The 81,227-nt window shown below is 69.7% G+C and carries 75 protein-coding genes; 13 read left to right on the top strand and 62 right to left on the bottom strand.

What is annotated here, in order from left to right; genetic code table 11:
• From B3I25_RS02890 to B3I25_RS02805, 18 genes are all read right to left on the bottom strand, one after another.
• The coding region (locus B3I25_RS02890) for an amidohydrolase family protein (RefSeq protein ID WP_286737747.1) at nt 1–482 on the bottom strand (482 nt) is incomplete at its 3' end.
• Between the two features lie 10 nt (nt 483–492).
• Nucleotides 493–1,476: an aspartate carbamoyltransferase catalytic subunit gene (locus B3I25_RS02885; RefSeq protein ID WP_064845879.1), complete on the bottom strand. Its 984-nt coding sequence runs from the start codon at nt 1,474–1,476 to the stop codon at nt 493–495.
• On the bottom strand, nt 1,473–2,135 hold the full coding sequence (gene pyrR / locus B3I25_RS02880; RefSeq protein ID WP_286737745.1) for a bifunctional pyr operon transcriptional regulator/uracil phosphoribosyltransferase PyrR: 663 nt from the start codon (nt 2,133–2,135) through the stop codon (nt 1,473–1,475). Before pyrR ends, B3I25_RS02885 begins: the two co-directional genes overlap by 4 nt.
• Before the next feature lie 108 nt (nt 2,136–2,243).
• The gene (gene nusB / locus B3I25_RS02875; RefSeq protein WP_064845881.1) at nt 2,244–2,660 is read right to left on the bottom strand and encodes a transcription antitermination factor NusB; all 417 of its coding nucleotides are present in this window, start codon (nt 2,658–2,660) and stop codon (nt 2,244–2,246) included.
• Nucleotides 2,657–3,220: an elongation factor P gene (gene efp / locus B3I25_RS02870; protein WP_064845882.1), complete on the bottom strand. Its 564-nt coding sequence runs from the start codon at nt 3,218–3,220 to the stop codon at nt 2,657–2,659. Before efp ends, nusB begins: the two co-directional genes overlap by 4 nt.
• A gap of 146 nt (nt 3,221–3,366) precedes the next feature.
• Nucleotides 3,367–4,452 (bottom strand): 3-dehydroquinate synthase, encoded by a 1,086-nt coding sequence (gene aroB / locus B3I25_RS02865; protein ID WP_064845883.1) that lies wholly within the window; start codon nt 4,450–4,452, stop codon nt 3,367–3,369.
• Nucleotides 4,449–5,006 carry a shikimate kinase gene (locus B3I25_RS02860; protein ID WP_064845884.1) on the bottom strand — a complete coding sequence of 186 codons (558 nt, stop codon included), beginning with the start codon at nt 5,004–5,006 and terminating at the stop codon, nt 4,449–4,451. The genes aroB and B3I25_RS02860 overlap by 4 nt, the downstream gene beginning before the upstream one ends.
• Nucleotides 5,003–6,253, bottom strand: a complete 1,251-nt coding sequence (aroC, locus tag B3I25_RS02855) for a chorismate synthase (protein ID WP_064845885.1) — start codon at nt 6,251–6,253, stop codon at nt 5,003–5,005. Before aroC ends, B3I25_RS02860 begins: the two co-directional genes overlap by 4 nt.
• 93 nt (nt 6,254–6,346) lie before the next feature.
• Nucleotides 6,347–7,264 (bottom strand): shikimate dehydrogenase family protein, encoded by a 918-nt coding sequence (locus tag B3I25_RS02850; RefSeq protein WP_098053480.1) that lies wholly within the window; start codon nt 7,262–7,264, stop codon nt 6,347–6,349.
• A gap of 10 nt (nt 7,265–7,274) precedes the next feature.
• Nucleotides 7,275–8,474 carry an endolytic transglycosylase MltG gene (gene mltG / locus B3I25_RS02845; RefSeq protein WP_286737742.1) on the bottom strand — a complete coding sequence of 400 codons (1,200 nt, stop codon included), beginning with the start codon at nt 8,472–8,474 and terminating at the stop codon, nt 7,275–7,277.
• A 76-nt stretch (nt 8,475–8,550) separates the two neighbouring features.
• Nucleotides 8,551–9,054, bottom strand: a complete 504-nt coding sequence (gene ruvX / locus B3I25_RS02840) for a Holliday junction resolvase RuvX (protein WP_064845888.1) — start codon at nt 9,052–9,054, stop codon at nt 8,551–8,553.
• On the bottom strand, nt 9,054–11,741 hold the full coding sequence (gene alaS / locus B3I25_RS02835; protein WP_286737740.1) for an alanine--tRNA ligase: 2,688 nt from the start codon (nt 11,739–11,741) through the stop codon (nt 9,054–9,056). Before alaS ends, ruvX begins: the two co-directional genes overlap by 1 nt.
• Nucleotides 11,741–12,199 carry a hypothetical protein gene (locus B3I25_RS02830; RefSeq protein WP_064845890.1) on the bottom strand — a complete coding sequence of 153 codons (459 nt, stop codon included), beginning with the start codon at nt 12,197–12,199 and terminating at the stop codon, nt 11,741–11,743. Before B3I25_RS02830 ends, alaS begins: the two co-directional genes overlap by 1 nt.
• A gap of 2 nt (nt 12,200–12,201) precedes the next feature.
• On the bottom strand, nt 12,202–12,681 hold the full coding sequence (locus B3I25_RS02825) for a DUF948 domain-containing protein (RefSeq protein ID WP_064845891.1): 480 nt from the start codon (nt 12,679–12,681) through the stop codon (nt 12,202–12,204).
• 231 nt (nt 12,682–12,912) lie between these two features.
• A complete protein-coding gene (gene rpsD / locus B3I25_RS02820) occupies nt 12,913–13,554 on the bottom strand; it encodes a 30S ribosomal protein S4 (protein ID WP_064845892.1) in 642 nt (213 codons plus the stop codon).
• Between the two features lie 222 nt (nt 13,555–13,776).
• Nucleotides 13,777–15,276: a glycerol kinase GlpK gene (glpK, locus tag B3I25_RS02815; RefSeq protein ID WP_179861322.1), complete on the bottom strand. Its 1,500-nt coding sequence runs from the start codon at nt 15,274–15,276 to the stop codon at nt 13,777–13,779.
• Between the two features lie 126 nt (nt 15,277–15,402).
• Nucleotides 15,403–16,137: an MIP/aquaporin family protein gene (locus B3I25_RS02810; protein ID WP_064845912.1), complete on the bottom strand. Its 735-nt coding sequence runs from the start codon at nt 16,135–16,137 to the stop codon at nt 15,403–15,405.
• A gap of 161 nt (nt 16,138–16,298) precedes the next feature.
• Complete coding sequence (locus B3I25_RS02805; RefSeq protein ID WP_064845894.1) at nt 16,299–18,026, bottom strand: glycerol-3-phosphate dehydrogenase/oxidase; 1,728 nt, start codon at nt 18,024–18,026, stop codon at nt 16,299–16,301.
• Between the two features lie 176 nt (nt 18,027–18,202).
• On the opposite strand from B3I25_RS02805, the gene B3I25_RS02800 reads away from it, so the two are divergent.
• Nucleotides 18,203–19,171, top strand: coding sequence for a sugar-binding transcriptional regulator (locus tag B3I25_RS02800; RefSeq protein ID WP_286737738.1), 969 nt, complete (start codon nt 18,203–18,205; stop codon nt 19,169–19,171).
• A gap of 23 nt (nt 19,172–19,194) precedes the next feature.
• Here B3I25_RS02800 and B3I25_RS02795 read toward each other — a convergent pair whose 3' ends face one another.
• The 4 genes from B3I25_RS02795 to hisS all read right to left on the bottom strand — a co-directional run bounded on the left by B3I25_RS02795 (nt 19,195) and on the right by hisS (nt 24,818).
• The gene (locus B3I25_RS02795; protein WP_286737737.1) at nt 19,195–20,727 is read right to left on the bottom strand and encodes a replication-associated recombination protein A; all 1,533 of its coding nucleotides are present in this window, start codon (nt 20,725–20,727) and stop codon (nt 19,195–19,197) included.
• A 47-nt stretch (nt 20,728–20,774) separates the two neighbouring features.
• The gene (gene dtd / locus B3I25_RS02790; RefSeq protein ID WP_098055907.1) at nt 20,775–21,227 is read right to left on the bottom strand and encodes a D-aminoacyl-tRNA deacylase; all 453 of its coding nucleotides are present in this window, start codon (nt 21,225–21,227) and stop codon (nt 20,775–20,777) included.
• Between the two features lie 221 nt (nt 21,228–21,448).
• Nucleotides 21,449–23,266, bottom strand: a complete 1,818-nt coding sequence (aspS, locus tag B3I25_RS02785) for an aspartate--tRNA ligase (RefSeq protein ID WP_064845913.1) — start codon at nt 23,264–23,266, stop codon at nt 21,449–21,451.
• Nucleotides 23,267–23,462: 196 nt separating this feature from the next.
• Entirely contained in the window at nt 23,463–24,818 is a 1,356-nt protein-coding gene (gene hisS / locus B3I25_RS02780) for a histidine--tRNA ligase (RefSeq protein WP_098055905.1), read from the bottom strand.
• 252 nt (nt 24,819–25,070) lie between these two features.
• Here hisS and B3I25_RS02775 point away from each other — a divergent pair, with 252 nt between their 5' ends.
• Complete coding sequence (locus B3I25_RS02775) at nt 25,071–26,513, top strand: DUF349 domain-containing protein (RefSeq protein ID WP_231885505.1); 1,443 nt, start codon at nt 25,071–25,073, stop codon at nt 26,511–26,513.
• A 227-nt stretch (nt 26,514–26,740) separates the two neighbouring features.
• The gene (locus tag B3I25_RS02770; RefSeq protein ID WP_286737736.1) at nt 26,741–27,364 is read left to right on the top strand and encodes a type IV toxin-antitoxin system AbiEi family antitoxin; all 624 of its coding nucleotides are present in this window, start codon (nt 26,741–26,743) and stop codon (nt 27,362–27,364) included.
• On the opposite strand, the gene B3I25_RS02765 is transcribed toward B3I25_RS02770, so the two are convergent.
• From B3I25_RS02765 to B3I25_RS02705, 13 genes are all read right to left on the bottom strand, one after another.
• Nucleotides 27,354–29,807 (bottom strand): RelA/SpoT family protein, encoded by a 2,454-nt coding sequence (locus B3I25_RS02765; protein ID WP_286737735.1) that lies wholly within the window; start codon nt 29,805–29,807, stop codon nt 27,354–27,356. The two genes, B3I25_RS02770 and B3I25_RS02765, sit on opposite strands and share 11 nt — an antisense overlap.
• Before the next feature lie 263 nt (nt 29,808–30,070).
• Entirely contained in the window at nt 30,071–31,105 is a 1,035-nt protein-coding gene (gene secF / locus B3I25_RS02760) for a protein translocase subunit SecF (RefSeq protein ID WP_286737734.1), read from the bottom strand.
• Entirely contained in the window at nt 31,102–33,012 is a 1,911-nt protein-coding gene (gene secD, locus B3I25_RS02755; RefSeq protein WP_286737733.1) for a protein translocase subunit SecD, read from the bottom strand. Before secD ends, secF begins: the two co-directional genes overlap by 4 nt.
• Nucleotides 33,013–33,109: 97 nt before the next feature.
• Entirely contained in the window at nt 33,110–33,682 is a 573-nt protein-coding gene (locus tag B3I25_RS02750) for a preprotein translocase subunit YajC (RefSeq protein WP_286737732.1), read from the bottom strand.
• Between the two features lie 104 nt (nt 33,683–33,786).
• The gene (gene ruvB / locus B3I25_RS02745) at nt 33,787–34,887 is read right to left on the bottom strand and encodes a Holliday junction branch migration DNA helicase RuvB (protein WP_286737791.1); all 1,101 of its coding nucleotides are present in this window, start codon (nt 34,885–34,887) and stop codon (nt 33,787–33,789) included.
• Between the two features lie 2 nt (nt 34,888–34,889).
• Complete coding sequence (gene ruvA / locus B3I25_RS02740; protein WP_286737731.1) at nt 34,890–35,531, bottom strand: Holliday junction branch migration protein RuvA; 642 nt, start codon at nt 35,529–35,531, stop codon at nt 34,890–34,892.
• Between the two features lie 185 nt (nt 35,532–35,716).
• Nucleotides 35,717–36,442 carry a crossover junction endodeoxyribonuclease RuvC gene (ruvC, locus tag B3I25_RS02735; protein ID WP_286737729.1) on the bottom strand — a complete coding sequence of 242 codons (726 nt, stop codon included), beginning with the start codon at nt 36,440–36,442 and terminating at the stop codon, nt 35,717–35,719.
• 4 nt (nt 36,443–36,446) lie between these two features.
• A complete protein-coding gene (locus tag B3I25_RS02730; RefSeq protein WP_064846326.1) occupies nt 36,447–37,208 on the bottom strand; it encodes a YebC/PmpR family DNA-binding transcriptional regulator in 762 nt (253 codons plus the stop codon).
• A gap of 86 nt (nt 37,209–37,294) precedes the next feature.
• Nucleotides 37,295–38,026, bottom strand: a complete 732-nt coding sequence (locus tag B3I25_RS02725; protein ID WP_286737728.1) for a type 1 glutamine amidotransferase — start codon at nt 38,024–38,026, stop codon at nt 37,295–37,297.
• A gap of 9 nt (nt 38,027–38,035) precedes the next feature.
• Complete coding sequence (locus B3I25_RS02720; protein ID WP_286737727.1) at nt 38,036–39,349, bottom strand: Mur ligase family protein; 1,314 nt, start codon at nt 39,347–39,349, stop codon at nt 38,036–38,038.
• Nucleotides 39,350–39,402: 53 nt separating this feature from the next.
• Nucleotides 39,403–39,978, bottom strand: a complete 576-nt coding sequence (locus B3I25_RS02715; RefSeq protein WP_144931830.1) for an HIT family protein — start codon at nt 39,976–39,978, stop codon at nt 39,403–39,405.
• On the bottom strand, nt 39,975–42,107 hold the full coding sequence (gene thrS, locus B3I25_RS02710; protein ID WP_286737726.1) for a threonine--tRNA ligase: 2,133 nt from the start codon (nt 42,105–42,107) through the stop codon (nt 39,975–39,977). The genes B3I25_RS02715 and thrS overlap by 4 nt, the downstream gene beginning before the upstream one ends.
• A 321-nt stretch (nt 42,108–42,428) precedes the next feature.
• On the bottom strand, nt 42,429–43,310 hold the full coding sequence (locus B3I25_RS02705) for a PRC and DUF2382 domain-containing protein (RefSeq protein WP_286737725.1): 882 nt from the start codon (nt 43,308–43,310) through the stop codon (nt 42,429–42,431).
• 336 nt (nt 43,311–43,646) lie between these two features.
• Here B3I25_RS02705 and B3I25_RS02700 point away from each other — a divergent pair, with 336 nt between their 5' ends.
• From B3I25_RS02700 to B3I25_RS02690, 3 genes are all read left to right on the top strand, one after another.
• Entirely contained in the window at nt 43,647–44,138 is a 492-nt protein-coding gene (locus B3I25_RS02700) for an NfeD family protein (RefSeq protein ID WP_286737724.1), read from the top strand.
• 50 nt (nt 44,139–44,188) lie between these two features.
• On the top strand, nt 44,189–45,409 hold the full coding sequence (locus B3I25_RS02695; RefSeq protein ID WP_286737723.1) for an SPFH domain-containing protein: 1,221 nt from the start codon (nt 44,189–44,191) through the stop codon (nt 45,407–45,409).
• 118 nt (nt 45,410–45,527) lie between these two features.
• On the top strand, nt 45,528–45,863 hold the full coding sequence (locus B3I25_RS02690; protein WP_035961581.1) for an RNA polymerase-binding protein RbpA: 336 nt from the start codon (nt 45,528–45,530) through the stop codon (nt 45,861–45,863).
• A 165-nt stretch (nt 45,864–46,028) separates the two neighbouring features.
• Here the strand turns inward: B3I25_RS02690 and B3I25_RS02685 are convergent, their stop codons facing one another.
• The 15 genes from B3I25_RS02685 to B3I25_RS02615 form a co-directional block, all read right to left on the bottom strand.
• A complete protein-coding gene (locus tag B3I25_RS02685) occupies nt 46,029–46,769 on the bottom strand; it encodes a polyprenol monophosphomannose synthase (RefSeq protein WP_286737722.1) in 741 nt (246 codons plus the stop codon).
• A gap of 188 nt (nt 46,770–46,957) precedes the next feature.
• Nucleotides 46,958–48,223 (bottom strand): hypothetical protein, encoded by a 1,266-nt coding sequence (locus B3I25_RS02680; RefSeq protein ID WP_286737720.1) that lies wholly within the window; start codon nt 48,221–48,223, stop codon nt 46,958–46,960.
• 48 nt (nt 48,224–48,271) lie between these two features.
• Entirely contained in the window at nt 48,272–51,100 is a 2,829-nt protein-coding gene (locus tag B3I25_RS02675) for a DEAD/DEAH box helicase (RefSeq protein ID WP_286737719.1), read from the bottom strand.
• Nucleotides 51,101–51,147: 47 nt separating this feature from the next.
• Entirely contained in the window at nt 51,148–51,960 is an 813-nt protein-coding gene (gene tatC, locus B3I25_RS02670) for a twin-arginine translocase subunit TatC (RefSeq protein ID WP_286737790.1), read from the bottom strand.
• A 195-nt stretch (nt 51,961–52,155) separates the two neighbouring features.
• Nucleotides 52,156–52,497 (bottom strand): Sec-independent protein translocase subunit TatA, encoded by a 342-nt coding sequence (tatA, locus tag B3I25_RS02665; protein WP_286737718.1) that lies wholly within the window; start codon nt 52,495–52,497, stop codon nt 52,156–52,158.
• The gene (locus B3I25_RS02660) at nt 52,481–52,861 is read right to left on the bottom strand and encodes a hypothetical protein (RefSeq protein WP_098055482.1); all 381 of its coding nucleotides are present in this window, start codon (nt 52,859–52,861) and stop codon (nt 52,481–52,483) included. Before B3I25_RS02660 ends, tatA begins: the two co-directional genes overlap by 17 nt.
• A 24-nt stretch (nt 52,862–52,885) precedes the next feature.
• Nucleotides 52,886–55,150, bottom strand: a complete 2,265-nt coding sequence (locus B3I25_RS02655) for a WYL domain-containing protein (protein WP_286737717.1) — start codon at nt 55,148–55,150, stop codon at nt 52,886–52,888.
• Nucleotides 55,151–55,546 carry an FKBP-type peptidyl-prolyl cis-trans isomerase gene (locus B3I25_RS02650; protein WP_144996777.1) on the bottom strand — a complete coding sequence of 132 codons (396 nt, stop codon included), beginning with the start codon at nt 55,544–55,546 and terminating at the stop codon, nt 55,151–55,153.
• A gap of 64 nt (nt 55,547–55,610) precedes the next feature.
• Entirely contained in the window at nt 55,611–56,618 is a 1,008-nt protein-coding gene (locus tag B3I25_RS02645) for an FKBP-type peptidyl-prolyl cis-trans isomerase (RefSeq protein WP_286737716.1), read from the bottom strand.
• Between the two features lie 104 nt (nt 56,619–56,722).
• On the bottom strand, nt 56,723–58,132 hold the full coding sequence (gene pafA, locus B3I25_RS02640; RefSeq protein ID WP_144996781.1) for a Pup--protein ligase: 1,410 nt from the start codon (nt 58,130–58,132) through the stop codon (nt 56,723–56,725).
• Nucleotides 58,133–58,136: 4 nt separating this feature from the next.
• Complete coding sequence (locus tag B3I25_RS02635; RefSeq protein ID WP_098055493.1) at nt 58,137–58,343, bottom strand: ubiquitin-like protein Pup; 207 nt, start codon at nt 58,341–58,343, stop codon at nt 58,137–58,139.
• A gap of 52 nt (nt 58,344–58,395) precedes the next feature.
• Nucleotides 58,396–60,123 carry a depupylase/deamidase Dop gene (gene dop, locus B3I25_RS02630; RefSeq protein WP_286737714.1) on the bottom strand — a complete coding sequence of 576 codons (1,728 nt, stop codon included), beginning with the start codon at nt 60,121–60,123 and terminating at the stop codon, nt 58,396–58,398.
• Nucleotides 60,120–61,832 (bottom strand): proteasome ATPase, encoded by a 1,713-nt coding sequence (gene arc, locus B3I25_RS02625; RefSeq protein ID WP_064846986.1) that lies wholly within the window; start codon nt 61,830–61,832, stop codon nt 60,120–60,122. The genes dop and arc overlap by 4 nt, the downstream gene beginning before the upstream one ends.
• Nucleotides 61,825–62,904 (bottom strand): tRNA (adenine-N1)-methyltransferase, encoded by a 1,080-nt coding sequence (locus B3I25_RS02620; protein WP_064846985.1) that lies wholly within the window; start codon nt 62,902–62,904, stop codon nt 61,825–61,827. Before B3I25_RS02620 ends, arc begins: the two co-directional genes overlap by 8 nt.
• Nucleotides 62,905–63,053: 149 nt before the next feature.
• Entirely contained in the window at nt 63,054–64,232 is a 1,179-nt protein-coding gene (locus tag B3I25_RS02615) for a site-2 protease family protein (protein ID WP_286737713.1), read from the bottom strand.
• Between the two features lie 81 nt (nt 64,233–64,313).
• Here B3I25_RS02615 and B3I25_RS02610 point away from each other — a divergent pair, with 81 nt between their 5' ends.
• Complete coding sequence (locus tag B3I25_RS02610; protein ID WP_064846984.1) at nt 64,314–65,210, top strand: PAC2 family protein; 897 nt, start codon at nt 64,314–64,316, stop codon at nt 65,208–65,210.
• 28 nt (nt 65,211–65,238) lie between these two features.
• Here the strand turns inward: B3I25_RS02610 and mshC are convergent, their stop codons facing one another.
• The 3 genes from mshC to B3I25_RS02595 all read right to left on the bottom strand — a co-directional run bounded on the left by mshC (nt 65,239) and on the right by B3I25_RS02595 (nt 67,996).
• Nucleotides 65,239–66,549, bottom strand: a complete 1,311-nt coding sequence (mshC, locus tag B3I25_RS02605) for a cysteine--1-D-myo-inosityl 2-amino-2-deoxy-alpha-D-glucopyranoside ligase (RefSeq protein WP_286737712.1) — start codon at nt 66,547–66,549, stop codon at nt 65,239–65,241.
• Nucleotides 66,550–66,660: 111 nt separating this feature from the next.
• On the bottom strand, nt 66,661–67,494 hold the full coding sequence (locus B3I25_RS02600; RefSeq protein ID WP_035961521.1) for an undecaprenyl-diphosphate phosphatase: 834 nt from the start codon (nt 67,492–67,494) through the stop codon (nt 66,661–66,663).
• Between the two features lie 124 nt (nt 67,495–67,618).
• Nucleotides 67,619–67,996, bottom strand: a complete 378-nt coding sequence (locus B3I25_RS02595) for a hypothetical protein (RefSeq protein ID WP_035961515.1) — start codon at nt 67,994–67,996, stop codon at nt 67,619–67,621.
• Between the two features lie 87 nt (nt 67,997–68,083).
• Between B3I25_RS02595 and B3I25_RS02590 the strand changes: the two genes are divergently transcribed.
• Entirely contained in the window at nt 68,084–68,281 is a 198-nt protein-coding gene (locus B3I25_RS02590) for a DUF5703 family protein (RefSeq protein ID WP_094067061.1), read from the top strand.
• Between the two features lie 13 nt (nt 68,282–68,294).
• Here B3I25_RS02590 and B3I25_RS02585 read toward each other — a convergent pair whose 3' ends face one another.
• Nucleotides 68,295–69,479 carry an acyl-CoA dehydrogenase family protein gene (locus B3I25_RS02585; protein WP_286737711.1) on the bottom strand — a complete coding sequence of 395 codons (1,185 nt, stop codon included), beginning with the start codon at nt 69,477–69,479 and terminating at the stop codon, nt 68,295–68,297.
• Nucleotides 69,480–69,635: 156 nt separating this feature from the next.
• Nucleotides 69,636–70,955, bottom strand: coding sequence for a M20/M25/M40 family metallo-hydrolase (locus B3I25_RS02580; protein WP_131333009.1), 1,320 nt, complete (start codon nt 70,953–70,955; stop codon nt 69,636–69,638).
• Nucleotides 70,956–71,166: 211 nt separating this feature from the next.
• Between B3I25_RS02580 and B3I25_RS02575 the strand changes: the two genes are divergently transcribed.
• A complete protein-coding gene (locus B3I25_RS02575; RefSeq protein ID WP_231885618.1) occupies nt 71,167–71,673 on the top strand; it encodes a GNAT family N-acetyltransferase in 507 nt (168 codons plus the stop codon).
• Nucleotides 71,674–71,928: 255 nt separating this feature from the next.
• Here B3I25_RS02575 and B3I25_RS02570 read toward each other — a convergent pair whose 3' ends face one another.
• The 5 genes from B3I25_RS02570 to nrdF form a co-directional block, all read right to left on the bottom strand.
• Nucleotides 71,929–72,375: a pyridoxamine 5'-phosphate oxidase family protein gene (locus B3I25_RS02570; protein ID WP_286737710.1), complete on the bottom strand. Its 447-nt coding sequence runs from the start codon at nt 72,373–72,375 to the stop codon at nt 71,929–71,931.
• Nucleotides 72,376–72,508: 133 nt separating this feature from the next.
• Nucleotides 72,509–73,318: an SOS response-associated peptidase gene (locus B3I25_RS02565; RefSeq protein ID WP_286737709.1), complete on the bottom strand. Its 810-nt coding sequence runs from the start codon at nt 73,316–73,318 to the stop codon at nt 72,509–72,511.
• Between the two features lie 31 nt (nt 73,319–73,349).
• The gene (locus B3I25_RS02560; protein WP_064846977.1) at nt 73,350–74,072 is read right to left on the bottom strand and encodes a lipoate--protein ligase family protein; all 723 of its coding nucleotides are present in this window, start codon (nt 74,070–74,072) and stop codon (nt 73,350–73,352) included.
• Between the two features lie 131 nt (nt 74,073–74,203).
• The gene (locus tag B3I25_RS02555; RefSeq protein ID WP_286737789.1) at nt 74,204–74,638 is read right to left on the bottom strand and encodes a hypothetical protein; all 435 of its coding nucleotides are present in this window, start codon (nt 74,636–74,638) and stop codon (nt 74,204–74,206) included.
• A gap of 326 nt (nt 74,639–74,964) precedes the next feature.
• On the bottom strand, nt 74,965–75,945 hold the full coding sequence (nrdF, locus tag B3I25_RS02550; protein ID WP_085105975.1) for a class 1b ribonucleoside-diphosphate reductase subunit beta: 981 nt from the start codon (nt 75,943–75,945) through the stop codon (nt 74,965–74,967).
• A gap of 373 nt (nt 75,946–76,318) precedes the next feature.
• Between nrdF and B3I25_RS02545 the strand changes: the two genes are divergently transcribed.
• Complete coding sequence (locus B3I25_RS02545; protein WP_144931817.1) at nt 76,319–76,501, top strand: antitoxin; 183 nt, start codon at nt 76,319–76,321, stop codon at nt 76,499–76,501.
• Between the two features lie 157 nt (nt 76,502–76,658).
• On the opposite strand, the gene zapE is transcribed toward B3I25_RS02545, so the two are convergent.
• A complete protein-coding gene (gene zapE, locus B3I25_RS02540) occupies nt 76,659–77,705 on the bottom strand; it encodes a cell division protein ZapE (RefSeq protein WP_064846785.1) in 1,047 nt (348 codons plus the stop codon).
• 275 nt (nt 77,706–77,980) lie between these two features.
• On the opposite strand from zapE, the gene B3I25_RS02535 reads away from it, so the two are divergent.
• Both B3I25_RS02535 and B3I25_RS02530 read left to right on the top strand, forming a co-directional pair.
• Nucleotides 77,981–78,889 (top strand): sulfurtransferase, encoded by a 909-nt coding sequence (locus tag B3I25_RS02535; protein ID WP_085105973.1) that lies wholly within the window; start codon nt 77,981–77,983, stop codon nt 78,887–78,889.
• Complete coding sequence (locus tag B3I25_RS02530; protein ID WP_286737708.1) at nt 78,886–79,335, top strand: SufE family protein; 450 nt, start codon at nt 78,886–78,888, stop codon at nt 79,333–79,335. Before B3I25_RS02535 ends, B3I25_RS02530 begins: the two co-directional genes overlap by 4 nt.
• Here B3I25_RS02530 and B3I25_RS02525 read toward each other — a convergent pair.
• On the bottom strand, nt 79,301–80,551 hold the full coding sequence (locus B3I25_RS02525; RefSeq protein ID WP_064846782.1) for an alpha/beta hydrolase family protein: 1,251 nt from the start codon (nt 80,549–80,551) through the stop codon (nt 79,301–79,303). The genes B3I25_RS02530 and B3I25_RS02525 overlap by 35 nt on opposite strands.
• 231 nt (nt 80,552–80,782) lie before the next feature.
• On the opposite strand from B3I25_RS02525, the gene msrB reads away from it, so the two are divergent.
• Nucleotides 80,783–81,199: a peptide-methionine (R)-S-oxide reductase MsrB gene (msrB, locus tag B3I25_RS02520; RefSeq protein WP_369795628.1), complete on the top strand. Its 417-nt coding sequence runs from the start codon at nt 80,783–80,785 to the stop codon at nt 81,197–81,199.
• Nucleotides 81,200–81,227: the final 28 nt, after the last annotated feature.

Genomic DNA, 81,227 nt, shown 5'->3' with positions numbered 1-81,227 from the left:
ACGGGGTCGTGGACGCACTTGCCGTCGTCGGAGAACATCCGTACACCCGCGCGGGACTCCGCCATCGCGCGGATCTCGGACAGCTGCGTGCCCTCGAGCCCCACCGTGACCGCGCCCACCGGGTGAACGTCCGCCCAGCCTGCGTCGCGGCCCAGCTGCCACACCTGCTCGACCACGCCGGCGGTGTCCGCCACGGGGTGGGAGTTGGCCATCGCGAACACCGCGGTGAACCCGCCGCGGGCCGCCGCACGCGTTCCGGTCTCCACGGTCTCGGCGTCCTCGTGACCCGGTTCGCGCAGGTGGGTGTGCATGTCCACGAGACCCGGAAGGGCCACGGCGCCGGCGGCGTCGATCACGTCCGTGCCCTCGGGCACGTCCAGGGTGCCCACGGGCCCCACGGCGGCGATCACCCCGTCCGTGAGCAACAGGTCCGCGGGCTCACCGCCCTCGGGGCGGGCATTGCTGATCAGGTAGGAGCTCATGCGGGCCACCTCAGTTCTCGCTCGGGTACGGGGAGCTCTCGTCGCCGGAGAGCAATAGGAACAACACGGCCATCCGCACGGCCACACCGTTGGCCACCTGCTCCAACACGGTGGAGCGCGGGGAGTCGGCGGCCTCTGAGGAGATCTCCAGGCCGCGGTTCATGGGCCCGGGGTGCATGAACACCGTGGGCGCACCCATGTGCTCGAGGCGCTGCACGCGCTGGGACGTGAGCCCCCAGCCGCGCGTGTACTCGGCCTCGCTCGGGAAGAACGCGGCGTTCATGCGCTCACGCTGCAACCGCAGCATCATCACGGCGTCCGGGGCCTCGGCCAGCACGGCGTCCAGGTCGTAGCCGACCTCGCACGGCCAGTCGTCCATGGCCACGGGGACCAGGGTGGGCGGGGCCACGAGCGTGACGCGTGCGCCCAGGGTCGTGAGCAACCACACGTTGGAGCGGGCCACGCGGGAGTGCAGCACGTCCCCCACGATCACCACGTGCATCCCCTCGAGGTCCATCCCGGTGCTCGCCATGCCCGTGGCCCGCGAGCGCACGCGGCGCAGGGTCATGGCGTCGAGCAGGGCCTGGGTGGGGTGCGCGTGCTTGCCGTCCCCGGCGTTGATCACCGCGGCGTCGATCCACCCGGAGTCCGCGAGCTGCTGCGGGGCGCCGGAGGACGCGTGACGGATCACCACGGCGTCCGCGCTCATGGCCATGAGCGTCTGTGCGGTGTCCTTGAGCGACTCGCCCTTGGACACCGAGGAGCCCTTGGCGGAGAAGTTGATCACGTCCGCGCTGAGCCGTTTGGCCGCGGTCTCGAACGAGATCCGCGTGCGCGTGGAGTCCTCGAAGAACAGGTTGACCACGGTGCGCCCACGCAGGGCGGGCAGTTTCTTGACCGAGCGCGAGGACACGGCGGCCATCTGGTCCGCGGTGTCCAGGATCCGCACTGCCTCGGGGTAGCTCAGCTCGTTGGTCGTCAGCAGGTGCTTCATACGCGCGGCCCCTTCCCGGCGGTACCGGGGGCGCGGGCGACGTCATCGTCGGAGACCACCGGCGAGTCGATGATCACGCAGTCCTCGTGACCCCTCGCGCGCGGCTGGGGATCGGACTCGCGCAGCAGCACACGGACCTTCTCGTGGGAGGACGTGGGCAGGTTCTTGCCCACGTGATCCGCGCGGATGGGCAGCTCGCGGTGGCCACGGTCCACGAGCACGGCCAGGCGCACCGCGTTGGGGCGTCCCACGTCCACGAGGGCGTCCAGGGCCGCGCGGATCGTGCGCCCCGAGAACAGGACGTCGTCCACGAGCACCAGGGTGCGCCCGTCGATCCCGGAGCCCGGGATCACCGTGGGTTGCGGGGTGCGCGCGGGATGACGCCGCAGGTCGTCGCGGTACATCGTGATGTCGAGCTGACCCGTGCTCTGTTGCGCGTGGAAGTCGGGGTCGATCTGCTCGAGCTTGGCGGCCAACCGCTGGGCCAAGGGGTAGCCGCGACGGGCGATCCCCAGCAGCACGAGACCCCGGGAGCCCTTGTTGGACTCGAGGATCTCGTGGGCGATCCGGGACAGGGCCCGGTCGATGTCGGGTGTCGAGAGAATTACGCGGGACGTCATGCTCCGCGGTGACTGCTCGGCGTGTTCGGGCACGTTCACGTGCCGCCTCCTTCCCCGCCTCACCGGACGGACTTAAAGGGTGCGATCCGTAGTCGAAGCTACCACACGAAAAACCCCGGCCCGTGGCGAGCACGGACCGGGGTAGGTTCAGTCGTCGAGCAGGGAGGGCTTGACCTTCTGCAGCCGCCCCAGCAGCCCGTTGACGAAGCGAGGCGAATCGTCCGTGGACAGCTGCCGGGCCACGGCCACCGCCTCCGCGACGGCCACGCCGTCCGGGATCTCCGAGTTGTACAGCAGCTCCCATGCCCCCACGCGCAGCACGTTGCGGTCCACCGCCGGCATCCGGTCCAGCTCCCAGCCCTGGGAGTAGGTCTCCAGGAACTCGTCGATGTCCTCGCGCCGGTCGTGGACGCCCTCGAGGATGTCCACCGTGTACGGGTTGATGGGCGAGGAGGAGTTCTCCCGCCGCCGCACCAAGGCGTCCCGGACGGATTCGTTACGTTGTTCGGCCTCGAACAGGATCTCGACGGCGCGGATCCGGGCCTTGCTCCGGGCGCCGCTCACTCGTTGACGCGTCCCAGGTAGTCACCGGTGCGAGTGTCGACCTTGACCTTGGTGCCCTGCTCGAGGAACAGCGGGACCTGGATCTGGTAGCCGGTCTCGACCGTGGCGGGCTTGGTGCCGCCCGTGGAGCGGTCACCCTGCAGACCCGGCTCGGTGTAGGTGATCTCGAGCACGACCGACGGCGGCATCTCGATGTACAGGGGCGCGCCCTCGTGCATGGCCACGGTCACGTTCTGGTTCTCGAGCATGAAGTTCGCGGCGTCCCCCACGACGGCGGCCGGCACCGTGATCTGGTCGTACGTGGAGTTGTCCATGAAGACGTAGTCCTCGCCGTCCTGGTACAGGTACTGGTACTCGCTGCGATCCACCGTGGCGGTCTCGATCTTGGCACCGGCATTGAACGTCTTGTCCACCACCTTGCCGCTGGTCACGTTGCGCAGCTTGGTGCGCACGAACGCGCCACCCTTCCCGGGCTTGACGTGCTGGAACTCGATGGTCTGCCAGAGGTTGCCGTCGAGCTTGAGGATGGTGCCGTTCTTGATGTCGTTGCTGGTTGCCACGGTGTCACTTTCTCGTCGGGAACGTCGCCGCACGGCGGCGGGGCGCGTGGAGCCGGACCAGTCTACCGCGTGCGCCCGCTCGCCGTGCCAGCCGAGCAGTGCTCAGGGGCGCGGACGACGGCGCTCGCCGTGCCGTCCGCGCGGGCTCACTCCGCGATCTCCTGGTAGCACGCGAAGAGGATCGCGGGGTCCGGGACCTCCATGATCCGCGGGGCGGCGATCCGGTCCAGCACCACGAAGCGCAACAGGTTGCCGCGGGTCTTCTTGTCCCGCTTCATGACCTCGAGCAACCGGGGCCACTGGTCCGCGCGATACGTCACGGGCAGCCCCAGGGACGTGAGGATCTCGCGGTGCTCGTGCACCACGTCGTCGGACAACGACCCGGCCGCGCGCCCGAGTTCCGCCGCGAAGACCATGCCCACCGACACCGCCGCGCCGTGGCGCCACTGGTAACGCTCGTTGTGCTCGATCGCGTGCCCCAGCGTGTGGCCGTAGTTAAGGTATTCGCGCCGCCCGGATTCCTTCAGGTCCGAGGAGACGACCTCGGCCTTGACCCGGATCCCGCGCTCGATCAGCTCGCGCACCACGGGTGACGCCGCGTCCCGCACCTCCTGCGGGTTCTCCCGGATCAGCTCGAGGATGCGCGGGTCCGCGATGAACCCGCACTTGACCACCTCGGCCATGCCCGTGAGCAGCTCGTTCTGCGGCAGGGTCTGCAACGAGTCCAGATCGCACACGACCGCCGCCGGTGGGTGGAATGCTCCCACGAGGTTCTTGCCCTCGGCGGTGTTGATCCCGGTCTTCCCGCCCACGGCGGCGTCCACCATGCCCAGCAGCGTGGTGGGCAGGTGGATCACGCGCACCCCGCGCAACCACGTGGCGGCCACGAAACCGGCGAGGTCCGTCACGGCGCCGCCGCCCACGGAGACCACGGCGTCCGTGCGCGTGAAGTCCGACTGGCCCATGATCTGCCAGCAGAACGCCGCGACCTCCACGCGCTTGCCCTCCTCAGCGTCCGGGATCTCGGCCACGAAGCTCTGGATCCCGACGGCGGAGAGGTTCTGCTGCACCACGTCACCCGTGGCGCGCAGCGCGCGGGGGTGGATGATGAGCACCTTCTTGACGCGCTCGCCCAGCAGTTCGGGCACGCGGTCCAACAGGCCGTTGCCCACGAGGACGTCGTAGCGGTTGTCGGGACCGCCGTGGACGGGGATGCTGACGGGATCACTCATGCGGTGTGTTCCTTTCCGCGCGGCTGCGCGATCGGTTCGCCCAGCGCGAGGTAGAGCTCACGGGCGATCTGCGCCACGGTGCGCGGCGCGGCGCCGTCGAGCCGGATGGTCGCGAGGCGTTCGAAGGTCTCGCGGCGCTCGGCCATGATCTGGCTCCAGCGGGCCTCGGGATCCGGTTGGAGCATGGGGCGGGTCGTGTTGCCCTTGATCCGCGGACGGACGGTGTCCAGGTCCACCTCCAGGTATGCGACCGTGTGCCCGGCCAGCAGCGGCTGCACGAGCGGGGACATGGGTGCGCCCCCGCCCAGGGAGATCACGCACCCGGCAGTGTCGGGGTCATCGAGCAACTCGGCGACGACCTGCGCCTCGATCCGGCGGAACTCGGCCTCCCCGCGGGCGCGGAACAACCGAGGGATGGGTCCGTAGCGGGACTCGATCACGCGATCGGTGTCCACGTGGGGCAACCCGTAGTGCTCCGCGAGGTGCTGTGCCACGTGGGACTTGCCCGCCGCCATCGGCCCGATCAGCACCACGGGCAGGGCGGGGCGCGTCACGCCAGGTCCCCGCGCACCTCGTCCAGGGCGGCCAGCGCGGCGGGGTCCGCGAGCTCGGGGGACGTGCGCAGGTTGGCGGGGATCCTCGCGAGGTAGGCGTCCTTGTTGCGTACCGTCTCGGTGATCGAGTCGCCGCCGAACTTCTCGAGGGCGGCCTGGGCGAGCACGAGCGCGACCATGGCCTCGGCCACCACGCCGGCCGCGGGTACCGCACACACGTCCGAGCGTTGATGGTGGGCGCGGGCGGGTTCACCCGTGGCTACGTCCACGGTGTGCAGCGAGCGCGGGACCGTGGCAATGGGCTTCATCGCGGCACGCACGCGCAACAGGTCACCGATCGACATGCCGCCCTCGATGCCGCCGGCGCGATTGGAGACCCGGTGCACGGTCCCGTCGGCAGCCAGCGTCTCGTCGTGGGCCGCGGAGCCCGGGCGCGCGGCGGTACGGAACCCGTCCCCGACCTCCACGCCCTTGATGGCCTGGATGCCCATCAGGGCCCCAGCCAGGCGCGCGTCCAGGCGTCGGTCCCAGTGCACGTACGAGCCGAGTCCCGGGGGCAGGCCCTCGGCGAGCACCTCGACGACGCCACCCAGGGTCTCCCCCGCCTTGTGCGCCTCGTCCACCGCGGCCACCATGGCCTCGGAGGTCCCGGCGTCGAAGCAGCGCAGCGGATCGGCGTCCAGCGCGGCGACGTCGTCCGGGCCGGGCAGCGCGGCGCCCTCGGGCACCGACACTTCCGCGATCGCGGTCGTGTGGGACACGAGCCGCACCCCGAGGGCCGCGAGGACCTGGGAGGCCACGACACCGAGCGCCACGCGCGTGGCCGTCTCTCGGGCCGACGCCCGTTCGAGCACGGGGCGGGCCTCGGCGAAGTCGTACTTCTGCATGCCGGTGAGGTCCGCGTGACCGGGGCGCGGGCGGGTCAGGGGCGCGTTGCGGGCCCGGCCCTCGAGCACCGCGGGATCCACCGGGTCGGAGCTCATGACGTCCTGCCACTTGGGCCACTCCGTGTTGGCGATCTCGATCGCGACCGGCCCGCCCTGCGTGAGCCCGTGGCGGACCCCGCCCAGGATGCGCACGCGGTCCTGTTCGAATTTCATGCGGGCGCCGCGGCCGTACCCGAGCCGGCGCCGGGCCAGCGCGTCCTGGATCATCCCGGTGGTCAGTTCCACACCGGCGGGGACACCTTCGATGATCCCCACGAGCGCCTCACCGTGTGATTCCCCGGCCGTGAGCCAACGCAACATCAAAACACTCCAGTTCTCGCCCGGGGTCCACGCCCCGCGGTCAATTCGTCTCGCTCGGTCGTGCGCCCCGGCCCGGGCGGCACGCGCGCCGGGTCACGGCGCGAGTCGTGTGGCCTGCGCGATGCGCACGCGCTGCGGGATGCCACGTTCGGGCCGTCCCACCGCGCGACACATGGCCGCGGTCACCCTGTCCTCGTGCGGTATCGCCGCGAGGGGATCGCCCTGCGTGAACCAGCGGACCTGATCCACGGCCTGGAAGATCAGCATATCGACACCGGGGGCGATCGCGCCCCCCGCGTCCTGCCATGCAGACGCCAGCCGTGAGGGCCACGGGTCGTACGCGGCGTCGAGCAGCACGCCGGACACCGACGGCGCCTGGGCGCGCCACTGCAACGCGAGCTCGTCCGCACCGCGCGGGGGCAAGGTCGCCACGACCACGTCCGCGGTGTGCAGTGCCTCGGCGGCGTACTCCCACGCCACGGTGCGCACCTCGGTGCCCACCGCCCGCGCCACGGCATCGAGGGTCCGTGCGCGCGAGGGTGTCCGCACGACGACGTCCACCGTCTCGGCCCCGAGCCCGTGCAGGGCCGCGACGGCCGCGCTGGCGGTGGCCCCTCCGCCGAGCACGACGGCGCGCGGGGTCTCCGGGATCGCGCCGGCCGCGCTCACGGCGGACATGATGCCCATGACATCTGTGTTGTCCGCGACCACGCGTCCGTCGTCCTCGAACGTGAGTGTGTTGGCCACGCCGAGCGCCCGCACGAGCGGGGTGACCCGGTCGGCGTCTCGGGCGGCGAGGGGTTTCAGGGGCATGGTGACCGAGAACCCGCCCCAGTCCCCCGCAGCCCGGGCGTCCGCCCAGAAGGTGTCCCATTCGCCCACGGGCACGTCCCGGCGCGTGTAGTGCGCCGTGAGCCCCAGGGCCTCGTAGGCGGCCGCGTGCAGCACCGGGGACAGAGAGTGGCCCACGGGGTGCCCCAGCACCGCTGCCCGCACGGAGGATCGCGTCATCGCGCGCCCCTCAGGAGCACTTACCGGGGTTGTCCGAGCACCACTGCTGGTACTCCTGCACGTAGCGCTGGTGCTCCTCGTACGTCTTGGAGAACTTGGTCTCACCGGTGTCGAGGTTCACCGTTACCCAGTAGTAGTAGTCGTTCTTCTCGGGGTTCGCCGCTGCGGCGATCGCGTCGTCGCTCGGGGACCCGATGGGACCCACGGGCAGGCCCGGGTTCGCGTACGTGTTGTACGGATTGGACTTGTCCCGCTTCTCCTCGTCAGTAAGGTGCACGGTGGTCTTGCCGAGCCCGTAGGTCACGGAGGCATCCGACTGGATGAAGCCGCTGGTCTCGCCGTTCGGGTTGTTGATCCGGTTCTCGATCGCCCCGGCCACGGAACGGTAGACCTGGGGCGTGCCCTCGAACTCCACGATGGAGCCGATCGTGAGCACCTCGAACCAGCGGTCCTCGGGGACGTTGTTCTTGGACAGCGTGTCCTTGGTGCGGTCCACCATTTCCTGCAGGATCTGCTCCGCGGTGGCGTCGAGCGGGAAGTGGTACTCCCCCGGGTGCAGCCAGCCCTCCAGGTCGGGGAAGCGGTCCGGGATGCCGAACTTGGCCTTGTCCGTGGCGAGCTTCTCGAACTCGGACTTGTCGATCCCGGTGGCCTGGCTCAGGGCCGCGAACGTGTCCCCCTTGCGCTGGGTCTTGGGGATGGCCGCATAGTGGGTGGCCTCCCCCCGTTCCATGAGGGCGTCGATGGCGGCGTCAGAGCTCATGCGGGTCTTGAGCTGGTACTCCCCGGGCTGGATGAACTGCTCTGGGTAGCGCTGCTGGAAGGTGGAGACGAAGTGGGAGGCGTTGGCTACGATGTCCTGCGCCTGCAGGTCCTGGGCGATCTGTCCCGTGGAACTGCCGTCCGCCACGGAGAACGTGACGTCCTGGTCCCCGGAACCGCGGTAGTCCTTGCGTTCGAACAGACCGAACGCGGACCCCAGGACGGCCACGACCACGACCAGAGCCGCGATGAACAGCGCGATCGCCGTGGCCAGGGACGCGCGCGAACGGACCTTGCGGCGCTGCCGCTGTTCCGGGGTCACGTCGTGGTGTTCGAAGGCCCCCGCCAGGCGGGATTCCCCCGCGTCGTTCGAAGAGGTCAGCACGTCACCGTCGGACCGGTGGCCCTGTCCGTCACCGATGCCGGTCTCCCGCGGCTCTCTGCTCACGAATTCTCTCCGTCCGCCGTTCATGGTGCACATATGGGGGTGCTGCGGGCCAGGATCACCGCCCGCACGGTCAACTCTAATCAGCAGCCCGGTCCGGGACGGGTTCGCCCGGTTCCGTACCGGTCCGCCGCCCCTGGTCCACCGCCGTCTGCAGGAACGTCACCGCGGCGGCCTGATCGACCCTGTCCATGTGATGACGTCGTGACACACCCGAGTCCGACAGCGACCGGTGCGCGCTCACCGTGGACAACCGCTCGTCCACCAGGCGCACCGCTGTGGCGCACCCCCGTGAGCCTAACCGACGAACCAGTGAGGCCGCGTAATCACGAGCCATCCGCGTCGAGGCATTCTCACCGCCGTCGAGGCTGCGCGGCAGCCCCACGTAGACGGTCACCACGTCCCGTTCCTCGCACAACCGGGTGATGATCTTCACATCGAAGGCCTTACGGGGGTTGCTGTCCCGCCCGAGGGTGTCGTGCGGGGTCGCGAGCACGGCGTCGGGGTCGGTCAGGGCGATACCGACCCTGACCGTCCCCACGTCCACGCCCATGCGCACACCGCGTGCGAAGGGTTGCGGCATCAGCCCGCCGTGGCCAGGATCTGCTCGCGGATCCCGGCCAGCGCGTCGGGGATGCGGGCCGGGTCGGAACCGCCGCCCTGGGCCACGTCCGGCTTTCCGCCCCCGCCACCACCGAGCGCGGTGGCTGCGGTGCGCACGAGCTGGCCCGCGGCCAGGCCGGCGTCGCGAGCGGCGTCGTTGACGGCGACGACGACGAGCGGGCGCCCGTTCGCGACACCGGTCACCGCGGCCACGGCGGCGTCGGATCCCAGACGGGCGCGCAGGTCGAGCGCGAGGGTGCGCAGGGCGTCCGCCGAGGCGATCTCACCGGCGTCGTGCAGGACGGCGCGCACGGAGCCCACGGTCTGCGCGTCCTGCGCGAGCTGGCCGGCCTGCGCCTGCAGCTGCTGCTGGCGCAGCCCCGCGAGCTGGCGCTCGGTCTCCTTGAGCTTCTCGAGCGTCGCGGCGAGGCGCTCGGGCAGTTCGGCGCTGGACTGGACCTTGAGCATGCCCGTGAGCTGGTTGACCAGGGTGCGCTCGGCGGCCAGGTGGTTGAACGAATTCAACCCCACGAGCGCCTCCACACGGCGGTTGCCCGAGCCCACGGACTGCTCCGAGACCAGGGACAGCGAGCCGAGCTGGGACGTGGAGCCCACGTGCGTGCCACCGCACAGTTCACGTGACCACGGGCCGTTCATCTCGACCACGCGCACCTCGTCCCCGTACTTCTCACCGAACAGGGACATCGCCCCGAGCTTCTTGGCCTCGGCGAGCGGCATCTCGCGGGTCACGACCTCGAAGTCGTCCCGGATCGCGGTGTTGGCGATCTGTTCGATCTCCTGCACCTGGGACGGCGTGAGGGCCTCCCCGTGGGAGAAGTCGAAGCGCAGGTAACCCTCCTTGTTGAACGACCCGCGCTGCACGGCGTCGGGACCCAACACGTCGTGCAGCGCCGCGTGGATCACGTGCGTGCCCGAGTGGGCGGCCTCGCCGTCGTGACGGCGCCGCGAGTCCACGCGCGCGGTGACCTCGTCACCCGTGACGACCTGGCCCGCGGCCACGGTGACCCGGTGCACGGACAGTCCCTTGACGGGTTGCTGGACGTCCTCCACGGTCAGGCGCAGCCCGTCCGCGGAGTCGATCACGCCGGTGTCGGCGGCCTGGCCACCGGACTCGGCGTAGAACGGCGTGGCCTCGAGTACGACCTCCACGCGCGCGCCCTCGCTCGCCGCGGGCACCGGGACACCGTCGGCGAGGATCGCGCGCACGGTCGTGGGGGTCACGAGCTCGGTGTAGCCCGTGAACCGGCTGCCGTGGTCGTCCAACAGGCGGCGCAGTTCGGACAGGTCCGCCATGGCGCCCTTCTTGGCGCGCGCGTCCTGCTGGGCCCGCTCACGCTGCTCGGCCATGAGCTCACGGAAGGCCCGCTCGTCCACGGCCACGCCCGCCTCGCCGGCCATCTCCAGGGTCAGGTCGATGGGGAAACCGAACGTGTCGTGCAGCGCGAACGCGTCCGCGCCGCTTAGTGCGCGCTTCTCGCCCTTGGCGAGCTCCACGGCGTGCTCGAGGCGGGTGGTGCCCGACTCGATGGTCTTGAGGAACGCGCGTTCCTCGGCGTACGCGATCTTGGAGATCCGTTCGAAGTCATCCGCGACCACGGGGTAGACGCCCTTCATCGCGTCGCGAGAGCGCGGCAGCAGCACGGGCAGACAAGGGTCCGTCACCCCGAGCAGGCGCATCGCGCGCACCGCGCGGCGCAACAAGCGGCGCAGGATGTACCCGCGGCCCTCGTTGCCCGGCGTGACACCGTCCGCGATCAGCATGAGCGAGGAGCGCACGTGGTCGGCGACGACGCGCATGCGGACGTCGTCCTCGTAGCCCTGCTCCCCCGGCTTCTCCGCGCCGCGGTAGGCGCGACCGGACAGTTCGGCGGCGGCGTCGAGCACGGGGCGGACCTGGTCCGTCTCGTAGAAGTTCTCCACGCCCTGCAGCAGCATGGCCATTCGCTCCACGCCGAGACCGGTGTCGATGTTCTTCTGGGGCAGGTCCCCCAGGATCTCGTAGTCCTTGCCGTTGCCCTCGCCACGCTGGTACTGCATGAACACGAGGTTCCAGATCTCGATGAACCGCTCGTCGTCCACGGCCGGACCGCCGTCCTGGCCGTAGCGCGGACCGCGGTCGTAGAAGATCTCGGAGTCGGGACCCGCGGGGCCCGGCTGGCCGGTGTCCCAGTAGTTCTCGTCCCGGCCCATGCGCTGGATCCGCTCGGAGGGCAGCCCCACGGTGTCGTGCCACAGGTCGTAGGACTCCTGGTCCCCCTCGTACACGGTGACCCACAACCGCTCCGGGTCCAGCCCAAAGCCGCCGTCCTCGAGCGAGGAGGTCAGCAGCTCCCACGCCATGGGGATCGCGCCGGACTTGAAGTAGTCACCGAAGGAGAAGTTCCCGGCCATCTGGAAGAACGTGCCGTGCCGGGCGGTCTTGCCGACCTCATCGATGTCGAGGGTGCGGATGCACTTCTGCACCGAGGTGGCCCGCGAGTACGGGGGCGTCTCCTGGCCCAGGAAGTACGGGATGAACGGGACCATACCGGCAATGGTGAACATGGCTCCGGGCTGCTGCGACACCAGCGAGGCCGAGGGCACCACCTGGTGGCCCTTGCCCTCGAAGTAGCTTAGCCAGCGCTGTGTGATCTCATGGGAGAGCATTACCGGTCATTCCCTTCCGATGGGACGTGTGTGATGATCCGACCCCGGGGGTCGCCCGGTGCGGGGCCCGGTTCGTGGGCGGTGTCCGCCCGCCACGGGGCATCCGGCGGTGGTGCGGCGTGGTGCGGGGCGTCCGGGTGGTTCGCGGTGTGGTCCACGGGCGTGCGCACGCCGAACTTCTCGTGCAGCTCGGCCTCGCGTTCGTTCATCCCCGCGCGCACCCGGGCGGCGAAGTCCTGGAACCGCCGCGCGGCGGTGCGGAAGAGCTCCACGGCGCTCCCGCTCGCGCGGCGTTCGACGGCGCCCTCGGAGCCGTGGCGGGCCACCGCACCCTGGGTGCCGCTCTGCACCTGCCGCCCGATCGCCTCGCGTGCGGCGGGGTCGGAGGCCACGCGTGTGGCCGCTCCGCCCACCACGGCGCCCGCGGCGAGCAGTGCGAGTTTGGACCACAAACCCATGCTCAGCTCCTGGTGTCCGTGGGCCCGGGCGCACGGCCTGCGGCGTGCGCGTCCGTGGACCCGGTGGTCGTGCCGGTCGCTGCGCCACCGGACGCGGCACCGGGCTCGGTATGGGGGCCAGGCCGGGTCTGGGCACCGGCCTGGGGGCTGAACGCGCGGCGCAGCCCGTGGGAGAAGGACGCGACCTTGATCAGCGGCTGCCCCACCGTGGAGGCCACGAGGGAGGACAGTGCGGAGACATTGGCGGAGGCGTCCGAGACGTTGGACGTGATTCCGTCCACCTTCTCGAGCTGGGTGTTGGTGGTGGCCACGGTGCGCGTGACCTCGTCGATCAGCGGGGCGGTGCCGTCGTTGATGGAGCGGATGCTCAGGCGCAGTTCATCGAAGACACGACCTAGCTTGATGATGGGCACCGCGAGCAACCCCACGAGCACCGCGAAGACCAATGCCGCGAGCAATCCGGCGATATCCCCACCGTCCATGGGCGACCACAACTCCGTTCCTACTTCGAGATCAGGGTCGGACCCGCGCGCAAGACCGACCGAAGCGCAACTCTACCCAAGAACCCGGGTGCAACGGGGAATCCGGCGCCACCGGGCCCGGTGTGCCCGTGCGCCGTCGTCCCCGGGATGCGAACAGCCCGCAGCCGAGGGCCGCGGGCTGTTCGCTCGTCACCCGTCACCCGTGACACGGGCGACGGAGGGCACGGAGGATCAGACCATCCGTGCGTAGTACTCCACCACGAGCTGTTCCTCGCAGGTCACGGGGACCTCGGAACGCTGCGGCTTGCGCGTGAGCTTGGCCTGCAGACGGTCGATCGCGACGTCCAGGTAGGCCGGGGTGTCCGGGAGGACATCCTGGTTGGCGCCGGTCGCGGCGATCTGGAACGGGACCATCTTCTCGGAACGCGGGTGCACGTGGACCGTCTGGCCCGGGCGCACGCGGTACGAGGGGCGGTCCACGCGCTGACCGTCCACCATGATGTGGCGGTGCACCACGGCCTGGCGGGCGGCGGCCATCGTGCGGACGAAGCCGGCACGCAGGACAAGGGCGTCAAGACGGGTCTCGAGCAGGGCGATGAGGTTCTCACCGGTCTGACCCTCGACGCGCTTGGCCTCGACGTACGCGCGGTGCATCTGCTTCTCGCGGATGTTGTACTGCGCGCGCAGCCGCTGCTTCTCCATCAGCCGGACCTTGTAGTCGGAGTCCTGCTTGCGGCGGGCCCGGCCGTGCTCACCGGGAGCGTACGGGCGGCGCTCGAAGTACTTCTCGGCCTTCGGCGTCAGCGGGATGCCGAGGGCACGGGACTTGCGCACCTGACGGCGCACACGAACACTGTTGGAGCTGTTGGACACAACTTGCCTTTCATGCGGTTCGACGGCGTACGGGATGGACCCGCGTTCCGTTCTGGGTGGTACTGGCCTCCGGCGCGGGAATCGGTTCCCACGGGAGAGGTGCGGATCAGCCGCAATCCGACGGACCTAGCGTCCGCCGGGCACGCGCGGGATCGTGAGGGTGCCACGGGTCCCGGGAGTGCGCCGACGAGACGTGCCAGCCAACCGTCCACTATAGCCGATTCAGTCCACGTCCTCGTTCACCCAGTCGAACGACTTGGTCACGGCCTTGCCCCAGTTGCGGAACAGCTTCTCCTGCTGCTCACGGTCCCCCTGGGGGTCCCAGCGCTTCTCCTCGGCCCAGTTGCGGGAGATCTCCTCGAGGTCCGCCCAGAAGCCCACGGCGAGACCGGCCGCGTACGCCGCACCCAGGGCCGTGGTCTCAGTGATCTTCGGCCGGATCACGGGCACACCCAGCTGATCCGCCTGGAACTGCATGAGCAGCTCGTTGGCCGTCATGCCACCGTCCACGCGCAGCTCCGTGAGGTCCTGCTTGGAGTCCTTGTTCATGGCCTCGACCACCTCACGGGACTGGTACGCGGTGGCCTCGAGCACGGCACGGGCGATGTGCTCCTTGCGCACGTAACGCGTGAGCCCCACCAGGGCGCCGCGGGCGTCCGGACGCCAGTGCGGTGCGAACAGACCCGAGAACGCGGGGACGAAGTACGCCCCGCCGTTGTCCTCGACCGCGCGCGCGAGCGGCTCGATCTCCTTGGCGTCCTGGATCAGCCCCAGGTTGTCCCGCACCCACTGCACGAGCGAACCCGTGACCGCGATGGAACCCTCCAGCGCGTAGATCGGCTTCTCGCCCTCGATCTGGTAGCACACGGTGGTGATCAATCCGTGCTCGGAACGCACCGGAGTCTCCCCCACGTTCATGAGCAGGAAACTGCCGGTGCCGTAGGTGTTCTTGCCCATGCCGGGTTCGAAACACGTCTGGCCGAACATGGCCGCCTGCTGGTCACCCAGGATGCCAGCGATCGGGACCTGTTTGAGGAACCCGCGGGCGCGGCCCTTGCCGTAGACCTCGCTGCTGCACCGGATCTCCGGGAGCATGGACATGGGCACGCCCACGGTCTCGCACAACTCCTCGTTCCATTCGAGGGTGTCGATGTTCATGAGCAGGGTCCGGGACGCGTTCGTTACGTCCGTGACGTGCACCCCGTCCTCGGAGCCGCCGGTCAAGTTCCACACGAGCCAGCTGTCGGTCGTACCGAAGAGCAGGTCCCCGGCCTCGGCGCGCTCACGGGCGCCCTCCACGTTGTCCAAGATCCACTTGACCTTGGGACCGGCGAAGTAGCTGGCCAGGGGCAGACCCGTGAGCTCGCGGAAGCGTTCCTCCCCGCCGTCCTTGGCGAGTTCGTCTACGATCTCCTGCGTGCGAGTGTCCTGCCACACGATCGCGTTATACACGGGTTCGCCTGTGTTTTTGTCCCACACCACAGTGGTCTCGCGCTGGTTGGTGATACCCACCGCGGCGAGATCGTCCTTGGTCAGCTCGGTCTCTGCGAGCGCGTCCGCGACGCAACGGCGGGTGTTGCGCCAGATCTCCTGTGCATCGTGTTCGACCCACCCGGCGCGAGGGAAGATCTGCTGGTGCTCGTACTGGCCCACACCCATGATGGTGCCGGAATGGTCGAAGACAATGGCGCGGGTGCTCGTGGTGCCCTGATCGATGGCCATCACGTACTGGGGATCACCAGAACCTGTGGTCCTGGTACCTCGGGCGGTCTTGGTGGTGTTTGACTTGCTCATGGTGCTCACTCCTTGGGTCGAGGGGCGGAAATCGATGGGGATGCGTTCAGGGGATCAGAAAGCCGCACCCGGGAACAACTGGAAGACACCGCCGGCGAGCAGCGCGCCGAGGATGGGACCCACGATCGGGACCCACGCGTAGCCCCAGTCGCTACCACCCTTACCTCGGATCGGGAGGATCGCGTGGGCGACGCGAGGGCCCAGGTCACGCGCGGGGTTGATCGCGTAGCCGGTGGGGCCGCCGAGGCTCGCACCGATCCCGACCACGAGCAGCGCCACGGCCAGGGGGCCCAGGCCGGAGGGGGTCCCGCCGAACATGAGGATGACGAAGACCAGGACGAACGTGGCGATCACCTCGGTCAGAACGTTCCACCCCGCGGAGCGGATCTCCGGTCCGGTGGAAAACGTGCCCAGCTTGGCGGCTGGGTCCAGCGGCTCGTCGTAGTGCTGCTTGTACGCGATCCAGCAAACCACGGCACCCAGGAAGGCACCCAGGAACTCGGCGGCCAGGTAGACCACGGTCGACGCGGCGGTGATGGCCACCCCCGGCGCGTAGACATCGGCTCCGGAGGCCCAGATGCCGACCGTCACGGCGGGGTTCAGGTGGGCGCCCGATTGCCAGGCGACGTACACGCCGGCGAACACGGCGAGACCCCACCCGAAGCTGATGAGCAACCAGCCGCCGGCATTGCCCTTGGTCTTGCCCAGGAGGTGGTTGGCCACAACACCGACACCCAGAAGGGTCAGCAGTGCGGTGCCCAGGACTTCGGACCAGAACACCGTGCCCAGGGGTACCACTTCCGCCGCCTCCATGGGCAGCATCGCGTTCAAAGTGGTCATGGATTGACTCCTTGCAGTTCGTGTCGTTGTTGGGTGATTTGGACACACCGCCTCCCCATGGCATGAGCCACCGGGAAGCGGTGTCGGCGGGAATGGGACGCCCGCCTACGTCACAGAGTGTTGAGCGAGGGGGCTGCGCTGCGCGCGGCCGCCGCGGAGGCGTCGTCCGTGGTCTGCGCGGCGGCGTCCTCGGCGGCGCACACGGCGCGGTAGGCCTGGATCTCCTGCTCCTTACGGGCGTCGTCCCAGCCCAGTTCGGCGGCGAGCAGATCGGCGACCTCCTCGACCGCGGCCAGACCGTGATCGGGCTGGTCGTAGGACATCCGGGTCCGGGTCTCGAAGACGTCCGAGACGTGCAGGACACCCTCGTGCCGCGCCGCCTGGACCACCTCGGCCCGCAGGTAGGCGGGCGCCGCCGCGAGCGGCCGGGCCAGATCTTCCTGCTCCGCCACGAGGTCCTCGATCTCCGTGATGGCCGATCCGTAGCGGTTCAACAGGTGGTCGACCATGTCGTCGCTCCAGCCGTGGCGTGCGCCGATCCGGTCCGCCTGCCGGGTCATGGGAACGTACCCGTTGGCACCGTGGAGCAGCGTCCGGTCGGTGACCGAGGGCAGGATCTTGGCGCGCTCCTTGCCGAGTGCGAAGTCCACGGCGTCCTGGGCCATGATGCGGTAGGTGGTCAACTTGCCGCCGGCGATCGAGATCAGCCCCGGCGTCGCCTCCGCGACCGTGTGCTCGCGGGAGATCTTGGTGGACGCGGTTTCCGTGCCCTCCTTGACGCCCGGCTGCAGCAACGGCCGCAGACCCGCGTAGGTGCCCATGACGTCGTCCCGGGTCAGGGGCTCGTCCAGGACCACGTTCGCGTGTTCGAGTACGTAGTCGATGTCCGCGGCCGTGGCCACGGGGGCCGAGATGTCCTGCTCGTAGGGGGTGTCCGTGGTGCCGATGATCCAGTAGTGCTCCCACGGGATCACGAACAGCACCGATTTCTCGGTCTGCAGGATCAGGCCCACCTCACCGCGGATCCTGTCCCGGGGCACCACGATGTGGATGCCCTTGGATGCGAGCACCTTGAGGCCCCCGTCCGTGTGGGCCATGTCCTGGGTCTCCTCGGTCCACACGCCGGTGGCCGCGATGACCTTGCGGGCGCGGATCTCGTGCTGCGTGCCGGCCTCCAGGTCCGTGACGCGCGCGCCCACGACGGCGCCGTCGTCGTTCTTGAGGAGTTCCGTGACTCGCGTGCGGGTCGCGGCCAGGGCGCCGTAGCCCACGGCCGTGCGGATGAGCGTCAGCACCAGACGGGCATCGTCCACGCGACCGTCCCAGTACTTGACGGCGCCCACCATGACGCCCGGCTTGATGCTGGGGAACGCCTCCTTCACGCCGCGCTGCGAGAGCTGACGGTGGAAGGGCATGGACGCGACCTTGGAGCCCACGTGGGCCAGGGTGTCGTAGAGACCGACGCCCGCCGTCACGTACGGGCGCTCCCAGAACCGGTGCAGGATCGGGTAGAGGAAGGGGACGGGCTTCACCAGGTGGGGAGCCAGCGTGTAGAGCAGGCGCTCCCGTTCGTGCAGCGCCTCCGTGACGAGCTTGAAGTCGAACTGTTGCAGGTAGCGCAGGCCACCGTGGACCAGCTTGGACGACCAGCGGGACGTCCCTCCCGCCCAGTCCTGGGCCTCCACGATGCCGGTGCGCAGCCCTCGCGTGGCCGCGTCCAGCGCGATGCCGGCCCCCGTGATGCCACCGCCGATCACCAGGACGTCCAACTCGGCCCCTTCGCTCATTTCACGGAGCGCGGCCTGACGGGTCTCGGAATTCAATTGGGTGGCAGTCACAGTATCTTCCTCACTCAATGTCGGTGTGGATGCGGGGTGGCCCGCAGTTCTTGCGGACCACGCTACGCACTGGGATGTGACGTACATCCCATTTCGTAGCCGTGCGCACTACCATGTCGCGCCGATGCACGTATGCTCAACCTATTTGCACATGTGTGCACGGGAGGTGAGGGGCGATGCACGACGATTCACTGCTCTACCAAGCCGCGGAACTGTACTTCGTGCAGGACATGACCATGGGTGCCGTGGCCGAGCGGCTGGGGGTCTCACGGTCCACGGTCTCGCGCATGCTGGCGGATGCGAAAGCCAGGGGCATCGTGACGATCACCCTGCGCCCACCCGACACACCCACGGACCGGCTGTCCCGTCGCATCCACGACACGTTCCGGGTCACGGCGCACATCGCGGGGACCCAGCGGGCGTCGCATAGCGGCCAACGACTCGACGCGGTCTCGCGCTACACCGCACAACTACTCGCGTCGTGGGTCCAGGACGGGACGTCCCTGGGGGTCGCGTGGGGCACCACGACCTCCGCGATCGCCTCTCACGTGCGCCACACCAACACCCAGGACGTCTCGGTGGTGCAGCTCAACGGGGCCGCCGGGCCGCGGACGGCCGGCACGGATACGTCCGCCCCACTGCTCTCGACGTTGGCGCAGGCCTTCAACGCCGAGCTGTACCCGTTCCCGACCCCCGCTTTCTTCGACTGGGAACAGACCCGGACGCTGCTCTGGCAGGAATCCTCGGTCCGCCGCATCCTCGCGGCCCGGGCGAGTGTTGACCTGGCGGTGTTCAGCGTGGGGGCCTTCCACGGCCCGGTGCTGTCCCAGGTCTACACGGAGGGCCACCTCAGCTCGTCCGAGCTGCGCAGTCTGAGCGGGCACCGCGTCGTCGGGGACATCTGCACCGTCTTCATCCGCGAGGACGGCAGTTACTCGGACATCGAGCTGAACCGGCGGGCCTCCGGACCCACCCCCGCCGATCTCTCCAGGATCCCCCGCCGTGTGTGCGTGGTGTCCGGGCGGCACAAGGTGCGCGGCATCGTGGGTGCGCTGCGGTCGGGCGCGGTGACGGACCTGGTGATCGACGACCTGACCGCCAAGGACGTGCTGGACCACGTGGACGGCGCGGGAGCACGGCCCTGACCACCCACCGTCGTAGCCGCGCCCTACGGCCGGGTGCCGCCGCGCACGATGTCGCGCAACCGGATCACGCGCTGCGCCAGGTCTCGTTCGTGGCCGTACCCCGTGGGCCGGTAGTAGTCCTTCCCCACGAGCTCGTCCGGCGGGTACTGCTGGGTGGCCACCGCGTTGGGCGTGTCGTGGGCGTAGACATAGCCCGCGCCGTGGCCGAGCTCGTTCGCGCCCGGGTAGTGCGAGTCCCGCAGGTGCGGGGGCACGGGCCCGGCACGTCCGGCGCGGACGTCCGCGATGGCCTCGTCGATGGCCAGGTACGCGGCGTTCGACTTGGGTGCGGTGGCCAGATGTGCGACGGCCTCGGCGAGCGGGATCCGCCCCTCGGGCATCCCGATCAACTGCACGGCCTGGGCGGCCGCGACCGCGGTCTGCAGCGCCGCGGGGTCAGCGAGACCGATGTCTTCCGACGCGCTGATGATCAACCGGCGCGCGATGAACCGGGGGTCCTCCCCGGCCTCGATCATCCGGGCCAGGTAATGCATCGCGGCGTCCACGTCCGAGCCGCGGATCGATTTGATAAACGCGCTCACGACGTCGTAGTGCTGATCGCCCTGCTTGTCGTAGCGCACCGCCGCGCGGTTGACGGCCTCCTGCGCGTGCTCCAGCGTCACGGTCACGACCGATGCATCGGGGGTTTCGCCCGCTGCCCCGGGCTCGGCCGCGCCGTCGTCCGATACCTCGGCTCCCGAACCCTCCGTGCCCGGGCCCTCGGCCCCGGAACGCGCGGCGCCATCGGCGTCGTCGTCCAACGCCGCCGTGTGGGAGAGCGCGACCGCCGCAGCCGCCTCGAGAGACGTGAGCGCCTTGCGCGCGTCTCCCCCCGAGACGTCCAGCAGGTGCTCGCGCGCCTCCGGACTCAGGACGACGGCACCGTCCAGCCCGCGCGGGTCGGTCACCGCGCGGTCGAGCAACTCCCCGATGTCCGGGCGCTCGAGCGGTTGCAGGGTCAGCAGCAGGGAGCGCGAGAGCAGCGGTGCGATCACGGAGAACGAGGGGTTCTCGGTCGTGGCGGCCACGAGGACCACCCACCCGTTCTCGACCCCGGGCAACAGCGCGTCCTGCTGCGCCTTGGTGAACCGGTGGATCTCGTCGAGGAACAGCACCGTGGTCCGCCCGTGCAGGTCGCGCGCGGTCAGCGCCTCGTCCATGACGCGCCGCACGTCCTTGACCCCGGCCGTGACGGCGGACAGCTCCACGAAGGTGGTGTCGTGGCCGCGCGCGATCACGTGCGCGATCGTCGTCTTGCCCGTGCCCGGCGGGCCCCACAGGATGACCGACGACGCCGCGGTCGGTCCCGAGCGCCCAGCGGTCAGTCCGCGTAGGGGCGAGCCGGTGCGCAACAGGTGCTTCTGGCCCACGACCTCGTCCAGGGTGCGGGGGCGCATGCGCACGGCGAGCGGTGCGCGGGAGCGCGCGCGGGACGGGGTCCGATCCCTCGCGTGGGCGGATGGGCCGGACCCGTCCTCGCTCAGGGGATCCGGGACGTCGAACAATGCATCGCTCACGCCTCGACCCTACTGCCCGCCTCGGACACGCACGGGCCGCCGCGGGTTCAGCCGCGACGCGGGCGCTGCAGCTCGTCGCTGTCCACCACGAGGGTCACGGGCCCGTCGTTGACGAGCGAGACCTCCATGTGCGCACCGAACTCCCCGGTTTCCACCGGCAGACCGCGCTCACGTAGCGCCGCCACGAAGGCGTCGAAGAGGGGTTCGCTCACGTCCCCGGGGGCGGCGCGGGACCACGACGGTCGGCGCCCCCTCCGCACGTCCCCGTACAGCGTGAACTGGCTGACCACGAGCACCGGGGCCGAGCGGTCCTCGCACGAGGTCTCTCCCGGCAGGATGCGCAGCCCGGCGATCTTGGCCGCGAGCTGCGCGGCGATCTCCGGGGTGTCCGAGTGGGTGACCCCCACGAGTGCGACGAGCCCGGGGCCGGTGATCTCGCCCGTGCCCCGTTCCCCCACGGTGACACTGGCCCGCGACGCCACCTGTAGCACGATTCTCATGACGCCAGTCCATCACACTCGCACCCCGGCACCGTCCCACTGCTGACACGGCCCGTCCCATGGGGAAACGGGTTGCCCCGGGAGTGGAACCGGTCGTCCCGCGAGCGCGGCGGGTCACGCAACCGGACCGCGCACGAAGGCTGCGGGGCCGCCGACCTCGGGGTGACATCCCGGATCGGCGGCCCCGCAGCGAGTAGCGACGGTGTCACGTGTCGATGGCGTTACTTCGCGTCGCCGCCCTTGTCGGCGGAGGCTGCCTCGCGCGGCGCCTCGGCCTTCTTGGGCTCGGGCTTGGCGTCCACGCCGGCTTCCTTGCGCTGCTGCGCCGTGATAGGCGCAGGCGCGGCGGTCAGGGGGTCGTAGCCGTTGCCGGTCTTGGGGAACGCGATGACGTCCCGGATGGACTCGGTGCCCGCGAGCAGCGCGACCACGCGGTCCCAGCCGAAGGCGATGCCGCCGTGCGGGGGCGCGCCGAACTGGAAGGCGTCCAGCAGGAAGCCGAACTTCTCCCGGGCGTCCTCCTCACTGAGCCCCATCACGCGGAACACGCGGTCCTGCACGTCCCGGCGGTGGATGCGGATGGAACCGCCGCCGATCTCGTTGCCGTTGCACACGATGTCGTACGCGTAGGCCAGCGCGGAGCCGGGGTCCGTGTCGAAGGTGTCCATGAACTCGGGCTTGGGGGACGTGAACGCGTGGTGCACGGCCGTCCACGCACCGGAGCCCACGGCAACGTCGCCGGACTCGACCGCCTCGGACGCGGGCTCGAACAGCGGCGCGTCCACGATCCACACGAAGGCCCAGTCATTCTCGTCGATCAGGCCCACGCGGTGGCCGATCTCCACGCGCGCGGCACCGAGCAGCGCGCGGGAGGTCTTGGCCCCGCCCGCGGCGAAGAACACGCAGTCGCCGGGCTTCGCGCCCACGGCCTCCGCGAGTCCGGCCTTCTCCTCCTCCGAGATGTTCTTGGCCACCGGCCCGGCGATCTCGCCGTCCTCCTTGAACAGCACGTAGGCGAGGCCCTTGGCGCCGCGCTGCTTGGCCCACTCCTGCCACGCGTCGAGCTGGCGGCGGGGCTGGGATGCACCGCCTGGCATGACCACGGCACCCACGTACGGGGCCTGGAACACGCGGAACGGGGTGTCCTTGAAGTACTCGGTGAGCTCCGTGAGCTTCAGGTCGAAGCGCAGGTCCGGCTTGTCGGAGCCGTAGTCGGCCATGGCCTGGGCGTAGGTCATGCGCGGGATGGGGGTCGAGACGTCCACGCCGATCAGAGCCCACAGGGACTTCACGATCTGCTCGCCCAGGGCGATGACATCGTCCTCCTCCACGAAGGAGGCCTCAACGTCCAGCTGGGTGAACTCGGGTTGGCGGTCCGCGCGGAAGTCCTCGTCCCGGTAGCAGCGGGCGATCTGGAAATACTTCTCGATCCCGCCCACCTGCAGCAGCTGTTTGAACAGCTGCGGGGACTGCGGCAGCGCATACCAGGAGCCCGGGGACAGCCGTGCCGGCACCACGAAGTCACGCGCACCCTCGGGAGTGGAACGGGTGAGGGTGGGGGTCTCCACCTCGGTGAAGCCCTGCTCGTGCAGCAGGGTGCGGGCCACCCGGTTGACCTCGGAACGCAGCCGCATGATGCGGGCGGGCTCCGGGCGGCGCAGGTCCAGGTAGCGGTACTTCAGGCGGGCTTCCTCGCCCACCTCCACGTGCTCGTCGATCTGGAACGGCAGGGGTGCCGCGGTGTTGAGCACGGTGAGCTCATCCACCATGACCTCGACCTCACCGGAGGGCAGGTTGGGGTTCTCGTTGCCCTCGGGGCGGCGCTCCACGGTGCCCGTGACCTGCAGGACGTACTCATTGCGCAGCTGGTGGAACTGCTCCTCGTCACGCACCACGACCTGCGCCACGCCGGAGGCGTCACGCAGGTCCACGAACGCCACGCCGCCGTGGTCGCGGCGCCGGCCGACCCAGCCCGCCAGCGTGACGGTCTGTCCAATGTTCTCGACGGTCAACGTGCCGAGTTCATGCGTTCGCAACAAGTGCATTCACCTTTTCAATCAATGGGATGGTCGGGATCGCGGGCCGGCGGAGCGCGTCGCACCGAGTGCCCGCGGAGCCGCACCGGATCGGGCGCCCCGGAGCAGGGCGTGCTCCCGTCCCCGCGAGTCTACAAGCCGACGCCGCGAGCGCACGGCCGTCGCGCGCGGGCACGCCTCTCGGAGGACAGAGCCGGCGTCAGTCGTCCGTGGTGGCCGCGCGCAGCACCGTGGCGTGCAGGTCCTCGGCGGGCGGCTGCCACGATGCGGGGTCCGCGGCCACCTGCTCGCCCGAGCGGATGTCCTTGACCTCGTGGGTCGGGCTCCCGTCCTCGGCCACCGAGGAGAACCACACGAACGGGATGCCGCGGCGCTCGGCGTAGCGGATCTGCTTGCCGAACTTCTGGGCCGTGGCGGCCACCTCGGTCGCGATCCCGCGAGCGCGCAACTGCCCGGCGACGTCCTGCGCGGCGGACCATGATGCGTCGTCGTTCAGGGCCACGAGCACCGCGGAGGGCACCGAACGGGAGGCCTGGGCCATGGAGCGGGACAGGATCCGGGTGACCAACCGGGTCACACCGATCGACAGGCCCACACCGGGGTAAGTCTTCTTCCCGGAGGACGCGAGGGACTCGTAGCGACCGCCCGAGCACACGGAACCGAGCTGTTCGTGACCCACGAGGACCGTCTCGTACACGGTGCCTGTGTAGTAGTCCAGACCGCGGGCGATGGACAGGTCCGCCACGACCTTGCCGGGGGCGCGGCGGGAGGCCTCCCCCACGACCTCGGCGAGTTCGTTCAGGCCTTCGTCCAGCAGGTTGTTGCTCACACCGAGTTCCCGCACGCGCTCCACGAAGGACGTGTCGTCGGTGCGGATCGCCGCGAGGGACAGCGCGGCCTCCGCCTGCTCGGGCGTGGCACCCACCGTGTCCTGGAGATTCCGGGAGACCTGCTCGGCACCGATCTTTTCGAGCTTGTCGATCTCACGCAGCACCGCGGGGGCGTCCGTGAGACCCACACCGCGGTAGAAACCCTCGGCGAGCTTGCGGTTGTTGACCCGCAGCACGAACGGCGGGATGGGCAGCTCGGACAGCGCCTCGATCATCACGAGCGCGAGCTCCACGTCGTAGCGGAACGCGAGCGTGCCGTCCCCCACCACATCGATGTCCGCCTGGGTGAACTCGCGCGCCCGGCCCTCCTGGGGGCGCTCGCCGCGCCACACCTTCTGGATCTGGTAGCGGCGGAACGGGAACGTGAGGTAGCCACTGTTCTCCACGACGTAGCGGGCGAACGGCACGGTCAGGTCGAAGTGCAGCGCCAGCGCGTCCTCGCGCGAGGAGTCCTCGTCCTGTTGCAGCCGGGAGACCCCGTAGACCTCCTTGTCGATCTCACCCTTGCGCAGCAACTGCTCCACGGTCTCCACCGCGCGCGTCTCGATCGAGGAGAAGCCGTGGAGTTCGAAGGTCCTGCGCAGGGAGTCCAGCACGTGTTGCTCCACGATCCGTTCCTCCGGGAGCCATTCGGGGAAACCGGACAGAGACGTGGTGCGGGCCATGGGTGGGAACTCCTCGGTAGTGGGTCTCGGGCGGTCCGGGGCTCGGCCTGTGCGCCGTGGAAGCCCCGGGTCGCGAGGCGTCGTCGTACGAGCAACCCCCGGAACCGGGGCATGCGCGAGCGCGGACGGTGTCAGCTGCCAGTCTAAGCCGCGCGGCTCGATAGGATGGCCGGTGTCCACCATGGGAAACCCCACCGCGACGCCCGCAGCTGCGGGCAGCACCGGCGGGGTCGTGCAGAAAGAGTTGTAGCGGTGACAGAACGTCCTGAATCCGACGACCGCCGTCCCGTCCCGGGACCGGCCACCCCCGCGGCGTCCGCGCCCAAGCCCGCGGCGCCGTCGACCCCCAAACCCACCCCGAGCGCGGCACCCGCGCCCGCACCGGCGGCGGCTCAGCCACGTCCCGCGGAGGGCACCCACGCCGCGCTCGCCCCGGCCGATTCCGTGGAACGCGCTCGGGCCTTCGGCCGCGCGGACGAGAACGGCACCGTGTACGTGAGCGTGCAGGGCACCGAGTACGCGTGCGGGCAGTTCCCGGACGCCACGCCGGACGAGGCGCTCGCGTACTTCGCGCGCAAGTTCGACGACGCCGAGGCGCAGGTCGCACTGCTTGAACAGCGCATCGCCGCCAAGGCACCCGCCGGTGACATGCGCAAGACCGTGGACCACGTGCGCGAGCAGGTGGACGCGCACACCATGGTGGGCGATCTCACGGATCTCTCCACGCGCCTGGATACCCTCGAGGACGCGATCAAGGTGGCCCTGAACCGCGAACGCGAGGAGACCAAGGCCGCCAAGGCGCAGCAGCTCGCGCACCGCACCGCGATCGTGGAGGCCGCCGAGGAGGTCGCCGCGCAGGATCCCGCCAAGACGCAGTGGAAGCACTCGTCCGCGCGCATGGCGGAGCTGTTCTCGCAGTGGCAGGACCACCAGCGCTCGGGCGGACGCCTGCCCAAATCGGACGAGGACGCCCTGTGGAAGCGCTTCCGCAAGGCCCGCACCACGTTCGACCGGCACCGTAAGGCCTTCTTCTCGTCTCTGGACGAGACCAACGCCAAGGCCAAGCGCGTCAAGGAGGGCCTGATCAAGGAGGCCGAGGCGCTGTCCTCGTCCACCGAGTGGGGTGAGACCGCCGGGAAGTACCGAGAGCTCATGGACCGGTGGAAGGAGGCCCCGCGCGCGTCCCGCAAGGAGGACGACGCCTTGTGGGCCCGGTTCCGCGCCGCCCAGGACGCGTTCTTCTCCGCGCGCACCGCCGCGAACGAGCGGATCGACCAGGAGTACGCGGGCAACCTCACGGTCAAGGAGCAACTGCTCGCCGAGGCCAAGCAGATCCTGCCCGTCAAGGACCTCGACGCCGCCAAGAAGCAGCTCGCGTCCGTCCAGCAGCGCTGGGAGGAGGCCGGTAAGGTCCCGCGCGCCCACATGCGCCGCGTGGAGAACGAACTGCGCGCCGTGGAGGACGCCGTGAAGAAGGCCGAGGACGACCGCTGGCGGCGCACCGACCCCGAGACCAAGGCGCGCTCCAACTCCATGCTGTCCCAGCTGGAGAACAAGATCGCCGATCAGCGCGCTGCCCTCGAGGCCGCCCGTGCGGGTGGCAACACCAAGAGGGCCGCGTCCCTCGAGAAGGACCTGGCCACGAGCGAGCAGTGGCTCGCCACGCTGCAGGCCTCGGCGTCCGAACTGCGCTGATTTTCTGCCGCTGACTGCAGGAACGCCCCCGTCCCCGGTTTGCCCGGACGGGGGCGTTCCACTGGTTCCCAAGGGTGGGGGCGTTCCTCGCCTCGGCGCGCGATGCGTACGGCGCCGGCCCGCGCACCGTGGCGTGGGAGCGCGCCGCAGGTCTCGGTCCACGGGCGTTTCTCCACAATCGGTGCGCTGCCCTGCCCTTCCGGTTCGCCGTGGGGTGGGATGGGTCCATGACCTCCGTGCTCACCGCTCGCGGCACCACCGCGCCCCTCGTCCTGCTCCCGGGCCACCCGTTCAGCCGCGCCGAACTGAGCGCGATGACCGAGGACGGTTTGTTGCGCCGCGAACTGCTCGACGCCTACGTACCCGCGACCACCGCCCCCACGCTCCAGTTGCGAGCCACGGTGGTGAGCAGGGTCGTGCCCGGGCACCTGCAACGGCGGGGTGTGCTGGGGCGGCTCGGAGCCGCGTGGTTCTACCGCTGCGCACCCGAGCCCTCGCCCGTGACGATCCTCGTGGACAAGTCCGCGCGCACGACGACCACGGTGCCGCCGGGCCTCGTGATCCACCAGACGGGGTTCGCGCCGCGGGACCTCGTGGTCCACCACGGCATCACACTGACCACTCCCCTGCGCACCGCCGTGGACCTCGCGATACACGTCACCGGCCCGGCCGGCGACGCCGCTCTGCTCGCCCTACTGAGCGCACCGCGCCTGCACTGCTCACCGCAGCATCTGCTCGCCGAATTCGAGGCCCTGGCAAAGCTGCCGGGGCGCCGGGTCGCGATCGCCCGCGTCCGCAAGCTCGCACGGGCGCTCGAGGCCGGACGCGCGGGCGGACCCGTCAGGAGTTGACCGGGCGGTGTCCCGAGGTGCGGTAGACGTCGTAGACGCCGTCGATCCGGCGCACCTGGTTGAGCACGTGGTCCAGGTAGCGGGTGTCCCCCATCTCGAACGAGAACCGGGAGATCGCCAACCGGGACCGCGAGGTGTGCACCTGGGCCGAGAGGATGTTCACGTGGTTCTCCGACAGCGCCTTGGTCACGTCGTAGAGCAGGGACTTGCGGTCGAGGGCCTCCACCTGGATCTCCACGAGGAACAGGGAGGACTGGGTGGGCGCCCAGGAGACGTCCTTGATCCGGTCGTCGTCCTCCGGGATGACCCGCATGTTGGCGCAGTCCTTGCGGTGCACTGAGATCCCGGACCCGCGCGTGACGAAACCCACGATCTTGTCCGGGGGCACCGGGGTGCAGCACCGGGCGATCTTGACGTAGACGTCCGAGGCCCCCTGCACGAGCACACCCGCGTCCAAGACGCCGGGGCGCACGGGGTGGGTCACCCGCGTGGTCTCGGCGAGGTCCTCCTCGGTGCCCTCGGCCCCGCCCAGGTGTTGCAACAACTTGTCGACGACCTGGTGGGCGCCCACGGCGTCCGAACCGATGGCTTCGTAGAGCGCCGCCACGTCGCCGCGGTTGAAGTCCTGGGCCACCGCGAGCAGCGCTTCGCTCGTGACCGTGCGCTGCAGCGGGAGGTGGTGTTTGCGCAGCGCCCGGGTGAGCTGGTCCTTGCCCCGCTCGATCGCTTCCTCGCGGCGTTCCTTGGAGAACCACTGCCGGATCTTGGTGCGCGCCCGCGGGGAGCCCACGAACTTGAGCCAGTCCTGGGACGGAGCGGCCTGTTCCGACTTGGACGTGAGGATCTCCACGCGGTCCCCGTGCTGCAGCCGGGAGGACAGCGGGGCGAGCTTGCCGTTGACGCGCGCGCCGATCGTGCGGTTGCCCACCTCGGTGTGCACCGCGTACGCGAAGTCCACCGGCGTGGACCCCGTGGGCAGGGCCATGACCTCGCCCTTGGGCGTGAACACGTACACCTCGGCGGTGTTGATCTGATAGCGCAGCGAGTCCAGGAAGTCCGAGGAGTCCTTGGCCTCCTCCTGCCACGACACCAGGGAGCTGAGCCAGTTCAGCTCACCCTCCTTGGCCTTGGGGGTCACGGAGTTCGCCTGGTTGACCTTGTCCTTGTACTTCCAGTGCGCGGCCACGCCGTACTCGGCGCGGCGGTGCATCTCGTGGGTGCGGATCTGGATCTCCACGGGACGCCCCGCGGGCCCGATCACCGTGGTGTGCAAGGACTGGTACATATTGAACTTGGGCATGGCGATGTAGTCCTTGAACCGCCCGGGCAGCGGCCGCCACTTGGCATGCAGCACGCCCAACGCCGCGTAGCATTCGCGCACGGAGTTCACGAGCACGCGCGCGGCCTGCAGGTCGTGGATCTCGTCGAAGTCCTTACCCCGCACGATCATCTTCTGGTAGATCGAGTAGTAGTGCTTCGGCCGGCCCGTGATGGTGGCCTCGATGCCGGAGGCGTCCAGCGCCTCGGCGATCTGACCGCGGATCTCCGCGAGGTGACGCTCGCGCTCGGGGGTGCGTTCCCCCACCATGCGCACGATCTCCTCGTAGACCTTGGGGTGCAGGGCCGCGAAGGACAGGTCCTCGAGCTCCCACTTGATCGTGTTCATGCCCAGTCGGTGGGCCAGCGGCGCGAAGATCTCGAGGGTCTCGCGCGCCTTGCGCCCGGAGGACTCGGAGGACACGAAGCGCCACGTCCGGGCGTTGTGCAAACGGTCCGCGAGTTTGATGACCAACACGCGGATGTCCTTGGCCATGGCCACGATCATCTTGCGCACGGTCTCCGCCTGCGCGTTCTCCCCGTATTGGATCTTGTCCAGCTTGGTCACGCCGTCCACGAGCGCGGCGACTTCCTCGCCGAACTCCTCGCGCACCTGCTGGAGAGTGTAGGACGTGTCCTCCACGGTGTCGTGCAGTAGACCGGCCACGAGCGTGGCACCGGTCATCCCGAGTTCCGCGAGGATCGTGGTCACGGCCACCGGGTGGGTGATGTACGGGTCCCCGGACTTGCGCTTTTGTCCCTCGTGGTGGGTGTCCGCGACCGTGAAGGCCCGCTCCAGGACCGAGAGGTCCTCCTCGGGATGCGTGTTCTGCACCGTGCGCAGCAGGGGCACCAGGATGGGCGAGCTCGGGACCGATTCACCGCTGAGCACCGAGAGGGTCGAGCGGGTGCGTTCACTGCGCCCCGGGAAGACCGCCCGCCCGAACACGGGCCGAGAGGCGGGTAGGACGAAATGGGTGCCCCCGAAGTCACCGCGCGCGACACTCGGGCGAGCGGGCGGGGCGGCATTGGGACGGGACGCCTCTTGAGCGGAGGGCGCGCCGGAGGACGTGACCGCGGAGCCCACGGGTGCCTGGGCACCACCGTTCTCGGACTGGCTGGACATGATCCGTGGCCTCCTCATCGTCGCCGCGACCGCGGGAAGCCGGACATGAGCCCCCGCGGGCTGATGTCCCAGTCTAAGCCCGCGCCGACACGCCGCGGACAACGGTGCGGATGTGCCACGGACACGGTACGGACGCGCCGCGGACGCAGTGCTCACGTACCGCGGACGCGGTCCTGAGTGACGTAGCCGCCCGCACCGTTCGGTCACAGCGCTCGTGGCCGGTCATGCCATGCGCGACCGGCCACGAGTGCGAGGGTGTCGCGTCAGACCTCGACGGGATCCGCGCTCACCGGAGGGGCCTCGCCCGTGCGGTGCTCGAGCACCCGGCGGGTCTGCTCCCGCACGCCGGCTTCGCGGTCTCGCAACCACGAGTACAGGGGTGCGGCCACGAACAGCGTGGCGAGCGTGCCCACGATGATGCCCACGAACAGGGACAGCGAGAGGTCCTTCAACGTTCCGGCCCCGAGCAGATACGCACCGATGAACAGGATGGACCCCACGGGGAGGATGCCCACCACGGACGTGTTGATCGAGCGCACGAGGGTCTGGTTCACGGCCAGGTTGACCTGTTCCCCGAACGTGCGTTTCCTGCGTTCCTCCGGGGCGCTGCCGCCCACGAGCCCCGCGGTGTTCTCACGCACCTTGTCGAAGACCACCACGGAGTCGTAGAGCGAGTAGGACAGCACCGTGAGGAAGCCGATCACCGCGGAGGGGGTGATCTCGAAACCCACCAGGGAGTACACACCCGCGGTGATGACGATCGTGAAGAGCATGGCCGCGATCGCGGCCACGGACATCTTCCACGTGCGGAAGTACAGCGCCATGAGTGCGAGCGCGAGCACCACGAAGATCACGAGCCCCCACAGGGCCTGTCGGGTGACACCCTGGCCCCACGTGGGTCCCACGAAGTTGGAGGTCACCTGGTCCTCGCCCACGCCGTAGGCGTCCTGCAACTTGTTCTTCAGGGTCAGGGTCTGGTCGTCGTCGAGCTGCTGGGTCTGCACCCGCACAGTGCCCGGGGCGATGTTCGTCACGGTGGCCTCGTGGGCACCGGGGGTCTCGGCGACCGCCCGCTCGCCCAGGGAGACGTCCGTGGTGGGCACGTCCGAGACCGTGAACTCGGAGCCGCCCGTGAAGTCGATCCCCAGGTTGAACCCGCCCTTGATCACGGGGATCAGCACGGAGATCACCACGAGGGCCAGGCTCACGGCGAGCCACGGTCCCCGCTTCTGGACGAAGGGGTAGGACCTGCGCCCGCTGTGCAGGTCATTGCCGAAACGCGCGAGTCGGTTGCTCATCGCTGGGTCTCCTCGGAATCGGGACGGGCGGTGGCCGCGGTGGAGCCGACGGACGCGTTCCCGTGGGCTCCGGCGGTGGACGACGGCGCTGCGCTCGCCTGCTGTGCTGCGCGGCGTCGTCGTTCGGCGATCGTGAGACCGTCACCGTCCTCGGGGCTGCGCAGCCGGCCGGCGCCGCGGTAGAGCGGGACGGCGTCGAGCGCTTCGGGGTCCAGACCGGAGTGCCGCGCGCCGTTGCCGAAGTAGCGCGTGCGTGCGAGCAACACCATGATCGGGTGGGTGAACAGGAACACGACCAGCAGGTCCGCGATCGCGGTGAGACCGAGCGTGAACGCGAAGCCGCGCACATTGCCCACGGCCACGAAGTAGAGCACCACGGCGGCCAACAGGTTCACGGCCTTGGACGCGAGCACCGTCTGGCGCGCGCGTTGCCAGCCGTGGTCCACGGCGGCCGGGATCGTACGCCCGGCGCGGATCTCGTCACGGATGCGTTCGAAGTACACGATGAACGAGTCCGCGGTCTGACCGATCGCCACCACGAGACCCGCGACGCCGGCCAGGGACAGCCGGTAGTTCGCGCCCCACCCCAGCAGGGTGATGGCCAGGTAGGTCACGACACCGGCCACGACGAGTGAGGCGATGGTCACGAGACCCAACCAGCGGTACTGGAACAGCGAGTAGATGCACACGAGCGCCAGACCGATCAGCCCCGCGATGATGCCCATCCGCAACTGGTTACTGCCCAGGGTTGCGGAGATCTGCTGCTCGGAGTCGATCGAGAAGGACACCGGCAGCGCACCGTACTTCAACTGCTCGGACAGGAACTTGGCCTCGTCCTCGGTGAAGTTGCCGGTGATCTGCGCACGACCGTCCGTGATCACGGCGTTCATGGTCGGCGCGGAGACCACGGAACCGTCCAGCACGATCGCGAACCGGTTGCGTGCACCGTTCTGTCCACCCTGGCCGAGTCCGTAGAGCCGTTCGGAAAGTTCCTTGAAGGTCTGCGTGCCCTCGTCGTTGAACTGCAGGTTCACGGCGAACCCGCCCGTCGCGTGGCCCTGGGAGTTGGACGCCTGTGCGTAGGACGCCGTGGCGATGTCCGTGCCGGGGATCTCGACGGGGCCCAGGATGAACTTGGCGTTGCTCAGCGGATCGCACGCCACGATCGCCTTGTCCTGCGGCTGGGAGGCGCGCTCCTCCTGGGGCCGCGGCGCGCTGCAGTCGAGCGCCTCGTACCTGGCGAAGAGATCCCGCGTGACCCACTTGGGGTCGGACGAGTTCTCGGGCTCACCCTCCGGTTGGGGGATCGACGTGGGGTCGGTGCGCTGGTTCTCCGGGGTGGCCGCGCCGGCGCCTGAGACGATCACGGGACGGAACGCCATCTGCGCGGAGGTCTGGATCAGCTCACGCGTCTCGGACGAGGGCACACCGGGCATCGACACCACGATGTTGCGCCCGGACTGCGTGGTGATCTCCGCCTCGGAGACACCCGTACCGTCCACGCGCTGGCGGATGATCTCGACTGCCTGGTCGAGCTGCTCCTGGGAGATGTCCTGACCGGAGTTTTCCCCCTGCAGCGTGGGCGAGAGCACCATCTGCGTGCCACCCTCGAGATCCAGCGCCAGTTTGGGCGCCCACCCGGTGCGGTCGGTCGTCACACCGTAGACGAGCACCCCGGCGAGGATCGCGATCACCGCTGCAAGGGCCACCAGTGCCTTGCGCGCCGCCGACGCCCCCGCTCCGGAGCGGGGGCGCCGCTTCGCGGTACCCCCGCTCCTACCGGACGTGCCGTTCGCCGCTGCGGTCCCGTTCCCGGGGGTCCCCTCCGACGTGCTGGAGGCCCTGGTGCGCCGCCAACGGGACCCGCCACGCGATCCCGGGGTCTGCGCCTTCTTCTCTGCTGCCATTGGTGTCCTTCAACGTGTCCTCGACCGGGGCCGCGGCCCGGTCGACACATGAGAAACGGGCCGAGGTCCTCGGCCCGTGTCCCGGTGGGGGGGGGAATCAGGTAGTGGGGTTACCGCGATCGTCGCGGTCGCGGGCGTCGCGCCAGGCCCGTTGCGAGGCATCCGGGGCCGCCGCGCCCGGTGTGGTGCCGGGCTGGGCGGCGCCGCGCTGGGTAGGGCCCTGCTCGCCGGCGGCCGTGGAACCGTCCACGGGGTCGACCGGGTCGACGCGATGCGCAGAACCGGCCGCCTCGGGGGTACCGGCCTGCACGGACTCCGCCTCGACCACGCCGGGGGCGGCGGTGGCCGCGGACTCGGCGGGCAGCTCGTCCACCACGGTGGTCACGGTCTGGGAGTGCACCGTGACGAGCTGGCCCGGGGAGACCTCCAGGACTGCCTTGTTGTTCTCTCGGTCCATGTCCCGCAGGGTGCCGTAGAGACCGAAGCTCGTCATCACGCGCGTACCCGGCTCCATGGTGGCCTGCTTGGCCTTCATCTGGGCCTGGGCCTTCTTCTGTCGGCGCATGGGCAGCCACAGCAGCAGGACCATGACCACGAGCATCACGGGCAGGAACCATGCGGTTCCGGCGCCGCCACCGGCAGCGTCCTGGGTCTGAGCGAGGATGGTCACGAAGGATCCGTTCTGTCGAGGTGCACGTACAGCGCGACCGGGCACGACTGCGCAGGGGTGCGAAGGTCCCGGCCGATCCTCCCCAGCTTAGGGGATGGATCTGGTCACGTGCTGGACGGATCCTCCGAGTCCGGTTCGGTGACGAGCGCGGTTTTCAGCGCCGGGTCCTTGAACGCAGCGTGCTCCGGGACGTCGAGTCCCAGGTGCTCCCACGCCGTGGCCATGGCGATCCGCCCGCGCGGGGTGCGACCGAGCAGGCCCTCGCGGACCAGGAATGGTTCCGCGACGGTCTCGACCGTCTCGGTCTCCTCCCCCACGGCGATCGCCAGGGTGGACAACCCCACGGGGCCGCCGTTGAACTTGTTCACCAGGGCTGAGAGCACGTTGCGGTCCAAGCGGTCCAGACCCCGGGCGTCCACCTCGTACATGTCGAGTGCGGATCCGGCGGCCCGCGCGTCGATGCGCTCCACGCCGTGCACGAGCGCCCAGTCCCGCACGCGCCGCAGCAGTCGGTTGGCGATACGAGGGGTGCCGCGTGAGCGCGATGCGACCTCCGTGAACGCCTCGCTCGTCATGGTGAGGTCGAGCAGCCCGGCCGAACGACGCAGCACGAGCTCGAGTTCCTCGACGGAGTAGAACTCCAGGTGACCCGTGAAGCCGAACCGGTCGCGCAGTGGCCCGGGCAGCAGCCCCGCGCGGGTGGTGGCACCCACGAGCGTGAACGGGGGCAGGTCCAGCGGGATGGACGTGGCGCCGGCGCCCTTGCCCACCACGATGTCCACGCGGAAGTCCTCCATGGCCATGTACAGCATTTCCTCCGCGGGCCGGGACATCCGGTGGATCTCGTCCAGGAACAGCACCTCCCCGTGGGTCAGGGAGGACAGGATGGCCGCGAGGTCACCGGCGTGCTGGATCGCGGGACCGGACGAGATCCGCAGGGGGACATCCAGCTCCTGCGCGATGATCATGGCCAGGGTCGTCTTGCCGAGGCCTGGAGGCCCGGACAGCAGCACGTGGTCCGCGGTGCGCCCGCGCAGCTTGGAGGCCTCGAGCACGAGGGACAGCTGTGCCCGTACCCGCTTCTGCCCCACGAAGTCGTGCAGGGTCCCCGGGCGCAGGGACGCCTCGAGCTGCTGGTCGTCGTAGTCGCCCTCGGCGCCCACGAGACGTTGTTGGCCCACCGATCCACGTTCCTCCACGGCCATGCTCACCGCCCCCTGGTCCGCGGGTGGGACGTGGCCTTGGCGGTGCCGAGCCAGGACAGCACGGCGCGCAGGATCTCGGCCACGTTGGCGGACTCTGCCAGTTCCGGCTGGGTCTCGAGGGCGTCGTCGATCCCGCGGGCCGCGTCCTTCTCGCTCCAGCCCAGACCCGTGAGAGCGTCCACGACCTGCTCACGCCACACCTGCATGCCGGGCTGTGCGCTCTGCTGCGGCGCGGGGTCCGGCAGGACGAGCTTGTCCGCGAGTTCCAGGACGATGCGCCGCGCGGACTTCGGTCCGATCCCGGGGACGGCCGTGAAGGCCTTGTCGTCGCCGGCGGCGATCGCGCGCCGGGCGTCGTCGGGCCCGAGGACAGAGACCGCGGCGAGCGCGGTGCGCGGGCCCACCCCGGAGACCCCGAGCATGACGGAGAAGATCTCCTTCTCGTCCGCCTGGGCGAAACCGAACAGCACCGGCGCCTCGTCCTTGCGGGCGATGTACGCGGTGTGCAGGTGCGCGGTGGCACCGACCCGCAGCCCGGCGAGCGTGCGGGGGCTCGCGTTGACCTCGATGCCGAAGCCCGAGACCTCCACCACGGCGAGCGTGGCCCCCACGAAGCGCACCTCACCGGTTATCGAGGCGATCACGGTGCCCCTCCCCTCCCACGGCCGCCGGCCGAGAACATCGGTGTGTCCGAACGCGCCGCGACCTGGGGGCAGGACGTGGTGCGCCGTTCGAACACGTGTACGAATTCCTGCCCGTCACTGTACCAAGCGTCGGGGACACCCAGAACGTGTGCTCCTGCTCGTGAGGCGGGCCCGCAACGGGAGGCTCAGGACACCCGGCCGCGCCGCCCGCGGGTACCGGTCGCTGCGCCCGGCGCGCGGGACGCGGCCGTACCGGATGCGCGGGGCGCAGTGGCACCGGGGGCTCGCGACGCGGTCTCGGCGCGTCGCCACGCCTGCTGCGCCGGAGTCAGTGCGGCACCCCGGCGGGTCTGCATCGGGCGCGAACCCGAGTGGGTGGACGTGCGCTCGGCCGCGTTGACACCGGCCATCCCACCGCGCCACCCGTGGCACACGGCCAGGGCCAGCGCGTCGGCGGCGTCCGCGGGCCGCGGCGGGGCGTCCAGGCGCAGGATGCGCACGACCATGCGGTTCACCGATTCCTTGTCCGCGGAGCCGTCCCCGGTGACCGCGGCCTTGACCTCGGACGGGGTGTGCCACGCGACCGGGATGCCCCGCACCGCGGCCGCGGCGATCACGACGCCCGTGGCCTGGGCCGTGCCCACGACCGTGGGAGCGTTGTTCTGCGCGAACACGCGTTCCACGGCCACGACGTCCGGGCGGAAGCGGTCCATGAGTTCCTCGGCGGCCCGCATGATCGACAGCACGCGGTGTTCGAGGGCCTCGTGCGCGCGCGTCCCGCTCACCTGGACGTGCACGAACGTCCCGGTGCGCTGCGCGGACATGTCCACCACGGCGAAACCACACCGGGTGAGACCGGGGTCCACCGCGAGCACGCGCTGTTGGGACTGCCGGGCCACCACGGGACTCACGGAATTACTCGTCGTCCTCGAGCACGGCCATGACCTCGGCCGGGATGTTGGCATTCGAGTAGACGTTCTGCACGTCGTCGAGCTCCTCGACCGCGTCCGCGAGCTTGAGGAACTTGCGGGCGCCCTCGGCGTCCAGGTCCACCTTCATGGTGGGGCGGAACTGGGGGTCGTCGTTGTTGTACTCGAGACCGGCCTCGTCCAGGGCGGTGCGGATCGCGGGCAGGTCGGTCGCCTCGCTGACCACCTCGAAGTCGTCGGACTCGTCGAGCACTTCCTCGGCGCCGGCGTCGAGCACGGCCATCAGGACGTCGTCCTCGGTGAGACCGTCCGTCTTGGCGACCTCCACCACGCCCTTGCGCTCGAACAGGTACGCCACGGAACCGGAGTCCGCCATGGTGCCGCCGTGGCGGGTCACGGCCACGCGCACCTCGGAGGCCGCGCGGTTCTTGTTGTCCGTGAGGCACTCGATGTACAGCGCGGTGCCTTGCGGGCCGCGGGCCTCATAGAGGATCTCGGTGTAGTCGATCGTCTCGCCCGTGAGCCCGGCGCCGCGCTTGATCGCGCGGTCGATGTTGTCGTTGGGCACCGAGTTCTTCTTGGCCTTGGAGACCGCGAGTTCGAGTGCGGGGTTACCCGAGGTGTCCGCGCCGCCCATGCGGGCCGCGACCTCGATCCCCTTGATGTACTTGGCGAACGCCTTGGCGCGCTTGGCGTCAATCGCCGCCTTCTTGTGCTTGGTCGTGGCCCACTTGGAGTGACCTGACATGAATGACCTCCTCGAAAGAATGCGTCCGGCCCCTGCGGACCGGACACGGATCGACCTCCATGATAACGAGCGCGGGGCGGGGCCCGTCAGCGCGGGCGCGACGCGGCGACGTCGCGGGCGCGCTGGGCGAGCGTGTCGTCGAGTTCCCCCTCCGGCAGGGTCTCGCCGCGCAGCTCGAGTGCCGCCGCGAGCAGGAAGTCCGCGACACGCGGGTTCTTGGGCAGCAGCGACCCATGCAGGTAGCTGCCCAGCACGTTCGCGGTGCGCGCACCCTCCGTGGCGTCCTGCCCGTTGTTGCCGGCCCCCGAGACGACACTCGCGAGGGGCTGTTGCCCGGCGCCCAGGTGGGTGAGCCCCGAGTGGTTCTCGTAGCCGACGATCGTGCCCAGGTCCGCGGACTCGGTCACGATGTTGCCGATCAGCCGTTCCGGACCGGCCACCGTTTCGAGGTCGAAGATCCCGATCCCGGACAGTGTCTCCCCGGTCCCCGTGCGGAAACTGTGCCCGAAGAGCTGGTAGAGCCCGCAGATCGCGAGCATGGGCACGCCTCGGGCCACGGCCTCGTGCAGTCGCGGTGCCACCACGGCGAGGTCGTCGGCCACGCGGAACTGTCCCGAGTCCTGTCCTCCGCCGCCTACGAAGAGGTCGGCGTTCTCGGGCCACGGGTCGCCGGGGTTGTAGTCCACGATCTCGGTCTCGAGGCCGTGGCGTTCGGCGCGGCGCTTGAGCGTGAGTGTGTTGCCCCAGTCGCCGTAGATGTTCATGTCCCGGGGGTAGAGCTGCACGATGCGCAGCGCCCCGGCGGTGTCGTGTGCCACGGTGTCCTCCTAGATGGCCGCCACGTGCGTCATGTCGCCCAGGATCCTGCGCAGGGAGAGCATGGCCGTGTACGTGCAGAAGATTCTCATGGGGCGCTCCCCCGAGTCCGCGATGAACCGGCGTAGCGCGTCCTCGAGGTCCGGTTCCACCGTGGCCACGCGCACGAGGTCGTAGTCCAGGCGCAGCGCCATGTCCCACGCGCGCACGCCCGAGACCATGTCCACGCCGCCGTCGCGCAGCGCGTCGAAGTCCACGTCCCACAGCCACGAGACGTCCCGGCCGTCCGCGTACTGGTCGTTGATCGCGATCATCGTGGCGTAGTCCTGCGCGGAGGCCGAGGCCAGGGAGAGCCGGAAGCCCGCGGGGTTCTTCACGAGCAGCAACTGCAGGGGCTTGTCCTGGACCGTGATGGTCTCCCCGCGACCGAACGCCGGGGTGACCTCCCCCAGTTCGGCCACCAGGGAGGGGACGTCCGCGGCGTCGCCGAGCACCTGCAAGCTCGTGGCGAGGGCGGCCGCGGCGTTGTACTGGTTGTAGACGCCGTACAGGTCCACCGTGGCGTCGTGCTTGCGCCCGCGCACGTCGAGTTCCACGCTGCGCGCGTTCACGGCCTCGAGCACGACGTCGGCGTCGGGCCGACGCGCGGACGGCACGTCCGAGTCCTGGGCGCCGGGGTCCACCTGCCGTAGCCCGTCACGCATGTCGTCGTCGGACGGGAACATGGGGCGCAGTGCGTCCGAGAGCCCGAACCAGCTCACGGCGGTGTCCTCGGTCACGTCCTGGGCGAGGCTCGCGATCCGAGGGTCCTCGCGGTTGAGCACGATCGTGCCCGTGGTGGCGCGCGCGACCTGGCTCAGCATCCGGCGCGTGGTGTCGATCTCCCCGAACCGGTCGAGCTGGTCCCGCATCACATTGAGCAACAGCGAGATCCGGGGCCGGACTTGCCTCACGAAGTGCACCGCGTGGGCCTCGTCCAGCTCAAGCACCGCGACGTCCGCCACGAGCCGACCGAACGCGTCCATCTCCGCGAGCAGGGACGCCGCGACACCGCGCACGAAGTTGGAGCCCGTGCGATTGGTGAACACGCGCAGTCCTTGTGAACGCAACAACTGGACGGTCATCTTGGTCGTGGTGGTCTTGCCGTTGGTGCCGCTGATCACCACCACGCCGAGTGGCAGCTTGGCGAGCTCCTCCGCGACGAACCCGGGGTGCAGTTTCTCCATGACCAGGCCGGGGAAGGCGGAGCCACCGCCGCGCAGGCTCGACGCCCAGCGCACCCCCTGGCCGAGGACACGTACGAGTGGTCGGGACATGGTCTCCATCCTAGTGAGCGGGCGGATTCGCCCGGCGGGGCGGTCCGGGGCCCGCGGGGGGGTCAGTCCCGGGGCCACGCGCGGGCGATGTCCTCGCGCGTGGCCGCCAGGGTCTGAATGAGGGGTTTGGTGTGGGCGACGACGGGCATGAAGTTCGCGTCCCCCGTCCAGCGCGGGACCACGTGTTGGTGCAGGTGCTCGGACAGCGAACCGCCGGCGGCCTGGCCCAGGTTGAGTCCCACATTGAACGCCGCGGGGCTGGCGACGTCCCGGATCACGAGGACCACGGTGCGGGTCAGCGTGTTGAGCTCCCACAGTTCGTCGTCCGTGAGCTCCGTGAGCTCCGCCACGTGGCGGTACGGGCACACGAGTACGTGGCCCGGGTTGTACGGGAAGAGGTTGAGCACCGCGAAGCAGTGCTCCCCGCGGTGGACGATCAGCGCGTCCTCGTCCGAGCGGCCCGGCGCGGTGCAGAACGGGCAGCCCGGAGGCTGCTCCACGGACGTCTCCTCCCCGCGCACGTACGCCAACCGGTGCGGGGTCCACAGCCGTTGGAAACCGTCCGGGTCGCCGGGCAGTTCGAACTCGTCCCGGCTCACGCCCTCCCCGTCCGACGCCGCGGCGTCCGGGGCACTCACGACTGTCCCGACGCCGCGTCACCCGCCGCGGTGTCGGCCGCGACGGCGCCGTCCCCTGCGGCCGGGGCCTCCGGGGTGTCCTGCGCGGGCGCCGTGGGGTCCGCGTTCTGACGCCGATCGATGTGGCCCGTGATCAGTTCCACCGCGTCCTGCTGGGACACTCCGTTGTACTGCGAGCCATCGCGGAAGCGGAACGAGACGGTACCGGCCTCGGCGTCGTCGCCCCCGGCGATCACGACGAACGGGATCTTGTCCTTGGAGGCCGTGCGGATCTTCTTGGGGAACCGGTCCGAGGACGTGTCCACCTCCACACGTACGCCGCGTTCGCGCAAGGCCTGAGCGAACTCGTCGAGGTAGTCGTCGAAGGCGTCCGCCACGGGGATCGCCCGGACCTGGGTGGGCGATAGCCACACCGGGAACGCCCCCGCGTAGTGCTCGGTGAGCACGCCCATGAACCGCTCCACGGACCCGAACAGGGCCCGGTGGATCATCACGGGCCGGCGCCGGGTGCCGTCCGACGCCTGGTACTCGAGGTCGAAGCGCTCGGGGAGGTTGAAGTCGAGCTGGATCGTGGACATCTGCCACGTGCGCCCGATCGCGTCCCGCGCCTGCACGGAGATCTTCGGACCGTAGAACGCCGCTCCCCCGGGATCCGGTACGAGCTGCAGACCGGAGTCCTGGGCGACCTCCTGCAGGGTGCGGGTGGCCTCGTCCCAGATCTCGTCCGAACCCACGAATTTCTCCGGGTCCTTGGTGGACAGCTCCAGGTAGAAGTCGTCCAGACCGTAGTCCTTGAGCAGGGACAGCACGAAGTTCAGGGTGCTGGTCAGCTCGTCCTTCATCTGCTCACGCGTGCAGTAGATGTGGGCGTCGTCCTGCGTCATCCCACGCACACGCGTGAGGCCGTGGATCACACCGGACTTCTCGTAGCGGTAGACCGCACCGAACTCGAACAACCGCAGCGGCAGTTCCCGGTAGGAACGGCCCCGGGAGCGGTAGATCAGGTTGTGCATGGGGCAGTTCATGGGCTTGAGGTAGTAGTCCTGGCCCGGTTTGGTCAGCTCACCCGTGGCCGGGTCGCGCTCCTCGTCCACGTGCATGGGAGGGAACATACCGTCCCGGTACCAGTCCAGGTGACCCGAGACCTCGTAGAGATGACCCTTGGTGATGTGGGGCGTGTAGACGAACTCGTACCCGGCCTGGGCGTGGCGCTCGCGGGAGTAGTCCTCCATCTCCTTGCGGATGATCCCGCCCTTGGGGTGGAACACCGGCAGCCCGGAGCCCAGTTCGTCCGGGAAGGAGAACAGGTCCAGTTCCACACCCAGCTTGCGGTGGTCGCGGCGCTCGGCCTCTGCCAATCGTTCCTTGTACTCGCGCAGTTCGTCCTTGGTGGGCCATGCCGTGCCGTAGATCCGCTGCAGCTGCTTGTTCTTCTCGCTCCCGCGCCAGTACGCGGCGGCCGAACGCATCAACGCGTAGCCGTTGCCGATGTGCTTGGTGTCCGGCAGGTGCGGGCCGCGGCACAGGTCCCGCCACACCACGTCCCCGCTCTTACGGTCCAGGTTGTCGTAGATCGTGAGGTCACCGGCGGCCACCTCCACCGAGGCACCCTCCGCGGACTCGTCCATGGCACCGGAGCCGGGACCGCCGGCCAGGTCGATGAGTTCGAGCTTGTACGGCTCGTCCGCCATCTCCGCCCGGGCAGCGTCCTCGTTCACGCTACGCCGGCGGAAGATCTGGTTCTTGTTCACGATCTTGAGCATCGACTTCTCGAGCTTCTTCAGATCGTCCGGGGTGAACGGCTCCTCGACGTCGAAGTCGAAGTAGAACCCGTCCGTGATGTAGGGCCCGATCCCCAGTTTCGCGTCCGGGCGCAGCTCCTGCACGGCCTGGGCCATCACGTGGGCCGTGGAGTGGCGCAGCACCTCGAGGCCCTCGGGGTCACCGATCAGCACGCGCTCCACGGTGTCCCCGTCCCGCAGCTCGGTCGCGAGGTCCTTGAGCTCACCGTTGACGTGCGCCACCACGACGTCGCGCTGCTCGCTGTACAGCTCCGCGGCCGTGGTGCCCTGGTCCACGGTGCGTGACTCGCCGTCCACCGTCAACCGCAGGGAAGGGGCATCCGTCATGGTGTTTCTCCTCGTCAGATCTTGTGTGCGCCCGCCCGTACCGGGGGCGGGCCGTCGTGCAGGACTCGCGCGCTGGACGCGCCGACGACCTCATTGATGCTACCGCCCCGGCCCCGCCGCCACGAAGACGGGCACGACGCCGCTGCGGGGCCGCGTCCGTGCGGACCGCGCCTCTCCGGCCGAGCCGGCCGCCTCCACGACAGCGCGGTGCGCGGACGCGGGCGTGCCCCGGCGCGGTTGTACCCGGACATGGTTGTACCCCGGGCCGGAACCCGGGGTACAACCGTCAGTGCTCACACGGCGTCAGCCGCGCGCCGCGGATCAGCGGCGGGGAGCCTCGCCGTCACGGCCGAGGTCACCACGATCGACGTCGGTCTCGACATCGACCTGTTCCTTGCGGACGTCGGCCTCGACGCGCTGGGTCTCCTGGACGGTCTGCTTGTTCAGCCCGACCTCTTCCACGGCCACGGCTTCCTTCTGGACCACGGGACGCTCCTCGCGCAGGGTCACGTCCACCTCTTCCTCACCAATGGTGCCGTTGTCCACGCGAGCGTTCGTGTCGTTGATCGGCGTGCGCTCGACGGTGACCTCTTCGCGCTCGACGGGGACGTCCACGGTCTCGTGGTCGGTCACGACGTACTTGCGCAGGCGGGCGTGGCCGGCCTCGCGCTCCTGCGTGCCCACGTTGAGGCGCTCCTCGTGGCGGACCACGGAGGCCTCGTCACCGGCGGTCGCGGCGACGTCGCGGCGGTCCTGGTCCACGGCGTCGCGGTCACGATCGGCAACATCGCGATCGGCAACATCGCGGTCGGCGGCGGCGGTGCCGGCGACACCCGCGGTACCAGCGGCAGCGGTGGTGCGATCACGATCGGTGCCCGCGGTACGGCCGTCGTCGTAGTTCAGCTCGTAGTAGCGGTACAGCTCCTCTTCCTCGGCCGGGGAGAGGTGCTGGTCGGCGTCGACCTTCGGAGCGTCCTTGATGACGTCCTTGGTGTAGGGCAGGACCACACGGTCGCCGTCCTGACGAGCGCCCTTCACAGGAACGAAGTTCTCCTTGGCGCCGAACAGACCGGTGTTGACGGTCAGGAACGTCGGCTCGCCCGAGTTGTCGTCCAGGAAGACCTGCTCGACCTTGCCGATCTTGTCACCGTCGGAACCGTAGGCCGTGCTGGACAGAATTGCATTCACGTCGAACGTGGTCATCGCATTAACTCCTCAGTAAGTCTCTGCTGCCGGCGCACGGTTTGTGCGCCGTAGGCCGCCGCACCCGCAATGGGTGTGTGGTCTGGCTTCGTGACCCATATTACGACCCACATAGTGACGCGCTACTGATTTCCCGCACGTTTCTCTCACGGGGAAACCGGCGCGCCATTGCCGCGGGAACGCCGCGGCATGTGATTACCAGCGGCACTGGCGTGGGGCCTGCGGGATCACGTCGGTGTCGTAGGGCACAATGGGCTGGACCACGTGAGATGGATCCCCGGGCTCGCACCGGGGCATCCGAGAACCGATGACACCGGACGAGGACGGAGCCGCACCGTGTGGGACGCACTGGTCAACAATCCCTGGATCCTGTGGCTGATCGTGATGCTGGTGCTCGCAGCCATCGAGATGCTCACCCTGGACTTCCTCTTTCTCATGATGTCGCTCGCCGCCCTGGTCACCGCTGGCGTGAGCCTGGTCGTGGACAGTTTCACCGCGCAGGTGGTGATGTTCGCGCTGGTGTCGGTGCTGCTGATCTTCTTGATCCGCCCGATCGCCCTGCGACGTCTCAACAGGTCCACGCCCACGACCCGCTCCAACACCGATCGCCTCATCGGGCTGCGGTGCATGACGCTGGAGCCCGTGAGCCAGCACAGCGGCCTGGTGCGCCTGGAGGGGGACATCTGGACCGCCCGCACCGCCACGGCCGCCGCCCTGCCCGAGGGTAGCACCGCCTACGTCCACCGCATCGAGGGGGCCACCGCGGTCGTCGCGGACGTGGCCCCGGTGCCCACGCAGACCAACCCCGGGCGCGGCGTCCGACCCTGACCCCGGACGAGCGCCCCAGCGCACCGCCGAACCCCCACCGAAAGGACCCCATGTCCATCGTCATCATCGTCCTGTTGGCCGTGGTGGTGCTCGCCGCGGTCATCGCCCTTATCAAAGCGGTGCGGATCGTCCCGCAGTCGCGCGCGGGCATCGTGGAGCGACTGGGCAAGTACCAGTCCACCCTCAATCCCGGGCTGCACTTCCTCATCCCCTTCATCGACCGGTTGCTGCCCCTGATCGACCTGCGCGAACAGGTCGTGCCGTTCCCCGCCCAGTCCGTGATCACCGAGGACAACCTGGTCGTGGGCATCGACACCGTGGTCTACTTCCAGGTCACTGATCCCCGCGCCGCCACGTACGAGATCACCAATTACATCCAGGCCGTGGACGAGCTCACGAGCGCCACGCTGCGTAACGTGGTGGGTGGGTTGAACCTCGAGGAGACCCTGACCTCCCGCGACAAGATCAACGCGGAGCTGCGCGGCGTACTGGATTCCACGACCGGGCGCTGGGGCATCCGGATCTCCCGCGTGGACATCAAGGAGATCACTCCCCCGCCATCCATCCAGGACTCCATGGAGAAGCAGATGCGCGCCGAGCGTGACCGCCGCGCCGCGATCCTCACCGCCGAGGGCGAGAAGCAGTCCCAGATCCTCACCGCCGAGGGTGAACGTCAGGCCGCCGTGCTCTCTGCGGAGGGTGACGCGAAGGCCGCGATCCTGCGCGCGGACGGTGAAGCGCAGGCCATCGCCAAGGTATTCGACTCGATCCACCGCGCCCGCCCCACCCAAAAGCTGTTGGCGTACCAGTACATCCAGACCCTGCCCAAGGTCGCCGAGGGCACGGCCAACAAGGTGTGGATGATCCCCGCCGAGCTGAGCACCGCGCTGCGCGGTGTGGGTTCCTACCTCAACCCCGGTGCGTCGGACGGCCCCGAGGACGACGAGTACGAGGACGAGGCCCCCGTGGCACCGGACCTGCCGGAGAGCGCCCCCATCGTGGAGCACGAGACCGTCAAGGTCACCGAGAAGGACCTGGAACCGGACCTCACCTTGACGGACCCGAGCGAGTTCGAGATGCCGGATTCGCCCTACACGTCCCCGATCGCCCAGGAGGCCGCCGATCCCCACGTGGACGAGGTCAACCTGCCGGTCACGGACTCGGAACCCACGACCGCCGGCACCACCGGGACGGATGCCGAGTCCGGCTCGTTGCCCCGGCACGCCCGCCCGGAGGCCCCCGAGACCGATCCGGGGAATGAATCCCGCTGACTCCCCGTTACGCTGGGAAATGAAGGGTGGGCCCGCGAGGACGGGACGCCGGGTGTGAACGCACCGCAGCGTCGTCGTCCCGCGGCCCACGAAAAAGTACGTCGGGAAGGATCGTCGCGTGAGTGATCGCAGCCTACGAGGGATGCGCCTGGGCTCCCAGTCCATGGAAACCGAGGCCGGGGTGGAGCCCGCGCCGCGTCAGCGCGTGGAATACCGCACCGCGGACGGCGAGTCCGTGTCCGTGATGTTCGCGGCGGAGGCGGAGATCCCCCCGGTGTGGACCACCAAGACCGGCCAGGAAGCCATCCTGGTCAACGGTGAGAAACCCGAGAACCCCAACGAGAAGCACCAGCGCTCCCACTGGGACATGCTCCTGGAGCGGCGCAGCATGGAAGAACTCGAGCAGACCCTCGAGCAGCGGCTGGCGTTCTACAAGGAGCAGCACGCCCTCTGATTCCCCCGGGCGGTCGGTGATCGACCGCCGACACACCGACGGAACGACCCCCGCCCGATGGGCGGGGGTCGTTCCGTCGGACGAACAGCAGGTGCGTGCGAGCCGATGCCGACGCGGTGGCTCGAACCGACCCGCGAGCCGGCCGGGCACGGAGCAGCGGCCCGGTCAGCGGCCCAGGCCCAGCTTCCCGGCGAGCGTGCGCGCACGGGCCGTGAGGCCCCACTTGGCCACGCTCGTGGCGGCCTCCACGGTGACGTCGTTGCTCATCTTGGACGCACCCTCCTCGCGTTCGACGAACGTGATGGGCACCTCCACGATCTTCAGCCCCAGGCGCTCGGCGCGCCACGCGAGGTCGATCTGGAAGCAGTAGCCGCGCGAGCGGACCGAGTCCAGGTCCAGGGCCCGTAGCGTGGTGTCCCGGTAGGCGCGGAAGCCACCCGTGATGTCGTGGATGGACGTGCCCAGCAGGACACGCGAGTAGATGTTGCCACCGCGCGAGATCAGCTGTCGCTGCAGCGGCCAGTTCTCGGTGCGCCCACCCGGGACGTAGCGCGAACCGATGGCCATGTCCGCGCCCTGCTCCACGGCGTCGAGCAGCAACGGCAACTGCTCGGGCTGGTGGGAGCAGTCCGCGTCCATCTCCACGAGGACGTCGTAGTCGCGCTCGAGACCCCACGCGAAACCGGCCAGGTACGCGGGCCCCAGGCCCTCCTTGGCGGGTCGTTGCAGGACGTGGATGTTGCCGTCATGCTCGGCCATGGCATCAGCCATGTCACCGGTACCGTCCGGGCTGTTGTCGTCGGCGACCAGCACGTGAGCGTCCGGCACGGCGGCGCGCAGCCGCTTGATGACCGTGGGCAACGATTCACGTTCGTTGTACGTGGGGATGATGGTGAGAACTCGCACCGGGCGTCCTTTCATGCCGCTGGCAGCCGGGCACCCGAGCCCGGACAGACCACTGGGCGGGCCCATCCGCCTTCGGACCAGAGCGGCCCGAAGGGCGCGCGCTGTTTTCTAAGGACGGATGAACCCACCCGGCAGTAAGAACTCAGTCTAACGTCAGGGGCGATCAGGACCAAGATGGAAACGCGACGTCATGGGCGCGGTTCCGCGCCGCTCACGAGCGTCCCGGCCACCACGGTGGCCTCGCACCGCGGCAAGCGGGAATCGTCGAGCGCGGGCAGGACGGGCGTGCGCGCCCGCGGGTCCGTGCTCCACGACGCACCCGTGCCCTGGGCCTGTTGCACCATGACGGATTCGGCGTCCCACACCGCGAGCGTGGCCTCCGCGCCCGGTGCGAGCTGCCCCGCGAGGGGTGTGCCCCCGCGGTGAGCGCGCCACACCCCGCGGGTCAGAGCCAGGAACGCAGCGCGCGCGGAGGTGCGCAGGTGCTCGTCGGGTGCCTCGAGGGCCGCCTTGACGGCGGTCCACGGATTGGGGTCGTCGGTCATGAGCGTCACGGGCACACCGGCACGGGACAGGTCCCGCAGCGGCGCCCGTCCGGGCACGCACGAGACGGTGATCGCCAGATCGGCCAGGCGTTCGCACTGGGCCTCGGACAACTGTTCGACGCCCACGATCCGGTGCCCCCGCGCATGGAACGCCCGGCCGCCGAGTTCCTCCACGGCGGCGTCCGCGGCGTCCAGCAACGCGTCAACGCGGGGATCCCCTGACGACGACGACGCATCTTCCGTCGACGCCTCGTCCTCCCCCGCGGTCTCGTCCGGATCGTCCTCGGGGCGGTCGTTGCCGGAGGCGTCGCTCCCGGACAACTCGTTCCCGGACAGTCGGCTTCCGGACGGGTCGTTCCCGAACGAGCCACTCTCCGACGCGCCGTCCCCGGACGGGGGCAGAACAAGCACCGCTTGCAGCCCCACTCGCGTGCATGCCACGAGGTGCTCCCGCGCGGCATCGGCCAGAGCAGCGGGATCACCGAACGGAGCGGCGTCGAACCCCAGGGCGGGCCACGGCAGTGCCGAGGGGTCGAGCTCGTCGGTGTCCCGCGCGCGGCGCACCAGGATCGGCAGGGCGTGCAGCCCGTCCGCGCGGACCTCCCGCGTCGCGGCGTCGAGCGCGTCGGGGTCCGAGCTCACCAGTTCCACGGCTCCGTAGCCGTGCTCGACGCGCGGAAGCTGCCCGGACCCGACCACTCGGTGGTGGGCGACGAACGCGGGGGTGACCACCGCGGCCCGCAGGTCTCCCGGGGTGACGTCCGCGCCGGCCATGGCCCGGGCGGCGTCGTCGGAACCGACCCACGCCACGGTCGCGCCGTCCAGGAGGATGGCGGTGGCGAACGGGTCAGCGGGCGAGTACACCGATCCGTTGATCCACACCCGCACGGCTTGTTGTTCTGACTTCACGTGATTCCCTCCGACCGGGCGTGCGGAACCCCCGCGCCCGGCATTGTCCTACTGGTCGAAGACGCTGTACTCGACGACGCCGCGGCGCACGGCTTCGATGGCCCGGTGCGCGGTCTCGCGCAGCTCGGGATCGAGCCCTTCCACGCCGCGCAACTGGTCCAGGACGTCCACGGTCTGTTTGGCCCAGCGCACGAAATCCCCCGCGGCCAGGTCCGTGCCGGTGAGCGTCCGGGTCAGGGTGGCGCCCCGGGCCCAGCGGTACATGGCGTCCGCGAGCCCCAGCTCGGGGGCGGCGGTGAGCGGCAATCGGTGCTCGGCCTCGCGCGCGGAGAGCACCGACCAGTTGTGGAGCAGGATCTGGACGGATTCCTCCATGTGGGCCGTGGGCATCTTGGGACGCGCGCCCTGGTCCTCGCGCCGGGGCTGGTAGACGAGTGCGGTCATGACACCGGCAAGTCCGGGGGCGTCCAGTCCGTCCAGGAAGCCGTCCCGCAGGCACAGTGCGAGGAGCAGGTCCCGCTCACCGTAGAGCCGGCGCAACTGTTCGCCCGCCGCGGTGGGCTGCAGGTGGCCGGATTCGTCCGGGCTGAGATACTCGAAGTGCGTGAGCACCGCGCACACGCGGTCGAAGGTCGCGGCGATGCTCCCGGTGCGCCCGGCGATCTGCTTACGCAGTGCCTGGGTGTCCTTCTCGAGCTTCCACGCGCGCTCCGCCCAGCGGGCGTGTTGTTCGCGGTCCGAACAACCATGACACGGGTGCGAACGCAACCGTCGGCGCAGGTCCTCGATCCGGTGATCGCGCGCGGAGGTCCCCCGGTCGAAGCGGATCGCGTGACCGCCCGAGCGGGCGCGCGCGGGACGGTGCTCGCGCAACGCGGCCCGCACGGTCGCGGCGAGGTCCTTGCGTTCCTGGGGGGACTTCCCCGAGAAGTGCTTGGGGATCCGGATCCGGGATTCGGGTTCCAGGGAACCGTCCAGGTCGTTGACACCCACCCGGCGCAGTTTGCCGTCCACCGTGAGAATGTGGGGGCGCGGGTCGAAGGGGTGCGCGTCCTCGCGCAGCACCACGGCCCACCCGGCGTTGCGGCCCTGAGGGATCTCGATCACGTCCCCGGGCAGCAGGTCCTGCAGGGCCACCGCGGCGTCGTTACGTTGACGCGCCGAGCGGGACTTGCTCGCGGACTTCTCCTCCGCCGTGAGCTCACGGCGGAGCGCAGCGTACTCGGTGAAGTCGCCCAGGTGGCACGTCATGGCGTCCCGGTAGCCCTCGAGGGTCTTCTCCTGGGAGCGCACCCGTTTGGCCAGGCCCACGACCGAGCGGTCCGCCTGGAACTGCGCGAACGAGGTCTCCAGGATGGACCGGGAGCGTTTGGCCCCGTAGCGCGCGATGAGGTTGGTGGACATGTTGTATGTGGGCCGGAAGCTCGAGTTCAGCGGGTACGTGCGCGTGGACGCGAGTCCCGCGACGGCCTGGGGGTTCATCCCGTCCCGCCACAGCACCACGGCGTGGCCCTCGACGTCGATCCCGCGCCGGCCCGCGCGCCCCGTGAGCTGGGTGTACTCCCCCGGGGTGATGTCCACGCGAGCCTCACCGTTGAACTTGTCGAGGCGTTCGAGCACCACGGAACGGGCCGGCATGTTGATCCCGAGCGCCAGGGTCTCCGTGGCGAACACGGCCTTGATGAGCCCCTCCGAGAACAGCTGCTCGACCACTTCCTTGAACACGGGCAGCATGCCCGCGTGGTGGGCGGAGATCCCCCGGATGAGGCCCTGGTACCAGTCCTCGTAGTTCAGCGCCGCGAGGTCCGCGGTGGACATGTGCGCGGTAGCCTCCGCCGCGAACGCGCGCAGGGTGCGCTGCTCCTGCGGCGTGGTGAGCCACAGGTCCGCGGCCACGCACTGTGCCACGGCGGCGTCGCACCCGGCGCGGGAGAAGATGAAGGTGATGGCGGGCAGCAGGGCCTCGGCGTCGAGCCGGCGCAACAGCTGGGGGCGGGAGATCCGCTCCTGACGCCCGGTGCGGGGCTCCTGGTGGCGGCCGCCGTGACGACGGCGATTGCGGTGACCGGGTCCGCGCCCACCCGACCGACCCCCGCGGGGATGCTGGGCGCGGAACAACCGCAGCAGCTCGGGGTTGACCTCGGGTTCGTCCCGGTGTTTGTCCGAGTGGCGCTGCGCGGCCTCCTCGACCGTGGTGTCGTCCACGAACAGGTCCAGCAGCTGCGGCCCCACCTGGACGTGCTGCCACAGCGGGACCGGACGGTGTTCGGAGACCACCACGTCCGTGCTGCCGCGGACGTCATCGAGCCACGCACCGAATTCCTCGGCGTTGGAGACGGTCGCGGACAGGGACGCGAGCTGGACGTGCTCGGGCAGGTGGATGATGACCTCTTCCCACACCGCACCGCGGAAGCGGTCCGCGAGGTAGTGCACCTCGTCCATGATCACGAACCCCAGGTTCGCCAGGGTGGACGAGCCCGCGTAGAGCATGTTGCGCAGCACCTCGGTGGTCATCACGACCACGTCCGCTTCCGAGTTCACGGATGTATCACCCGTGAGCAGACCCACACGGTCCGAGCCCCAGCGGCGCGAGAATTCGTGGAACTTCTGATTGCTCAGCGCCTTGATGGGCGTGGTGTAGAAGGCCTTCTTACCCCGGGTCAGTGCGAGGTGGATCGCGAACTCCCCCACCACGGTCTTTCCCGCGCCCGTGGGGGCGGCCACGAGCACTCCCCGGCCCTCCTCGAGAGCGCGGCACCCCTGCGTCTGGAACGGGTCCAGTTCGAAGTCCACGGTGTTCTCGAAGGCCGACAGCTCCGTGCTCACGTGGGCCGCGCGAGCCTTCGCGGCAATGTACCGTTCGGCGGGGGAAGACATGCTCCCACCCTACGCGGTGCCTCTGACACCCCGGGAATCGGGGCGGATCAGTCTCCGTGGGCGGTGCTGCCCATCGAGCGCAGCGCTTCCGCCGAGGTTCCCCGGTCCGCATTGGCACCGGTCGCGGCGGCCTGCCGGGCCTGCTTCTTGGCGCGACGCCGGTCCAGGTACAGACACAGCCCCACGGCCACGAAGAACAGCACCAGCAGCGGGATGGCCAGGTAGAGCATGGTCACGGGATCCGGACCCGGCGCGGCCATCGCGGCGATCACGAGAACGACCACCACCACAATCCGCCACGCCTTGAGCACGGTGCGCCCGGACAGCAGGCCCAGCACGTTGAGACCCACGAGCAGCACGGGGACCACGCACGAGATCCCGAACGTCAGGATGAGCTGAAGGAAGAAGCGCAGGTAGATCCCGGCCTCCACGAAGTTCGCCCCGCCCTCGGGCGTGAACGCGGTGAGCGCGTAGACGGCCGCGGGCAGCGCGGTCACGGCCAGGGCGCACCCACCCAGGAACAAGGGGATCGCCGCGGCGAGGAAGCCCATGGCGTAGCGGCGTTCGTTCTTGTGCAGCGCGGGCGTGATGAACGCCCACAACTGGTACAGCCACACCGGCGACGCGAAGATCAGCCCGAGCACCACGGCGACCTCCACCATGATGTTGAAGGACCCGCCCACCGAGGAGTAGTTGATGGTCGCGGTGCGCCCGGACTCGGCCAGGCGCTGCAGCGGCTCGGTGATGTACTGCATGAACGGCTCGTACGCCATGAAGCCGAGCACCGCGCCCAGCACGGTGGCCACGGCGGACTTGATGAGGCGGTTACGCAGTTCCCGCAGGTGCTCCTTGAGCGCCATCTGGGCCTGCGGGTTGTGCCGCCGCGACGTGCTCTTGCGGCGTTCCCGGCGCTGTTGCCGGGTGGAACCGGGGGCCTTCCCGGAATCCGTGGTGGACATGGGTCCCTGTCCTCTCTGACGGGCCGTTCACCCGCATGCGACGGGGCCGAGCCGTGCGGCTCGGCCCCGCGCGGGTCCCGACGGACGATGCCGGGATCAGGCGGTGGGGCGCTGGTTCTGGTCCACGGTGGGCGCGGGCTGGCCCGGCTGCGGGGTGATCACGGTGGGCTGCTCGGCGGCCGGCTGTTGCACCGAGGGCTGGGTGCTCGACTGCGCGGCGGTGGTGCCCGCGACGGGCTGGCCATCGGCGACCGGCTGGCCGTTGACGGTCACGTTCGGATCGTCGTCGCGCTTCATCTCCTTGACCTCGGACTTGAAGATGCGCAGGGACTGGCCCAGGCTACGAGCCATCCCGGGCAGCTTGGGGGCACCGAAGAGGAGCAGGATGACCACGAGGATCAAAACGAGGGTCAGGGGGCTGTCAAACAAGCGGCCCATGGCGGAGTCCTTTCTGTTCAACCCGGCGCACGTCCGAATACCTCTGGGGCTGCCCCAGGGTGTCCCTGCGCTGCATCCTGCGGATGAGCCGAGCTGTTTGTCGTTGGTCCCGGCCGCTACGGTAGGCGGCGCGGGTCTCGTCCACCGGGGTGAACATGGCTGGCGGGGCGGGTGTGCGCAACGGCGTGGAGTGTCCCTGGGCCGCGGCGTTCCAGCGGGTGGCGAAATCGGTACCGCTTCGCTCGATCTCGTCCAGCGCGGGCAGCACCTGCGTGCGCACGACCCGGTAGAGCACCCACCCGATGAACGCGGCAGCGCCCAGGACCAGAACGGTCCACAGCACGACCCACATCCACCACAGCATGGCCCCAGTATAGGCAATCGACGGCTACGGACGCCCGGGGGTGGGCTCGGGACAGCTGCTGTTCAACCACTGTTCAACGGCGGCCACGGCCTCGGGCGGTGAGACCACGCCCACGTGTCCCGCATGCCGTGTGACCAGGGACGACAGTGCATCCAGTGTGGGGAAGTCCACCTCCGCGGCCACGTACTCGGGCAGTGGACGCGGCCCCCGCGCCGCGCGTGCGCGGGACCCGGGAATCGGCTGGGAGTTCGCCTCCCGGGGCGCGGCGTCGGATTCCTCCGTCTCCCCCGGTGCCGAGGGCACGGAGACCTCCACGAAGCGCTTGGCGTGGTAGTGCTCCACGATCCACCGCCCGCGCCGATCGGTGACGACCACGGCCTGGACCGGACGACGCTTGGCCGGTTGGATACTCGAACGCACCTCCGATTCCATGCGCGGGTGCACCTCGGCCTCACCCACGTCCTCGCAGCCCACGATCCGGTCGGTGCGGAACGTGCGCGGCGCGTTGGCCTGCAGGCACCAGCCCCGCACGTACTGCTGCCCGTCCGAGAAGATCATCCGCACGGGGTCCACATGCCGCTCCGTGACCTCGTCCCGGGAGGCCACGAGGTACTGCAACCGCACGCGCCGGCCGTTCTTGATCGCGTCCCGCAGGCGGGTGACGAGCGCGCTGTCACGGGGCTCCGCGGCGGCGTCGGCGTCCGGTGCCGCAAGCGCGTCCGCGAGCGGCAGCGCGTCCGCGGCGGTCGCGACCTTCTGCATGGCCGAGCGCACGACCCTGCTGTCACCGCCCGGAACGGCCTGCAGGGTCTGCAACCCCATGAGCAGCGCGCTGGCCTCGGGGACGGTCAACCGCACGGGTTCGGACAGTTCCTGCGCGTTGCCCAGGTAGATGTGGCCGTCGTCCCAGGACGCGTCGATGAGCTGGTCCGGCATGTGCCCCGGGCGCCCGCACACGAACAGGGTCTGCAGGTCGTTGACGAGTTCCGCGTCCGTGATCCCGAAGTGCCGGGCCGTCTCCTCGAGCTCCGCGCCCTGGTGGGCGTAGACGTGGCGCACGATGTGTAGCAGCCGCGCGAGGTGCTGTTCGGTGCTGGCCTTGGCCGCGCCGTGACGGCGCTGCTTGCCCCAACGCACGTCCACGCCGGGCATCCGCGCTTGGAAGGCCCGCGCGTCACGGAGTCTGCGGGCCACGGCGTCGGCGACCGCGTTCTGGGTCGCGATGTCCTCGGCGGCCGGGGCGTCGTCGCTCGTCGAATCGGGTTCGGCCGACGGCCCGCCCTCGGCCGTCGGGGCGCTCCCGCCCTGTGCGGCGTCGCCCCGAATGCCGGGCACGGGTTCGCGGGGCACCCGGGCGTCCGGGCCCGCCGCGCACACGTGTTCCGCCGCGGACTCGGTGTCGTGCACCGCGAGCTGCACGGCGTCGTAGCCCTCGGGAGCCCGCCACGCGGGTGAGTCGGACGGCGCAGCAATGCGGCGCAGCAGCTGGCCCGCGCCCTGGCGGACATGGACCACCACGCACAGCTGCGGCGGCTGGCTGACCATGCGCGCGAGCTGACCGCCCATGGAAAAGTCCCGGGGCGGCTCGAACGTCTCGCGCGTGGTTTCTACCTCGGAGATGATGCGGGAGAGCCGGAACGTGCGCTGTGCACGCCGGTCCGTGTCCCAGCCCGCGAGGTACCAGGCTCCGTAGCGGGAGCCCACACCCCACGGCTGCACCGTGCGCTGGGAGAATGCCCCGGTGCGGTCCACGTAGTCGAAGCGCACTGTGCGGTGCGCAAGCACTGCCGAGAGCAGCGGCTCGAAGGCGGGGTCCGCCACGGCCACGGTGGGCTGCAGGTCCCGGCCCGGCGCGGCCTCGCCGCTGAGCGCCGGTTCGAGCTTGTCGAGGGCGCGGCGTGCGAGCCGGTCCTGGGCAGCGTCGTTCCATGCGTCCGCCGCGACGGCGAGCACCGCGGACTCCTCTGCACTGAACCGTACCCGGGGCAGCCGGTACGAGCCCCGGGGCACGCGGTAGCGCGGGGTGAGCTGCGCGTCCGAGGCCCAGGGGTCGTCGTCCGGGATCTCCTCCACCGGGTACCCGAGTGAGCGCAGGTGCGCCTTGTCGCGCTCGAACATGCGCTCGAACGCGTCCTGGTTCCCGGCGCGGTCGTAACCGGGCACGATCCCGCGCAGCTGCTCACGGGTGTACCCGGACTCGCGGTCGAGCAGGGCGATCAGCAGGTTGAGGAGCCGCTCGGCGGACGCCGTGGTGGAACGGCGCGCCGAGGGCCCCGCGGAGGGCGCCATTCAGCGAACGTCGAGCAGGTCCACCACGAAGATCAGGGACTCGTCCGGGCCGATCACGGCGCCGGCGCCGCGCGAGCCGTACGCCAGCTCGGAGGGGATCTCCAACCGACGCCGACCACCCACCTTCATGCCCAGCAGACCCTGGTCCCAGCCCTGGATGACCTGTCCCACGCCCACCGTGAAGCCCAGCGGCTCACCGCGGTTCCAGGAGGCGTCGAACTCCTCGCCCCCCGAGTACGTGACACCCACGTAGTGGCACGAGACCGTGTCCCCGACCTTCGCCTCCCGGCCGGTGCCCTGGATCTCGTCCACGATCCGCAGCTCGGTGGGAACCGGATCCTGGGGGAAGTCGATCTCCGGCTTGGAACGATCAAGCTTGCGCTCTCCGAATGACACGGGCTCTACCTTTCGTCGTGGGCCCCCGGGCGGGGCCGTGCCGAGCACACAGTGTAGCCGTGTCTCACTTGCCGGACGCAGAGGACTCCGGGCTCGCGCTCGGTGCCGTGGACGCACCGGGAGTGGCGCTCGCCGAGGCCTGCGGGCTCGCGGTCTCCGTCTTCGGGGTAGGTGTGGTGCCGAGGATGTCCACCACGAACACGAGCGCGCCCGCGGGGTACTGGGAGTCCTTGCCGAGCTCCTTCTCCGTGCCGTAGGCCTTGTCGGTGGGGATCACCAGCTCCACGCGCGAGCCCACCTTCTGGCCCTCCAGACCCTCCTTCCAGCCGGCGATCACACCGTTGAGGGGGAAGGAGGCCGGGTTGCCCTTCTCGTAGGAGGAGTCGAAGGACTTTCCGTCCGCCCAGCGCACGCCCACATAGTTCGCGATCACGGTGTCCGACTCCTTGACGGTGTCACCGTCCCCCTTGATCAGCACGTCCGTCTTCAGCTCCTTGGGCTCGCTACCGGCGGGCTTGGCGATCGTGGGGGTGCCCTTGTCGTCCTGTGTAACGTTGGGCATGCCCTTGGAGGGGGTCTTCATCTTCTCGTTGAGCGACGGCATGATCTTCTTGGTCACCTGGTAGACCTCCACCGAGGTGGAGTCGTCCCCCTCGGAGGCCGCGCCGCTGGTCTTGGGAGAGCTGTACGCGATGATCTCCCCCTCCTTGGCCTTCGTCAGGGCGTCGTACATCTGCGGCAGGGAGTCCTTGAGCTCGTCGTTGACGGTCAGCACCTGTCCGGCACCCTGACTGTAGGTGTCCCCCAGCGAGGAACCATCCGAGCCCTTGTACAGGGCCGCCTGCAGCATGATGCTGTCGCCGGCGTGGATCTCCTCACCGTCCCCTTCCTTCAGGACCTTGGTCTGCGCGTCGTCCACCTTCATTGGGGTCTTGAAGGACACCGACGGCGCGGTGCCCTGCGAGGGGTCTGCGGACAGTTCCACGGAGTCCCAGCCCGAGCCCCCGCCGCAGCCGGTCAGCAGCAGGGACAGGGCGAGCGCGGCGGTGCCGGCAGGGATGATCTTTCGCACGAGGGGGTGACCTTTCGTCATCGGGGTGCTGGCTCGGGGCCAATGTAGAGGACCCGCGTGGGCCGCGGCTGGGAGAGTCCCCGGAACACTGCGGGCGGGTGGGGTCAGGCGCGTCCGGAGGTGATCTCTGCGATCAGCTCCTCGACGTCCGGCTGGGTGGTGGCGAAGGGGTCCTTGCACATGACCGTGCTCTGCTGGTGCTCCCCGTTGAGCTTCAGGTGCACCCAGTCCACGGTGGTGCTGACCCCGGCGTCGTGGGCCGCGGCCACGAACCGCCCGCGCATCCGCGCCCGGGTGGGAGGGCCTTCGACGACGGCGCGCTCGACGTCCTGCGGGGCCACGAACGTCTCCACGGCACCGCGGCGCTCCAGCATATGGAAGAGTCCGTGGCGCACGGAGGTGTCGTGGTAAGCGAGGTCCAACTGCGCCATGCGGGGGTGGGACCAGTCCATCCCGTGGGCGCTCGCGTAGGAGTCCAGCAGCTTCTTCTTGATGGCCCAGTCCAGCTCGCGGTCCACCAGCGAGCTGTCCTGCTCCTCGACGGCGCGCAGCCCACGGTCCCACAGCCCGACGACCCAGTCGAGGCGGTCGTGGTGCGCGCCGTGGCGCTGCACGAACCGGGTGACTTCCTCAAGGTACTCGCGCTGCAGTTCGATCGCCGAGCGGTAGCCCCCCGCGGCCAGCTCCAGCGGTGCCAAACCGGTGAGGTCGTGGGAGACCTGCCGCAGGGCGGCAGCCGGGTCCGCGAGCGTGCGGTCCGGCAGGATCTGGCCCGCCTCGATCATTCGCAGCACCGCGTCCGTGATGCCGATCTTCAGCGCCGTGGTGGTCTGGGACATGGACGAGTCGCCCGTGATGACGTGCAGCCGGCGGTAACGCTCGGCGTCCGCGTGCGGTTCGTCCCGGGTGTTGATCATGGGGCGGGAACGGGTGGTGGCCGAGGACGACCCCTCCCATACGTGGTCCGCCCGCTGGGAGAACGAGTAGCCGGGGCGCCCGTCCCCCAGGGCCAGGGAGCCGAAGGGCGGCGGCCCGTCCGGGTGCACCCGACCCGCGCCCACGAGGATCTGCCGCGTCACCAGTAGCGGCAGCAGGTGCTGGACCAACCGGGAGAACTCCGTGCGGCGGGCAATCATGTAGTTCTCGTGCGAGCCGAACGAGTTGCCGGCGGAGTCCGCGTTGTTCTTGAACAGGTGCACCGTGCCGCCCACGCCCTCGGCGTCCAGGCTTTCCTGCAGCTGAGCGCGCAGGTCGTCCACGATCCGTTCGCCGGCGGCGTCCTGGGCGACGACGTCGTGCAGGGTTGCGGCCTCGGCCGTCGCGTACTCGGGGTGGGAGCCCACGTCCAGGTACAGGCGCCCGCCGTTAGGCAGGAACACGTTGGAGGCCCGCCCCCACGCGAGCACCGGTGCGAACAGCCGCCGCGCCGTCTCGTCCGCACCCAGGGGACGGCCCTGTGGTGCGCTGTGGATCAGGCCGAACTCGGTCTCGATCCCGTAGATCCGCCGTTCCACGGTATTACTGGCCGCCCTTCTGCACGAAGCCCTTCACGAAGGCCTCCGCGTTGGTCTCGAGTACGCCGTCGATCTCCGCGAGCAGGTCGTCGGTGCCCTGGGTGTCCCGCTGGGCCTGTGCGGCGCCCGAGGCGGGCGGGGTCGCGGGGGCCGGGGCGTCCGGTTCCTCCTCGCGGCGGGATCCGGTGCGGAAGATGCGTTCCTGTGCCATGGTGTCCTCCTGTGGCTTCTCGAATGGGGTGTGCTGCGCCCGACCGGGCGGTTCAGCCGATGTCGCTGCCCGTGACGAGGGCGGGCCGGTTCGCGGCCACGCGCTCGATCCAGGTCTCGACGTCCGGGGCGTCGAACCAGTCCTCGCACGTGTCCCGGGTGAGGTCGTGAGGTTCGGGCATCCTGACCCGAGCTCCCCGGCGGATCCCGGGGAACGTCACGGTCAGTGTGTCCCAGCCCACCGCGGCCATGTCCCGCGGGTACCGGGACACCGCGGTGCCCCGGAAGTACGCGCGGGTGTCGGTCGGCGGATGGTCCGCGGCCGCGGTGATCCGGTCGTGGTCCACGAGGGTGCGGATCCGTCCGGCGGCGGCGAGCTTGTGGTAGAGCCCCTTGTCGGGGCGCACGTCCGCGTACTGCAGGTCGATCGCCACGAGCCGGGGATCGTCCCACGCGAGACCGTCGCGTGTGCGGTACGCGGTGAGCAGCGCGTACTTGGCCGCCCAGTCCAACCGGTCGGACAAGCGTGCGGGGTCTTCGGCGAGGTCCGTGAGCACCTCGTCCCAGGTCTGCAGCACGTGGGCGGTGTCCTCGTCCAACCCGTTCGGGGCCAGCTCGGTCTCCAGCGCCAACGCTGCGCGGTAGTACTCGCGCTGCAGCTCCACCGCGGTCAACTCCCGACCGTTCGCGAGCGCCACCGTGGTGCGCAGGGACGGGTCGTGGCTGATGGCCTGCAGCGCGGCCACGGGATCCTCGAGCTCGAGGCGCGGCGCCCGGTCGTGTTCCACGAGGTTCAGCACCAGGGACGTGGTCCCGAACTTGAGCAGCGTGGCCACGTGGGAGAGGTTGGCGTCCCCGATGATCACGTGCAGGCGCCGGTAGCGGGTGTCGTCCGCGTGGGGTTCGTCCCGCGTGTTCACGATCGGGCGGTGGATCGTGGTCTCGAGCCCCACGGTGCGTTCGAAGAAGTCGGCGCGCTGACTCAGTTGGAACCCAGGATGTGAACCGTCCACCCCGAGGCCCACACGGCCTGCACCACACATAATTTGCCGGGACGCGAAGAACGGCAGCAGGGCCGCGGTGATCCGCTCGAAGGGTACGGCGCGTTCCACGGTGTAGTTCTCGTGCGCGCCGTAGGACACCGACTTGTTGTCCGTGTTGTTCTTGTAGAGGTTCACCGGCGCGGCATCCGTCCCCGCGGAAATCTCCGCGAGGTACTCCACGGCGCGGGCGGCCACCACGTCCCCCGCGGCGTCCCACGTGAGCGCGTCCAGGGGCGTGGTGACCTCCGGGGACGAGTACTCCGGGTGGGAGTGGTCCACGTAGACCCGCGCGCCGTTGGGGATCACGGTGTTCATGATCACGCGGCGCCAGTCGAGGTCCTCCGTGTACATCGCGGATTCGCTGATCGCCTCCGCGGCGATCTCCTCCGCGGTGAGCACCGGCGCCTCATCGGTGAGCTGGCTCGGGTGGGCGTCCTCGCGGGCCACGGTGAACCCCCGGGCATCCGCGAGCGGGGTCTCGGAACCGTAGTCCCACCCTGTGCCGAGCGGGGTGTCCGGGGAACCGGGCTGCGCGGCGTCGTCGTCCGATGGCGTGGGCCCGACCGAGCCAACGGACCGTTCCCTGCGTACCGCCTCCTGTTCCCGAAGCCGTCGGGCGACCCACGCGGCGTACCCCGTGACCACGCGGGTCGAGAGCACCGTGGGGTTCGCACCCGGCTCACCCTGGGCCAGCACACCGAACTCGGTCTCGCTGCCCATGATCCGCCGTACCGTCATGCCGCGCCCCCGTCCGGACGCTGCGTGCCGGAGACCCCGGGGCGGTCCACCGCGATCCGGACGTCCTGGATGGTGTCCGCGCGCCGACCGGTCAATCGGGCCCAGTCCTCCGGGTCCGCGGTGTTGGGCAGGTCCTGTTGTTCGTGGAACTCCTGGTTCACCGCGTCCACGAGGTGCTGCGAGGTGATCCCCCGCCGGCCTGTGGTCAGCAGCGTCTTGATGGCCTGCTTCTTGGCGCGGTCCACCACGTTGCGGATCACCGCGCCGGACGCGTAGTCCGCGAAGTACAGGGTCTCCTGGCCGCCGTCGCGGTACGTGATCGTGAGGAACTCGGTGTCCGGGGTGCGCGCGTACATGCGCCCGATCGCGGCGTCCACGAGCTCCCGGGCGGCCTGCGCGCGGGAGCCGGCGCGAGCGACATCGTCCTCACGCAGGGGCAGGTCCTCGGTGACGTACAGCGAGAAGATCTCCCGCGCGCCCTGCTCGTCCGGGCGGTCGATGCGGATCTTCACGTCCAGGCGACCGGGGCGCAGCACCGCGGGATCGATCATGTCCTCGCGGTTGGTCGCGCCCACCACGATCACGTTGTCGAGCTGCTCCACGCCGTCGATCTCCGTGAGCAACTGTGGCACGATTGTGGTCTCCACGTCCGAGGACAGCCCCGAACCGCGCACGCGGAACAGCGAGTCCATCTCGTCGAAGAACACCACAACGGGGATCCCGCGCGCCGCCTGCTCGCGCGCGTTCGCGAAGATCGAGCGAATCTGGCGCTCGGTCTCCCCCACGTACTTGTCGAGCAGCTCGGGGCCCTTGATATTGAGGAAGTAGCCCTCGGGCCGCGCGCGCCCGGCCTTGGCCGCGCTGCGCTCGGCGAGCGAGCGCGCAACAGCCTTGGCGATCAGCGTCTTGCCGTTGCCCGGGGGACCGTAGAGCAGGATGCCCTTGGGCGGGCGCAGACCGTGTTCGCGGTAGATGTCCGGGTGGACGTAGGGCAGTTCCACGGCGTCGCGGATCGCCTCGATCTGAGGCCCCAGCCCTCCGATGTCTGTATAGCGGACCTCCGGGACTTCCTCGAGCACGAGCTGTTCCACGTCCGTGCGTTCCACGGGTTCCAGGGCGAAGCCCGTGCGGTGGTCCACGGTCAGGGCGTCCCCGGGCTTGGGGCGCTCACGCCGCAACCGACCCGAGAGTAACAGCACGCGTTCCTCGTCCGAGCGGCCCACGGTGAGCACGCGGTCGTGGTCGATGACCTCCTTGACGGTGGCCACCTCCCCGGTGCGCTCGTAATCGAGCACCGCGATCACCACGTAGTGCTCGTTGAGCAGCACCCCCAGTCCGGGCTCGCACGCACTCAGCGACACGAGAGGGCTCAGGGCCACGCGCATCTTCCGTCCCGCGGAGAGCACGTCCACCGACGGGCCCGTGACCACGGGACCGTCCCCGGTGGCCTCCCCCAAGGGCTGGCGACCGTGGTTGACCTGCAGCACCACGGCGAACGTCGCGGGCGCCTCGGCCTCCGCCGCGAGGGTCTTCTTGAGCGTCACGATCTCCTGGCGGGACGCGTTGAGCAACCGCACCAGCTTCTCGTTCTGCGATCCCACCGCCGCGAGCTGCTTGTCCAGGTTGCGCTTCTGGTCCCGCAGCATGTTGATCTGGCGCTGGGTGATGTCCGCGGCCGAACGGCCCGCGGTGCCGCCCGATTCAGTCATCGCGCACCTGACCCTCGTCCGCGCGGGCCTGCTCGTCGATCTCCCGCTGGGCGCGCGCGGCGTGCTCGGCCAACGACGCCGCATCGCGGCCCGCGCGGCGCAGCTTGCGGTCCGAGACCACGCGCTCGCCCAGGGCCACGGGAGTCCACGCCTGCAAATCCTCTTCCGTGTACTCGCTCTTGGAAGCGCGCCGCTTCGGAGCCAACCTGGGTGCGCCGTCCACGAGTCGGCGGGACTGGATCAGGAACCCGGTGTGCGCGACCATGCGGTGGTCCGGGCGCACCGCGAGTCCCTCCACATGCCACCCGCGCACCATGGTCTCCGAGGCCTCGGGCTCGGTGAAGCGGCCGTCCGCGCGCATGGCCTCCGCCACGCGGGACAACTGCGGCACGGTGGCCACGTAGCAGATCACCACGCCGCCGGGCGCGAGGGTTGTGGCCACGGCGTCGAGGCACTCCCACGGGGCGAGCATGTCCAGGATCACGCGGTCCACGGACCCGGGCTCCTCCCGCGCGCCCAGTTCCTCCGCGAGGTCCCCGAGGCTCAGTTCCCACGCGGGGTGCGGGCCGCCGAACATGGTCTCGATGTTGCCCCGGGCGATCTCCGCGAACTCCTCCCGTCGCTCGAACGAGTGGACGTGGCCTTCGTCCCCCACCGCGCGCAGCAGGGAGATGGTCAGCGCGCCGGAACCGACCCCGGCCTCCACGACCCGGGCGCCCGGGAAGACGTCCGCCATGGTCACGATCTGCCCGGAGTCCTTGGGGTAGACCACCGCGGCTCCGCGGGGCATGGACAGCACGAAGTCCTTGAGCAGTGGCCGCAGCGCCTGGTACTGGATCCCCGAGGTGTTGGACACGACCGTGCCCTCGGGTTGGCCGATCAACAGCTCATGTGCCAGCACCCCGCGATGGGTGTGGTGTTCCCCTCCGTCCACCAGGGTGATGGTGGTCATCTTCCCGGTCTCGTCCATGAGTTGGACGCGCTCGCCGGAGCGGAACGGGCCGCGCCGGTTGGCTGCTCCCCGCACGGTGGCGCCGGTGGGGTTCGGGTGGGATTCCTGCTGCTCGCTCATCTGCTCGCTCTCACGCGTGGTCGTCGTCGGGGCCGTCCGGCTCCGTAGGTACGCCCGCACCGCGGGCCGCCCCGGGCCATTCTCCCACCGTAGCCCCGATCGGATCACCACGCCCCGCGGTGATGGCCCCCACCGCGCTCATGGAGCGATCAGGCGCGCAGGGCCAAGCGTGCGAGGTCCTCGTGGTGCACCACGCCCGTGACGTGACCGGCACCGTCCACGACGCACACCCAGGCGCGGCGCCCGGACTCCAGCACGCGGGCCAGTTCGCCGCCGGGGGTGCCCGGGTCCACGGTGGCGTCCGCGGGGTGCCATTCGGCTACGTCCCCCACGGCGACGACGCCGCGGTGCGCCGGTGCCACCCGTTCGGCGAGCTCGGGGTCCAGCAGGCCCACGGCACCGCGGTCACGGACGACGACGTCCGGGGTCCATCCCCGGTAGTCGTCCCCCGTGGCGGCCATGACGGTGGCGTCCACGAGGGCCAGGGGCGTGGTCGGGGAGAACTCCATCGCGGGACGCGCGACACCCCCGGCCCGCACGGCGTCGAGCACGCCCAGAGCGCGTGCCTGGCGCAGCGCCTGCCCCGCGCCCATGAAGATGAACCCGGCCACGAGCAGCGTGATCACGAGCACCACCGGTTGGCGCCATACCTGCGCCCACAGCAACCACGCGACCGTGAGGATCGCGATCCCGCGCCCGCACCACGCGGCCACGGTCGTGCCCTTGGCCTCCGAGCGGGTCAGTGCCCACACGATCGCCTCCACCACGCGCCCGCCGTCGAGCGGCAGTCCGGGCAGCAGGTTGAACAACCCCAGGATCCAGTTGGCCAGGATCAGCAACTGGACGAGCGCCCACCCCGGGCCCGCGGGGCTGTCCGCGGTCACGAAGAGCACACCGGTGCCCAGCGCGGCGAGCACCACGTTGCTCAGCGGTCCGGCCAGGGACACGAGCGCGGTGGGCAGCGGCGTGGTGCGCACGCTGCCGAACGCCGTGTGCCCGCCCATGAGGGTCAGCACGATCCGGGTCACTGGCCACCCGGCCGCGCGACCCGCGAGCGCATGGGCGAGTTCGTGCACCAGCACGCTCAGGGCCAGGCCCACCGCGAAGCCCAGGGCCAGGAGAAGGTTGAGCCAGCCGAGCTCGGGGTACAGCCGCCACAGCACGGGCCCGTACATCACCAGGGTCAACCCCGCGATGAGGAACCACGAACGGTCCAGCAACAGCTCCACGCCCAGCAGCAGACCCAGCCGCACCCCGCGGGGTCGGGGGCCGGCGGGGGCCGGTGCGGCGCGATCGTCGGAGGGCTGGCGGAACCGGGGAAGGGGCATGCTGAACATGGTAGGTGCGCCCGCCGGTACCGCGCTGGGGATCGGCTCGTGGAACACCCGCACGGGCCGTACAGTGGGACGGTGACCACGTTGGACAATAATTCGGAGCAGCCCGGTATCGGACCTTTCGGGGTCGTGCGTGACGGTGCGGACCAGGAGACCGTCACGGTGCTCATCGCCGCGTTCGAGGGCTGGAACGACGCCGGCGACGCCGCCACGGACACCCTAAAGCTCATCCGCGAGCAGCTCAACGCGAAGGACGTGTTCGAGGTCGCCTCGGACGACTACTACGACTACCAGTACTCCCGTCCCGTGATCCGCCGGCCCCTGACCGGGGAGCAGAAACTGCACTGGCCCACCACGCGGTTGTCCAAGGCGTCGGTGCCCGGGACCAACCTGGACGTCGTGCTGTTGCACGGCTGGGAACCGTCCTACCGGTGGCGCGCGTTCACCGCCGAACTGCTCGAGCAGGCCGCGGCCCTGGACGTGGACTTCGTGATCATGCTCGGCTCGCTGCTCGCGGACGTCCCCCACACCCGCCCGATCCCCGTGACCCTGACCTCGGACACCGAGGAGCTGCGCGAGGAACTGGACATCGACGCCCCCCAGTACGAGGGACCCACCGGGATCGTGGGGGTGCTCTCCCACATGGCCGCGCTCGCGGGCTTCCCCACGCTGAGCATGTGGGCCGCCGTCCCGCACTACGTGGCGCAGTCGCCCTCCCCCAAGGCGCAGCTCGCGCTCGCGCGCCGCCTCGAGGACCTGCTGGGCATGGCCCTGCCGCTCGAACCCGTGGTCGAGGACGCCGAGGCGTGGGAACGCGGCGTGGACGAGCTCGCCTCCGAGGATCCGGAGGTCGCGGACTACGTGCGCCAGCTCGAGGAGGCCAAGGACACCGTGGACCTCCCGGAGGCCACCGGGGACGCGATCGCCCGCGAGTTCGAGCGTTACCTGCGCCGCCGCGACGACCGCGGCTGACCGCGCGGGTCCGTCGGAGGCGGGGCGCTCAGAGTTCGATGCCGAGCAACGCCTCGACCGTGGCGCGCGCCAGCGCGGCGTCCTCGGCCGACGCCCCCGCCCCACGCGCGGCGGCGCCGCCCAGGTTGCGTGCGGCCCACGCGTCCACCGCGATCAGTGCCGCGGGAGCGTTGAGGTCCTGACCGAGGGCCGCGCGAACGGCCTCGAGCAGGGAGTCCGCCCCGGCCGTTTCAGGTTTGACGGCGGCCTCACGCCACGTGGCGAGGCGACGCTTCGCCTGCTCGAGCAGGTCGTCAGTCCAGAACCAGTCCGTACGGTAGTGGTTGGCGAGGATCGCCAGGCGGATCGCGGCGGGATCCACTCCCTCCCGGCGCAGGGTCGAGACGAGCACCAGGTTGCCCTTGGACTTGGACATCTTCTCGCCGTCCAGCCCCACCATCGCGGTGTGGACGAAGTGCTCGGCCATGGGCTCACCGGACAGCGCGTACGAGTGGCCCGCGCCCATGTCGTGATGCGGGAACGCGAGGTCCGAGCCCCCGCCCTGCACGGTGAACGGCGCGGGCAGGTACTGCAGCGCGATGACGCTGCACTCGATGTGCCATCCGGGGCGGCCCTCACCCAGTGACGCACCGTCCCAGAACGGTTCGCCCTCGCGCTTGACGCGCCACAACAGCGGGTCCAGCGGATCACGCTTGCCCGTGCGTTCGGGGTCGCCGCCGTGATCCGCGAAGAGGGGCAGCATGCGCTCCCGGTCCAGGCGACACGTGGAGCCGATCACCCATGCGTCGGGGTCGTCGGCGCGCAACCGCCCGGCGGCGTCGACGTCGAAGTAGACGTCCCCCGCGGGCTCCGAGCGCCCGTCCTGGCCGGTGCCCTCCGGGACGCGGTACGCGAGCCCGCGTTCCACGAGGCGTTCGACGGCGGGCACGATCCACTCGACGGCCTCGGTGGCCCCCACGTAGTGATCGGGGGCCAGCACGTTCAGGGCCGCCATGTCGGTGCGGAACAACTCCGTCTGTTCCTCGGCGAGCTCGCGCCAGTCCACGCCGGTGTCGTTCGCCCGCTCGAGCAGGGGGTCGTCCACGTCGGTGACGTTCTGAACGTAGTCCACGGGGAAGCCGGCGTCCCGCCACACCCGGTTGAGCAGGTCGAAGTTCACGTACGTCGCGGCGTGGCCCATGTGCGTGGCGTCGTACGGGGTGATCCCGCACACGTACAGTCCCGCCCGGCCCTCACGCGGTTCCAGCCGTTCGAGCTCCCCCGTGCTTGTATCGTGCACGAGGGGTGCGGGCGAGGTCCCGGGCAGTTGCGGAACCGGACGGCTGGACCAACGCTTCATGTTCACCTTCGCTTGGACGATTCTTGGACTCCCTCGAACGCAACGGGCGCACCGGGGCCGCTATTCCCTGGCGACCGCGAACGCGCACGTCCGGGCCGAGGGCGGTGCTGATCACGCGCTGATGAGCCCCGTTCCGAGCATCACGAACAGCGCGGCACCCAGCAGGATGCGGTACCACACGAACAGGTTGTAACTGCGTTCCGAGATGTAGTGCATGAACCACCCGATGATCAGGTAACCCACGCCGAACGCGATCAAGGTTGCCACCGCGGTCTGGCCCAGGGAGTAGACCCCGCCGGGTTCGGCGCCGCTGACCGCCTTGTACAGCTGGTACAAGCCGGAGGCGAACACCGCGGGAATGGCCAGCAGGAACGCGTAGCGTGCCGCGGCCGCGCGGGTGTAGCCCATGAGCAGACCCGCGGTGATCGTGCCACCCGAGCGGGAGACACCGGGCACCAGTGCCAGCGCCTGGGCGAAACCGAAGCCCACGGCGTGCTTGACGGTCAGGTCCTCCAGGTGACGTTCCTGCTTACCCATGTAGTCCGCGATCGCCAGGAACAGACCGAAGACGATCAGCATGGTCGCGGTGATCCACAGTGAGCGGAACTGGGTCTCGATGTAGTCCTGCAGCAACAGACCGAGCACGGCGATGGGCAGTGAACCCAGGATGATGAACCACCCCATGCGGGCGTCCGGGTCCTTGCGGTCCACGCGGCCGCTCAACGACAGCGCCCACTTCTTGATGATGCGCACGATGTCCCGCCAGAAGAAGATGATCACAGCGGTCTCGGTGCCCAGCTGGGTGATCGCGGTGAAGGTGGCCCCGGGGTCCGCCCCGTTGGGCAGGAACTCGCCCACGATCCGCAAATGGGCGGAGGAGGACACCGGCAGGAATTCGGTCAGCCCCTGTACGAGGCCCAGGATTATCGCTTCGATCCAGTTCACGCGACAACTGTACGGCACCCCCTCCGAGGTGCTTCCCGGCCCGTCCTGGGAAGCCGCTGGACACGCACGAAGGCCCCCGCCCGCGGCGGAGGCCTTCGCAGCTCACGTGATCCGATCCCCCGGGTCAGCGCCCGGAACGGCGTCCGTTCGAGGAATCACGGTCCTCGTTCTCGTCATCGTCATCGTCGTAGTCGTCCTCGTCGATGAGATCCTCGTCCATCATCTCGTTGTCCTCGAGAAGATCGTCGTCGTCATCGTCGTCATCATCGTCGTAGTCGAGGTCGTCGTCGGAGTCGTCCTCCTCGGCGAAGACGGTGAGCGGGGTGACCTCGTCGTAGGCGTCGTAGAGGGCTTCCTCGTAGGCTTCGAAGGTGTTGGCGATGGCCAGGTAGGCTCCGTCCACCGTGGGATCGTCGTCCGAACGGCGGTTCGCCGCGGCGGCGAGGTGTTCTTCGAGGGCGTTGACGAGCGCTTGCAGCGCGGCGCGGGGATCGGTGCTCATGGTGTAGACGTTAGCCGTTATCGGAGCAGAATGGGAGCAATGAAAGAACAACGTCTGAAGCACAGTTCGGTATCCGGTCACCCCGCCATGACCGGGCGCGACGACCGGTACGAGTACCTCTCGCTCACGGTGGCGCCGCGGGAGAAACCCGCCGAGGCACGCAGCCGGGTGCGGGAACACACCGAGTACGGCAAGTGGGAACTCATGCGCTCGGCGGTGCTCTACGGGGGCCAACGCCGCTATGTACTGCGCCGGCGGATCATGCGGGTGGACCGCACGTTCTGAGCCCGGGATCCGCTCAGGACGAGACGGGTCCCAGCAGGGATTTCGCCGTGGCCGCGTGGATGGACTCCTCGTCCGAGGGGTGGTACATCCCCGCCAGCACGTCCCGGTAGAGCCGCTCAAGCTCGGAACCGCGCCGGTACTGCGCTCCCCCGGACGCCCGCAGCGCCAGGTCCACCACGGCGCGCGCGGCTTCCGTGGCCCGGTGCTTGACCCCGGAGAACAGGATGAACCACCGCGGCCCGTGCGCCGGCTCCCGGTCCGAGCCCAGGGCGTCCACGTCCGCGCACAACTGCCGCAGTTGCAGTTCCACCCCGTCCCGTAGCACACCGGCCCCGGCCACGTGCCGGCGGATGTCCGGGTCGTCCGAGTACGGGGCGTCCTTGGCCAGGGATCGCCTCGTGGTCGTGATCTCCACGGCCACGTCGATCGCGCGGTCGGCGATCCCCGTGTACACCGCCGCGAGCAACAGTTCGAAGCACCCGAAGATCCCCCACACCACGGGGTCCGGGTTGGGTGCGGCAGGGGTCCTGGTGAGCACGTCCTCGGTGCGCAGCAGCGCACCGTCCAGCACCGTGGTGCACGACTGCGAGGCCCGCATCCCGAGCGCGTCCCAGTCCTCGCGCACCGTGACCCCCTCCGCCGGGGACTCGTGGTCCTCCCGGGTGAGGAACCCGAAGACGAGGGGTGCGGCGTCGTCGTCCCCGGAGACCCGGGCGTGGACGAGCAGGCGCGTCCAGCGCGGGGACAGGGACGTGAAGATCTTGGTGCCGTGCAGGCGCCAGCCCTCGGCCACGGGCTCGGCGCTCGTGGTCGCGTCGAAGAGGACGGAATCGTTGCCCGCCTCGGAGATCCCGAACGCGAAGACCTCCCCGGCCACGGCGTCGAGGAAGATCCGCTGCGCGCGATCGTCCCCGCGCAGGTGGAGGGTGTGGCCGATCCCCACGATCACGTGGTGCATGTTGATCCCCAGCGCGGTGGCCGGTGCGGCCGTGGCGAGGCGGCGCTGCGCCTGCGCGGCCTGCTCGAGCGTGAAGCCCAGCCCGCCGAACTCGCGCGGGACGAGCATCCGCAGGTAGCCGATCTCGCGCAGCGCATCGAAGTCCTCGGCGAAGAACGCATTGTCGCGGTCGGTCGCGGCGGCGCGGTCCCTGATCTCGGCGAGCAGCTCGTCGGATAGCAGTTCGGTCACGGCGGTCATGGGGGCTCCTTCGGTGGTCGGGCCGGTGGAATGGGGCGGAACGCAGGACGGGTCGGCGTCGCGCGGGTCCGGTCGCGTGGGGCATGCACGACGTCGCGAGGACTTGGCAGTACGACGCGGGGCCGACGTCGTTCGGGCCGGCGAGCGCGGGGGGGCTCAGTACGTGCGCAGCAAGCGGTCCAGCACACGCGAACCGAACTCGAGCGAGGTCACGGGCACGCGCTCGTCCACGCCGTGGAACATGCCCGTGAAGTCCAGTTCCGGGGGCAGCTGCAACGGGACGAATCCGTAGCCGGTGATCCCGAGCGTGGCCAGGGACTTGTTGTCGGTGCCCGCGCCGAGCATGTAGGGCAGCACCACGGCGTCGGGGTCCTCGGCCTGCAGCGCGTCCACCATGGCGTCCACCACGTTGCCCGAGAACGGGACCTCCAGCCCGATGTCCTCGAACTCGGCCTCGAAGCGCACCTTGTCACCCGCGAGCTCCTGGAGCTTCTCCATCACCAGATCACGCTGATCCGGCAGGAACCGCACGTCCACGGTGCCCTGCGCGGTCCCGGGGATCACGTTCGTCTTGTACCCGCCGTCGAGCATCGTGGGGTTCGAGGTGTTCTGCAGGGTCGCCCCCACGAACCGGGCCACATCCCCCAGTTCGCGCAACAGCCGCTGCGGGTTCTCCGGATCGAACTCCACGCCGGTCAGCTCGGTGACCTCGTCCAGGAACGCGCGGGTGGTCTTGGTCAGTTCCACGGGCCACGTGTACTGCCCGATGTTCGCCATGGCGCGGGACAGGTGCGTCACGGCGTTGTCCTCGTGCAGCCCGGAGCCGTGCCCGGCCTGGCCCTGCGCGATGAGCTTCAACCACAGCAGGCCCTTCTCCGCGGTCTGCAGCAGGTAGGCCCGCTTGCCGCCGATGTTCGCGGAGAACCCGCCCACCTCGCTCAGTGCGTCCGTGACACCGTCGAAGACCTCGGGATGTTCGCTCACCATCCACTTGGAGCCGTAGCGCATCCCGGCTTCCTCGTCCGCGAAGAACCCGAAGACGATGTCCCGCTCGGGCACGGTTCCCGTGCGGCGCATGTGGCGCAGCACCGAGAGCATCATGGCGTCCATGTCCTTCATGTCCACCGCGCCGCGGCCCCAGATCATCCCGTCCCGCACCTCCCCTGCGAACGGGTCCAAGGACCAGTCCTGCGCCGCGGCGGGGACCACGTCCAGGTGGCCGTGCACGAGCAGCGCGTCCGCGCTCGGGTCCTTGCCCTCGATACGGGTGAACACGTTCGCGCGGCCCGGGGCGGACTCGAAGTACTGGGCCTCGAGGCCCACCTCGTGGATCAGCTCGGCCACGTACTCAGCCGCCGCACGCTCACCCTTGGCCTCGCCACTCGCGTAATTGCTCGTGTCGAAGCGGATCAACTCGCGGCAGATCCGGGCGGTCTCGCCCTCCGGTGTGGAATCGGTCTGGGGGTTCTCGGTCATGGTGCTCGCTCTCCTCACTAACGCCGGACGGTGGCCTCCGGGCTGCGGTCCCCGCGTGGGACGACGACGCCGCTCGCGCCCACCGCGGTGCCGTGGGCCGGGGCTCGGACGGGCCTGCCCCTCCACCGTAGTACGCCCGTGGAAACCGGGGTCTTCTCGGTTACCCTGAGGGGCAAGAACTACCGTGTGCACCGATGACCCATGGGAGGCCATGATGACTGGAACCATCACGCTGATCGCGCGGACGGAGCTGACCCCCCGGGAGCTCACGGCCACGAGCCGTTCCGTGACGGACGAGGACACCGCCGCGCTCGCCCGGTTACTCCGGGAGGCCTACGGGTCCGGGACCGTGGGCACGCAGGAGGACGCGGAGACCACGGTCCGAGACGCCTTCCGGGGTGAGTTCGGCCCGTTCCTGCAGGAACAGTCGCAGGTGATCGAGGACGAGGACGGCAACCCCGTGGCCGCGGCCATCGTGCTCGAGCGCCGCGATGACCCGCACCTGCCGGACGTGCCGTACCTGTTCGAACTTTTCACGGCGTCCTCGCACCGCCGCCGCGGCTTGGCGGAGCAGCTCGTGCGCCAGGTCATGACGTCCCTGCACGAGAACGGCTACCACGAGGTGTGCGTGCGGATCCCGGAGGACAACTCCGCGGCACTCGCGCTCTACCTCACGCTCGACTTCAACCGCTGGATCCCGGAGCAGGACGAACTCTGACGGTGCTGCGGCTGTTCGGGACGCAGCTGCCCGGAACCGAGCCGTCCACGACCGACCCGCCCAGAACCGAACCGTTCTGAACCGGATGCAAGAGACCCGGATCGCCTGATGCGACCCGGGTCTCTTGCTGCGGATGGATGCACTGCATGTCGTGGAACGAATCGGCGTCCGCCGAGCGCACCGGCGCCCCTGCGTGACGCGCCCGCGCCGTCGTTCGACAGCGAGGGGCGAACCCGTCAGCGTGGCAGCAACCCGTCAGCGGAGCGTGAGCTCGTCGCTGCGCGGCGGGACCTGGGATGCGTCCGTGCGCGTGGCCCAACGCACCGTGATGTCCAGGACCCGCAGGTTCTCGGGATCGTTCGTGTCGGTCGCACCCGGGTGCTGTGCCGCGAGCGTCTGACCGGCCGGAGCGGCGTCGGCCCCTTCGAGGACCTTGGCCTCTCCCTCGAGCTGCACCTCGTGCGTGCCGTCTCGCATCACGACCATGGACACGCGCGGGTCGGACGTGATGTTGGAGAACTTCCGGGACTTGGTGTTGGTCCCAAAGACGATGTGTCCGTCGTCCGTGGCAGCCACGTGGACGTACGCGGATTCGGGATATCCCGTGCCGCTGTTGCTCGCGAGCACGCCGGCTCCGGCGGAGCGGACGAAGTCGATCAGCCAGCGCGTGTCATCGGTCAGGGTGTTGCCCAGTTCAACCATGTCTACCCCCGGTTATCGTCGGTGTGGGTGCGTCGGTGCACCGTCTCCACCATAGGCAGAGGGCCGAGGTCTTGCGGTGCGGCGGGCCGCACCGAGGACATTCACCGGGGTTGTGACACGCCTCCGGCTGCGGCTACAGCAGGGTCTGCAGGGGTTCCACGAGGTACTCCCCCTGGGACTTCACCGACCCCACGTCCGTGCTCACGGCATGCATGCGCCACTGCGCGGCGACCTCCAACGCGCCGGCCACCGCGCGGTCCACGAGTTCCGGGGCGTGGTCCTTGTCCGGGGTGATCCATTCGCGCGCGAACGCTTCGGTCATGCCCATGAGCAAACGGTTGTGCAGGGCTCCCAGCGCGGCGAGGTGCGAGTTCTCGTCGTGCGCGTCCGGGGCCTCGCGCGTGAGGATCGAACACGAGAGCAACCACCGGCCCGCGTCGTCCTGCGCGTTCTTGCCCGGCCGGGTCTGCTCGGCACGCGCGAGGTCCGCGGCGTTGTCGGGAACGTGCCACCACTCGTAGATCCCGGCGAACCAGATCGGAGAACCGTCCTCGGGGTGCACGAAGTACGGTTGCTTCTTCCCGCGCCGGGACTCCGGGGCCTTCCACTCGTAATAGCCGTCCGCGGGGATCGCGCAGCGCCGGGCTTTGACCGCGGCCCGGAAGGACGGTTTCTCGGTCACAGTCTCCGAGCGGGCGTTGAACATCTTGGACCCGATCGACAGCTCCTTGGCCCACGAGGGCACGAGGCCCCAGCGCGCGGCGTGGATCTCCGGGAGCAGCTGACCGTCCGGTGAGAGCCGCTCGAGCAGGATCGGGACCGTGTGCGTGGGAGCCACGTTCCAGTTGGGTTCCACGCCCCCGGCAATCGAGTCGTCGACCTGCGCGTCGAAGGGCAGTGCGAGCTGGCCCGGGGTCCGGGCGATCACATAACGACCGCACATGGTGTTCTCCTCCCGTGACGGGTTGTCGGCCCTACCGCGATCCGCTCACGGGGCCGTACCCCATGTAGGACGAGTACCGGTCGTACACGCTCATGAGCGCGGCCTCGACCTCGGCGACCGTGGTGCCCGGTCGGACGTCCGCGACGCACCCGGCGGTGGCCGGTTCCCACGACACACCCAGGCACGAATACACGTCCTCCAGGACGCTGCGCAACGGCTCGGCTACCTCGATCACGAGCACCGTGGAGAAGTACCACGCCCCGGCCACGACACGCTGCGCGGTACCGGCGAGTTTGACCGGTTGGTTCGGATCCGCCGCTGTCCCCGGTGCGTGCACGCTGTACTCCCCCGCGCAGTACTCCCCCGGGATTTCTCCCACCTGGGCCGGGATCTCGAGTTCCTCGAGCGCTGCGACCACCATGTCCCCGAACAGGCGGTACCGGTCCTGGATACCCGTCTTAGGATCCGGATCCGGTTCCACGTGATCGATGACCAAGCAACCCCCGTGGTACGCGGCCGCACGGCCACCCACGCGGCGCACGAGCGGGGTGAACGCGGCGTCGAGCGCGGCCTGACGGGCCCGGGGGAACCCGGGGTTGAGTTCGTCGCGGCGACCGAAGGCCACCGTGGGCCGCGGTTGGTACACGCGCAACACGGGTTCGGTGGCGCCACCGCGCGCGGCGTCGAGGATGGACAGGGCGCGGCGGTAGTCCTGTTCGGCGCCCAGGGACTCGCGCTGGCGTATGAGTTTCATGCTGGCGCCAACTCTAGTGCAGCGGGGCCCGCTCGGAACCCGGACGCGGCGGCACGGGCGGGTCCGTTCCCCGCAACTCCTCGCTCACCCGGCCGGACGTGGCGCGCGCTAAGTCGACGACGTGTGGAGCATCACGCCGCGGAGGTGGTCAACCGCGCGGCCGGACGTGGCGGGGCGGTGAGCGCAGTGGCCATGCGGCTCTCCTCGGCCGCGGTGACCGGACCGTGAGCGGCGGCAGCTACCATCGCGGTCTTGAGCACGTGGTGGTTCGCGAGCAGATCCGTGGAGTTGCCCAAGGAACGCAGCACTCGCCACGACATGGTCACACCGCCGCGTGAGACGTAGCGATTGACGTAGCGCACCGCGGCGTTCCACCGTTTGCGCTGGTCACGGGTGAGTTCCGCGCCCTCTTCCTGTTCCTGCAGCCACGCACGAGCACCCACGAACACGCGGGACACCAGTTCACGTTCGAACGGTTCCACCGTGCCGGCACCGCGCATGAGCTGGTTGAGCGTGCCCAGCTCGGCGACCGAGAGCACTGATTTGACGGACGATTTTGCGCGCATCACGTTCAAGCCCCCTACGAAGATCTCCCGTGGCGAGTGCATGACTGTGCAGTTCTTCACGGTTGTCGATCGTGCCCCCACCAACCCGGCGTTCCCCCCCCGGAACGCCTGAGGGTTGGCGGGAAACCTCTCCCCTTGCGGCTCCAGCCTAGGAACAGCGGCCACGTGATGACAGCCGCACATTGGGGGACGCACCCGCGCGCCACCCGCTCTTCATTCCATGGCCTTGTTTCCCGCACACTCCCACCCAACCCGCCCCCGGGCCCGCATACACCGTGCGGATCCGGGCCTCGGAACGCTCTCCGGGAGGGCGGGCGCTCAGTGACTCAGAAGTCCCAGTCCTCGTCCTCCGTGTTCACGGCCTTGCCGATCACGTAGGAGGAGCCGGAACCGGAGAAGAAGTCGTGGTTCTCATCCGCGTTCGGGGACAGCGAGGAGAGGATGGCAGGGGACACGTCCGTCATTTCCCGCGGGAACAGGGCCTCGTAGCCCAGATTGTTCAGTGCCTTGTTGGCGTTGTAGTGCAGGAACTTCTTGACGTCCTCGGTCCAGCCGACCGAGTCGTAGAGCGCCTCGGCGTAGGCCACCTCGTTGTCGTAGAGCTCGTCCAGCAGCTCGTACGTGTACGCCTTGAGCTCCTCCTGACGCTCCGGGGTCTCCTGCAGCAGACCGCGCTGATACTTGTAGCCGATGTAATACCCGTGCACGGCCTCGTCGCGAATGATCAACCGGATCAGGTCCGCGGTGTTGGTCAGCTTGGCGTGCGAGGAGAAGTACATGGGCAAGTAGAACCCGGAGTAGAACAGGAAGGACTCCAGCAAGGTGGAGGCCACCTTCTTTTTTAGCGGGTCGTCACCCTTGTAGTACGTCAGCACGATGTCGGCCTTGCGCTGCAGGTGCTCGTTCTCGCGCGACCAGCGGAACGCCTCGTCGATCTGCTTCATGGACGACAGCGTGGAGAAGATGGACGAGTAGGACTTCGCATGCACGGATTCCATGAACGCGATGTTCGTGTACACGGCTTCCTCGTGCAGGGTCTTGGCGTCCGGGATCAAGGAGACCGCGCCCACGGTGCCCTGGATGGTGTCCAGCAGGGTCAGGCCCGTGAACACCTTCATGGTGAGGTCCTGCTCCTCCGCCGTGAGCGTCTTCCACGACTGGACGTCATTGGACAGCGGGACCTTCTCGGGGAGCCAGAAATTGGACGTCAGACGGTCCCAGACTTCGGTGTCCTTCTCGTCCTGGACGCGATTCCAGTTGATGGCCTCCGCCGGGTGGCGGAGCAGTTCGACCTTCTCGGTGGTCATGGCGCGCACTGGCTCCTTCGTGGATGGGGGTTCCCGCCCCGCTGGATGACGCCGACGGCGCTCGGCGGGCGAGCGCTGCACACCGGTTCTCGCGGGGTCGGCTGGCGCGCGGGACGACTTCCCAGGGTACTCCACTTCAGGCGGGAACGGACCGGGCTCGGCACTTCGATCGGGAACGGACCGGACGCGATGCCGCCCGCCCGATTTCGGACGGGAACGAACGGGGCCCGATTCCTTCCACCCCGGACCCATCGCGTCATGTTCCCTCAGGGTGAACCCCGTGTCGGGGTCCTTCCGTATGTGACGGAAGCCGTGCAGGATGAACGTACCGACCCGACACCGGGCTGGTTCACCTACCGGAAGGACACAGATCATGCCGGATCTCGGAGGACTCGCGGACAAGGCCAAGGACGCCGCCGGAAACCACCAGGACAAGGTCGACCAGGGCATCGACAAGGCGGGCGACGCCGTGGACGAGAAGACCGGTCACAAGTTCGAGGGCCAGGTCGATCAAGGCCAGGACGCCGCGCGCGATCGGCTCAGCGGCAACGAGTGATCTGCACCGCCGCGTGAGAACGGGGTCCCTTCCGATCGGAAGGGACCCCGTTCTCACGTCGGCTCGAGGGTGCGCCCCACGGGCTCGAGGGCTCCTCTCACGGACCGGTCACCCGCGCGGGGAGGACGCCGCGGCGTCGCCACCGCTCTCGCGGGTCTCAGGCCTCGTCCGCCTCCCGGGCGAGTGCCGTGAGGCGGGAGACCGCTCGGTAGTACTTCTTCTGGTAGCCGCCGGCCATCATCTCCTCCGTGAAGACGCGGTCGAACGGCACGCCCGTGGAGAGGATGGGCAGGTCCCGGTCGTACAACCGGTCCGCGAGCACCACGAACCGCAGCGCTACCGCTTGCTGGTCGATCGTGCGCACCCCGCGCCACGCGATCGCGTCCAGGCCCTCGATCAGTGCACGGTAGCGCGAGGGGTGCACGCGGGAAAGGTGTTCCACGAGCGCGTCGAAGTCGTCGATCGCCACACGCCGACCCGCGAAGTGCTGTTCGACGGCGGCGTCGAGCGCGGCGTCGTCGGGCAGGGGCGACGGCGCGTTCGGCAGTCCGCGGTGACGGTAGTCCTCGCCGTCGATGCGCACGACCTCGAACTGGGAGGACAGCACCTGGATCTCACGCTGGAAGTCCTGCGCCGCGAACCGGCCTTCGCCCAGGGAACCGGGCAAGGTATTGGACGTGGCCGCGAGCTTGACGCCCGCGTCCGCGAGTTCGCGCATGAGCCGGGACATCAGCACGGTGTCCCCGGGGTCGTCGAGCTCGAACTCGTCGATACACACGAGGGTGTATTCCTTCAGGGCGTCCACGGTGCGGCGGAACGTGAGCGCACCCACCAGGTTGGTGTACTCCACGAACGTGCCGAACGCCTTGGGCCCGGGCACGGCGTGCCACAGGGACGCGAGCAGGTGGGTCTTGCCCACGCCGAACCCGCCGTCCAGGTAGATCCCCTGCGCCGCGCCGGAACTCTTCTGCCCGCCGAAGAGTTTGGAGAAGAACCCGCCACCGGAGGCGCCGCCCCCGGACGCGCCCGCCGCGAAGGTCTTGAGCTTCTCGACCGCCTGTGCCTGCGAGGGCTGGGACGGATCAGGGCGGTACGTGTCGAACGACACCTCCCCGAAGCGTTCGGACGGGGTGAAACCGGCCAGCAGTTCATCGGCCGAGACGCGTGGATCGCGCTCCACGAGGTGTTCGATCTGAGTGCTCACGTGACAGGGCCTCCCGACCGGTTCCGGATCGCGCGCCGCGGCGGGCGCGCACCGGGACCGGTCCTGCGGTAAACGGACAGTACGTGGGACGCGCCGGGCGTCCCGTTCTCCCCCGATGCTACCGGTCAGCCCGTGGTGAACACGGCGACCGCGTATGACGGCACACGCGGGCCGGCATGCGCCAGGTGCGCGCGCACCACTACGCTGGAGAACGAGACGCGCACGGCACGTGCGTGCGCAGCGCCCACGACAGCACAAGGACAAGGAGAAGTCTCATGGCTGTAGAAGCAGAGCAGAACGACGCGTTCGCGCAGTACGCGCACCCGGAACGTCTGGTGTCCACGCAGTGGGTGGCCGATCACGTCGGCACGCCCGGCGTCGTCGTCGTCGAATCGGACGAGGACGTCCTGCTGTACGAGACCGGGCACATCCCCGGGGCCGTCAAGGTGGACTGGCACACGGACCTCAACGAACCGGACACCCGCGACTACGTGAACGGGGAGCAGTTCGCCGAGGTGATGTCCCGCAAGGGGATCTCCCGCGACGACACCGTGGTGATCTACGGCGACAAGTCCAACTGGTGGGCCGCCTACGCCCTGTGGGTCTTCACGCTGTTCGGTCACCGGGACGTGCGCCTGATGAACGGCGGGCGCGACAAGTGGATCGCCGAGGGCCGCGAACTGACCACGGACGCGACCCCCGTGACCCCCACCGAGTACCCCGCGGTGGAGCGGGACGACTCCGTGATCCGCGCGTACCGCGAGGACGTGCTGGCCGCGCTGGGCACCACTCCCCTGATCGACGTGCGCTCCCCCCAGGAGTACACGGGCGAGCGCACCCACATGCCCGACTACCCGCAGGAGGGCACGCTGCGCGGCGGACACATCCCCACCGCGGCGTCCGTGCCGTGGGCCCGGGCCGCCGCCGAGGACGGGACGTTCAAGTCCCGCGAGGACCTCGACGCGATCTACCGCGACGAGGTCGGGCTCGGGCAGGACGACGACGTGATCGCGTACTGCCGCATCGGCGAGCGTTCCTCGCACACGTGGTTCGTGCTGACCCACCTGCTCGGCTTCGACAACGTGCGCAACTACGACGGGTCCTGGACCGAGTGGGGCAACGCCGTGCGCGTGCCCGTGGCGCAGGGTGAGGAACGCGGCGAGGCCCCCGGGGCCGCGCGGTGAGCACCCAGGACCTGCCCAAACAGTTGCGGGAGCTGGTGACCGAGTTCCACGAGGTCCCCGAACCCGACAAGCTGCAGTTGCTGCTCGAGTTCTCCCGTTCGCTGCCCGCGCTGCCCGCGCGGCTCGGCGAGCACCCGGAGGAACTCGAGCAGGTCACCGAGTGTCAGTCGCCGTTGTTCCTGACCGTGGAACTGGACGGGTCCGGTGCGGACGCACCGGTCGCCCTGTTCTTCTCCGCGCCGGCCGAAGCGCCCACCACGCGCGGTTTCGCATCCATCCTGCACGAGGGGCTCAACGGCCTGCCGGCGTCCCAGGTGCTGGACGTGCCCGACGACCTGCCGGAACGCTTCGGGCTGACCAAGCTGGTGTCCCCGCTGCGCATGCGCGGGATGTCCGCGATGCTCGGTCGGATCAAACGCCAGATCCGCGCCCGGCTCGGCGAGTGAGCGCCGCGGGCAACCAGTCACGGATGGCCCGCTCGTAGCGTTTGCGGTCGATGTTCCATTCCTTGGTGTGCCGGGCCCCGGAGAACCCCACGAAGTCCACGTAGGGACTGCGATTGGCGAGTTCCACGGACCCGGCCACCGGGACCACCTCGTCGTCCGTGGAGTGAAGGATCAGGGTGGGCGTAGTGATGTCCTCCCAGCGGGAGAGCCAGTCCAGGGCATGCAGGTCCAGGGGCGCGGCCAGCCCGGTGATCCGCGGGCCCATGCGGTGGGAGATCAGGTCCGCCGCCATGCGACCCACGCGCCGCGGGATGCGGTGGATCCGGGTCTGGTGAGCCAGTAGCTCGTACCAGTCCACGACCGGCCCCGTGAGCACCAGCGCTCGGATCCGGTCGCGGTACTCGGTCAGTTCGGTCGTGCGCAACACGATGGCCCCGCCCATGGACCACCCGAACAGCACGATGTCCGACGCCCCGTGGTCCAGCGCATAGCCGATCCCCGCCTGGATGTCCTCCCATTCGGTGAACCCCAGCCCGTAGCGCTGATCCGGGGTGGAGGGTGCCTCCTGGTCGTTGCGGTAGGACAGGATGAGGGAGTGCAACCCCAGTTCGTGGGCCACCCTGGCCCCGCGGATGCATTCCGGGCGCTGGGCGCCGCGGCCGTGCACCATGACCGCCCACGTGCCGGTGTGGTGTGCGGTGGCCGTGTCCCCGTCCGCGGGGATGACCCACGCGGGCGCGGGCCCCAGCGGCGTCTCCACGTGGATCTTGCCGTAGGCCAACCCGGCGTCCGACGGTCGCGCGTACACGGTCCCGGTCCACCACCCGCGCTTGCCCACCGCGAGTTCCCCGCGGTACACGCGCTCCACGAGCCGCGTGACGGTGCCCCCGGTCTGGCGCACGATGAAGCCGATCCGCGCGAGGCCGCGACCGTCGTCGAACCGTAGGGCGTACGTCCCGGCGACCCGGGTGTCCGGGTTCGCGGGCAGCGTGATCAGTTCCTGTCCCGAGTTGGGGTCCTTCTCGAGCTTGAGCACCTGGACGTTGCCGGGCCGGGTGGACGGGGTGACCACGTGGCGCGCGACGAGCGCCGCCAGACCTCCCGACAACGCGAACGTCGCCGACGCCGCTCCGATACTCGCGGCGGCGCCCACCACCGCGCCGCGGCGCCACGAGCGCGCGTTCGAATCCTGCCCGGGGGTGATCAGGGTAGTCATGTCGTCATTCTGGCACGCGCCGATCACGGGGACCTGGATGGCGGGCCGGTTACCGCAGGCACCCCGAATACACGGTGCGCGCGAGCGTCGAACGGCGGCTACGCGACGTCGTACGGGCATAACCGGCGCGAACGCATGGTTGAACAGGGAGGAAGTCACATGACGACGAGAAGGAGGCGCCCCGTGACCACGGAGCCGAACCACGAGACGAGCGCCCGCACCGGCGGAGCCCTGAGCCCGGAGGCCGCCGCGGCGCGCACGGACGCGCAGTGGCGTGAACAACTGAACCCGCTCGAGTATCAGGTGCTGCGCCAGGCGGGGACCGAACGCCCCTTCACGGGCGAGTACGTGGACACCACCACGCAGGGAGTGTACGAGTGTCGCGCGTGCGGGGCCGAGCTGTTCCGCTCGGACACGAAGTTTTCGTCCCACTGCGGGTGGCCGTCCTTCTTCGCGCCGCTCGCGGAGGACCGGGTGCGCTACATCGAGGACACAACCATGGGGATGAAGCGCGTGGAGGTGCGCTGCGCGAACTGCGACTCGCACATGGGCCACGTATTCGAGGGCGAGGGGTACGACACTCCCACGGATCTGCGCTACTGCATGAACTCGGTGTCCCTGCGTCTGGTTCCCGCGACGCAGGACTGAAGCGTCGATCCGACCCACCCCAGAACGA

This window comes from Kocuria sp. UBA1838, assembly GCF_002338785.1.
GTDB classification, from domain to species: domain Bacteria; phylum Actinomycetota; class Actinomycetes; order Actinomycetales; family Micrococcaceae; genus Kocuria; species Kocuria marina.
Note: the sequence above shows the minus strand (reverse complement) of the source record. Positions and strands in the feature narration are given on the sequence as shown.

Excerpts from the sequence above, each read along its gene's own strand:
- B3I25_RS02620 (WP_064846985.1), bottom strand. The coding sequence starts at position 62,904 with ATGAGCGAGCAGCAGGAATCCCACCCGAACCCCACCGGCGCCACCGTG.
- B3I25_RS02615 (WP_286737713.1), bottom strand. The coding sequence starts at position 64,232 with ATGCCCCTTCCCCGGTTCCGCCAGCCCTCCGACGATCGCGCCGCACCG.
- B3I25_RS02570 (WP_286737710.1), bottom strand. The coding sequence starts at position 72,375 with ATGGTTGAACTGGGCAACACCCTGACCGATGACACGCGCTGGCTGATC.
- tatA (WP_286737718.1), bottom strand. The coding sequence starts at position 52,497 with ATGGGCCGCTTGTTTGACAGCCCCCTGACCCTCGTTTTGATCCTCGTG.
- B3I25_RS02675 (WP_286737719.1), bottom strand. The coding sequence starts at position 51,100 with ATGTCTTCCCCCGCCGAACGGTACATTGCCGCGAAGGCTCGCGCGGCC.
- hisS (WP_098055905.1), bottom strand. The coding sequence starts at position 24,818 with ATGGCCCGCACCACGTCTCTGTCCGGTTTCCCCGAATGGCTCCCGGAG.
- B3I25_RS02555 (WP_286737789.1), bottom strand. The coding sequence starts at position 74,638 with ATGCGCGCAAAATCGTCCGTCAAATCAGTGCTCTCGGTCGCCGAGCTG.
- aroC (WP_064845885.1), bottom strand. The coding sequence starts at position 6,253 with ATGTTGCGTTGGCTCACGGCCGGGGAATCACACGGTGAGGCGCTCGTG.
- B3I25_RS02535 (WP_085105973.1), top strand. The coding sequence starts at position 77,981 with ATGGCTGTAGAAGCAGAGCAGAACGACGCGTTCGCGCAGTACGCGCAC.
- ruvB (WP_286737791.1), bottom strand. The coding sequence starts at position 34,887 with ATGGCCGTGGAGGAACGTGGATCGGTGGGCCAACAACGTCTCGTGGGC.
- thrS (WP_286737726.1), bottom strand. The coding sequence starts at position 42,107 with ATGACGGATGCCCCTTCCCTGCGGTTGACGGTGGACGGCGAGTCACGC.
- B3I25_RS02695 (WP_286737723.1), top strand. The coding sequence starts at position 44,189 with ATGTCCATCGTCATCATCGTCCTGTTGGCCGTGGTGGTGCTCGCCGCG.
- B3I25_RS02590 (WP_094067061.1), top strand. The coding sequence starts at position 68,084 with ATGACCGGGCGCGACGACCGGTACGAGTACCTCTCGCTCACGGTGGCG.
- glpK (WP_179861322.1), bottom strand. The coding sequence starts at position 15,276 with ATGGCCATCGATCAGGGCACCACGAGCACCCGCGCCATTGTCTTCGAC.
- dop (WP_286737714.1), bottom strand. The coding sequence starts at position 60,123 with ATGACGGTACGGCGGATCATGGGCAGCGAGACCGAGTTCGGTGTGCTG.
- B3I25_RS02660 (WP_098055482.1), bottom strand. The coding sequence starts at position 52,861 with ATGCTGTGGTGGATGTGGGTCGTGCTGTGGACCGTTCTGGTCCTGGGC.
- arc (WP_064846986.1), bottom strand. The coding sequence starts at position 61,832 with ATGACTGAATCGGGCGGCACCGCGGGCCGTTCGGCCGCGGACATCACC.
- B3I25_RS02765 (WP_286737735.1), bottom strand. The coding sequence starts at position 29,807 with ATGTCCAGCCAGTCCGAGAACGGTGGTGCCCAGGCACCCGTGGGCTCC.
- tatC (WP_286737790.1), bottom strand. The coding sequence starts at position 51,960 with ATGGCGCTCAAGGAGCACCTGCGGGAACTGCGTAACCGCCTCATCAAG.
- B3I25_RS02850 (WP_098053480.1), bottom strand. The coding sequence starts at position 7,264 with ATGACGCGATCCTCCGTGCGGGCAGCGGTGCTGGGGCACCCCGTGGGC.
- B3I25_RS02730 (WP_064846326.1), bottom strand. The coding sequence starts at position 37,208 with ATGTCAGGTCACTCCAAGTGGGCCACGACCAAGCACAAGAAGGCGGCG.
- B3I25_RS02580 (WP_131333009.1), bottom strand. The coding sequence starts at position 70,955 with ATGACCGAGAACCCCCAGACCGATTCCACACCGGAGGGCGAGACCGCC.
- B3I25_RS02575 (WP_231885618.1), top strand. The coding sequence starts at position 71,167 with ATGATGACTGGAACCATCACGCTGATCGCGCGGACGGAGCTGACCCCC.
- nrdF (WP_085105975.1), bottom strand. The coding sequence starts at position 75,945 with ATGACCACCGAGAAGGTCGAACTGCTCCGCCACCCGGCGGAGGCCATC.
- B3I25_RS02830 (WP_064845890.1), bottom strand. The coding sequence starts at position 12,199 with ATGGGTTTGTGGTCCAAACTCGCACTGCTCGCCGCGGGCGCCGTGGTG.
- B3I25_RS02885 (WP_064845879.1), bottom strand. The coding sequence starts at position 1,476 with ATGAAGCACCTGCTGACGACCAACGAGCTGAGCTACCCCGAGGCAGTG.
- secD (WP_286737733.1), bottom strand. The coding sequence starts at position 33,012 with ATGGCAGCAGAGAAGAAGGCGCAGACCCCGGGATCGCGTGGCGGGTCC.
- ruvX (WP_064845888.1), bottom strand. The coding sequence starts at position 9,054 with ATGCCGCAACCCTTCGCACGCGGTGTGCGCATGGGCGTGGACGTGGGG.
- B3I25_RS02635 (WP_098055493.1), bottom strand. The coding sequence starts at position 58,343 with ATGGCACAGGAACGCATCTTCCGCACCGGATCCCGCCGCGAGGAGGAA.
- B3I25_RS02800 (WP_286737738.1), top strand. The coding sequence starts at position 18,203 with ATGCACGACGATTCACTGCTCTACCAAGCCGCGGAACTGTACTTCGTG.
- B3I25_RS02720 (WP_286737727.1), bottom strand. The coding sequence starts at position 39,349 with ATGGAGACCATGTCCCGACCACTCGTACGTGTCCTCGGCCAGGGGGTG.
- B3I25_RS02655 (WP_286737717.1), bottom strand. The coding sequence starts at position 55,150 with ATGGCGCCCTCCGCGGGGCCCTCGGCGCGCCGTTCCACCACGGCGTCC.
- B3I25_RS02560 (WP_064846977.1), bottom strand. The coding sequence starts at position 74,072 with ATGAAACTCATACGCCAGCGCGAGTCCCTGGGCGCCGAACAGGACTAC.
- B3I25_RS02585 (WP_286737711.1), bottom strand. The coding sequence starts at position 69,479 with ATGACCGCCGTGACCGAACTGCTATCCGACGAGCTGCTCGCCGAGATC.
- B3I25_RS02525 (WP_064846782.1), bottom strand. The coding sequence starts at position 80,551 with ATGACTACCCTGATCACCCCCGGGCAGGATTCGAACGCGCGCTCGTGG.
- alaS (WP_286737740.1), bottom strand. The coding sequence starts at position 11,741 with ATGCTCTCCCATGAGATCACACAGCGCTGGCTAAGCTACTTCGAGGGC.
- dtd (WP_098055907.1), bottom strand. The coding sequence starts at position 21,227 with ATGAGAATCGTGCTACAGGTGGCGTCGCGGGCCAGTGTCACCGTGGGG.
- B3I25_RS02545 (WP_144931817.1), top strand. The coding sequence starts at position 76,319 with ATGCCGGATCTCGGAGGACTCGCGGACAAGGCCAAGGACGCCGCCGGA.
- aroB (WP_064845883.1), bottom strand. The coding sequence starts at position 4,452 with ATGAGTGATCCCGTCAGCATCCCCGTCCACGGCGGTCCCGACAACCGC.
- B3I25_RS02770 (WP_286737736.1), top strand. The coding sequence starts at position 26,741 with ATGACCTCCGTGCTCACCGCTCGCGGCACCACCGCGCCCCTCGTCCTG.
- secF (WP_286737734.1), bottom strand. The coding sequence starts at position 31,105 with ATGAGCAACCGACTCGCGCGTTTCGGCAATGACCTGCACAGCGGGCGC.
- mshC (WP_286737712.1), bottom strand. The coding sequence starts at position 66,549 with ATGAAGCGTTGGTCCAGCCGTCCGGTTCCGCAACTGCCCGGGACCTCG.
- B3I25_RS02825 (WP_064845891.1), bottom strand. The coding sequence starts at position 12,681 with ATGGACGGTGGGGATATCGCCGGATTGCTCGCGGCATTGGTCTTCGCG.
- B3I25_RS02565 (WP_286737709.1), bottom strand. The coding sequence starts at position 73,318 with ATGTGCGGTCGTTATGTGATCGCCCGGACCCCGGGCCAGCTCGCACTG.
- B3I25_RS02595 (WP_035961515.1), bottom strand. The coding sequence starts at position 67,996 with ATGAGCACCGATCCCCGCGCCGCGCTGCAAGCGCTCGTCAACGCCCTC.
- B3I25_RS02705 (WP_286737725.1), bottom strand. The coding sequence starts at position 43,310 with ATGACCACGTTCGACGTGAATGCAATTCTGTCCAGCACGGCCTACGGT.